The sequence below is a fragment of the Streptococcus sp. SM5 genome, assembly GCF_027497975.1.
This window is the reverse complement of sequence record NZ_JAJNSC010000007.1, coordinates 1-115,343: the sequence shown is the minus strand read 5'-3', so window position 1 is coordinate 115,343 and position 115,343 is coordinate 1. Positions and strand designations below refer to the sequence as shown.

111 protein-coding genes are annotated in these 115,343 nt (G+C 39.9%); 36 read left to right on the top strand and 75 right to left on the bottom strand.

Annotation, left to right across the window (positions count from 1 at the left end):
• Positions 1 to 4: 4 nt before the first annotated feature.
• The 4 genes from PAN07_RS07205 to PAN07_RS07190 form a co-directional block, all read right to left on the bottom strand.
• Positions 5 to 625 (bottom strand): HAD-IA family hydrolase, encoded by a 621-nt coding sequence (locus PAN07_RS07205; protein WP_269797603.1) that lies wholly within the window; start codon positions 623 to 625, stop codon positions 5 to 7.
• Between the two features lie 3 nt (positions 626 to 628).
• Positions 629 to 1,909: an MATE family efflux transporter gene (locus PAN07_RS07200; protein WP_269797602.1), complete on the bottom strand. Its 1,281-nt coding sequence runs from the start codon at positions 1,907 to 1,909 to the stop codon at positions 629 to 631.
• A gap of 60 nt (positions 1,910 to 1,969) precedes the next feature.
• Positions 1,970 to 3,454, bottom strand: coding sequence for a threonine synthase (gene thrC / locus PAN07_RS07195; RefSeq protein WP_269797601.1), 1,485 nt, complete (start codon positions 3,452 to 3,454; stop codon positions 1,970 to 1,972).
• Between the two features lie 74 nt (positions 3,455 to 3,528).
• Positions 3,529 to 4,806: a gamma-glutamylcysteine synthetase gene (locus PAN07_RS07190; protein WP_269797600.1), complete on the bottom strand. Its 1,278-nt coding sequence runs from the start codon at positions 4,804 to 4,806 to the stop codon at positions 3,529 to 3,531.
• A 321-nt stretch (positions 4,807 to 5,127) separates the two neighbouring features.
• On the opposite strand from PAN07_RS07190, the gene PAN07_RS07185 reads away from it, so the two are divergent.
• The 3 genes from PAN07_RS07185 (at position 5,128) to PAN07_RS07175 (ending at position 7,933) form a co-directional block, all read left to right on the top strand.
• Positions 5,128 to 6,117 (top strand): PTS sugar transporter subunit IIB, encoded by a 990-nt coding sequence (locus tag PAN07_RS07185; protein ID WP_269797599.1) that lies wholly within the window; start codon positions 5,128 to 5,130, stop codon positions 6,115 to 6,117.
• 77 nt (positions 6,118 to 6,194) lie between these two features.
• Positions 6,195 to 7,007: a PTS mannose/fructose/sorbose transporter subunit IIC gene (locus PAN07_RS07180; RefSeq protein WP_250307691.1), complete on the top strand. Its 813-nt coding sequence runs from the start codon at positions 6,195 to 6,197 to the stop codon at positions 7,005 to 7,007.
• Between the two features lie 14 nt (positions 7,008 to 7,021).
• Complete coding sequence (locus tag PAN07_RS07175; RefSeq protein ID WP_269797598.1) at positions 7,022 to 7,933, top strand: PTS system mannose/fructose/sorbose family transporter subunit IID; 912 nt, start codon at positions 7,022 to 7,024, stop codon at positions 7,931 to 7,933.
• 65 nt (positions 7,934 to 7,998) lie between these two features.
• Here the strand turns inward: PAN07_RS07175 and pepC are convergent, their stop codons facing one another.
• From pepC to leuS, 9 genes are all read right to left on the bottom strand, one after another.
• Positions 7,999 to 9,333 (bottom strand): aminopeptidase C, encoded by a 1,335-nt coding sequence (gene pepC / locus PAN07_RS07170; RefSeq protein WP_269797597.1) that lies wholly within the window; start codon positions 9,331 to 9,333, stop codon positions 7,999 to 8,001.
• A 107-nt stretch (positions 9,334 to 9,440) separates the two neighbouring features.
• Entirely contained in the window at positions 9,441 to 10,163 is a 723-nt protein-coding gene (locus tag PAN07_RS07165; protein ID WP_269797596.1) for a pseudouridine synthase, read from the bottom strand.
• A 165-nt stretch (positions 10,164 to 10,328) separates the two neighbouring features.
• Positions 10,329 to 10,901: a nucleotidyltransferase family protein gene (locus tag PAN07_RS07160; protein WP_269797595.1), complete on the bottom strand. Its 573-nt coding sequence runs from the start codon at positions 10,899 to 10,901 to the stop codon at positions 10,329 to 10,331.
• Positions 10,882 to 11,880 (bottom strand): Holliday junction branch migration DNA helicase RuvB, encoded by a 999-nt coding sequence (ruvB, locus tag PAN07_RS07155; RefSeq protein WP_006151318.1) that lies wholly within the window; start codon positions 11,878 to 11,880, stop codon positions 10,882 to 10,884. Before ruvB ends, PAN07_RS07160 begins: the two co-directional genes overlap by 20 nt.
• 166 nt (positions 11,881 to 12,046) lie before the next feature.
• Positions 12,047 to 12,901: an ABC transporter permease gene (locus PAN07_RS07150; protein WP_269797594.1), complete on the bottom strand. Its 855-nt coding sequence runs from the start codon at positions 12,899 to 12,901 to the stop codon at positions 12,047 to 12,049.
• Complete coding sequence (locus PAN07_RS07145; protein ID WP_269797593.1) at positions 12,901 to 13,764, bottom strand: ABC transporter ATP-binding protein; 864 nt, start codon at positions 13,762 to 13,764, stop codon at positions 12,901 to 12,903. Before PAN07_RS07145 ends, PAN07_RS07150 begins: the two co-directional genes overlap by 1 nt.
• 275 nt (positions 13,765 to 14,039) lie before the next feature.
• A complete protein-coding gene (locus PAN07_RS07140) occupies positions 14,040 to 14,462 on the bottom strand; it encodes a GNAT family N-acetyltransferase (protein WP_269797592.1) in 423 nt (140 codons plus the stop codon).
• An 11-nt stretch (positions 14,463 to 14,473) separates the two neighbouring features.
• Positions 14,474 to 15,166, bottom strand: coding sequence for a GNAT family protein (locus tag PAN07_RS07135; RefSeq protein ID WP_269797591.1), 693 nt, complete (start codon positions 15,164 to 15,166; stop codon positions 14,474 to 14,476).
• Positions 15,167 to 15,277: 111 nt separating this feature from the next.
• Positions 15,278 to 17,779 carry a leucine--tRNA ligase gene (leuS, locus tag PAN07_RS07130; RefSeq protein WP_269797590.1) on the bottom strand — a complete coding sequence of 834 codons (2,502 nt, stop codon included), beginning with the start codon at positions 17,777 to 17,779 and terminating at the stop codon, positions 15,278 to 15,280.
• A gap of 317 nt (positions 17,780 to 18,096) precedes the next feature.
• Between leuS and PAN07_RS07125 the strand changes: the two genes are divergently transcribed.
• The 11 genes from PAN07_RS07125 to PAN07_RS07075 all read left to right on the top strand — a co-directional run bounded on the left by PAN07_RS07125 (position 18,097) and on the right by PAN07_RS07075 (position 30,912).
• Entirely contained in the window at positions 18,097 to 19,137 is a 1,041-nt protein-coding gene (locus PAN07_RS07125; protein WP_269797589.1) for an ABC transporter substrate-binding protein, read from the top strand.
• Between the two features lie 12 nt (positions 19,138 to 19,149).
• Positions 19,150 to 20,241 carry an ABC transporter ATP-binding protein gene (locus PAN07_RS07120; protein WP_269797588.1) on the top strand — a complete coding sequence of 364 codons (1,092 nt, stop codon included), beginning with the start codon at positions 19,150 to 19,152 and terminating at the stop codon, positions 20,239 to 20,241.
• Complete coding sequence (locus PAN07_RS07115) at positions 20,231 to 21,889, top strand: iron ABC transporter permease (RefSeq protein ID WP_269797587.1); 1,659 nt, start codon at positions 20,231 to 20,233, stop codon at positions 21,887 to 21,889. Before PAN07_RS07120 ends, PAN07_RS07115 begins: the two co-directional genes overlap by 11 nt.
• 182 nt (positions 21,890 to 22,071) lie before the next feature.
• Positions 22,072 to 23,088 carry an NAD(P)H-dependent glycerol-3-phosphate dehydrogenase gene (locus tag PAN07_RS07110; protein WP_269797586.1) on the top strand — a complete coding sequence of 339 codons (1,017 nt, stop codon included), beginning with the start codon at positions 22,072 to 22,074 and terminating at the stop codon, positions 23,086 to 23,088.
• Positions 23,089 to 23,110: 22 nt separating this feature from the next.
• Complete coding sequence (galU, locus tag PAN07_RS07105) at positions 23,111 to 24,010, top strand: UTP--glucose-1-phosphate uridylyltransferase GalU (RefSeq protein ID WP_250307705.1); 900 nt, start codon at positions 23,111 to 23,113, stop codon at positions 24,008 to 24,010.
• A 142-nt stretch (positions 24,011 to 24,152) separates the two neighbouring features.
• Positions 24,153 to 26,747 (top strand): penicillin-binding protein PBP1B, encoded by a 2,595-nt coding sequence (gene pbp1b, locus PAN07_RS07100; RefSeq protein WP_269797585.1) that lies wholly within the window; start codon positions 24,153 to 24,155, stop codon positions 26,745 to 26,747.
• Positions 26,748 to 26,826: 79 nt separating this feature from the next.
• Positions 26,827 to 27,753: an EamA family transporter gene (locus PAN07_RS07095; RefSeq protein WP_269797638.1), complete on the top strand. Its 927-nt coding sequence runs from the start codon at positions 26,827 to 26,829 to the stop codon at positions 27,751 to 27,753.
• 71 nt (positions 27,754 to 27,824) lie between these two features.
• On the top strand, positions 27,825 to 28,523 hold the full coding sequence (dapD, locus tag PAN07_RS07090; RefSeq protein WP_269797584.1) for a 2,3,4,5-tetrahydropyridine-2,6-dicarboxylate N-acetyltransferase: 699 nt from the start codon (positions 27,825 to 27,827) through the stop codon (positions 28,521 to 28,523).
• 57 nt (positions 28,524 to 28,580) lie between these two features.
• Entirely contained in the window at positions 28,581 to 29,711 is a 1,131-nt protein-coding gene (locus PAN07_RS07085; protein ID WP_269797583.1) for an N-acetyldiaminopimelate deacetylase, read from the top strand.
• A gap of 3 nt (positions 29,712 to 29,714) precedes the next feature.
• The gene (locus PAN07_RS07080; RefSeq protein WP_269797582.1) at positions 29,715 to 30,254 is read left to right on the top strand and encodes a 5-formyltetrahydrofolate cyclo-ligase; all 540 of its coding nucleotides are present in this window, start codon (positions 29,715 to 29,717) and stop codon (positions 30,252 to 30,254) included.
• On the top strand, positions 30,238 to 30,912 hold the full coding sequence (locus PAN07_RS07075) for a rhomboid family intramembrane serine protease (RefSeq protein WP_269797581.1): 675 nt from the start codon (positions 30,238 to 30,240) through the stop codon (positions 30,910 to 30,912). Before PAN07_RS07080 ends, PAN07_RS07075 begins: the two co-directional genes overlap by 17 nt.
• Before the next feature lie 76 nt (positions 30,913 to 30,988).
• Here PAN07_RS07075 and PAN07_RS07070 read toward each other — a convergent pair whose 3' ends face one another.
• The 6 genes from PAN07_RS07070 to PAN07_RS07045 all read right to left on the bottom strand — a co-directional run bounded on the left by PAN07_RS07070 (position 30,989) and on the right by PAN07_RS07045 (position 37,383).
• On the bottom strand, positions 30,989 to 32,368 hold the full coding sequence (locus PAN07_RS07070) for a glycoside hydrolase family 1 protein (RefSeq protein ID WP_269797580.1): 1,380 nt from the start codon (positions 32,366 to 32,368) through the stop codon (positions 30,989 to 30,991).
• Positions 32,369 to 32,478: 110 nt separating this feature from the next.
• Entirely contained in the window at positions 32,479 to 34,332 is a 1,854-nt protein-coding gene (locus PAN07_RS07065) for a proline--tRNA ligase (protein ID WP_269797579.1), read from the bottom strand.
• 16 nt (positions 34,333 to 34,348) lie between these two features.
• Positions 34,349 to 35,605: an RIP metalloprotease RseP gene (gene rseP, locus PAN07_RS07060; RefSeq protein WP_269797578.1), complete on the bottom strand. Its 1,257-nt coding sequence runs from the start codon at positions 35,603 to 35,605 to the stop codon at positions 34,349 to 34,351.
• A 21-nt stretch (positions 35,606 to 35,626) separates the two neighbouring features.
• Entirely contained in the window at positions 35,627 to 36,430 is an 804-nt protein-coding gene (locus PAN07_RS07055) for a phosphatidate cytidylyltransferase (protein ID WP_269797577.1), read from the bottom strand.
• 8 nt (positions 36,431 to 36,438) lie between these two features.
• The gene (locus PAN07_RS07050) at positions 36,439 to 37,197 is read right to left on the bottom strand and encodes an isoprenyl transferase (protein WP_269797576.1); all 759 of its coding nucleotides are present in this window, start codon (positions 37,195 to 37,197) and stop codon (positions 36,439 to 36,441) included.
• Between the two features lie 33 nt (positions 37,198 to 37,230).
• A complete protein-coding gene (locus PAN07_RS07045; RefSeq protein WP_269797575.1) occupies positions 37,231 to 37,383 on the bottom strand; it encodes a hypothetical protein in 153 nt (50 codons plus the stop codon).
• Positions 37,384 to 37,411: 28 nt separating this feature from the next.
• On the opposite strand from PAN07_RS07045, the gene PAN07_RS07040 reads away from it, so the two are divergent.
• From PAN07_RS07040 to dcm, 9 genes are all read left to right on the top strand, one after another.
• On the top strand, positions 37,412 to 37,807 hold the full coding sequence (locus PAN07_RS07040; RefSeq protein WP_269797574.1) for a helix-hairpin-helix domain-containing protein: 396 nt from the start codon (positions 37,412 to 37,414) through the stop codon (positions 37,805 to 37,807).
• A gap of 364 nt (positions 37,808 to 38,171) precedes the next feature.
• On the top strand, positions 38,172 to 38,741 hold the full coding sequence (locus PAN07_RS07035) for a GNAT family protein (protein WP_269797573.1): 570 nt from the start codon (positions 38,172 to 38,174) through the stop codon (positions 38,739 to 38,741).
• Between the two features lie 29 nt (positions 38,742 to 38,770).
• Positions 38,771 to 41,422, top strand: coding sequence for a valine--tRNA ligase (locus PAN07_RS07030; protein WP_269797572.1), 2,652 nt, complete (start codon positions 38,771 to 38,773; stop codon positions 41,420 to 41,422).
• 199 nt (positions 41,423 to 41,621) lie between these two features.
• Positions 41,622 to 44,312 carry a Z1 domain-containing protein gene (locus PAN07_RS07025; RefSeq protein WP_269797571.1) on the top strand — a complete coding sequence of 897 codons (2,691 nt, stop codon included), beginning with the start codon at positions 41,622 to 41,624 and terminating at the stop codon, positions 44,310 to 44,312.
• 13 nt (positions 44,313 to 44,325) lie between these two features.
• Entirely contained in the window at positions 44,326 to 46,263 is a 1,938-nt protein-coding gene (locus PAN07_RS07020) for a hypothetical protein (protein ID WP_269797570.1), read from the top strand.
• A 14-nt stretch (positions 46,264 to 46,277) separates the two neighbouring features.
• Entirely contained in the window at positions 46,278 to 47,207 is a 930-nt protein-coding gene (locus tag PAN07_RS07015) for a hypothetical protein (RefSeq protein WP_269797569.1), read from the top strand.
• Between the two features lie 3 nt (positions 47,208 to 47,210).
• A complete protein-coding gene (locus PAN07_RS07010; RefSeq protein WP_269797568.1) occupies positions 47,211 to 47,891 on the top strand; it encodes a hypothetical protein in 681 nt (226 codons plus the stop codon).
• Between the two features lie 38 nt (positions 47,892 to 47,929).
• Complete coding sequence (locus tag PAN07_RS07005; protein ID WP_269797567.1) at positions 47,930 to 48,802, top strand: phospholipase D family protein; 873 nt, start codon at positions 47,930 to 47,932, stop codon at positions 48,800 to 48,802.
• A 48-nt stretch (positions 48,803 to 48,850) separates the two neighbouring features.
• Positions 48,851 to 50,098 (top strand): DNA (cytosine-5-)-methyltransferase, encoded by a 1,248-nt coding sequence (gene dcm, locus PAN07_RS07000; protein WP_269797637.1) that lies wholly within the window; start codon positions 48,851 to 48,853, stop codon positions 50,096 to 50,098.
• A 108-nt stretch (positions 50,099 to 50,206) separates the two neighbouring features.
• Here dcm and PAN07_RS06995 read toward each other — a convergent pair whose 3' ends face one another.
• From PAN07_RS06995 to PAN07_RS06925, 15 genes are all read right to left on the bottom strand, one after another.
• Positions 50,207 to 50,806, bottom strand: a complete 600-nt coding sequence (locus tag PAN07_RS06995) for a response regulator transcription factor (RefSeq protein ID WP_000866708.1) — start codon at positions 50,804 to 50,806, stop codon at positions 50,207 to 50,209.
• Entirely contained in the window at positions 50,807 to 51,904 is a 1,098-nt protein-coding gene (locus tag PAN07_RS06990; RefSeq protein WP_269797566.1) for a sensor histidine kinase, read from the bottom strand.
• Positions 51,904 to 52,641: an ABC transporter permease gene (locus PAN07_RS06985; protein WP_269797565.1), complete on the bottom strand. Its 738-nt coding sequence runs from the start codon at positions 52,639 to 52,641 to the stop codon at positions 51,904 to 51,906. The genes PAN07_RS06990 and PAN07_RS06985 overlap by 1 nt, the downstream gene beginning before the upstream one ends.
• 1 nt (position 52,642) lies before the next feature.
• Entirely contained in the window at positions 52,643 to 53,527 is an 885-nt protein-coding gene (locus tag PAN07_RS06980) for an ABC transporter ATP-binding protein (RefSeq protein WP_269797564.1), read from the bottom strand.
• Positions 53,514 to 53,708, bottom strand: a complete 195-nt coding sequence (locus tag PAN07_RS06975; protein ID WP_006154913.1) for a hypothetical protein — start codon at positions 53,706 to 53,708, stop codon at positions 53,514 to 53,516. Before PAN07_RS06975 ends, PAN07_RS06980 begins: the two co-directional genes overlap by 14 nt.
• Positions 53,705 to 53,911, bottom strand: coding sequence for a hypothetical protein (locus tag PAN07_RS06970; RefSeq protein WP_025170070.1), 207 nt, complete (start codon positions 53,909 to 53,911; stop codon positions 53,705 to 53,707). Before PAN07_RS06970 ends, PAN07_RS06975 begins: the two co-directional genes overlap by 4 nt.
• A 126-nt stretch (positions 53,912 to 54,037) precedes the next feature.
• A complete protein-coding gene (locus PAN07_RS06965; protein ID WP_269797563.1) occupies positions 54,038 to 55,702 on the bottom strand; it encodes a DAK2 domain-containing protein in 1,665 nt (554 codons plus the stop codon).
• A gap of 2 nt (positions 55,703 to 55,704) precedes the next feature.
• On the bottom strand, positions 55,705 to 56,070 hold the full coding sequence (locus tag PAN07_RS06960; RefSeq protein ID WP_075565532.1) for an Asp23/Gls24 family envelope stress response protein: 366 nt from the start codon (positions 56,068 to 56,070) through the stop codon (positions 55,705 to 55,707).
• A gap of 152 nt (positions 56,071 to 56,222) precedes the next feature.
• Positions 56,223 to 56,411, bottom strand: coding sequence for a 50S ribosomal protein L28 (gene rpmB / locus PAN07_RS06955; RefSeq protein ID WP_001140948.1), 189 nt, complete (start codon positions 56,409 to 56,411; stop codon positions 56,223 to 56,225).
• A gap of 105 nt (positions 56,412 to 56,516) precedes the next feature.
• Positions 56,517 to 57,191, bottom strand: coding sequence for a hypothetical protein (locus PAN07_RS06950; protein WP_269797562.1), 675 nt, complete (start codon positions 57,189 to 57,191; stop codon positions 56,517 to 56,519).
• A gap of 4 nt (positions 57,192 to 57,195) precedes the next feature.
• The gene (locus PAN07_RS06945) at positions 57,196 to 57,642 is read right to left on the bottom strand and encodes a LytTR family DNA-binding domain-containing protein (RefSeq protein WP_006151361.1); all 447 of its coding nucleotides are present in this window, start codon (positions 57,640 to 57,642) and stop codon (positions 57,196 to 57,198) included.
• 118 nt (positions 57,643 to 57,760) lie between these two features.
• Entirely contained in the window at positions 57,761 to 58,264 is a 504-nt protein-coding gene (locus tag PAN07_RS06940; protein ID WP_269797561.1) for a phosphatase PAP2 family protein, read from the bottom strand.
• A 99-nt stretch (positions 58,265 to 58,363) separates the two neighbouring features.
• Positions 58,364 to 60,124, bottom strand: coding sequence for an ABC transporter ATP-binding protein (locus PAN07_RS06935; protein WP_269797560.1), 1,761 nt, complete (start codon positions 60,122 to 60,124; stop codon positions 58,364 to 58,366).
• Positions 60,114 to 61,883, bottom strand: a complete 1,770-nt coding sequence (locus PAN07_RS06930; protein ID WP_269797559.1) for an ABC transporter ATP-binding protein — start codon at positions 61,881 to 61,883, stop codon at positions 60,114 to 60,116. Before PAN07_RS06930 ends, PAN07_RS06935 begins: the two co-directional genes overlap by 11 nt.
• Positions 61,867 to 62,328, bottom strand: a complete 462-nt coding sequence (locus tag PAN07_RS06925; RefSeq protein WP_269797558.1) for a MarR family winged helix-turn-helix transcriptional regulator — start codon at positions 62,326 to 62,328, stop codon at positions 61,867 to 61,869. Before PAN07_RS06925 ends, PAN07_RS06930 begins: the two co-directional genes overlap by 17 nt.
• A 189-nt stretch (positions 62,329 to 62,517) precedes the next feature.
• On the opposite strand from PAN07_RS06925, the gene PAN07_RS06920 reads away from it, so the two are divergent.
• Positions 62,518 to 63,222: a CD20-like domain-containing protein gene (locus PAN07_RS06920; protein WP_269797557.1), complete on the top strand. Its 705-nt coding sequence runs from the start codon at positions 62,518 to 62,520 to the stop codon at positions 63,220 to 63,222.
• 50 nt (positions 63,223 to 63,272) lie between these two features.
• Here PAN07_RS06920 and PAN07_RS06915 read toward each other — a convergent pair whose 3' ends face one another.
• The gene (locus PAN07_RS06915; protein ID WP_269797556.1) at positions 63,273 to 63,989 is read right to left on the bottom strand and encodes a YebC/PmpR family DNA-binding transcriptional regulator; all 717 of its coding nucleotides are present in this window, start codon (positions 63,987 to 63,989) and stop codon (positions 63,273 to 63,275) included.
• A 96-nt stretch (positions 63,990 to 64,085) separates the two neighbouring features.
• The gene (locus PAN07_RS06910) at positions 64,086 to 65,456 is read right to left on the bottom strand and encodes an MATE family efflux transporter (RefSeq protein WP_269797555.1); all 1,371 of its coding nucleotides are present in this window, start codon (positions 65,454 to 65,456) and stop codon (positions 64,086 to 64,088) included.
• Positions 65,457 to 65,564: 108 nt separating this feature from the next.
• Here PAN07_RS06910 and PAN07_RS06905 point away from each other — a divergent pair, with 108 nt between their 5' ends.
• Positions 65,565 to 66,119: a GNAT family N-acetyltransferase gene (locus PAN07_RS06905; protein ID WP_269797554.1), complete on the top strand. Its 555-nt coding sequence runs from the start codon at positions 65,565 to 65,567 to the stop codon at positions 66,117 to 66,119.
• Between the two features lie 132 nt (positions 66,120 to 66,251).
• On the opposite strand, the gene PAN07_RS06900 is transcribed toward PAN07_RS06905, so the two are convergent.
• The 7 genes from PAN07_RS06900 to PAN07_RS06870 all read right to left on the bottom strand — a co-directional run bounded on the left by PAN07_RS06900 (position 66,252) and on the right by PAN07_RS06870 (position 72,720).
• Entirely contained in the window at positions 66,252 to 66,446 is a 195-nt protein-coding gene (locus tag PAN07_RS06900; protein ID WP_075565518.1) for a PspC domain-containing protein, read from the bottom strand.
• 169 nt (positions 66,447 to 66,615) lie between these two features.
• Complete coding sequence (gene recA, locus PAN07_RS06895; RefSeq protein ID WP_269797553.1) at positions 66,616 to 67,767, bottom strand: recombinase RecA; 1,152 nt, start codon at positions 67,765 to 67,767, stop codon at positions 66,616 to 66,618.
• Positions 67,768 to 67,820: 53 nt separating this feature from the next.
• A complete protein-coding gene (locus PAN07_RS06890; protein ID WP_269797552.1) occupies positions 67,821 to 69,077 on the bottom strand; it encodes a competence/damage-inducible protein A in 1,257 nt (418 codons plus the stop codon).
• Between the two features lie 130 nt (positions 69,078 to 69,207).
• Positions 69,208 to 70,248: an LCP family protein gene (locus PAN07_RS06885; RefSeq protein ID WP_269797551.1), complete on the bottom strand. Its 1,041-nt coding sequence runs from the start codon at positions 70,246 to 70,248 to the stop codon at positions 69,208 to 69,210.
• 4 nt (positions 70,249 to 70,252) lie between these two features.
• Entirely contained in the window at positions 70,253 to 70,774 is a 522-nt protein-coding gene (locus tag PAN07_RS06880) for a GNAT family N-acetyltransferase (protein ID WP_269797550.1), read from the bottom strand.
• Positions 70,764 to 71,207, bottom strand: a complete 444-nt coding sequence (gene tsaE, locus PAN07_RS06875) for a tRNA (adenosine(37)-N6)-threonylcarbamoyltransferase complex ATPase subunit type 1 TsaE (RefSeq protein ID WP_269797549.1) — start codon at positions 71,205 to 71,207, stop codon at positions 70,764 to 70,766. Before tsaE ends, PAN07_RS06880 begins: the two co-directional genes overlap by 11 nt.
• Before the next feature lie 91 nt (positions 71,208 to 71,298).
• A complete protein-coding gene (locus PAN07_RS06870; RefSeq protein WP_269797548.1) occupies positions 71,299 to 72,720 on the bottom strand; it encodes an NCS2 family permease in 1,422 nt (473 codons plus the stop codon).
• A 197-nt stretch (positions 72,721 to 72,917) separates the two neighbouring features.
• On the opposite strand from PAN07_RS06870, the gene PAN07_RS06865 reads away from it, so the two are divergent.
• Positions 72,918 to 73,730, top strand: coding sequence for a Cof-type HAD-IIB family hydrolase (locus tag PAN07_RS06865; RefSeq protein WP_269797547.1), 813 nt, complete (start codon positions 72,918 to 72,920; stop codon positions 73,728 to 73,730).
• 132 nt (positions 73,731 to 73,862) lie between these two features.
• Here PAN07_RS06865 and PAN07_RS06860 read toward each other — a convergent pair whose 3' ends face one another.
• The 9 genes from PAN07_RS06860 to uvrA all read right to left on the bottom strand — a co-directional run bounded on the left by PAN07_RS06860 (position 73,863) and on the right by uvrA (position 82,048).
• Positions 73,863 to 74,288: an SP_0198 family lipoprotein gene (locus tag PAN07_RS06860; protein WP_269797546.1), complete on the bottom strand. Its 426-nt coding sequence runs from the start codon at positions 74,286 to 74,288 to the stop codon at positions 73,863 to 73,865.
• Positions 74,289 to 74,374: 86 nt separating this feature from the next.
• A complete protein-coding gene (locus PAN07_RS06855; RefSeq protein WP_269797545.1) occupies positions 74,375 to 75,625 on the bottom strand; it encodes a folylpolyglutamate synthase/dihydrofolate synthase family protein in 1,251 nt (416 codons plus the stop codon).
• 260 nt (positions 75,626 to 75,885) lie between these two features.
• A complete protein-coding gene (locus PAN07_RS06850) occupies positions 75,886 to 76,191 on the bottom strand; it encodes a DUF1292 domain-containing protein (protein WP_000017622.1) in 306 nt (101 codons plus the stop codon).
• A 15-nt stretch (positions 76,192 to 76,206) separates the two neighbouring features.
• Complete coding sequence (gene ruvX / locus PAN07_RS06845) at positions 76,207 to 76,626, bottom strand: Holliday junction resolvase RuvX (protein WP_269797544.1); 420 nt, start codon at positions 76,624 to 76,626, stop codon at positions 76,207 to 76,209.
• A 3-nt stretch (positions 76,627 to 76,629) separates the two neighbouring features.
• Positions 76,630 to 76,896, bottom strand: coding sequence for an IreB family regulatory phosphoprotein (locus tag PAN07_RS06840; protein WP_025168751.1), 267 nt, complete (start codon positions 76,894 to 76,896; stop codon positions 76,630 to 76,632).
• A 97-nt stretch (positions 76,897 to 76,993) separates the two neighbouring features.
• The gene (locus PAN07_RS06835) at positions 76,994 to 77,566 is read right to left on the bottom strand and encodes an SP0191 family lipoprotein (protein ID WP_269797543.1); all 573 of its coding nucleotides are present in this window, start codon (positions 77,564 to 77,566) and stop codon (positions 76,994 to 76,996) included.
• A gap of 66 nt (positions 77,567 to 77,632) precedes the next feature.
• Positions 77,633 to 78,031, bottom strand: a complete 399-nt coding sequence (gene spx / locus PAN07_RS06830; RefSeq protein ID WP_006149601.1) for a transcriptional regulator Spx — start codon at positions 78,029 to 78,031, stop codon at positions 77,633 to 77,635.
• A gap of 131 nt (positions 78,032 to 78,162) precedes the next feature.
• Positions 78,163 to 79,224, bottom strand: a complete 1,062-nt coding sequence (locus PAN07_RS06825) for a Xaa-Pro peptidase family protein (protein WP_269797542.1) — start codon at positions 79,222 to 79,224, stop codon at positions 78,163 to 78,165.
• The gene (gene uvrA, locus PAN07_RS06820; RefSeq protein ID WP_269797541.1) at positions 79,217 to 82,048 is read right to left on the bottom strand and encodes an excinuclease ABC subunit UvrA; all 2,832 of its coding nucleotides are present in this window, start codon (positions 82,046 to 82,048) and stop codon (positions 79,217 to 79,219) included. Before uvrA ends, PAN07_RS06825 begins: the two co-directional genes overlap by 8 nt.
• Before the next feature lie 142 nt (positions 82,049 to 82,190).
• Here uvrA and PAN07_RS06815 point away from each other — a divergent pair, with 142 nt between their 5' ends.
• The 3 genes from PAN07_RS06815 (at position 82,191) to PAN07_RS06805 (ending at position 84,283) form a co-directional block, all read left to right on the top strand.
• On the top strand, positions 82,191 to 83,135 hold the full coding sequence (locus PAN07_RS06815) for a magnesium transporter CorA family protein (RefSeq protein ID WP_000815631.1): 945 nt from the start codon (positions 82,191 to 82,193) through the stop codon (positions 83,133 to 83,135).
• 11 nt (positions 83,136 to 83,146) lie between these two features.
• Complete coding sequence (locus PAN07_RS06810; RefSeq protein ID WP_269797540.1) at positions 83,147 to 83,821, top strand: DUF1129 domain-containing protein; 675 nt, start codon at positions 83,147 to 83,149, stop codon at positions 83,819 to 83,821.
• A 198-nt stretch (positions 83,822 to 84,019) separates the two neighbouring features.
• Positions 84,020 to 84,283, top strand: coding sequence for a SemiSWEET family transporter (locus tag PAN07_RS06805; RefSeq protein WP_000166358.1), 264 nt, complete (start codon positions 84,020 to 84,022; stop codon positions 84,281 to 84,283).
• A 56-nt stretch (positions 84,284 to 84,339) separates the two neighbouring features.
• Here PAN07_RS06805 and PAN07_RS06800 read toward each other — a convergent pair whose 3' ends face one another.
• From PAN07_RS06800 to mutL, 4 genes are all read right to left on the bottom strand, one after another.
• Positions 84,340 to 85,008, bottom strand: coding sequence for a type II CAAX endopeptidase family protein (locus PAN07_RS06800; protein WP_269797636.1), 669 nt, complete (start codon positions 85,006 to 85,008; stop codon positions 84,340 to 84,342).
• Positions 85,009 to 85,569: a DNA-3-methyladenine glycosylase I gene (locus PAN07_RS06795; protein ID WP_269797539.1), complete on the bottom strand. Its 561-nt coding sequence runs from the start codon at positions 85,567 to 85,569 to the stop codon at positions 85,009 to 85,011.
• A gap of 9 nt (positions 85,570 to 85,578) precedes the next feature.
• Positions 85,579 to 86,172: a Holliday junction branch migration protein RuvA gene (ruvA, locus tag PAN07_RS06790; protein ID WP_006149208.1), complete on the bottom strand. Its 594-nt coding sequence runs from the start codon at positions 86,170 to 86,172 to the stop codon at positions 85,579 to 85,581.
• Positions 86,173 to 86,292: 120 nt separating this feature from the next.
• Positions 86,293 to 88,242 (bottom strand): DNA mismatch repair endonuclease MutL, encoded by a 1,950-nt coding sequence (gene mutL / locus PAN07_RS06785; RefSeq protein ID WP_269797538.1) that lies wholly within the window; start codon positions 88,240 to 88,242, stop codon positions 86,293 to 86,295.
• Between the two features lie 289 nt (positions 88,243 to 88,531).
• Between mutL and tyrS the strand changes: the two genes are divergently transcribed.
• Positions 88,532 to 89,788, top strand: a complete 1,257-nt coding sequence (gene tyrS, locus PAN07_RS06780) for a tyrosine--tRNA ligase (protein ID WP_036758166.1) — start codon at positions 88,532 to 88,534, stop codon at positions 89,786 to 89,788.
• Between the two features lie 78 nt (positions 89,789 to 89,866).
• On the opposite strand, the gene PAN07_RS06775 is transcribed toward tyrS, so the two are convergent.
• Entirely contained in the window at positions 89,867 to 91,927 is a 2,061-nt protein-coding gene (locus PAN07_RS06775) for a heavy metal translocating P-type ATPase (RefSeq protein WP_269797537.1), read from the bottom strand.
• A 1-nt stretch (position 91,928) separates the two neighbouring features.
• Positions 91,929 to 92,207 (bottom strand): DUF6110 family protein, encoded by a 279-nt coding sequence (locus tag PAN07_RS06770; RefSeq protein WP_000910903.1) that lies wholly within the window; start codon positions 92,205 to 92,207, stop codon positions 91,929 to 91,931.
• 151 nt (positions 92,208 to 92,358) lie between these two features.
• On the opposite strand from PAN07_RS06770, the gene PAN07_RS06765 reads away from it, so the two are divergent.
• Positions 92,359 to 93,207 (top strand): putative RNA methyltransferase, encoded by an 849-nt coding sequence (locus PAN07_RS06765; protein ID WP_269797536.1) that lies wholly within the window; start codon positions 92,359 to 92,361, stop codon positions 93,205 to 93,207.
• A gap of 108 nt (positions 93,208 to 93,315) precedes the next feature.
• Here PAN07_RS06765 and PAN07_RS17445 read toward each other — a convergent pair whose 3' ends face one another.
• From PAN07_RS17445 to malQ, 7 genes are all read right to left on the bottom strand, one after another.
• Positions 93,316 to 93,522: a hypothetical protein gene (locus PAN07_RS17445; protein WP_346658450.1), complete on the bottom strand. Its 207-nt coding sequence runs from the start codon at positions 93,520 to 93,522 to the stop codon at positions 93,316 to 93,318.
• Between the two features lie 184 nt (positions 93,523 to 93,706).
• Positions 93,707 to 94,456, bottom strand: a complete 750-nt coding sequence (locus PAN07_RS06760; RefSeq protein WP_269797535.1) for an ABC transporter permease — start codon at positions 94,454 to 94,456, stop codon at positions 93,707 to 93,709.
• Entirely contained in the window at positions 94,449 to 95,273 is an 825-nt protein-coding gene (locus PAN07_RS06755; protein WP_269797534.1) for an ABC transporter ATP-binding protein, read from the bottom strand. Before PAN07_RS06755 ends, PAN07_RS06760 begins: the two co-directional genes overlap by 8 nt.
• A gap of 41 nt (positions 95,274 to 95,314) precedes the next feature.
• Positions 95,315 to 95,536 carry a hypothetical protein gene (locus tag PAN07_RS06750; protein WP_033679542.1) on the bottom strand — a complete coding sequence of 74 codons (222 nt, stop codon included), beginning with the start codon at positions 95,534 to 95,536 and terminating at the stop codon, positions 95,315 to 95,317.
• Positions 95,537 to 95,697: 161 nt separating this feature from the next.
• Entirely contained in the window at positions 95,698 to 96,594 is an 897-nt protein-coding gene (locus tag PAN07_RS06745; RefSeq protein WP_269797533.1) for an XRE family transcriptional regulator, read from the bottom strand.
• Positions 96,595 to 96,892: 298 nt separating this feature from the next.
• Positions 96,893 to 99,151: a glycogen/starch/alpha-glucan family phosphorylase gene (glgP, locus tag PAN07_RS06740; RefSeq protein WP_269797532.1), complete on the bottom strand. Its 2,259-nt coding sequence runs from the start codon at positions 99,149 to 99,151 to the stop codon at positions 96,893 to 96,895.
• Positions 99,152 to 99,175: 24 nt separating this feature from the next.
• Positions 99,176 to 100,729 (bottom strand): 4-alpha-glucanotransferase, encoded by a 1,554-nt coding sequence (gene malQ, locus PAN07_RS06735; RefSeq protein WP_269797531.1) that lies wholly within the window; start codon positions 100,727 to 100,729, stop codon positions 99,176 to 99,178.
• A 381-nt stretch (positions 100,730 to 101,110) separates the two neighbouring features.
• On the opposite strand from malQ, the gene PAN07_RS06730 reads away from it, so the two are divergent.
• The 5 genes from PAN07_RS06730 to PAN07_RS06710 all read left to right on the top strand — a co-directional run bounded on the left by PAN07_RS06730 (position 101,111) and on the right by PAN07_RS06710 (position 106,640).
• On the top strand, positions 101,111 to 102,382 hold the full coding sequence (locus PAN07_RS06730) for an extracellular solute-binding protein (protein WP_269797530.1): 1,272 nt from the start codon (positions 101,111 to 101,113) through the stop codon (positions 102,380 to 102,382).
• 113 nt (positions 102,383 to 102,495) lie between these two features.
• A complete protein-coding gene (locus PAN07_RS06725; protein WP_269797529.1) occupies positions 102,496 to 103,788 on the top strand; it encodes a sugar ABC transporter permease in 1,293 nt (430 codons plus the stop codon).
• Position 103,789: 1 nt separating this feature from the next.
• On the top strand, positions 103,790 to 104,632 hold the full coding sequence (locus PAN07_RS06720; protein ID WP_269797528.1) for a sugar ABC transporter permease: 843 nt from the start codon (positions 103,790 to 103,792) through the stop codon (positions 104,630 to 104,632).
• 211 nt (positions 104,633 to 104,843) lie between these two features.
• Positions 104,844 to 105,644, top strand: a complete 801-nt coding sequence (locus tag PAN07_RS06715) for a DUF1189 domain-containing protein (protein WP_269797527.1) — start codon at positions 104,844 to 104,846, stop codon at positions 105,642 to 105,644.
• A gap of 9 nt (positions 105,645 to 105,653) precedes the next feature.
• Positions 105,654 to 106,640 carry a LacI family DNA-binding transcriptional regulator gene (locus PAN07_RS06710; RefSeq protein WP_269797526.1) on the top strand — a complete coding sequence of 329 codons (987 nt, stop codon included), beginning with the start codon at positions 105,654 to 105,656 and terminating at the stop codon, positions 106,638 to 106,640.
• 63 nt (positions 106,641 to 106,703) lie between these two features.
• Here the strand turns inward: PAN07_RS06710 and PAN07_RS06705 are convergent, their stop codons facing one another.
• From PAN07_RS06705 to PAN07_RS06660, 10 genes are all read right to left on the bottom strand, one after another.
• Positions 106,704 to 107,645 carry a YitT family protein gene (locus PAN07_RS06705; protein ID WP_269797525.1) on the bottom strand — a complete coding sequence of 314 codons (942 nt, stop codon included), beginning with the start codon at positions 107,643 to 107,645 and terminating at the stop codon, positions 106,704 to 106,706.
• Positions 107,623 to 109,386 carry an aspartate--tRNA ligase gene (gene aspS / locus PAN07_RS06700; protein WP_269797524.1) on the bottom strand — a complete coding sequence of 588 codons (1,764 nt, stop codon included), beginning with the start codon at positions 109,384 to 109,386 and terminating at the stop codon, positions 107,623 to 107,625. The genes PAN07_RS06705 and aspS overlap by 23 nt, the downstream gene beginning before the upstream one ends.
• A gap of 133 nt (positions 109,387 to 109,519) precedes the next feature.
• Positions 109,520 to 109,750, bottom strand: coding sequence for a hypothetical protein (locus PAN07_RS06695; RefSeq protein ID WP_269797523.1), 231 nt, complete (start codon positions 109,748 to 109,750; stop codon positions 109,520 to 109,522).
• An 18-nt stretch (positions 109,751 to 109,768) separates the two neighbouring features.
• Positions 109,769 to 110,410: a type II CAAX endopeptidase family protein gene (locus tag PAN07_RS06690; RefSeq protein ID WP_269797522.1), complete on the bottom strand. Its 642-nt coding sequence runs from the start codon at positions 110,408 to 110,410 to the stop codon at positions 109,769 to 109,771.
• 9 nt (positions 110,411 to 110,419) lie between these two features.
• Entirely contained in the window at positions 110,420 to 111,121 is a 702-nt protein-coding gene (locus tag PAN07_RS06685) for a DUF3169 family protein (protein WP_269797521.1), read from the bottom strand.
• 14 nt (positions 111,122 to 111,135) lie between these two features.
• A complete protein-coding gene (locus PAN07_RS06680) occupies positions 111,136 to 111,486 on the bottom strand; it encodes a PspC domain-containing protein (protein WP_269797520.1) in 351 nt (116 codons plus the stop codon).
• Positions 111,483 to 111,686: a hypothetical protein gene (locus tag PAN07_RS06675; protein ID WP_269797519.1), complete on the bottom strand. Its 204-nt coding sequence runs from the start codon at positions 111,684 to 111,686 to the stop codon at positions 111,483 to 111,485. Before PAN07_RS06675 ends, PAN07_RS06680 begins: the two co-directional genes overlap by 4 nt.
• Entirely contained in the window at positions 111,686 to 111,889 is a 204-nt protein-coding gene (locus tag PAN07_RS06670; RefSeq protein WP_000916944.1) for a helix-turn-helix transcriptional regulator, read from the bottom strand. The genes PAN07_RS06675 and PAN07_RS06670 overlap by 1 nt, the downstream gene beginning before the upstream one ends.
• 178 nt (positions 111,890 to 112,067) lie before the next feature.
• Positions 112,068 to 115,007: a YfhO family protein gene (locus PAN07_RS06665; protein WP_269797518.1), complete on the bottom strand. Its 2,940-nt coding sequence runs from the start codon at positions 115,005 to 115,007 to the stop codon at positions 112,068 to 112,070.
• Positions 115,008 to 115,218: 211 nt separating this feature from the next.
• Positions 115,219 to 115,343 (bottom strand): LPXTG cell wall anchor domain-containing protein (locus PAN07_RS06660; RefSeq protein WP_269797635.1); only part of this gene is annotated, 125 nt, incomplete at its 5' end.

Here is a 115,343-nt window from a genome sequence, read left to right as displayed (position 1 = left end):
GACATCATTGATTGCTCAAGAGAGTGATAATATCCTCTAATGCTCTTATTTGTTGGTTTCCTTCTTTATTACAACTAAAAAAATTCAGACTCTTTATTCCACTATTTAGTGCAAATTCTATATCCAAAAGGCGATCTCCTATGTAATAGGTGCGCTCTGGTTTTAAATGGTACTTGCTGATAAGGTAGGTCGCTGCTTCTGGACTTGGTTTACGAGCAAAACCGCTCTGGCTTGTCAAAATTTCTGTGAAACAAACATCCAAGCCCAAATCTCGTAAAATAGTCAAGGCATTATCGCTTTTGTGGGTGTATACAAATTGCTGAATTCCTTGCTGATTTGCCCAAGATAAGACTTCAAGCGCACCTGGCATCAAGATGACCTGGGCATTCTTTTCAGCCAAGCTATGAGCACGGACTTGATTGAGCTTATCAACATCCAAGCCTCTTTCTTCTGCCACTTGCACTAGTAAATCCTGGACAGAGTATTTCAAGATAAAAGCTCGAACTTTTTCCTTGTCAAAAGGAATGGAAAACTGTGCATAGGTCTCCTCAATTCCTGACAAAATAGCTTCATAGGAGTCCAATAAGGTCCCGTCTAAATCCCAAATAAAAGCCGTTTCTTGCATTTCTTATCCTTTCAATGTCATATAAGATTTATAACGAAAGCGTAGGAAAATCCAACGGAAACCATTATCCAAAATCGTTCCTGCCCAGATACCAGGCAATCCCCAACCAAGAACAATTCCCATCAGGTAACCAGTCCCAATACGGATGCACCACATTCCAATACTTGTCGCATAAAAGGGAAGTCGGGCATTTCCCAAACCTTGCCAGACAGCTGTATAAATGACCGTCCCCGTTGTCATAGGAGTCCCTAAAAGTGAAAAAAGAGTCACTAAAACACTGGCTTTGATAGCCACAGGATCGCTGGTGTAGAGATAGCTTAGTGGTGTCCCGAGAGCATAGATACTAAGCGTTAAAGGCAACATGAGAAAGAAAGACAACCAAAAAGTTTGCTTACTTAGTCTGTCCACCCTTGCCCAATCATTCTCTCCAACTGCTCGAGCTACCTGCATAACTGTTGCCGTGGCAACACCAAAGGCAGGCATGTAGTTGAACTGTGTCAAAACCTCACCAATAGCATTCCCCGCGACGGCCTCAGTTCCAAAGGAAACAACCAAGGCAATAATGACGACATCACCAGCCCTCATCATGAGACGTTCTCCAGCAGCAGGTAAAACCAAGGTCAATAAGTCTTTATCCAGTCCCAAACTTGGCCTTGCATATGGAAGTTTTAATTGTGACCACAAAATTACAACCCCTACCAAACGAGACAAAATAGTCCCCCAAGCTACACCAGCTATTCCCATATCAAGGATAAAAATAGCGACACTTGAAAAAAGGATATTTAAAGCATTTGATAAAAAACTAACATAAAGCGGAAGTCGAGGATTGTGGGTAGCGCGAATCAAAGCCCCAAAACTAGTCATAAAGCCCAAGAGAACAATTGAACCACCCACCAATGATAGGTAAAGTCCACCGCTCTCAGCAACAGCCGCTTCTGTGCCTAAAAGACCTATCATCTCTCGACCTGCAAAGATGGATAAGACTCCTAAAACCAAGCTCAGTAGTAAGGTAATCTTAAGTGCTTCTGTTACGTGATAGGCTAGCCTAGACTGGTCCTTCTGTCCCAAACTTTTGGAAATGACACTGGAAATGGCTGCTCCCAAGGCAATAAAAATAGCCTGATAAATAGTGATAATGTTTCCAGCTACAGACACACCCGAAATGGCGATCAAACCAAGGTTAGCTACCAGATAACTGTCCACCATTCCCATGAGCATCTGCAAGAAATTTTCACCCATGGCTGGCAGAGCAATGTTGAGAATATCCTTATTTTTCTTAAACAATCCTTCCTCCTGATGAAAAGAAACTCAGTTAGTTTCCCAACCGAGTTTACTTCCTCTCTTTTAAAGTCCTAGATAAGTTTCTACTGCAACCTGCATATCTGCTGCGGCAACAGTTGTCTTGTGACGAACTGGAGCTGTTTCAAGGCCATCCACTGCTGGTGGCAAGGCAACACCTGAAATCTCATGCAACTGAGCCAAGGCTTCAAAGTCGCTCAATCCTGATTTCCCTGTTACAGCTTCTACTGCAACTACTGGGAATTTGTATGGACTAGCTGTTGAAGCAATCACGGTCTTAGTCACATCACCAGTCGCTGCTTGATATTTTTTATATACGGCTGAGGCAACTGCTGTATGAGGGTCCTCAATATACGAATCAGCCTCATAAACACGCTTGATTTCTGCTGCCGTTTCTTCCTCAGTCGCATACTCTGCTGCAAAGAGGTCAAGAATCTCTGCATCAAAATCAGTCAACTCATATTGACCTTTGGTGTTCAAAGCAGTCATGAGTTCAGCTGTCTTAACCGCATCATTTCCCAAAAGATGGAAAATCAAGCGCTCCAAGTTTGAAGAGACCAAGATATCCATAGATGGACTAGTAGTTACCTTAAACTCACGCTTCTTGTCATAGACACGAGTTTTAAAGAAATCTGTCAAGACATTGTTGTCATTTGAAGCACAGATTAACTTGCCGACTGGTAGGCCGATTTGTTTAGCGTAAAAGGCAGCCAAGATATTTCCAAAGTTTCCTGTCGGTACGGTGAAGTTAACCTTATCACCAGCATTAATTTCGCCAGTTTTAACAAGTTGAGCGTAGGCATAAACATAATAGACAATCTGTGGGACCAAACGACCAATATTCATAGAGTTAGCTGATGAGAACTGGAGCTTGTTGGCTGCCAATTTCTCACGAAGAGCCACATCATTGAACATATGTTTCACATTAGTCTGTGCATCGTCAAAGTTTCCATCAATGGCGATAACATGAGTGTTTTCGCCCGTTTGAGTGGTCATTTGCAACTCTTGTACCTTGCTGACCCCGTCTTTTGGATAAAAGACGATAATCTCAGTACCAGGCACATCTGCAAAACCTGCCATAGCAGCCTTCCCAGTATCTCCAGATGTCGCTGTCAAGATGACAATCTTGTTTTCCAAACCGTGTTTCTTAGCTGCCGTTGTCATGAAGTAAGGCAAGATAGACAAGGCCATATCCTTAAAGGCGATGGTTGAACCATGGAACAATTCCAAGTTGTATTGACCATCAAGTTTGACAAGAGGGGCAATTGCCGGTGTATCAAACTTGCTGTCATAGGCGTTGGTGATACAGTAGTCCAACTCTTCTGCTGTAAAGTCATCCAAGAAAGCTGACAAGACAAGCTTAGCTACTTCTTGGTAAGAAGCGTCTTTTAATGTGTCAAAATCCAAATCCACCTTTGGATAGCTTACTGGAGTGAACAAGCCTCCATCTGTTGCCAAACCTTGCAAAATCGCCTGACTGGCTGTTACGGTATTTTTCGCATCACGCGTTGATTGATAAACTAATGTCATAAATCTCTATCCTTTATCTATAGTCTTATTCATTATAACATGATTTTTTAGAAAATTCTTCCTTTATAGGAAAATTATAGGCCCAATTCTTCTTTCAAAGGCACTAAATAAGCCATTTCGCTCTGACCTCTCATCTCAAGTCCTTGCTCTGCTATCGCTAGCAAGTCTTTGGAGAATTGGACAATCCCAACTGTTTCTTCATCTGTGAGTTGCTTCTTAGAAAACTGTCTTCTCAAAGACTTGTAGTCACGACCAAATCTCTCAAAGAAAGGTGCTGTTTCTAGGTAAGTTTCAAACTTGTCAAGATTCACCAACAAACCTAGATGAAAGGCTGCTGAAGCAAAGGTGCGGTCTAGCGGTTGTGTACAAACACTACGAAATTCAACAGTACCTCTTGTTGTCAAGTCTTGAAACTGGTAGCTACGGTGCGTTTGGAAATCCTTCTCTTGAGGGGCAAGCAGAGTCTCTTTCCCATTTATAGTATAAGCATGAATCTCATTAGTAGCTAGGTAATCTCTAGCTTGAATCGGAGAAAAATAATAGGTTTCTCCATCTCGTTCTGCTGTGAAAATCGCAGAATGGTCTAAATAATCAAAGAAATCATCCTCATCTTTAAAGAGTCTGGTATTGACACCAACATTCTCTGGATAAATCCCATGCATGGATTCTTCCCAAAAAATATCTCGTGAAATCTGGGTGTCCCAGTCTGCTCCAGAAAACTCAGAATTGGCAAATAAGAAAGCTTTGGCTGACTCAATCTGAGTGAAAGCATTGATGACACGTAGGTAGTTAGCGGTCGAAACATCCAACTGGACTTGACTCCCGCAGATGAAAGCTCCGTATTGTGGAAAGTCATGTAAATGCGCACTTTCTTGGTGACTCCCCATACGCAGATAATCCATCAGCATCTGATAGCGTATATAAGCTACAGGTCGATTGTCATTTTGATTCCAGTTTGGGTGAATCCCCCAACCCTGGATAGCATGGTGCTTTTCTCCTAGTTTTCTTTGGATTACCTTCATATAGGCCTGAAAACGTCCTTCAACCTCTTGGATATTCTGAGCCCTACCAAAAGCAAACTCCAAGGTCGTGTAGGAAACCTCAAATAAAATACGATCTTGACTGATTGGTTCTACAAGTTGAATTGGATTGCCCTCTTCATCCAATCTTTCAACTTCTAAATCTAGAGCTTCTACTAAGAATCGCATTAATTCCTTGCTAACTTCAATATTAGTAGGATTTCCACCTATATGGACGATAGGAAACTCCAACTCAATACCGATGTAGAGATCCGGATTTTCTTTAATATGTTTTAAATAACGATTTTTTAATAACTGGATGGAAGGGGACATAAACACCTCTCACTCTAAATTTTCTAACCAGAAAAATAAATTACTATCTATTATACCAAAAACTGAATCAGAAGCATCTTGAAAAATATCTTTCCTAATTTTAATAAGACATTTAAAACTTTTATACTAATTTTTATACTATTATTTTTATCTTATATTCAAATACATTGATATATCAATGTTTTAAAAGTAAACATTTTCACAAATTTTTGAAAGTTTAGTATAAGTAGTTGATTTTTTTATGAAAACGATTTATACTTAAATAGTCTTAAAGTTTTCTTAAACTACGAGTCAAACATTTTATAAGGAGGAATGACAATAATGAGTATCGGAATCATTATTGCGAGCCACGGTGAATTTGCCGCTGGTATTCATCAGTCAGGATCTATGATCTTTGGTGAACAAGAAAAGGTTCAAGTTATAACCTTTATGCCAAACGAAGGTCCAGACGATTTATACGCGAAGTTCAATAATGCTGTGGCTGCATTTGACGCAGAAGATGAGGTTCTAGTCTTGGCTGACCTTTGGAGTGGGTCTCCATTTAACCAAGCTAGCCGCGTGATGGGAGAAAACCCTGAACGTAAATTTGCCATCATCACAGGACTTAACTTACCGATGTTAATCCAAGCCTACACAGAGCGCCTAATGGATGCTGCGGCTGGCGTGGATAAAGTCGCTGCGAACATCATTAAAGAAGCCAAAGATGGCATCAAGGCTCTTCCAGAAGAGTTAAATCCAGCTGAGGAAGTTGCAACTACTGAAGCTGCGCCTGTAGTCCAAGCTGCTATCCCAGAAGGGACTGTTATCGGAGACGGTAAATTGAAAATCAATCTTGCGCGTCTCGACACACGTCTTCTTCACGGACAAGTCGCAACTGCTTGGACACCAGATTCAAAAGCTAACCGTATCATCGTTGCTTCAGATAACGTTGCTAAAGATGACCTTCGTAAAGAATTGATCAAACAAGCAGCTCCAAACGGAGTGAAGGCTAACGTTGTTCCAATCCAAAAATTGATTGAAGTTGCTAAAGACCCTCGTTTTGGTGAAACACACGCCCTTATCTTGTTTGAAACACCTCAAGATGCTCTTCGTGCTATCGAAGGCGGTGTGCCTATCAAGACTCTTAACGTTGGATCAATGGCTCACTCAACTGGTAAAACAATGGTCAACAACGTATTGTCAATGGACAAAGACGACGTTGCTACATTTGAAAAAATGCGTGATCTCGGTGTTGAATTTGACGTACGTAAAGTACCAAACGACACTAAGAAAGATTTGTTTGATTTAATCAAAAAAGCTAACGTTCAATAATCAAAATCTACTTCTAAGGAATCATTAGAAGAATGATAATACTCTTCATTATAATTAAATAGAAAAGGAATAAAACCATGTCAGATATTTCAATTATTTCTGCTATCTTGGTCGTATTTGTTGCCTTCCTTGCAGGTCTTGAAGGTATCCTCGACCAATTCCAATTCCACCAACCAATCGTCGCATGTACCCTTATCGGTCTTGTAACTGGTAACCTCGAAGCAGGGGTTATGCTTGGTGGATCACTTCAAATGATTGCTCTAGGTTGGGCAAACATCGGTGCTGCCGTAGCTCCTGACGCTGCCCTTGCCTCTGTTGCCGCTGCAATCATCATGATTAAAGGTGGTAACTTTACTACTGAAGGTATAGCAGTGGCAACTGCAACTGCAATCCCTCTTGCCGTAGCTGGACTTTTCTTGACTATGATTGTTCGTACAATTTCAGTCGCCTTGGTTCACACTGCTGATGCTGCCGCTAAAGAAGGTAACATTGCAGCTGTTGAGCGCGCTCACTACTTTGCCCTTATTCTTCAGGGTCTTCGTATCGCTGTTCCTGCAGCCTTCCTTATCGCTATCCCAGCTTCTGCTGTTCAAGACGCTCTTGGTTTAATGCCAGACTGGTTGAACGGTGGTATGGCTGTTGGTGGTGCCATGGTCGTTGCCGTTGGTTACGCTTTGGTTATCAACATGATGGCAACTCGTGAAGTATGGCCATTCTTCGCTATCGGTTTTGCTCTTGCAGCAATCTCTCAATTGACTTTGATTGCCCTTGGTGTCATCGGTGTTGCCCTTGCCTTCATCTACCTCAACCTTTCAAAACAAGGTGGAAACGGTGGCGGAGGAGCTGCAACTTCTAACGATCCAATCGGTGATATCCTAGAAGACTACTAGAAAGGGGAACAATCATGGCTGAAAAAATTCAATTATCAAAATCAGATCGCCAAAAAGTTTGGTGGCGTTCACAATTCCTTCAAGGTTCATGGAACTACGAACGTATGCAAAACTTGGGTTGGGCTTACTCTTTGATCCCAGCTATCAAGAAACTTTATACAACTAAAGAAGATCAAGCTGCTGCTCTTGAGCGTCACCTTGAATTCTTCAACACTCACCCATACGTGGCTGCTCCAATCATGGGGGTTACTCTTGCACTTGAAGAAGAACGCGCAAACGGTACAGAAATCGATGACGCTGCTATCCAAGGTGTTAAGATCGGTATGATGGGACCTCTTGCTGGTATCGGTGACCCAGTCTTCTGGTTTACAGTTCGTCCGATCCTTGGTGCCCTTGGTGCATCACTTGCTGCAACTGGTAACATCGTTGGACCACTTCTCTTCTTCTTTGGATGGAATGCAATCCGTATGTCATTCCTTTGGTATACACAAGAGTTTGGTTACAAAGCTGGATCTGAAATCACTAAAGACATGTCAGGTGGTATCTTGAAAGACATCACTAAGGGTGCATCTATCCTTGGTATGTTCATCCTTGCCGTTCTTGTACAACGTTGGGTATCCATCAACTTCACTATCAACCTTCCAGGTAAACAACTGTCAGAAGGTGCCTACATCAACTTCCCAGAAGGTGCTGTTACAGGTGGAGAATTGAAGGGAATCCTCGGCCAAGCACTTAGTGGTATGAGCTTGGATAGCGTTCAACCACAAACACTTCAAGGTCAGTTGGACTCATTGATTCCAGGATTGATGGGACTTCTCCTTACTTTCCTTTGCATGTGGTTGCTTAAGAAAAAAGTATCTCCAATCACAATCATCCTTGCCCTCTTTGCAGTTGGTATCGCAGCTCGTTTCTTCGGTATCATGTAATCTCGGCGAGAATGTACAAACAAAAAAAGAATCAGGTTTATCACCTGATTCTTTTTTATTTTCAATTATTCTGCCAAGGCACCCATTGGATCCCATGGTGCAAGCACGATTGGTTCTGCTTCATAAGCAGCTTGTTCTTCTGCTGTCAGCAATTCTTTACGAACAACGATTTGGTAAGTGTATTCGTCCATCCAAGCATCTGAGGCAACAAAGTAACCATCTGTACCGACCTTGTCTCCCCATGAATTTTCAACTTTCCACTTAGTTGATTTACCATTTTCATCCAAATCAACACCTGTCAAGACCATAGCGTGGGTCATCAAGCTTTCGCTGTAGTCCAAACGTCCTGCCTTGTCTTGAGTGAGTTGAATGTCCATACTTGATTCAAAGTCATAAACATCTGTCGCAAGGATTCCTGCTTTACGGTTGCTGAGCTGGCCGACATCTGAACCAAACCAGACAGTTTCTCCTGTTTGCATTTGGGCAATGGCCAATTCTTTCAAGCGTTCCATCGGTACGTTGATGTAGCGAACTGCACGGCTACCAACAACATTTCCCAACATCTCAACTGTGTAAGATCTACCGTAAGGTTTATCAGCAGTTGGAGCATTGATCACAGAAACATAGTCTTCTAGTGGAAGGTCAACGTATTTCTTGTAAAATTCTTGTGGCGTGATGCCTTTTTCGCTTTGGTAGTTGTTATCCTTATCGCGATAAGCAAAGTTAAACTGACGTGGTGGGAGACCTAGTGACATGGCAAGGAAATTAAAGATTTCTTGCAAGAGGTCTTCTTTCTTAGCTTGAACAGTCGCTTGGTCAGCGCCAGAAGCCAAGAGGTCACGCAAGATTTGAGCATCTTGACGAAGCAATTTGTTAAGGATTGCATTGAGCTCACGGCTGCTGCTAGATGAAACAGATTCTGGATAAACAGACTTAGGTACGACACCGTATTTTTCAAAGAGAGCTACTACCATATCCCACTGTCCACCGTCTTGTTGTGGAGTTTGGAGTAGGAAGCTAACCTTACGGCTGGTCAATTCTTGATCTGCAATCGCAATCACTTGCTCCAAGAACCAGTTAGACTTTTCATACTTGTCCCAGAAGAAGGTGTGAGCTTGTGACAATTCAAAGTTTTCAAGTTTGTATTGAGAGATGAGCTTGTGGCGGAAAGTATTGAGAGCCGCAAACATCCAGCAACGACCAGATGCTTTCTGGTTAGTGACCTTGTCCTTAGTCAAATCAAGTGAGAAAACAGGTGTGTTGTCTACATGACTCTGACGACGCTCAAGGGCTGCAAAAATACCGTTATGGCTAGCAGCATTTTCGATAGCTTGGTATTTAACATTTGCTTTATAATTAGCAAATAATTTATCTGTAAATGATTCTTGAATCGCGTTCATAAAATCCTCCTTTATTCTTACTGTCTATTATAACTCTTTTCACAAAGGAAGCAACCAAAAACTGAAAAAGGCAGGGATATTCTACCTACCTTTTGCTATTATTTAGTTTACTTAACACTCTCAAGCAAGCCTTCTAGTTCTTCCTTACTTAGGCGACGCCATTCTCCAGGTTTCAAATTTTCATCTAAGGTTAAAATTCCCATATTCAGACGCTGCAAGTCCACCACTTCCTTGCCACAATAAGCTACCATACGTTTAACCTGGTGGAATTTCCCCTCTGCAATAGTCACACGAACCAGACTTTGATTCTTTTCTGCATCCATTGACACAAGTTCCAGTTTGGCAGGCTGACAGGTAAAGTCCTTGAGCGGAATTCCCTTGGCAAATGTCTCAATGTCTTCATCCGTCATGATTCCATCAACCTGCGCCAGATAGATCTTATCCACATGGCGTTTAGGCGAAAGAAGAGCATGGGCCAACTGGCCATCATTGGTCAAGAGCAAGAGTCCATGCGTATCAATATCCAAACGTCCTACTGGGAAAACTTCCTTTGAACGAGCTAAGTCATCCAACAAATCCAATACAGTCTTGTGTTTGGGATCTTCAGTCGCTGAGATAACCCCCTGGGGCTTGTTCATCATATAGTAGACAAACTCTTCATAGTGTAAAACTTGCCCATCAAAGCAAATCTCATCTGACTCTTCATTAATTTGCAGTTTGGCAGATTTTTCCTTTTTGCCATTGACCGTCACGCGCCCAGCCTTTAGAAAGTTTTTAACCTCCGTCCTGCTACCGACAGCGCAGGCTACTAAAAATTTATCTAATCTCATAGGGCTATTATATCATGAAAAAGCATAGACTTAGAACAAAAAAAGCCGCCTGATTGGGCGACTTAATTTTTTTATAGGGAGATTATTATGAAAAAGTTTTAGGAGTTTAAGTTAAGTTCTTTTTAACTTATGAGATAAGTATACAACCCCTAACTTAAAGTTTCCTTAAGATATTTTAAATTTGAGATTTTCCCATTTTTCTTGCCAATTTTTCTTAGATAAACGCTTTTGATAGAGCTTCATTCGGTCTTGATTTTCTAAAAAATGAGGAGTTGGACGAACCTGAAAGTTCAAAACATCCTCCAAACCATAAGGCGCAAAGAGCTCTAAAGTTGCGTCAGTATGCAAGCGAAGTCCTACTGCCGTACAACGTTCAGGATATTTACTTATGGCATCACAGGAATTCACATACGGTTCCGTATGGGGACTATGCTGGTGCATATAGACTTGATTTTTCAGCTCCCACTGATACTGGGGAAAGTCCTCTCTCAACTTGTTCTCTATAGCCAACGTTTCTTCATAACTCACATCTGGGTCAAAGAAAATCACATCCACATCCGTTTCACGGTCAAAGGCTGGTTTATCGGACAAAAGATTCCAGATAAAATTTCGGACCGAACCAGCTGCCAACCAGGAATCTTTCAATTCCAGGTCACGGATGATAGTCAGAATAGCCATCATATCATGATTTTCTCTAAAAAAATCTAAGATTTCAATCTTATTTTTCAATGTATTCATACCCTAAATGTTCATAGGCCTTAGCAGTCGCGACCCGTCCTGAACGAGTTCGCATGATAAAGCCTTTCTGGATCAGGTAAGGTTCATACATATCCTCTACCGTCTCACGCTCTTCAGCAATATTTACCGAAAGTGTTCCTAAACCGACAGGACCGCCACCGTACATTTCAATCATGGTGCGGAGAATTTTCTGGTCTACATAGTCCAAACCTTCATGGTCTACATCCAGCATGGTCAAAGCCTTATCCGTAATCACATCATCAATCAAGCCATCGCCCATAATCTGTGCAAAGTCGCGCACGCGCTTGAGGAGACGATTGGCGATACGAGGAGTTCCACGGCTACGTAAAGCCAACTCCGAAGCTGCCTCATGGGTAATTTCCATTTCAAAGATATCTGCCGTCCGCTCGACAATCTCTGTCAAGTCGTCATGGGTATAGTATTCCATGTGACCAGTAATTCCAAAACGAGCTCGGAGAGGATTTGAAAGCATCCCTGCTCGTGTCGTCGCCCCAATCAAGGTAAACGGAGGCAAGTCTAGATGAACGCTACGGCTAGCTTCCCCTGCTCCAATCATGATGTCGATGTAGAAGTCTTCCATGGCACTATATAGCACCTCTTCTACCGACATGGGCAAGCGATGAATCTCGTCAATAAAAAGAACATCTCCTGGCTCCAAGTCATTCAAAATCGCTACTAAATCACCAGCTTTTTCGATAACGGGACCAGACGTCTGTTTGAGATTAACTCCCAATTCATTGGCAATGACAAAGGCCATGGTTGTTTTCCCGAGACCTGGAGGACCAAACAAAAGAACATGGTCCAGCGCCTCATCACGCATTTTTGCTGCCTCGATAAAGATTTGAAGCTGATCCTTGACCTTGTCTTGTCCGATATATTCACGTAAATATTGGGGACGGAGGGTACGTTCTACCAACTCCTCATCGCCCATGATTTCATTATCTAAAATTCTACTCATGTTCCTATTATAGCAAAAATCTAGTAGACAAACAAAAAAGCCACCTGATTGGGTGGCTTCTTTAGGGAGATTATTATGAAAAAGAAAAGTTTAGGATTTCTATTAAATAAAGTTAGGAGGTCTTTACTTAATGATTACATGATACATGAGTAAACTTAAAGTTAACTTAACCTATAATTTTTATTTTTTTGCTAGATATTTTAACTACTACCAGCCAAAGCAGAAAAGTTAGGAGGCAGATACTCACCACTATTAAGTATGTTTCTTCCTTTGTTAAAAGGTTCTGCCAATTAAGCCGGATTCCTAATTTTTCTTGAAACTCTTCTAATAAGCTACTATTCCCCATAAATGTAGTTTCTAATTGCTCCTTCATTAAGACCTGTCTATAGAGAGAAGCAAGATAGGTAGCCGGTGTGCACTTCATGAGAACTTGAGCGAAATTAGGAAGAATTCCCATTGGTACATAAGTTCCTACTAAAAATCCTGAAGCTGTACCTACAATGGTAGCCAATTTACCCAGACTATCTACTGACTGGAAATGATAAATCAAGAGTACATTTACCAATGTTGAAAGGAGACTACTTAGTAGCATGATTAAACTTATTTCAAATAGCTTACTCATAGCTGGAATTTCTTGAAAATAAAGGCTCATAACAATAAGCATAAAGGCTTGCATAACAAAGGAAATGATAAGGCTACTAATAAGATAAGACAGTTGCATGCCCCAGCTCCCTAAGTCTGTCAAAAAGAGATCCTGATCCACTTGATTTTCACGGTCTTGTACCATCTGGGTCAAAGCTGTAAAACTGGTTGTAATCCCAGTCACAGCCAAGGTTCCGCCCATCAGCCAGTTATTTAAAAGGCTCTTATTATCAGGAAGTTGAGACCAGGCATCCATCAAATTTTTCTGCAAAAAAATGATATAGAGTAGAAAGGAAATCAAAGCTCCTAGTAATGAGAAAAAGACTCCTGAACGATTACGAAAATACAACAAAAAATCACGTTTTAATAAGGCTAACATTAGCGCACCTCTCTTCCTGTAAGGGCTATGAAGGCATCATCCATAGTTCCTGGACGAAATTCAAAGCCAGCAATCTTCTCACGAACTTGAGTCAAATAATCAATAGCTTCCAATTGGCTCTTAGGATAAAGACTATACTCAAACTCATTTTCCTTTTCCACAGGCATATTTTTAGGTAAGAATTTCTCCACCTGCTTGTCTTTAAAACAAATTTTTAAAAGATTGGAAGCGTACTCACTTTTAATCTCAGCAGCAGAACCTTGGGCAATGACCTTTCCATGATCTATAATATAAAGTTGATCTGCCTCATCTGCTTCATCCAGATAATGAGTCGTTAAGATAATGGTCATCCCTTCATCTCTTTGTAGACGATACAATAAATCCCAAATGGATTTGCGAGTCTGAATATCTAGTCCAGTCGTAGGCTCATCTAGAAATAAAATATCGGGATTGGATAGGAGAGCCCGAGCAATGTCAGCTCGACGTTTCTGTCCTCCTGATAAAGTTCCATAAAGTTGTTTCTGAAAAGCAGTCAACCCTAGTTGATTGATTAAATCTTCCACACGACCACCTTTAATCCCCTTATACTGCTGGGCTCGAATGGTTAGGTTTTCTTTGACTGTCAACTTTTCATCCAATACACTTGCTTGAAAAACAACTCCAATCCTAGTATTGGGCGCATAGATGATTTGACCATTAGTAGCTCGTTTAAGTCCGATTAACATTGAAATCGTGGTCGATTTGCCAGCCCCATTAGGTCCTAAGATTGCATTAAAACTCCCTTTTTTAAACTCTAAATTTATATTTCTAACTGCTATATGGTCTCCATAGTTCTTAGTGAGACCTTTTGCTTGTAAAATCATATTTCCTTCCTCCTTTTCACACTCTCAGTTTAACAAAAAGGAAAAAGAAAAAATACACTTTGGAGCTATGTGGTCGAAATGGATGATTATGTGGTCAATTCTACCTTAAAACTTCTGCATTTGAACACAAAAAAAGCCACCTGATTTGGTGGCTTCTTTAGGGAGATTATTATGAAAAAGAAAAGTTTAGGATTTCTATTAAATAAAGTTAGGAGGTCTTTATTTAATAACTATATGATATAAGACAATACTTAAAATTAGCTTAAGTGAAAAAATTATTTTAATTTTTTTCGATCCACCCAAATCATTCCTGTACAATCATAAGTAGATAAGGTTTCAAACCCCAGAGAACGGTAAAACCTCAATGTTTTTTCTGTCTGTTCAGTCGCTAGTTGGATTTGGTAGGCATCCTTGTAGTCAGCTAAGGCTTCTTTCATCAAGTTACTACCAATTCCTTGGCGCTGATAGCTAGGCAAAACAATCAAATCCTGGACAAAAACGGATGAAAAACCATCTCCAACCAGACGCACTAAACCAACGATTTCCTCACCATCACGGGCAAGATAAGTCGCTAGCGAATGGGACAAGGCCTGCTCCAACATCTGAGGCTGATTGGTATAGTTTGTCCAACCAACTGCCTGATAGAGATGCAAAACGTCATCTAAAGTAACAACTCCTTGTTTTCTAACGGTAATCATATCTCCACCTCTTAGAGCTCTCTTAAGTTCTTGTACTGCTGCCCATTTTTATCAAAATTTTCAGGATGCAACCACGCTTCCAAGCGAGCTCTGACTTGAGGCCAGTCCTTATCGATCATGGACAACCAATCCGTATCTCTGGTGCGACCTTTATAGATAACAGCTTGGCGGAAGGTTCCCTCGTAGATAAAGCCCAAACGCTCTGCTGCTTTTCTAGAAGGTAGATTTAGCGCATCACATTTCCACTCATAACGGCGATAGTTAAGCTCTTCAAAGACATAACGAGCTAGGAGATATTGAGCCTCCGTCCCTATCCTCGTACCCTTAAGAGCAGGCGAAAAGGTGACGGCACCCACTTCTATTACTCGGTTATTCTGGTCAATGCGCATGAGAGAGAAAGTTCCCAATGCCTTGCCCGTTTCCTTGTCTATTATCGCATAGTAAAAACGGTCCTTACAAGCTAACATCTGATTTAAAAGGCTGACCAGTTCCTCCATATCTGCCACTGGCTCCTGAAAGAGATAGGTCCACATCTCTCGAGGAGTATCTGGACCATAAACAACCAGCAAATCCTCCGCATGCTTTTCTACTGACAAAGCTTCGATAATCGTATACTGTCCTTCTATCCGTACAAGTGAGGGCAAAACTCTGGGTGTGTCGTCTACAGGTTCACCAATCATCTGACCATATTCATTTACTGGCATAGCTTTCTCCTTGTCTCACTCTTATAAGTATAAAGATGTGAATAGTATATCACATCTCACAGGTAATATTCAAAAAATCCTCCAGAACTTAGCTCTGAAGGACTTTTAAATTTATTTTGTTACGATATTTACAAGCTTATTAGGTACACTAATTACTTTCACGATTTCTTTGCCATCAATCTCTGCTTTGACTTTTTCGTCAGCTAGAGCAATTTCTTGCAATTCTTCGCGTGAAAGGTCTTTGGCTACCATGAGTTTAGCACGGACTTTTCCTTTGATTTGGACGACGATTTCGATTTCGTCTTCAACCAATTTGCTTTCGTCCCATGTTGGCCAAGCTACATAAGAGATAGACTCGCCTGTTGCTGCCACTGTTTGCCAGAGTTCTTCTGCCAAGTGAGGCGCAAATGGGGCAATCAATTGGATAAAGCCTTTGGCGTAGTCCACATAGAGTTTGTCTTCCTTATTAGCAGCATTGACAAAGACCATGAGTTGGGCAATGGCTGTGTTGAATTTCATGGACTCGATTTGCTCAGTGACAGACTTAACAGTTTCGTTGTAAACCTTGTCTAGAGCGCCATTGTTTTCCGCAACGATTTCTTTACTTGTGATCAAACGGTAAACACGGTCAAGGAATTTACGACTTCCTTCCAGACCTTCTTCAGACCAAGCGATGGAAGCATCGAGTGGTCCCATGAACATTTCATAGACACGAAGGGTATCAGCACCGTATTGTTCCACCACATCGTCTGGGTTGACCACGTTCTTGAGAGATTTAGACATCTTAGCTGGTGCTTGCTCCAACTCTTCTCCTGTTTCCACATGGAAGAAGGAACCGTCACGTTTTTCAACCTTGTCAGTTGCCACAAGAGCTCCACGGTGGTCACGGTAGCTTGTTCCCAAGATCATTCCTTGGTTAAAGAGTTTTTGGAATGGTTCTTTGGTTGGAACGACACCGATATCATAGAGGAATTTGTGCCAGAAACGAGCGTAGAGCAAGTGAAGAACTGCGTGTTCTGCCCCACCCACGTAGATATCTACTGGTAGCCATTGTTTGAGAAGGTCCTCATCAGCTAATTTCTCAGTGTTGTGTGGATCGATATAGCGGAGGTAGTACCAGCTTGAACCTGCCCATTGTGGCATAGTATTAGTCTCACGACGACCTTTGACACCATCCTCACGAGTCACTTCCAGCCAGTCTGTCAAGTTAGCCAATGGGCTTTCTCCAGTACCTGAAGGGCGGATGTCCTTGGTTACTGGCAAGACAAGTGGGAGTTCACTTTCTGGAACAGCTGTTGAAGTTCCATCTTCCCAATGAATGATTGGGATTGGTTCACCCCAGTAACGTTGACGGCTAAAGAGCCAGTCGCGGAGACGGTAGGTAACCTTTTCTTGACCAAGGCCTTTTTCTTCTAGCCAAGATACGATTTTAGCAATCGCTTCTTCTTTGTTGAGACCGTTCAAAAAGTCAGAGTTGACGTGAAGGCCATCCTCCGTGTAAGCGGCCTCTTCAACGTTTCCACCTTCCAAGACTTCTACGATTGGAAGGTCAAATTGGTTAGCAAATTCCCAGTCACGTTGGTCGTGGGCAGGTACGGCCATAACAGCACCTGTTCCATAGCTAGAAAGAACATAGTCGGCAATCCAGATTGGAATTTCCTTGCCATTTACAGGGTTAATGGCATAAGCACCTGTCCAAACACCTGTTTTTTCTTTGGCAAGGTCTGTACGAGCCAAGTCTGACTTGAGGCTAGCTTGATGTTTGTAGTCAGCTACAGCCTCTGCTTGTTCTGGACTTGTGATGGAATCTACTAGTTCATGCTCAGGAGCTAAAACTGTGAAAGTTGCACCGAAAAGGGTATCAGGACGTGTCGTAAAGACAGTGAATTCCTTGTCTGTTCCTTTTACTTTGAAGGTTACATTGGCACCAGTTGATTTCCCGATCCAGTTGCGTTGCATATCCTTGATAGACTCTGGCCAGTCAAGATCATCCAAGTCATTGAGCAAGCGCTCAGCATAGGCAGTGATTTTGAGCATCCATTGGCGCATTGGTTTGCGGACAACGGGATAGCCACCACGTTCAGAGGTTCCGTCAGGGAGGACTTCTTCATTGGCGATAGCTGTTCCCAATTCTTCAACCCAGTTTACAGGGACTTCCGCTTCATAAGCTAAGCCTTTTTCGTAAAGCTTAGTAAAGATCCATTGCGTCCACTTATAGTAGTTTGGATCTGTCGTATTGACTTCACGGTCCCAGTCGTAAGAGAAACCAAGGGCATTGATCTGGCGTTTGAAGTTAGCAATGTTTTCTGCTGTAAATTCCGCTGGGTCATTCCCTGTATCCATAGCATATTGCTCAGCAGGCAAACCAAAAGCATCCCATCCCATTGGGTGAAGGACATTGTAGCCTTGGGCACGTTTGAAACGACTGAGGATATCTGTTGCTGTGTAGCCTTCTGGGTGTCCTACGTGAAGACCCGCTCCAGATGGGTAAGGGAACATGTCCAATGCATAAAACTTAGGTTTTGAAGCGTCGGTTCCCGTCTTAAAGGTATGATGGTCAGCCCAGTATTTTTGCCACTTAGGCTCGATTTCTTTATGATTGTAAAAACTCATGCTGTCTCTCCAATTTTCGTGATGCTCCTATTATACCATTTTTGAGGAAATTTGAAAGACGAGAAATGTTCTTTTAGACTTTGATAACAAAAAATACTGAGTCGCAAATCCAACTTATTTAAGAGGAAAAAATTATCTCCTAGTCGGAGCTAACTTCTATTGATTATTTGTCTCTTGTAGCTACCTCCCCTAACTTCTTTAACTCATATTTCCCATTTTAGATTTCTTTAAGGTTTTTATTATATGATGTAGAACTCTGTAATTAAAAACATTAGGTAAATAAACAGAGAATAATGTTCGTAAAAAGGGAGAAAATTATGAAAAAAACACTATCGCTTCTCTATTTCAGCTGGATATTTCTACTTTTGTCAGGATGTTCTTCAACAACAGAAGCTAAAACTAGCATTGAAAATGATACGGATAAGACTTTAGTTATCTATTCGCCTAACCCTGAAGATCTTATTGAAGAAACAATCCCAGCTTTCGAAGAAAAATATGGTATCAAGGTTGATTTAGTCCAAGCTAGTACTGGTGAATTATTCAAGAAAGCTGAGGCTGAGAAAGAAGCTCCTGTAGCCGATGTCATTTTCGGAGGTTCCTACGCACTCTTCTCTTCTAACGAAAAACTCTTTGAACCGTATACTTCCCAAGAAAACGACCAAATTATCCCTGAATACCAAAATAAAACCGGATTCTACACCCCTTACACACTTGACGTCAGTGTCATCATTGCCAATTCAGCTCTTACAAAAGACATTAAAATTGAAGGCTACAATGATCTACTCAATCCCAAATTAAAAGGAAAAATCGCTACTGCTGATCCAAGTAATTCTTCTAGTGCCTTTGCTCAATTAACAAACATGCTTGTGGATCAAGGGGGCTATGAAAATGAGCAAGCTTGGACATATGTGAAAAATCTATTTAGCTTAGTAGATGGGAAAATTGCTTCTAGTTCTTCAAATGTCTACAAATCAGTCGCTGACGGAGAAATGGCTGTCGGACTCACCTATGAAGATCCTGCCTTAAAACTCTTAAACGATGGCGTTGATGTAAAAGTCATTTATCCAAAAGAAGGAACCGTCTTTTTGCCTGGTAACGCAGCTATTATCAAAAATGCCAAGCACATGGAAAACGCTAAAAAATTTATCGATTTCCTTCTTTCTCAAGACATTCAGGATAAACTAGGAACTGAAACAACCATTAGACCCATTCGAAAAAATGCTAAAACCAATAAAAATATGAAATCAATGACCGAAATCAATATCGCCACTGAAGATTCTGATTACGTCATCCAAAATAAATCAGCTATTCTTAAAAAGTACAATGATATTTTCACTAATATTCAATCGAAACATTAAAAGAGGTTCACTATGAGTGAGATCAAAATTATTAACGCCAAAAAAATCTACCATGACATTCCTGTCATTGAGAATTTAAATGTTACGATTCCAAAAGGAAGTCTTTTCACCATTCTTGGACCTTCAGGTTGTGGAAAAACGACCCTTCTTCGAATGATTGCTGGTTTCAACAGTATTGACGGAGGAGAATTCTACTTTGACGATACTAAAATTAATAACATAGAACCTAGCAAACGTAACATCGGAATGGTATTCCAAAACTATGCGATTTTCCCACATTTGACAGTGCGTGATAACGTAGCATTCGGACTCAAGCAAAAGAAAGTTCCAAAAGACGAACTCATCAAACAAACTAATAAATATCTGGAACTAATGCAAATTGATCAATACGCAGATCGAAAGCCCGATAAGCTCAGTGGTGGACAACAACAACGTGTCGCCTTAGCACGTGCATTAGCTGTTAATCCAAGTGTTCTCCTCATGGACGAGCCACTTAGTAACCTGGATGCCAAACTTCGTCTAGATATGCGTCAAGCCATTCGTGAAATCCAACACGAAGTTGGTATTACAACTGTCTATGTAACTCACGACCAAGAAGAAGCTATGGCTATTTCTGACCAAATTGCCGTTATGAAAGATGGTGTTATTCAACAAATTGGTCGTCCAAAAGAGCTATACCACAAACCAGAGAACGAATTTGTCGCAACCTTTATTGGTAGAACAAACATCATCCCTGCCCGTTTAGAAAAGCAAGCTGATGGAGCGTACATCGTCTTTGAAGACGGCTACTCTCTTCGTATGCCAGTTCTTGATCAAGCTAAGGAACAAGCTGTTCTTGTAAGTATCCGTCCCGAAGAGTTTATCAAAGATGAATCTGGAGATATTGAAGGAATCATTTCCGATAGTGTTTATCTTGGACTCACCACTGAATATTTTGTAAAGACTGCATTTTCTTCAAAAATACAGGTCAGCGAAGAATCTACTTTTGAAGAAGATCTTCAAAAAGGGGATCGAATTCGTCTACGAATCAATACTCAAAAGTTAAATGTCTTTTCTGCAGATGGTTCGCGTAATCTTATTACAGGAGTTGGCTATGAAAGGTAAAAAACTAAATATTTGGACAGCCTCCTCATTCTTCATCTTTCTTACCTATCTTATTTTTCTTGTTTATCCAATTATTATTGTACTCAAGCAAGCGTTGATACATGAAGGTAGTTTCTCTTTAGAAAATTTTGTAACATTCTTTAGCAAATCTTATTATTCTGAGACACTCATTAATAGTTTCAAGGTTTCTGTAACTGCCACAATCACTTCTGTCGTTGTTGGTACCTTACTAGCTTATCTTTTTTCAATGTATGATTTCAAGGGAAAGAAATTTTTACAAATTTTGATTATCATCGCATCCGTGTCAGCTCCCTTTGTAGGTGCCTATTCTTGGATTCTACTTCTTGGTAGAAACGGAGTTATCACAAAATTTCTAACCAACACACTACATTTGCCTGGTTTTGATATCTACGGCTTTAAAGGTATTGTACTTGTCTTTACACTCCAACTTTTCCCTCTGGTATTCCTCTACGTAGCTGGAACCATGAAGAGTATCGACAACTCTCTCTTGGAAGCTGCTGAAAGCATGGGATCTTTCGGCTTTAAACGAATCGTAACAGTCGTTTTGCCTCTCCTAGTCCCAACTTTACTCGCAGCGGCTCTCCTAGTCTTTATGAGAGCTTTCTCAGACTTTGGTACTCCGATGCTGATTGGTGAGGGATATCGTACCTTCCCAGTATTGATCTATACTCAGTTTATCAGTGAAGTTGGAGGTAACTCAGCTTTCGCATCTGCCCTAGCAATCATGGCTATTACAATCGCCCTTTCTATCTTCCTCATCCAAAAGTACATTTCAAATCGTTTTAGCTTCAGTATGAACTCGCTTCATCCAATCGAACCTAAGAAAACGACAAAAGGAAAGATGGTTGCAATTTATGTGACTGTTTATGGCATTATCTTATTCTCTGTATTACCTCAAGTTTACTTGATTTATACATCATTCCTTAAGACATCCGGTATGGTATTTGTTAAAGGATACTCATTAAATAGTTATAAGACAGCCTTTAACCGTATGGGATCTGCTATTTTCAATACCATTCGCATCCCTCTACTTGCCTTGATTCTCGTTGTTGTCTTTGCGACCTTCATCTCATACCTTGCAGTTCGTAAGCGCAACCTATTTACGAATCTAATCGATAGTCTTAGTATGGTACCTTATATCATGCCAGGAACAGTTCTAGGTATTGCCTTTATCTCTTCATTCAATACAGGTATCTTCGGAAGTGGCTTCCTTATGATTACAGGAACAGCCTTCATCTTGATTATGTCCCTATCTGTCAGAAGACTTCCTTATACTATTCGCTCTTCAGTTGCTAGTTTGCAACAAATTGCTCCTAGTATCGAAGAAGCTGCCGAAAGTTTGGGAAGTAGTCGTCTCAATACCTTTACTAAAATCACAACCCCAATGATGCTTTCAGGTATCATTTCAGGAGCAATCCTATCATGGGTAACAATGATTTCAGAACTTTCTACTTCGATTCTCTTATACAATGTTAAAACTAGAACAATGACCGTAGCTATCTACACTGAAGTACTTCGTGGGAATTATGGTGTGGCAGCAGCCTTATCTACAATCCTTACTGTCTTGACAGTTACTTCCTTGTTATTGTTTATGAAGATTTCGAAAAACAACAGTATTACGCTCTAGTTTTTCTTCTAAAGACAGCCAAATTACTTATTGGCTGTTTTTTTATTCTCTCACAGTATTTTCTGAATTCTTCTCAAATCCAGCCATATTTTTTATAAGGTAGAACATAATCTGTTATATAGGTGCATGATGGGGCTTTTTATGGTAAAATATAGGAAAGTGCTTTCTCAAAGGAGGAAAATATGAATAAACAAACCATCGCTGTTTTAGGTCCTGGTTCTTGGGGTACTGCCTTGTCACAAGTCCTCAATGACAACGGACATCAAGTGCGTATCTGGGGAAATATCCCTGATCAAATTGATGAAATTAATACACAACATACTAACAAACGCTATTTTAAGGAAGCTGTATTAGACGAAAAAATTGTTGCCTATCATGATTTGGGAGAGACCTTAAAGGATGTTGATGCTATCTTGTTTGTGGTACCAACCAAGGTAACCCGATTGGTGGCTCAACAAGTCGCTGCAGTTCTTGATCATAAAGTGGTTGTCATGCATGCCTCCAAAGGACTTGAACCAGATAGCCACAAGCGTCTCTCAACTGTTTTAGAGGAAGAAATTCCTGCTGAATTAAGAAGTGATATTGTCGTCGTATCTGGACCTAGCCATGCCGAGGAAACCATTGTCCGTGACATTACCTTGATTACAGCAGCTTCAAAAGATCTGCAAACAGCACAGTATGTTCAATCACTCTTTAGCAACAACTACTTCCGTCTATACACAAATACGGATGTTATTGGAGTTGAAACAGCTGGAGCTCTCAAAAATATCATTGCTGTTGGGGCTGGAGCCCTTCACGGTCTTGGTTTTGGAGATAATGCAAAAGCTGCGATTATCACGCGCGGTCTTGCAGAAATTACACGTCTAGGTGTTCAACTTGGAGCAAATCCACTTACCTATAGCGGTCTCTCAGGAGTTGGGGATTTAATTGTTACAGGAACGTCTGTCCATTCACGCAACTGGCGAGCAGGAGATGCCCTCGGTCGGGGCGAAGCTTTAGCTGATATCGAAGCTAATATGGGAATGGTTATCGAAGGTATTTCAACAACCAAGGCAGCTTTTGAATTGGCAAAAGAACTTGATGTTTATATGCCAATCACTCAAGCAATCTATAAAGTTATTTATGAAAATGTCGATATCAAAGAAGCCGTAGCTGAACTCATGAGTAATGAATTTAAAGCGGAAAACGAGTGGTCTTAAGCCATTGTTAGAAAGGAAATATATGACACAGAAAGTCAGAAAAGCAGTCATTCCTGCTGCAGGACTTGGAACTCGCTTCCTTCCTGCAACCAAAGCATTGGCAAAAGAAATGTTGCCAATCGTAGATAAGCCAACAATCCAATTTATCGTTGAAGAAGCCCTTAAATCTGGTATCGAAGACATTCTCGTTGTCACTGGTAAATCGAAACGTTCTATTGAAGACCATTTCGACTCAAACTTTGAACTAGAATATAACCTCAAAGAAAAAGGGAAAAATGATCTCTTGAAACTAGTAGACGAAACAACTGGTATGCGTCTACACTTCATTCGTCAAACGCATCCACGTGGTCTTGGAGATGCCGTCTTACAAGCTAAAGCGTTTGTTGGGAATGAACCTTTTGTTGTTATGCTTGGAGACGATCTCATGGATATCAACGATGACAAGGCTATTCCATTGACTAAACAGCTCATGAATGATTATGAGAAAACTCATGCATCTACTATTGCTGTTATGCCTGTACCACACGAAGAAGTTTCCTCCTACGGAGTGATCGCTCCACAAGGAGAAGGCATCGATGGCCTATACAGTGTAGAAACCTTTGTTGAAAAACCAGCACCCGAAGATGCTCCAAGCGATCTAGCAATCATCGGTCGTTACCTCCTAACACCTGAGATTTTTAATATCCTAGAAACTCAAAAACCAGGTGCAGGAAATGAAATTCAATTAACAGATGCAATCGATACACTCAATAAAACTCAAAGAGTATTTGCACGTGAATTTACTGGGGCACGTTATGATGTCGGTGATAAATTTGGATTTATGAAGACTTCAATTGAATACGCACTGAAACATCCACAAGTTAAAGACCACTTGAAAGACTACTTGATTGATCTTGGAAAAGAACTCTCAGGAGAAGAGTAAGCTATGTGAAAAAGTCAGATTCTAATAGAATCTGACTTTTTTATTTTAAAATCATAGATACAAACTGCAATATAGTCCTATTATAAGCCTAATTTCTTGCAATAAAAGCTTTTATGGTATAATAAAAAGAGTGAGGAAAGAAATGAAGAATAAATTAATTGAATTCAAAGAAAAAGGGCTGGCCTTACTTCAGTCTCTAAAAGCAAAAATGACAGAAAAAATTCAAGCGAAGGATTCTAACAAAACCTCAAATGAAAACTCCAAAACTAGCTCCAATATTTGGGCTATTTTTGCCAAAATTTTATTTGGGATAAAGGCTACCTTCAATACCTTATTCATTATAGCTTTTATTGGTGGTCTTTTGGGTACAGGTATTGTTTTTGGTTATGCCGTTTCTCTTTTTGATAAAGTTAGCGTCCCTCAGACAGAAGATTTGATCAAACAAGTTAATAATATCTCATCCATCTCTGAAATTCACTATGCAGATGGTTCCTTGATTGCTGCTATCGAAAGTGACCTCCTGAGAACATCAGTCACATCAGAAGGTATTTCTGACAACCTTAAAAATGCAGTCATTGCTACTGAGGATGAGCATTTTAATGAACACAATGGAGTTGTTCCAAAGGCTATCATTCGTGCGAGTCTAGGTAACTTTATCGGACTTGGATCATCAAGTGGAGGATCTACTCTAACCCAACAGCTTATCAAACAGCAAGTTGTTGGAGACGCTCCTACTTTAGCCCGTAAAGCTAATGAAATCGTTAATGCTTTAGCACTCGAACGTGCTATGAGCAAGGATGAAATCTTAACAACTTATCTTAACGTAGCACCTTTTGGTCGTAATAACAAGGGACAAAATATCGCAGGGGCTCAGCAAGCAGCAATGGGTATTTTTGGAGTTGATGCTAGTCAACTTAGCGTTCCTCAAGCTGCCTTCATAGCAGGATTGCCTCAAAGTCCTATCGTTTACTCTCCATATGAATCTACTGGTGAGCAAAAAAGCGAAGAAGATATGGCTATAGGTATTAAACGTTCTAAAGATGTTCTCTACAATATGTATAGAACTGGTCTTCTAAGCAAGGAAGACTATGAATCCTATAGAGACTATGATATCAAACAGGATTTCTTGCCTGCAGAAAATGTGGATATCGCTTCAAAAGGATTCCTCTACTTTGCTACGCTTAATGAGGCTACTAACCTCATGTATGATTATCTAGTTCAAAAAGATAATGTGTCTACGCAAGAATTAAAAAATGAATCCATTCAACAATCCTACCGTGAATTAGCAGAAAAAGAAATTCAGAATGGTGGCTATCTGATCACTACAACCATTGATAAGAATATCCATACAGCTATGCAAAAAGCAGTTGCAGACTACGGTTACGTTCTGAATGACAGCACAGGTCAACCAGAAGTTGGTAACGTCTTAATGGATAATCAAACTGGTGCTATTCTAGGATTTGTAGGTGGTCGAGATTATCAAAGCAACCAGAATAACCATGCCTTTGATACCAAGCGTTCTCCTGCCTCGACTACGAAACCGATTTTGGCCTACGGTATTGCCATTGACCAAGGATTAATGGGTAGTGCTAGCGTTTTGTCCAACTATCCAACCAAGTTTGCTAATGGAAATCCAATCATGTATGTCAATAGTCCTGGTACAGGTATGATGAGCCTTAGAGAAGCTCTCAATTATTCTTGGAATATACCAGCCTACTGGACTTACCGTATGCTGCGAGAAAAAGGGGTTGATGTTCGCTCCTATATGGAAAAGATGGGCTATGATATCCCAGAGTATGATATCGAAAGTCTTCCAATGGGGGGAGGAATTGATGTTACTGTAGCTCAACATACAAACGGTTACCAAACAATTGCTAATAACGGAGTTTACCATAAGAAATATATGATTTCAAAAATCGAAAAGGCGAATGGTGAAGTCATTTATGAACATCAAGATAATCCTGTTCAAGTATATTCTAAAGCAACTGCAACCATCATGCAGAACTTGTTACGAGACGTTATTTCATCACGTGCCACAACGACATTTGCAAACAACCTTGCAGCTATCAACCCACGTCTATCAAGCGCAGACTGGATTGGGAAAACTGGTACAACAAACGTAAATGGTGACATGTGGTTGATGCTTTCCACTCCAAGACTAACTCTCGGAGGCTGGATGGGACACGATGATAATCGACCATTAGAAAATTTAGCGGGATATTACCGTAACGCTAAATATATGGCCTACCTAGTAAATGCTATCGAACAAGCATCGCCATCGGCTTGGGGAACTGAAAGGTTCAGTCTTGATCCTAGTGTAACTTCTTCCCAAGTCCTTAAATCAACTGGTCAAAAACCTGGACGAGTTAACCTCAATGGAAAAGATTACGATGTTGGCGGAGAGACTGTTACAAGTTACTGGGCCAATAAAGCTGGCGCTCCGACTACGACCTTCCGATTTGCCATTGGTGGTAGCGATGCCGACTATCAACACGCTTGGAACACTATTATTGGAAATCTAATAGAACAAAACAAAAAAGATAAAAATAATAATAACAATAATAATGGTAACAGCAATAATAACGACAGTAACAATAACAGTAACAGCAGTAACAATAATAACGGTAATAGCAATAATAACAGTAATAATAACGACAATAACAGGAGTGACAATAATAACAGGAGTGACAATAATAACAGGAGTAACAACGGTAATAACAATAACCAACAACGCTAAGTTTCTTACCGATAGGAGAACGAGAAATGATAAATCTCGTTCTCTTTTTTCTTTTTCTCATTCATGGTACAATAGCTTCATGAATAAATATCAAAAGAATATCTTTAAGGGAACCATCTATTCTCTCTTATCAGGCTTAATTTGGGGAATATGTGGTATTTTAGGGGAATACTTTTTTGCACATTATCAGGTTTCTTCAGGCTGGATTACTTCTATGAGGCTTCTAATAGCTGGTAGCTCTGTACTCATTTTGGCATTTTACAAGCTTAAATTTCACTTATTCGATATTTGGTGTGATAAAAAGAATTATCTTTCTTTTCTTGCTTATGCTATATTGGGAATTTTCTCTGTTCAGTTTTTCTTTTATCTCTGCGTCGAATACTCAAATGCAACGACTGCTACCATCCTCCAATTCATTAGTCCTATTTTCATCTTAGCTTATGATCGGATTATCCATAAAAAGAAGGCTTCTAGGAATGCAATCCTATATGTTTTAATTGCCATGGTCGGAGTCTTCTTGATGACGACAAAAGGAGATTTGTCAACTTTATCAATCACACCCTTAGCCTTAGTCACCGGGCTACTCAGTGCTCTAGGAGTCATGTTTAATGTGATTTTGCCACAAAAATTTGCCAAAGAATATGGATTTGTTCCAACTGTCGGTTGGGGAATGATTGTTGCAGGTACTTTTAGTAATTTTCTCTATCCTGTCTATCAAATAAGCTTTCAGCTTGATTGGATCAGTATTGCCATCTGTTTAACAATTGCTTTTTTAGGAACTGCCTTTGCCTTTTTCCTCTCTATGAAAGCTGTATCCCTGGTTTCTCCATTAGTCGTATCTGTCGTTAGTGCCAGTGAACCCCTGTCATCTGCAATTCTCAGCGTCCTATTTCTAGGCCTTGTATTAGATAGCTTTTTACTGATTTCCATGATTTTAATTATAATCCCTATGATTTTTCTCTCTGTTGAAAAAGCAAAAGAAGGAAATAAATCTTCCTCCTTTTAATGGTTGAGGCTTCTATTTTGAAGCCTTTTTTGGTAGAATAGTAAGCATTACAAAGAGTGAGGAGAACCCCCATGACTGCTACAAAAATGAATGCACAAGAAATTATCCAATTTATCGCAAATGCTGAGAAAAAGACAAGTGTCAAGGTAACCTTTGAGGGGCAACTTGCCGGAGCTATCCCTGCTTCTGTTACCAAACTTGGAAATGTTCTTTTTGGAGACTGGAAGGATATCGCACCTCTTCTTGAAGGACTAACAGAAAATAAAGATTATGTTGTTGAACAAGACGCACGCAACTCAGCTGTGCCTCTCCTGGATAAACGCGCTATTAATGCTCGTATCGAGCCAGGGGCTATCATCCGTGACCAGGTTGAGATTGGCGACAACGCTGTTATCATGATGGGAGCTGTGATCAATATTGGTGCTGAAATTGGTGCTGGCACTATGATTGACATGGGTGCTATTCTAGGTGGACGTACTATTGTTGGTAAAAATAGTCACGTGGGTGCGGGAGCTGTTCTTGCAGGTGTCATCGAACCAGCTAGTGCGGAGCCTGTTCGTGTGGGCGACAATGTTCTTATCGGTGCTAACGCTGTGGTTATCGAAGGTGTTCAAATCGGTAGCGGATCTGTCGTTGCTGCAGGGTCTATCGTGATTCAAGACGTCCCTGAAAATGTTGTTGTCGCTGGAGTCCCAGCCCGTATCATTAAGAGAATTGATAGCCAAACTCAACAAAAAACAGCGCTTGAAGATGCGCTTCGTACCTTGTAAAAGTGAACAGAGGCGGAATTTTCTGCCTCTTTATTGTCTAGTAGAAAGGATCTAAGTATGTTAGATTTGATTCAGATTCGACGAGATCTTCACCAAATCCCTGAGATTGGGTTAGAAGAATATAAAACCCAAGCCTACCTCTTAAAAGTTATAGAAGACTTGATTGCAGGTAAGGATTTTGCCCATGTTCGAACTTGGCAAACCGGTATCTTGGTTTATTTGCAAGGAAGTCAGCCAGAACGTACCATCGGTTGGCGGACAGATATCGACGGACTCCCAATCGTTGAACAAACAGGTCTTGCCTTTGCCTCTCAGCACCCAGACCGTATGCATGCTTGTGGACATGATTTTCACATGACCATTGCCCTAGGAAGTCTAGAACGTGCCTTAGAAAAACAACCAAAAAATAACCTTCTCTTTCTCTTCCAACCTGCCGAGGAAAATGAAGCAGGTGGAATGCTCATGTATGAGGATGGAGCTTTTGGAGACTGGTTGCCTGACCAATTTTACGCTCTTCACGTTCGACCAGACTTAAAAGTTGGACAGATTGCTACCAATACAGGCACTTTGTTTGCAGGAACTTGCGAGGTCAAGATTCATTTTAAGGGAAAAGGTGGACACGCAGCCTTCCCTCATGAAACCAAAGATGCCTTGGTTGCTGCGAGCTATTTTGTAACTCAAGTCCAATCAGTCGTCAGCCGTAATGTTAATCCTATCGAGGGAGCGGTTGTAACTTTTGGTGTCTTTCAAGCCGGCACTGCCAATAATGTTATCACTGATAAGGCCTTTTTGCATGGAACTATCCGAGCTTTAACACATAAGATGAGCCTTCTGGTACAAAAACGTGTCAAAGCCATTGCAGAAAGTGTAGCAGCTGCTTTTGATATGGAAGTAGAAGTTGAACTCAAACAGGGAGGTTACCTACCTGTCGAAAACAACCCTGAATTAGCCCAGGAATTGATGACCTTCTTTGATGAAAAAGAGGGAATTGAACTAATCGACATCGATCCTGCCATGACAGGAGAGGACTTTGGTTATCTTCTCTCAAAGGTTCCTGGTGTCATGTTCTGGCTTGGAATTGATAGTCCCTATGCTCTTCACCATCCACAGATGAGTCCTAAAGAAGAAGCTCTGGCAATTGGAGTCGAAGCTGTATCAAGCTTTTTAGCAAAGAAAGCTGCGGAGTAAACAATGAAAAAAGCCCTACGCAAGCAGGTCTTGCAAGAACTCAAATTTCTATCAGCCGAAGAAAAGGAAGTCATGGACGCTTGGTTGACTGAGCAACTACTTCTACATCCCTTCTACAAGGAAGCAAAAACCATCGCCACTTACCTGTCTTTTCCTCATGAATTTCAGACAGCTAGACTCATTGAGCAAGCTCAAAAAGATGGGAAGACACTCCTCATTCCCAAAACCTATCCACATGGGAAAATGGACTTTGTTCTATATGAACCAGAGAAACTCGAAAGAAATTCTTTTGGACTTTTTGAACCTCAAGGAGACTTCACAATCCTTGAACCCTCTCAAATTGACCTGATTCATGTCCCTGGTTTGGCTTTCAATCCTTCTGGTTATCGGATTGGCTACGGTGGCGGCTACTACGACCGCTACTTGGAGCATTTCCCAGGTCATACAATTAGTACGATTTATCCAGGTCAGATTCAGAATTTTCAACCTGAGCACTACGATATTCCTGTTGAGGAGGTACTCATCTATGAAAGAGATTTTTGATCGTCGTTATCCTGTCACGAGCTTCTTTCTACTCGTGACAACCCTGGTTTTTATACTTATGTTTCTAACCAGTGGTTTCAACTACACAAGCGCAGCTACCTTGTACCAGTTCGGAGCTGTTTATCCTCCTGCTATCAAGGCCATGCCTGAACAAGTCTGGCGCTTATTCTCGGCCACCTTTGTCCACATTGGCTTGCAGCACTTTTTTGTTAATATGCTGTCCCTCTACTTTTTGGGACGTCAGATGGAGCAGATCTTTGGCTCCAAACAGTTTTTCTTTATCTATCTTCTATCAGGTATGATGGGGAATCTCTTTGTCCTCGTTTTTAGCCCTGATGCTATTACTGCTGGTGCTTCAACTGCCCTCTACGGCATGTTTGCCTCTATTGTCGTTCTCCGTTATGCCTCACGCAACCCCTATCTCCAACAGCTTGGTCAATCCTATCTCTCTCTATTAGTCATCAATCTAGTAGGTAGTATTTTAATGCCTGGCATTAGCCTTGCTGGACATGTGGGTGGTGCTGTTGGTGGTGCATTACTGGCTATCGTCTTCCCAGTTCTAGGCGAAAGAAAGATTTACAGTCCAGGCCAACGTGGTCTAGCAACCCTATTTTTTATTGCTTTGTCAGTCTTGTTGCTTTTTGTCGGATTACTTTAAGACAAATAAAAACCATTGGAAACTCTCTCAGAGAGCTTTATTTCCAATGGTTTTTTGAATTTATTTGAAAAGTTGCTTAAAACCCATTGTTGTCACTGAGTTCTTTGAACCAGTGGCCTGATTTTTTCAGGCGGCGTTCTTGTGTTTCTAAGTCTAGCTCGACCAAACCATAGCGATTTTTATAGCTGTTGAGCCATGACCAGCAATCGATAAAGGTCCAGATCAAGTAACCTTTACAGTTAGCACCATCTTCAATAGCGCGATGGAGTTCACGAAGGTGACCTTTGACAAAGTCGATACGATAGTCGTCCTGAATCATTCCATTTTCGCGGAATTTATCCTCACCTTCAACACCCATTCCATTTTCGGTCAACATCCACTCGATATTGCCGTAGTTTTCCTTGATGTTTTGAGCGATATGGTAAATCCCTTGCTCGTAGATTTCCCAGCCACGGTGGGGATTAATCTTACGACCAGGCATGACATAAGGCTCATAGAAATGCTCAGGCAAGAGTGGGCTGTCAGGATGCTTAGCAAAACGTGGCGCCATGACACGCAAAGGCTGGTAGTAGTTGACTCCAAGGAAATCTACTGTGTGCTCACGAATAAGTTCCAACTCCTCAGCTGTAGAATCTGGCAGCAAATCATGCTCAGCTAAAATTTCCACCAATTCTTCTGGATAAGCTCCTAAAACAGACGGATCTAGGAAAGATTGTGCCTGGAAGAGGTCAGCAATGCGAGCAGCTTTCACGTCTGCAGGATGTTGGCTACGTGGATAGGCTGGAGTTAAATTAAGAACAATCCCAATCTTAGAGCCTGGCAAGACTTCATGACAAACCTTAACTGCAAGAGTGCTCGCCAGTTGGGTATGATAGGCAACCTTAACTGCCGCCTTAGCATCCACCTTATGTGGATAATGGGCATCATAAAAATAGCCAAACTCAACAGGAACGATAGGCTCATTGAAGGTAATCCATTGGTCCACAAGGTCACCGTAGGTCTCAAAACAGAAACGAGCATAGTCTTCATAAGCCTTAATAGTTACTTTATTTTCCCAACCATCCCCATCTTCTTGAAGGGCGAAAGGCAGGTCAAAGTGATAAAGATTGACTAAAAGACGAATTCCCTTAGCCTTAATAGCTTCAAAGACCTGACGGTAGAAAGCCACACCTTGAGGATTGACTTCTCCACGCCCCTGTGGGAAAATACGAGACCACTGGATAGAAGTTCGAAAAACTGTATGTCCTGTTTCTAACAAAAGTTCGATATCTTTTTCCCAGTTTTCATAGAAGGTCGATGTTTTATCAGGTCCAATGCCATTGTAGTAACGGTTTGGCTCTACTTGGTACCAATAATCCCAGAGATTATCTCCTTTTCCGTCACCAGGCGCTCGCCCCTCTGTCTGTGGTCCAGAAGTTGAGGAACCCCAGACAAAATCCTTTGGAAATTTTAGCATAGCTCTACCTCTTTATTTACTCTTTTTATGTTTATTTTATCCCATTATAAAGAAAAAACAAGGCAAAAACTAGTTACATTTTTGTCTTGTTTTTCTTCTGATTATAGATTTTATTTATTTGTTAAGATTTCAAGGGTTTCAAGCAAGCTATCTGCATGAACTTCGATTGTATCTCCTGTCGCCTTAATCTTGACTTCTACGATACCGTCAGCTGCTTTTTTACCGACAGTGATACGGATTGGAAGACCAATCAAGTCGCTATCACTGAATTTAACACCGACACGTTCGTTACGGTCATCCGTCAAGACTTCGTAGCCTTTATTTACCAAAGCTTCTTCGATACGATTTGTCAATGAAAGACTTTCTTCATCCTTGACATTAACCGGAATCAAGTGCACATCAAATGGCGCCAATTCTTTAGGGAAGTTGATTCCCCAAGCGTAACGATATTCGCCTTTTGGAGTTTTGTTAACAAAGAGGCGAGCGTGTTGCTCCATAATCGCTGAAAGGAGGCGACTAACACCGATACCATAGCATCCCATGATAATTGGGATCGCACGACCATTTTCATCCAAGACATCTGCTCCCATACTTGCTGAGTAGCGAGTTCCCAGTTTGAAAATATGACCAATTTCGATACCACGTGCAAAGTTGAGAACACCTTTTCCATCTGGTGAAATTTCGCCCTCACGCACTTCACGGATATCTACATACTCAGCAGTGAAGTCACGACCTGGGTTGACACCAGTCAAGTGGTAACCATCTTGGTTGGCACCAGCAACAGCATTGCGAAGATCTTGAACTTTACGATCTGCAATGATTTTCACATTTTCAGGTAGACCGACTGGTCCTAGAGAACCGAATCCTGCTGGAATGACAGCAGCGACTTCTTCTTCAGTGGCTACGTCAAAGAAATCCGCTCCCAAGTGGTTTTTCAATTTTACTTCATTAAGTTGGTCATTTCCTACTAGAAGGGCTGCGACAAGCTCACCATCTGCCATGTAGAAAAGAGTTTTGATGGTTTGCTCTTCTGGAACGTTTAGAAAGGCTGCTACTTCGTCAATAGATTTAACACCTGGTGTTTCCACGCGAGTCACTTCATTTTCAGTCACAACACGGTTGCTTGGTTTGTACTCGTTGGTTGCCATTTCCAAGTTAGCTGCATAGCTTGACTCACTTGAGTAGGCAATAGTATCTTCACCAGAAACCATCCATTTAAGCAATTCTTCCTTGATTTCTTCTTGCACTTCTGCAGGGATTTCATCAAACGACGCGACAGATTTATCCAAGACTACCCAACGATTCAGGTCTGTACGAGCAGGTGTGATGGCCATAAACTCTTGGCTATCCTTACCACCCATAGCTCCACCGTCACCGATGATGGCTTTAAAGTCCAAGCCACTACGAGTGAAAATACGTTCGTAAGCTGCCTTGTACTCATCATAGGTTACATCTAAGCTATCGTAGTTAGCGTGGAAGCTATAACCATCTTTCATGATAAATTCACGGGTACGAAGAAGTCCATTACGTGGACGTTTTTCATCACGGTACTTAGGTTGGATTTGGTACAAGTTCAGTGGTAACTGCTTGTATGACTTGACAGAATCACGGACAATTGCTGTGAATGTTTCTTCGTGAGTTGGACCCAAGATAAAGTCAGATTTTTCACGATTCTTCAATTTGTACAAATCTTCACCGTAGGTCTCATAACGTCCTGATTCACGCCAAAGATCAGCACTGAGAAGGGCAGGAGCCAACATTTCAACAGCGCCAATCTTGTCAAACTCTTGACGCATGATATTCTTGGCTTTTTCAATAACACGGTTAGCAAGTGGCAGGTAAGAATAGACACCTGCTGATACTTGACGAACATAACCAGCACGCAACATAAGGGCGTGGCTGATAACTTGAGCATCGCTTGGCATTTCGCGAAGCGTTGGAATAAGCATTTTACTTTGTTTCATATTTTTCCCCTATTTCTTAAAAGAAGGTACGCATGATGTCGTTCCATGTTACGGCGAGCATCAAAACAACCATAATCACAACTCCAACTAGAGTCACATAGGTTTCAATTTCTTGTTTTAGTGGTTTGCGGCGAATGGCTTCAATGATGTTGAGCACGATTTTACCACCATCTAATGCCGGGATAGGAATCAAGTTGAAAATCCCGATATTGATAGAAATCATGGCCAAGAAGAACAAGACGTTCTCAAGACCATTCTTAGCAGCATCACTACTTGCCTTAAAGATTGCAACAGGTCCACCTAACTTATTCAAGTCAGGTTGGAAAATCAAACTTTTCAAGGCGTTGAGAATTCGTAAAGCCGAGTCAGCTGCAGAGGTAAATCCACCCATAAACATAGACCAGATATCAGACTTGAGACTAGGCTGAACACCTAGAATATAGCGACCTTGGTTTTCCTCTGGTGTCACTGTTACCTGTTTTTCAGTACCATCTTTAGAAATAGTCACATCCAAAACAGGGGCAGTCTTATCCTTTGTCTCCGCCTCAACCGCCTGAATCAAATCAGACCAGTTTGAAATCTCATAATTCCCTACCTTGGTAATCTGAGCTGTATGTTCAACACCGGCCTTAGCAATCGCGCTATCAGGGATGATACTGAAGTTATTCGTTTGCGTATCACGAACGCCACCTTGCATGAAAATCAAAATCCAAAAGACAATGACTCCCAAAATGAAGTTGTTCATCGGTCCAGCAAAGTTGGTAATCAATTTGCCCCAGACAGTAGCATTTTGATATTGGACGTCTAGAGGAGCAATACGAACTTCAGTTCCATCAGCTTCCACAATGGTCGCATCATGGTCCACTGAGAAGGTCTTCTCCTCTTCCAAGACCAAACCTGTGATAAAGAGCTTGTCTTCAAAATCAAATTGAGTTACCTGCATAGGAAGAGCTGTCTGATCAATTTTCTTACCAGAAAGATTAATCCGCTTAACCTTGCCATCTTGATCAAGAGTCAAGCTAACAGGAGTTCCTGTCTTAATCTCTGTAGCATCCTCGCTCCAACCTGCCATACGAACATAGCCACCTAGTGGCAAGAGACGAATCGTATAGGCAGTACCATCTTTTCCGATATGGGCAAAAATCTTTGGTCCCATACCAATGGCAAACTCACGAACCAAAATCCCGGATTTCTTGGCAAAGTAAAAATGCCCGAACTCGTGGACCACCACGATGATTCCAAAAACCAGGATAAACGTTAATAATCCAATCATTTAGTTTCTGATTCCCTTTCCTTAAAATAAGCCGAATAGGTGCATAATAGGGAAAATAGCTAACATAGAGTCAAAGCGGTCCAATACACCACCATGTCCAGGGATGAACTTTCCTGAGTCCTTAACACCAAAGTGGCGTTTCACGGCACTCTCAATCAAGTCACCCAACTGACCTGCCAAACTAAAGAAGATAGCAAAAACAGTCATTTTGTAAATCCCATAAGGTAGGGCGACGGTACTATCTACCATCATAAAGATGGCTGTTGTTATCATAGCAGCGACAACTCCACCCAATGCTCCCTCAATTGTTTTATTTGGAGAGACTCTCGGAGCTAGCTTTCTCTTACCGAAATTCATTCCTACTAGGTAGGCACCACTATCGGTTGCCCAAACCATACAAAGTCCCAAAAGGGCTTTATCTAGACCTGCTACACGAGCATCTACCAAGGCATTAAATCCAAAGCCGATGTAAAAACTCATGGCAATTGGAAAGACCGCATCTTCAATCGTGTAATTCTTACTAAATACTGTGCAACCTAACATGATAAAAATCAAGACGCTATAGGCAACAACATTCCCATCTACTGGTAAGAAGGTCAAATAATTTTCCAAGGGAATAGTAAGAGCAAATGTCGCTAATAAGGTCAAGAGTCCTTCGGGTGTCATGGTATTTAAACCTTTCATACGAAGTAGTTCATGAACCCCTAACATAGCAATCAATCCCATGGCAATCTGTAACCATAGGCCACCCAAGATTAAGAGCGGTATAAAGATAGCCAAAGCCAAAGCGGCAAAGATGGTTCTCTTTAGTAAATCCTTTTTCATAATTTCTCCTAAACTCCTCCAAATCGACGGTTACGACGATTGAACTCTGCAACAGCCTCCTTCAAAGCTTGCTCATCGAAATCCGGCCACAAGACATCTGTGAAATAAAGCTCGCTATAAGCAGCCTGCCAAGGTAAGAAGTTACTCAAACGAAGTTCACCACTAGTTCGAATAATCAAATCTGGATCACGAAAATCTTTCGGTAAATGACCTGTAAAAAGATAGTCTCCAATCAATTCTTCGTCAATGTCTGCAGAACTTATCTTACCTTCTGAAACTTCCTCTGCAATCAACTTGAGAGCCTGTGTAATTTCAGCTCTTCCTCCATAGTTGAGGGCAAAATTAAGAATTAATCCTGTATTTGACTGCGTTAATTCCTCCGCTTTTTTCAAAGCTTCAAAAGTCTCTTTAGGTAAGCGATTGGTTTCACCTATCATCTGAATCTTCATGTTTCTCTCATGCAATTCAGGCACATATTTGTCATAAAACTCAACTGGCAAGTTCATGATAAATTTAACTTCTTGGTCTGGACGAGCCCAGTTTTCGGTCGAAAAGGCATAAACAGTCAAGGCCTTAACTCCCATATCACTAGCTGCAATTGCAACTTTTTTCAAAGCATCCATCCCAGCCTTATGTCCAAAAACTCGAGGTTGCATTCGTTTTTTGGCCCAACGACCATTTCCATCCATGATAACACCGATATGAGACGGTACCATTGTTGGTACTGGAGTTTCTATTGGTTTATCTTTTTTAAAAAATCCAAACATGCTTGTATTCCTATTCAAAAATCTATCGTTTCATTATACCATATTTTTCGCTTTTCTTCTATCTTCATAGCTTATTCTAGAAGGGAATTTACTATAGTTTACAAATAAGCGCATCATTTCTAACCTTGCATTTTCAAAAGAAAGTTGATACAATAAAAACACAAAGATTAATCCTTGTTCAATCACAGGGTTTTTTTATTGAAAGGATTTTACCATGTCAAAGAAACTACAACGAAAAAAACAATTAAGAAACAGCCTTCGTCGTTCAGGTGCATTTTCAAATGCTGTGAATAAGGTTGTCGAAGAAACAAAGAAAGTCGTTAAACATGCAGAGCACGCAGCAAGCGAGGCTGGAAAAGCTGTCTCTAAGCAAGTAGAAAAAGCTGTAGAAGCGACTAAAGAGCAAGCCCAAAAGGTTACAACTTCTGTTGAAGATTTCGCAGCTAACTTAGGTGGACTTCCACTTGACCGTGCAAAAACTTTCTACGATGAAGGAATCAAGTCTGCTGCTGACTTCAAAAACTGGACAGAAAAAGAACTCCTTGCTTTGAAAGGAATCGGTCCAGCTACAATCAAGAAATTAAAAGAAAACGGCATCAAGTTCAAGTAATCTTTCTTGTTCCTTGCATTTCCGTAAAAAACTTGTTAAAATATAGCCATTAGAGGTGTTTTGAGTCCCACATTTTACAGAAAGTGGCGGAGCTGAGAAGTCCACAAATGTGTCAAAACTGGTTGCTAGTGAGTTGAAATTAAAAATTGAAATATAAATCTTTTTGTTTCCTTTTAGGACTAGGCAGCGAGTTGCAGGCTGTACTCAAGTACGCCAAGACGAGCTAACGACGTCATAAAAGTGAAACAAGAAAATTAAAGATGCGGGCATCTGCCCGAAATTGGGTGGTACCGCGGATTAAACACATTCGTCCCTGTCAAATTAATGACAGGGGCGATTTTTTTGTAGAAAGCGAGGTAGGAAGATGACAAGAACAGAGTTGCCAGAACGAATAGAGACTGAGCGACTGGTCTTACGAGTCCGTACAGTGGCTGATGCTGAGGATATTTATGCCTACGCTAGTCTCCCAGAAGTTTCTTACCCAGCAGGTTTTCCACCCGTCAAGACCTTGGAAGATGAGATTTATTATCTGGAGCATATCCTTCCCGAGCGCAATGAAAAGGAAAATCTCCCGGCTGGCTATGGAATTGTTGTCAAAGGGACTGATAAAGTCATTGGCTCTGTTGATTTCAACCATCGCCACGAAGACGATGTACTGGAGATTGGCTATACCTTGCACCCAGACTATTGGGGACGAGGCTATGTGCCTGAAGCAGCGCGTGCCTTGATTGACCTGGCTTTTAAAGAACTGGGGCTTCACAAGGTAGAATTGTCTTGCTTTGGCTACAATATCCAAAGTCAACGAGTTGCTGAGAAACTTGGATTTACCCTTGAAGCTCGTATCCGAGATCGCAAAGATGCTCAAGGAAATCGCTGTGATAATTTGAGATATGGCTTGCTGAAGAGTGAGTGGGAAACTCAAGGTCAACATTAAAAATAGAAATAACTAGAAAGGACAAACACATGTCTAAAGAACTTTCACCTAAATACAATCCAGCCGAGGTTGAGGCTGGTCGTTACCAAAAATGGCTTGACGAAGATGTTTTCAAGCCTTCAGGCGATCAAAAGGCTAAGCCTTATTCAATCGTGATTCCACCACCAAACGTAACTGGTAAACTCCACCTTGGTCACGCTTGGGATACAACTTTACAAGATATTATTATCCGTCAAAAACGTATGCAAGGTTTTGATACACTTTGGCTTCCAGGGATGGACCACGCTGGGATTGCCACTCAGGCTAAGGTTGAGGAGCGCTTGCGTGGAGAAGGCATTACACGTTATGACCTAGGTCGTGAAAAATTCCTCGATAAGGTTTGGGAATGGAAAGACGAATATGCCACTACCATCAAGGAACAATGGGGCAAGATGGGGCTCTCTGTAGACTACTCTCGTGAGCGTTTCACCCTTGACGAAGGTTTGTCAAAAGCTGTCCGCAAGGTCTTTGTGGACCTTTACAAGAAAGGCTGGATCTACCGTGGTGAGTTTATCATCAACTGGGACCCAGCTGCTCGCACAGCCCTTTCTGATATTGAGGTAATTCACAAGGATGTTGAAGGTGCCTTCTACCACATGAACTACATGCTGGAAGACGGCTCACGCGCCCTTGAAGTTGCCACTACTCGTCCTGAGACCATGTTTGGGGACGTTGCCGTTGCGGTCAATCCAGAAGATCCACGCTACAAGGACTTGATTGGTCAAAACGTAGTCCTTCCAATCGCTAATAAACTCATCCCAATCGTTGGGGATGAGCACGCAGATCCTGAGTTTGGTACGGGCGTCGTGAAAATCACGCCTGCCCACGATCCAAACGACTTCTTGGTTGGTCAACGTCATAACTTGCCACAAGTCAATGTCATGAACGACGACGGAACTATGAACGACTTGGCCTTCGAATTTGCAGGCATGGACCGTTTTGAAGCTCGTAAGGCAGTCGTTGCTAAGTTGGAAGAAATCGGTGCCCTCGTTAAAATCGAAAAACGTGTCCACAGTGTTGGTCACTCAGAGCGTACAGGTGTTGTGGTTGAGCCACGCTTGTCAACGCAATGGTTCGTTAAGATGGATCAATTGGCTAAGAATGCTATTGCCAACCAAGACACAGATGATAAGGTAGAATTCTACCCACCTCGTTTCAACGATACCTTCCTCCAGTGGATGGAAAATGTTCACGACTGGGTCATCTCACGTCAGCTCTGGTGGGGTCACCAAATCCCTGCTTGGTACAATGCTGAGGGTGAAATGTACGTCGGTGAAGAAGCTCCAGAAGGTGACGGATGGACTCAGGACGAAGATGTCTTGGATACTTGGTTCAGTTCTGCCCTTTGGCCATTCTCAACCATGGGCTGGCCTGATGTCGACTCAGAAGACTTCAAACGTTACTTCCCAACTTCAACCCTAGTAACAGGTTACGACATCATCTTCTTCTGGGTGTCTCGTATGATCTTCCAATCATTGGAATTCACTGGCCGTCAGCCATTCCAAAACGTTCTGATCCACGGTCTTATCCGTGACGAGCAAGGACGCAAGATGTCGAAATCTCTCGGAAACGGAATTGACCCTATGGATGTTATTGAGAAATACGGTGCTGATGCCCTTCGCTGGTTCCTTTCAAACGGTTCTGCACCAGGGCAAGACGTCCGCTTCTCATACGAGAAAATGGATGCTTCATGGAACTTTATTAACAAAATCTGGAACATCTCTCGCTATATCCTCATGAACAATGAAGGCTTGACCCTTGAGCAAGCAACTGCTAATGTCGAAAAAGTTGTTAACAAGGAAGCTGGAAATGTCACAGATCGCTGGATTCTCCACAACCTCAATGAAACCATCGGAAAAGCAACTGCCAACTTTGACAAGTTTGAGTTTGGTGTAGCTGGACACATCCTTTACAACTTCATCTGGGATGAGTTTGCGGACTGGTACGTTGAGTTGACCAAGGAAGTCCTTTATAGCGATAACGAAGAAGAGAAAGTTATTACACGTTCTGTTCTCCTTTACACTTTGGACAAGATCCTTCGTCTCCTTCACCCAATTATGCCATTCGTGACTGAGGAAATCTTTGGACAAATCTCAGAAGGCTCTATCGTTACAGCGGAATACCCAACTGTTAACCCAGCCTTTGAAGACCTTGCAGCTCACACTGGTGTAGAAAGTCTCAAAGACTTGATCCGTGCTGTTCGTAATGCGCGTGCAGAAGTAAACGTTGCACCAAGCAAGCCTATCACCATCCTTGTGAAGACAAGTGATAGTGACTTGGAAACCTTCTTTAACAGTAATGTCAACTACATCAAACGCTTCACAAATCCAGAACACTTGGAAATCGCATCAAACATCCCTGCACCTGAACTTGCTATGTCAAGCGTCATCACAGGAGCAGAAATCTACTTGCCTCTTGCTGACCTACTCAATGTCGAAGAAGAACTCGCTCGTCTCGACAAGGAACTGGCTAAATGGCAAAAAGAACTGGACATGGTCGGTAAGAAGCTCTCTAACGAACGCTTCGTAGCCAACGCCAAACCAGAAGTCGTCCAAAAAGAACGCGACAAACAAGCCGACTACCAAGCTAAATACGACGCGACCGTAGCACGTATTGATGAGATGAAGAAACTCGTGAAATAAACACAGAAACACGGCGGAATGCCGTGTTTTTTTGGTATAATAGTGAGGAGAATATTTCACTATTTTAAAGATATTATTACACAATGATAAACAAGATAAAAATTCATAGTAACATTAACTATAAATTAGATGGAATGAAGGTTTTCTATAAAAAAGAAATTTATAAATAAATATTTTTTAGCAAAGGTAGGATAATATCATGTACAAACTTGAAGATTACCCAAATGTTCAAACTTTCATAGAAACATATGTAGCTACAGGTTTATCAAAAGAAGAGATTTTGTCAAAGTCAAACAACGCCGATTTTATAGAGCCGTTTATTAATAAAGGGGAAAACTGTCAAGACGTTTGGAATACTTTAGTAGAAGAATATTTCATTCGATATGAAAATATCGATATTGTTAAATTAGGGAGAAATAGATCTGAAATAAAAACACCTACAAATAGGGGCTCTAGTTGGAAAAATTATGAATTCAGACTAAAAAAGCAAGGATGGAATTGGAATAGTATCGAAACTCTTAAAAAATCTACTGTTGAAGTGCTAAGCTACTTAAGCAATTCGAAAGAGAACAGTGGAATTTCGAAAGGTTTGGTTCTAGGAAACGTACAGTCTGGGAAAACTGCAAATATGTCCGGTGTAATTTCTATGGCTGCAGATTTAGGATATAATTTTTTTATTGTCTTATCTGGAACTATTGAGAACTTGAGGAACCAGACTGCAAATCGCTTGTATAGTGACGTTAAAGATACAAGAAATTTGAATTGGAGATTAGTAGATAGACCAAACTTAAAAAACAACATCGCTGATCATAAAATATCAACATTTTCATTGGACGAAAATGCTAGAGATAGATATTTAACCGTATGTCTAAAAAATAAAAGTCGCCTTGAAAATCTAATCCGTTGGCTTTACTCGGATGAAAACAAGTCTAGACAATTAAAGATTTTAGTAATTGATGATGAAGCTGACCAAGCAAGTATTAATACTAATAATATAGAAGAACAAGATCCAACAACAATAAACAAACTGATTAGAAAATTGGTTAACAAAGATAATGTAAAAGCAATGAATTATATTGCTTACACAGCAACTCCTTACGCAAATATATTAAATGAAACTGATGAAGATTCTCTCTATCCAAAAGATTTCATTGTTGTATTGCCTCAATCAAGTGACTATATCGGACCTGAAGAAATGTTTGGAACATCAGAACCTGAGCAAGTACAAAAAATTGATATTGTTAGAGAAATAAGTGATGATGATGTTCAAACTATTAGAAAACTAGGAAAAGGCGAAACAATTGAAATACCAAAATCTTTAGAATCAGCTATTAATTGGTTTATTATTTCAACTGGTGCAATGCGTCATCTAGAATATAGAAAGCCGATTAGCATGCTAATACACACCTCTTTCAAAGTTAATGAGCATGAATTAATTGCTAATGTAGTTACCTCCTATATCAGAAAAATCCGAAAAAATCCTAATGAATTTTTCATAAATCTAAAAGATTTCTATAATAATGAAAAAATAGACTTTAGCAAAGAGAAATTTTTAGAGAATATGAATAATTATAGTAGTCCAGAAGCTGTACCGTCTTATCCTGAGTGGAAAGACATCAGAGAACAGATTGAGAGAATTTTCCGTTTGGATGATAATGAGTACCTAAGTCATGTTCAATTAACCGATGAAGGCGTTCCTAAATATCACGAAGGTTTTCATATTGCAATTGATAATAGTAAAATGACATCTGCTGATGAAATGATTAGATTAGTCTATCCAAATTCTATAAATGCTACTAAACTAGCTCCTGCTTTCATTGTGATAGGAGGAAATACTCTGTCTAGAGGATTAACTATCGAAGGGTTAGTATCTACGTTCTTTTTAAGAAAAACTAATCAAGCAGATACTTTAATGCAAATGGGACGGTGGTTTGGCTATAGAAAAGGGTATGAAATATTCCCTAGAGTATGGATGGAGTACGACGCGTATGAACGGTTTCAATTCCTATCTCAACTAGACTATGAATTGAGATCGAATTTAGTAGAGTACTCTAAAAGAAATCTTACTCCAATAGAAGTTGCTCCAAAAATAAAAAATTCTCCAGACTATCAGTTAGTTAGGATTACTTCAGTTAATAAAATGCAATCTGCTATTTCGGCTGAATTTAATTTTTCTGGCTTTAATTCTCAAACTGTTTTTTTTAAAGACGATATGGAACAATTAGCACATAACTTCCGTTTAACCGAAACATTTCTAAATTCACTTGGAACACCTCAAAAGTCTCCAACTTCAGATTCTAAACTAGTTTGGAAAGATATTGACTCAGTCCAAGTTGAAAATTTTTTACAAGAATATCAGGTTATTTCCGAAGATAAACGGATGGCTACAATAAATAATCTAATTGAATGGTTGAAAGAAAATAATCATACAATTAATGACTGGAATATTGTATTATCAAGCAAAGGTAAAATTGAATTGGCAGATGTTGATAGCGATTGGAATATTCATGGTTATAATCCTAAGGGAGTGACACGGACGAAATTAGTTCCCGGTAGCAATGGAGAGATTGTTTCAATCGGTGTATTGCGTCAACCTGACGATTTGATTGCTGATATTGATGAGCTTAATCCTGAAGAAAAGAAAGTTGTGTTAATGAAGGATATTCGCGATTTGAGAAGTTCTAAAGGATTTGAGAAAACTCCTTTACTAGTAATTTATAGAATTGATAAGGATAGTGAACCAACAAATAAACTATCCAAACGAAGAGAAAAACTAAACTTCAGTCATGATATAATTGGGATAAATATTTTGATACCAAGATTTATTGATGTTTCAACAAAAAATATTACAACGCAATTGATGCCGTTGATTAAATCTATTGATGATTAAGGGAGATAAAATATTGAAAATAAAAATTGCTACAGATGATCCTCAAAGCATGGCTCAGGATGGTGCCTCAATATTGCGATCACTTCAAAATAAATCCATACCATTGCTTGATTTAATAGTGCGCGAATCAATTCAAAACAGTTTAGATGCTGGAATTGACGGTGTAGGAAAAACAAGAGTTGATTTTCATTTTGGAGATTTTGATGTAGATAATTTAGCTAGACATCTTGAAGGAGTATCTGATGAACTTTTATCAAACTACTGCAATAAAACAAAATTTTTAGCGATATCTGATAAAAACACTTTTGGATTGACAGGAGCTATATCAGGAGACTATCATGATGATTTAGTCAATTCCAACTTTCACAAACTGGTTTTTGGAATAGGTAAGAATCAGGAGAAAGAAGGTGCAGGAGGAAGTTGGGGATTAGGAAAGACTAGTTTTTTCAGAGTAGGAAACGGAATAGTTATTTATTATACCAGAATAAAAACAGCAGATTCTTATGAAGAAAGATTAATAGGTTCTTTAATAGAAAATAATAAATCAGAAGAAAGATTACTACCGAAGTCAAACAGAGGGATTGCTTGGTGGGGGGAAGAGGGAAGTAATAATCAAATTCTGCCCATCACAGATCCTGATAAAATAAAAGAGATTTTAAATTTATTCAATCTTAAACCTTACCAAGCAAATGAGACGGGAACTACAATTCTTATACCTTTTCTGAGAGAAGATATTTCTGATTTACAAAATAATGGCTCATCATATTATTGGACGAATAATTTAGAATCATCAATAAAAATGTCAGTTTTAAGATGGTATTTCCCTAGATTAATGAATACGACTTATAGGAATTTTTTTAATTCTAATATGCTTGTATGTTCCGTCAATGAAGAAATTATTAATGTCGAATCTGAAGTTATATTTAATATTTTCCAAAAGCTATATAATTCAGCATTATTGGGAAATTCTGTGACCGATAAAATTGTTGTTCATCCTATTAAACTTAGTAGAAAAGCTTGCGAAGATACCAATAAACCTCTAGGTTTTATAGCTTATATAGAAGCTTCGGAAGAGGATTTAGAAATGTGTCCTCCAAATAATTGTCCTTCTCCTTTGGAATATTTAGGCAAAAGTCCATTGACAGAAGCTTCAAACGAAATTAAAATCTTTTCGTATTGTAGACAACCTGGTATGATTGTAGAATACGACTCAGATAATTCTTGGTTACCTAACTCCAAAATTCTTGAAGATAAACGTATGTTAATTTCAATTTTTGTTCCAGTCTCTAAAGAAAAACTTTCCTCTAGATTTTATCCCAATTTCCCTACTATAGAGTCATATTTACGAAGTATAGAAAATGCTGACCATGCTAATTGGCTTGATGAAAATGGGTTTACTCTTATAAAGAGATTAAAAGGTGGAATTCGTAATTCTATTCTTACTGATTTTGAAGAAAATGAATTTTCAGAAACAGGAACTGAAACAAGTAGACTATCAAAAGTCTTAGGAAAATTTCTTCTCCCTCCAACAGGATATGGTAAAAATTCAAGTTTAGATATTAATAGCGAAAATCGACAAAGTAGAAATGCCGGACTCAAATGTAGTTTATCCATCAATTCTGTTAATATTGTGGATGGAATGAAAGTGATTTTGAAAGTTAAGGTTAGGATACCTAAAAATCATAAAGCAAAGGTCAAGCTTCTCCTTGAAACTCAAGACGGTCATATCGATTATAATAAATGGCATGATGACTTTGAAGATATTCCATATCCATTTAGTATTACCTCAGTTAAAGATTTGAATGATTCTTATTTTAAAAATTTAAATGATTTTATAAATCAAGGAGAATTCGTACTTCCGCTTGTTGATCAAGATATTAGGACCGAGCTAGAAATTATTGTCCTTAAAAATTCAAATCAGTATAGACCGACGATGATTATTACTCAGTAAAAGGGAGAAACAATATGAATACTTTTAACTTATTTAAACAAATTGATGAAGAGTTAGAAGAAAAAATTGGCCTTAATATCAGTGATTATTTTCTAAATTATGATACTGATATAGAAAAAAAAGAAATTCTTAACTCTGTTGAGCCAAATACCATTCAAATAATGTCTGACCTTGATAGCAGTTGGACAGCAGATTATGACAACTTAACGATTAAGCAAACAATAAAAATTGAGAATCCTTCATACTTATTCGGGCCCGACGGAGTTACTTTGGAGAAAAACAAGCTCGGAATTGGTGTGCATGTTCATTCTAGAACTTCAATGTTTCAGGAAACTATTGCAATGGCTGAAGTTTGTAAAAATGACATACCTCTGTCATATGATTTAGTTTATTCATTTCCAAAAGGAAAATTAAGAGGAAAAGTACATCTAGAAACATTTTTTTATGTTAAAGAGTTAAATGAGACTTATCCTACACATGCAGATTTACAAGGTATGCGAGTTTCACAAAAGAATATTTCAGAACTCATTTTGATTATCGATGGCACGGGTTCTATGTTCCCTATTGGAGAATTTGAAGAAAAGAACGGTCCACTATGGAAATTAAAAATTAACAATTTCAATCCCGCTGAAGATTTATTTTCTACTGACAATATAAATTTGTTACTCAACAGATCCCATATTCTTTTTAAGCAATTGAAAGAACGCAAGACGTCTCTTAGTAAAGGACTTATGTCAGAAATTGTTTCTCAAGCCATGTCTCTCATTATCGACAAGGTCATAAAAGAGACTGAAGATGATGACATTGTCTCGGATTCAGCTGATGGAACTATTCTTTCAATTGTTAATTACTGGATTTCTGTTTTTGAAGTTGATACTAGTGATAGTGTGCGTATTTCAAACTCGTTAAAACTAGCCTTAGAACAAATTTTATCAGAGGAGTAATGAATGATACATTGGGAACAAATTAATTATGATATTGCCAAAGCTACTGTCGAATATAATTCATTAAATAACATAAATCCAATTGCTATTACAACTAATTTGAGTTCAGAATTTAAACATATTAGAAACCTCTTAATACAAGCTCGAGATGACATTTTTGATGAGTATCATTTAGATGCTGCTGAAAAGTTGGGGTATACTTTTGATTTATTATTTGCAATTAAATTATATGAAATACTAGGGACAAATAATAATTTTTGTAATAGAGTAGCCTCAGATGATGCCGTTTGGAGATTTTTATCAATTAGAGTTATTCCAGACATAGTTCATAGCCGATGGGGAATGAATGAAACAAGATATATAACTTCTAGAAGAATTTGGCTAAAAAATATATGGTGGTACATACACTTATCTTGGAATGGCAGTTCGAAAAGAACATATGAGATATTAAAAAATAATACGACAGATACGATTCAGCAATTAGTTGAACGACCAGGTGTTGGTTACTACGTTTCCTTATATAGAGAAATTATGTTTCAATATTCTACAATCAATGATCCTAGTAGATTTCTGTTTCGAAAGGTTCTTAAGTTAAATACAGCACTTTTGCCAGTAACATATCCTGAACTTATTCCAGGTGGTATTACGGAATATGTCGGATATCTTTTTAGAAAGGTTCAATAGTTTTGCTAATTTTAAATAATATCTTTGAACATATTTTTTTGAAGAACGTTAATCAAATTAAACGAATACGGATTTTAACAGGATATACTTCAGGATTTTTTTTAAAGTTTTTTATTAAAGAATTTCCTAATATACCTATAGATGTCTATATAGGTATGGCACAACAAGGGATTAAAAAGAATGATCATGATATATACTTAAAACTTTCTAAAGAAAGCAGTTTTAATTTGTACTATCAAGTTGCTGGAAAAGATACTCATATAAAACTATTTGAAATTGAATATTTTAATCATAAAGAGACATATGTTGGTTCAGCAAACTTTTCTTTCTCTGGGATGTTTGAGCAGAATGAGCTAATGACATTAGTAAATTCAGTTTGTGATTCATTATTTTTGGATCAATTTAATAGATCAATAGAAGTAAGTGATCCTAAGGCAGTTGGATTACTCTTAGATTGTGATGAAGATTATATCGGAACAGATGACATTTCAATAACTGATGAAAATCAAATTCGGTACAGTCGTATCTGCAAACCTTATACTATATCATTTCGTCGTAATTCTGTCTTTTTAAGTAAGTTTCAAGTCCCCCTAGTCACAGATACACTTAACTGTAAAATTTATAATAAAGATGGTAAAACAATTATTCGTTTTCCAAGTAATTTTAGAGTAAAAACGAAGTTTCCAATCAATAAGAGAATTAGCTTATTCTATGAGAATATTGAATTAAAATGTGTTGTCCATGGTAATTTCAATAGTAAGTTGCAATTTGAAAATCAAAAATTAGAAGAAATATTAATAGAAAAATTCCAATGTAGTTTGGATCTACTAGAACAGAAATTACTCGATTTTGGTGTTTCACATTTGCTTTTTGAAAGAATTAATGAAACTGAGTATATTATTTCTTTTTAAATCAAAAATATAGGAGAATTTATAGGAGGTTTGTAAATTGTGTTGAAAATGATTGAGACATTCAGCGGTATAGGAAGCCAAGCGCAAGCTTTAAAAAATTTAGGAATTGATCATAAAGTAGTCGCGATTGCTGAATGGGATATTAATGCAATGTATGCATATGATATTTTACATAATGGGGAACAAGATATAAAAAGTCTAAGACACCATACGAAAGAATCATTAATTAAATTTCTTTCAAAATATAACTTATCTAGCAATGGGAAAAATCCTATAACCTTAAAAGCTTTAAAATCAATGTCTATAGTTCAATTAAAAGCCATATATATTTCTATAAAAAGAAATAATAATCTAGTTGACATATCGGAAATACATGCTCAAGATTTACCCGATGCAGATATCTTGACCTACTCTTTTCCCTGCCAAGATTTATCAATTAGTGGATACTGGCATAATAATACAGGCGGTATTGATAGAGATGCTGAAAATCGTTCAACTTTATTATGGGAAATCGAGAGAATTTTACAAGAATATGTTGCATCTCAAAAAAAACTACCTCGATTTCTACTAATGGAGAATGTTAGTAATATTTTGTCAAAAAGACATATTAGTAATTTTAATGAATGGAAAGAATTTCTATGCAATATAGGATATATAAATAAAGTTTATACTCTAGATGCTAGAAATTTTGGAATTCCACAATCAAGAGAACGAACATTTATGATCAGTATCTTATCTGAAAATTCTAAAGAGCATGAAGTAATAACAGATTATTTAAGTAAAAATGATCTACAAACATATAAAACTGAAAAGAGTACGAGTCTAAGTGATTTTTTAAGATTGGATTACTCTATTGAAAAATATAAACAAGAAGCAATTGAAAGCACTCCTAGATTTACAGAGTCTAGAAAAAAAATCTTTTATGATAATATTGTACTTGCTACAGGCACTGAAGTTCATGAGACTACAGCTAAGACTGTAACTACTAAACAAGATAGAAATCCCAATTCCGGGATTATTAAATATGATAAAAATAACTATTTAGTAAAGAGCAACATTTATTATCGAAACTTAACTCCAAGAGAATGTTTTATGCTGATGGGATTTAAGGAAGAACAATATGAGTTATTATTATCTAATAATTTTATGAATAAAAAAGGAACTATGTTTTTAACTCCAAGTAAATTAAATAAAATGGCTGGAAATAGTATTGTAGTTCCGATTCTTGAAAAAATTTTTGAACAACTTGAAGATATTCGAAAAGAATTATCATCTTTAACAAAATCAGTGCTCTAAATTAAAGTTAAAAGTACTATTAAAAATGGATAAATATAGATATCCTTTATCGTTACAACACAAAAAATCTCTTAGATCCATTTCTAAGAGATTTTTTCTTTCTCTTCCTCACAACCAGCCTTCTTCTTCGGCAGTTTTGGCTGCTTCGGTTCGGTTGCTGGCGCCTAGTTTGGAGAGGATATTGGTCATGTAATTACGAACGGTACCGTTTGAGAGGTAGAGCTTGTCCGCAATTTCTTGGTTGGACAGCCCCTGTGCTACTCCATGTAGAACAGCGACTTCCTGCTCGGTCAAGGGATTGGGGTGAGTCATCATGACTTCCATCAGCTCTGGAGAATATTCCTTGCGCCCCTCTAACACCGTATGCAGGGTTTGCATGAGCTCAGCGATGCTTCGCTCTTTCAAGACATAGGCATCTACTCCTGCTTTGACTGCTCGTTCAAAATAACCTGGACGTTTAAAGGTTGTAACGATAACCACCTTGGTTTCAGGCACTTCTTGTTTGATCCACTCGAGTGCTTCTAATCCCGTCTTGACTGGCATTTCGACGTCAAGGATGGCAATATCTACTGCTTCTTTCTCCAAAACCTCGATAGCCTCGGCTCCATTTTTCGCCTGCAAGACAGTCTCCACATCTGGTTGAAAGCTTAAGAGCTGGCACATGGCATCTCTAAGCATACTTTGATCTTCTGCGACTAATACTTTCATCTACTTTCTCTCCTTATAAGGCAGATGCACGCGCACTTCTGTGGGACCTTTCAAACTGACCAGCTCTACTTGACCTGAGAAGGCTACTGCACGGTCACGCACTGTATGGAGTTCATTCCCTTTTACAGTTGCAAATCCTTTCCCGTCATCTCTGACTGTCAGGACCAATTCCTGATCTGTACGTTCCAGTTTTAGATAGGCTTTTTCAGCTCTGGCATGCTTGATGATATTGGTCGCCAGTTCTAACAAAATCATAGCAGCCGTCGACTCTATATCTTGGGTCAAACTAGCCTTGTCCAATTGATTCTCAACTTGAACCTCAATCCCAGCAATTTCCAGCATCTTCTTAACAGTCTCAAGCTCTGAAGCCAGGGTCCGTGATTTCAGATTTTCCACAATGGTTCGCACTTCATTCATGGAATCCTTGCTGATCTGGTGAATTTCTTTTAATTCCTTCTCCACCTGTGGATAGGCCTGCATCTGAAATAACTGCAAGGCTAAATCTGTCTTGACACTTAGCATAGCAAAGGTATGTCCCAGACTATCGTGTAAATCCTGACCGATACGACTGCGTTCATTTTCAGCAAGCAATAGATTTATCTGGGCATTTTGCTTAGTCTGAGCTTCTTTCAAATCCTCCACAATACGAATCCGAACCAAGCCAAAAGTCATTAAATCGACAAAAGCAAGAATTACAAGTAGATAGAATAGATACTCAACTTCGATTCTCTGAAAAATCAAAAGTTGGCCCAAAACAAGGACTTGAGCAAGAAGAAAAGTCCAGACATGTAAAGACTTTAAACCACCTACGTTGAAATGATAACTTAAGAGATTGGATAGGAAAAAGAAAAACCAGATATAATTAACAGTAACAAAGGCAGTATTCCCAACTACATAAGTCAGCATGATCCCCCAGAAAAGCCAAGATAGGCGCTGGCTCTTAGTTGTTAAAATACCCAAATACGCCACTACAAATAGAATATCAATCAATAAATGCCAGGCAGAAAGCCACCCAGTCACTACAGGTAGGATAGGGAAAACCATAAAAATCAAACTGGCCCAAAACATATAGTGTATGCTTTTTAGTCTTTCAAGCATTAAGCATTCTCCTTATGACCTTGAAGGTAAATGGTCAAACCAAACAAAACTGCTGAAAAAACAAGTAGATAAATTGTGGCTGATAAATTGATGCCACCCTCATTTAAGAAGGTCTTGATCAATTCCATCAACTGATAGCTTGGTAGACGCTTCCCGATTGCTTGCATCCAGTCTGGAAATAAAGAGACAGGCATCCAGAGTCCGCCTAACACAGCCAAGCCAAAGTAAAGAAGATTGCCTACGACAGACATCAACTGACTAGAAGGTAAGAGAGTCAAGGTCAAGCCAAGCGCTACAAAGGCTATACTTCCCGCAATCAGCAAAAGCGCAGCCCCAATCCAGTTTCCAAGAGACATATCCACACCTCTTACAAAATGCCCAACTGAGAAAACAACCAGGATTGAAACCAAATAATCAACTATCATACTTGTTATCTTTGATAGATAATATTCTACCATATTTACTGGAGTATGGCGTAATGTTTTCTGCCAGTTGTTGATTTTATCGGTATGTAAAACAACTGGGAATGAAAAGATAGCTGTCGACATCATGGAAAAGGCCGTCATGGAGATAAGGTAGTCGCGCATAAAATTAACTGGTCCATCTGGTGTATCCTGGTACATGCCTGAAAAGAATAGATAGAAGGCTGTCGGCATCCCTACGGATAATAGATAATAGACTAATTGTCGTTTGGTCAATAGAAATTCTATCTTGTTTAGTGCGATCCATCGTTTCATCTTAGTCATCTCCCTTTTGTGTTTCTTCAAAGATTGTATCTAGCAAGCTACGGTTATTGACTTCAATTTCTTGAATCCTACAGCCTGCCTGTACTAACAGTTCCCAGAAAGCATCCGCTTCACGTGTGACTACTTGCAGGGCATCTTGTTTTTGTGACCAGTTTTCAACCAAGTTAGACTGCTCAACGACTTTCTTGTAAGCCAGAGGTAGAATGAAGTGCTTTTCAATCTCCTCACTGCGCATGGCTAGAGGTGTCGTATCACGAATCAACTCTCCCTTATTCAAGACCAATATTCGGTCTGCCGTATGCTCTACCTCTTCGATATAATGGGACGAATAGAGAATGGTGACTCCCTGCGCTTTTAGGTCCTGAACAATTTCCCAAAAACGTTGACGAGTAGAGGTATCCATGGCAGCAGTTGGCTCATCTAAAAAGACAAGCTTTGGTCGCCCAATCAAGGTCAAGACAAAAGAGAAGAGACGCTTTTGCCCACCTGACAATTTTTCTGCAAATTGCTCTTTCTGTTGCTGGTCAAACTGCAATAGTTGATCGATTTCCTGGTTGCTCAAGGGATTTGGGTAAATGCTTTGAAAGAAAGCAATCAACTCTTTAACCTTTAATTTCTGAACAATGACATTTTCTTGAGGGAGGTAGCCTCTAATATAGTCTAACTGAGAACTCGTCACTGGCAAGCCTTGGATGGATACTTGGCCGCTTGTGACCAGTTTATCTCCAAGCAAACAGTCCAAGAGTGTTGTCTTTCCAGCACCATTGGGTCCAATCAAGGCGACGCATTCACCTTCAGCTACCTCAAAGGAAATATCCTTCAAAATAGCCTTGCCCTTGATGTTTTTATTTAGGCTTTCTACCTTAATCATGTTCATGATATTCTCCTTTCAGCCACTCCTTTCCCATAGGAAAGGCGATAAAAATCATAAATCCTAAACCCCAGGCACCGCGAATGGCTTGGTGAAGGAAGGCTTGGTCAAACCAACCTGTAAACATTTCTACCAACCATACCACTAGTGATAGTCCAATAAAAAGATAGAGAATCGCTTTTTTCATTTTTCAAACTCCTTTTTCACATCTGAGACCAATTTCAAACCTTCTCGGATCAACCAAGACATCATACCAAATCCTGCAAATAGCTCCCAAGGAAAATGATAGAAGCCTTCGTCCAATCCTGAAAACATGAGATAAGTCATGACTCCTGCTGCTACTAAACTCATTGCTACAATTACTTTATGTTTCATTTTTTCTTCCTCCATTTGATACATCTAGTATAATTCTTTGAAGGTAGAATCACTAGAAGCTTCTGTCATGAGGAAATATGACAAATGTCACAAAAAAAGAAAGTTGATTTCTCAACTTTCTTTTTCTATTTATTTCATTCTTTATTCCACACTGAAGAGATATGGATACACTGGTTGTTGACCGTGGTGGATTTCTACTTCAACATCTTCGAATTCTTCTGCGATTTCTTGGGCGATTTGGTTAGCCAATTCTTCGCTTCCATCTTCACCGATATAGAAGGTTACGATTTCACTGTCTTCATCCAACATATGTTTCAAGGTTTCAGTCAGGGTTTGGTGCATGTCAGGGTTTGATACGAGGATCTTACCATCTACCATACCAAGATTGTCATTTTCGTGAATTTCTAGACCATCGATAGTCGTGTCACGAACGGCTGTTGTTACACTACCGCTAACCACATCACCGAGAGCTGCAGTCATACGTTCTTTATTCTCTTCGATAGTCTTGCTTGGGTCAAATGCTAGAAGGCTAGTCAATCCTTGAGGAAGGGTACGAGCTTCTACCACAACAGCTGGTTGTTCCAATACTTCAGCTGCAGATTGAGCTGCCATGAAGATATTCTTGTTGTTTGGTAAGAAGATGATGTTGCGAGCATTAACTTGCTCAACAGCCTTGATAAAGTCTTCTGTCGAAGGGTTCATGGTTTGTCCACCCTCGATGACATAGTCCACACCTTGAGCACGGAAGATATCTGCCAATCCTTGACCAGCTACTACTGCGATAAGGGCATATTCTTTTTCTTCAGCTGGCTTGCTGACTTGAGCTTCTTTTTCTACTTGTGCTTCGTGTTGGTTACGCATGTTATCGACTTTAACCTTGACCAAGCTACCATATTTGAGACCTTCTTGCATGACAAGACCTGGATCTTCTGTATGGACGTGAACTTTAACGATTTCGTCATCATTGACAACAAGTAGAGAATCCCCGAGGTCATTCAAGTAGTTACGGAATTCATCATAGTTAAACTCTTTAGCATAAGTTGGACCTTGCTTAAGGGCAACCATGATTTCCGTACAGTAACCAAAAGTGATATCTTCTGTTGCCACATGTCCAGCAACAGACTTATGGTGTTCTGCATTGATCATTTCACCCATATTCGCTGGAGTCGCTACAAAGTCCTCAGAAGCGCTATATTCACCAGTAAGAGCTGAAAGGAATCCTTCATAGATGAAGACCAAACCTTGACCACCTGAGTCCACAACGCCAACTTCCTTCAAGACTGGAAGCATTTCTGGAGTTTTAGCAAGGGCTGCTTTAGCTCCTTCCAAGGCTGCACGCATCACTTCAACTGCGTCATCTGTCTGCTCAGCTTTTTTCTTAGCACCGATGGCGGCACCACGTGATACAGTTAAGATAGTTCCTTCAACAGGTTTCATAACAGCCTTATAAGCTACTTCAACACCAGATTGGAAGGCAAGAGCTAAGTCTTTTCCTGTTAACTCTTCTTTTGTCTTGATGGCTTGTGAAAATCCGCGGAAAAGCTGAGAAGTGATAACTCCAGAGTTCCCACGCGCACCCATCAAAAGACCTTTAGCCAAGATACTTGCAGCCTCACCAACAGTTGAAGCTGGTTTGTCTGCTACTTCTTTGGCACCATTTTCGATAGTCATTCCCATGTTTGTTCCTGTATCTCCGTCTGGAACTGGGAAGACGTTTAATGAATTGACATATTCGGCTTGCTTATTTAATCGAGTAGAAGCAGCCTGGACCATTTCTTGAAATAAGCTTGTAGTAATATTTGACACGATTATTCTCCTGCAACTTTGATATTTTGAATGAAGACATTCACAGTCTGAGCAGTGATTCCAAGTTGATTTTCCAAACTAAAACGTACACGCTCTTGGATGTTTTTTGATACTTCGCTGATTTTTGTTCCGTAGCTCAAGACAGTGTATACATCAACTGCAATGCTACCATCTTCAGCCGCTTTAACAACTACACCTTTAGAATAGTTTTCCTTACCAAGAAGGGCTTGGAAATTATCTTTGAGGGCATTTTTACTAGCCATACCGACCACACCAAAAATCTCAGTTGCTGCACCACCTACAACAGTAGCGATCACATCATCTGTCAGTTCGATTTGACCATCTTTTGTATTAATTTTTACAGTCATTTTTTTTACCTCAACTAGTTGATACTCTATTTTATCATATTTCAGCCCAACTGTAAAAGCAGAATGCTGTCTCACCGGATATTTGCTTGATTTTTCAAATGGTTTTAGGCTTAGAGCAAAAGAAAAAGACCTCAAAGGTCTTTGTTTCTTTATTAAACGCGTTCTACTTTTCCTGATTTCAAAGCACGAGCTGAAGCCCAAACTTTTTTAGGTTTACCATCGATAAGAACAGTAACTTTTTGAAGGTTTGGTTTTACGGCACGTTTAGTTTGGTTCATCGCGTGTGAACGGTTGTTTCCTGATACAGTCTTACGACCTGTAAAGTAACATACTTTAGCCATTGTGTTTTCCTCCTATTAGATCTAATATAGCGGATGTGCTAGCACCACATACCGTACTATGTTATCACACTTTCTCCATTTTGGCAAGGGAATTGGAAGATTTTTTTATTTAGCATAGACAACTTCTAGTTTTCCAAAAGCCACCTCTCCACGGACAATCAGGGTCTTACTTGTAGGAGCTACTGAAGCATCTGCCTTGGCTGCACCACAAAAAGTTTCTACCTTTAGATCGACTCTCCAGTGTTGAGGGACATATATGACTGCATTCCCAAATCCGACTTCTATCTTTAAGGTTGCGGTATCACCTAACATCTCTGCATTATCATAATAGATCTTGGCATTTCCGAAACCGACTTCAAACTCGTCTTCTACCAATTCTTGATCTTGCTTGTAGAAAGTCCCGCTACCAAATGCAACTTCCTTATCTGTAAGGATGGTCTTTTCACCATCATACCACCATTTTTTCCCATTCCAAGTTCTGTTAGAATGAGTGAGTGCGCTGACACCCATTACGATTAAAATACTTGCCCAGAACAATGACTGATTGGGAATCGGTAAAATGTCATAAAAGTGATTAGCTATCAATAAAGCTACTAGAGCCGTAAAAGATGCTGAAGTAAAATGACGACGAAGGATTGCCTCAACTGATTGATAGGCAAAAAAGGCAATACCTATCAAGGGCCAAATTTCCCCTCCCAAAGAAGGAATTCCAAAATTACCTTGTAATAATATTAAGGCTGCCAATACTAGCAACACAATACCAAATGATTTCTTTTTCATGTTCTTACCTCATGTTTCTTAGATTTTCTTTTAGGAGGGATTGGTAGTGCCGTGACACGTGAACCTCCTTGTGGGTCTGATAAAAGGAAATAGTACCTGTCCCTGAGAAGGACTTGTCCACCGAGTAGACCTGCCGAAGATTGGCTATGGTCGACTTGGATACCCGACTGAAATAGCGAGGCAGGATAGCCTCTAACTCATAAAGTTTGAGTCGAACCTCGTAGGCTTCTTTCTGGGTATGGGCGTAGATCTTGTTGCCTTCCGTCTCAAAAAAGAGAATTTCTGACAAGTCTAAGTAATACTCCCCCGTCCCCTTATAAAAAATCAACCTAGGAGCCTTGGTTTCTTGCAAGAGTCGTTGCAAATCAGCTATTTCATCTGTCAGGGCTGCAGCCTTGATGACAATCTCTGTCTCAGTTAATTCACTATCAATCTCGATTCGTAACTTCATCCTATCTCCTTTCTGCATCTACTATACCAAAGCCCAGAAGACTTTACAAGGGCAAAAAAGCAAGTGGTCACTTTTGACCCGTAAGTGGTTACGAGGCCAAGCTCACTTGCTTTGCTTTTCACAAAATAAAGAAGAGAATTCCCCAGAGGAGTCCACAGGCATAGCCTGCTAGAACATCCTTGGGATAATGAACGCCTCCTAAGACCCTCACCAGACCGAGAAGAGCTGATAATGCCAATAAAATCAAGCCCACAGGCAGATTTGCATGTAAGCAAGCCATGGAAATGATGGTTGCTGAAAAAACATGGCGACTGGGCATTGAATTGCCAGAACTGTCCTTGTCCAGTAGCGGGATAATTTCCCAAGACTCGTAAGGACGTGGTTGATTGATCCACTTGCGAATAAGCGTCAATAGGACAAAGCCAGAAGCTGGCACTAAGATATAGGTGGCAAATTCTTTCCCCAATCCCTTGCTCATAAAGCTTGTCCCCAACAAGGTCAAGTATGCCAAGGGCATCAGAACTGTCATCATGCGATTAAAAACTCGCATCAATTGCAATAGTTGTGGATGTCGAAGAAGACTTGATTTCCTCTTGTCGTACCACTCTTGATAGTTTTTCATATATTTTCTCGTTATTTTTAGATTTTACACAAGAAGCCTACTAGCATCTCCTACTCTAGTATAGTGTAGAAAAAGAAGGCCGTCAAGCCTTCTTTGGTTTTATTCTTCTACTTCATCTTCTGTAAATTGACTGTTGTAGAGGCCAGCATAGAAACCACCTTGAGCCATCAGTTCATCATGATTGCCTTGCTCAATGATATTTCCATCTTTCATGACCAGAATCAAGTCAGCATTGCGGATGGTTGACAAGCGGTGGGCGATGACAAAGGATGTGCGTCCCTCCATCAAACGGTCCATAGCCTTTTGAATCAACTCCTCCGTACGAGTATCGACTGAGGATGTTGCTTCGTCCAGAATCAAGAGAGGTGCATCCTTGAGAAGGGCACGAGCGATGGTCAAGAGCTGTTTCTGCCCGACTGACAGGGTCACTGTATCATCCAAGACGGTATCGTATCCATCTGGTAAAGTTGTGATAAAGTGGTGGATTCCGACTGCTTTGGCAGCTTCAATCACGCGCTCATCACTAATACCAGTTTGATTGTAGATAAGATTGTCACGAATGGTTCCTTCAAAGAGCCAAGTATCCTGCAAGACCATTGAAAAGGCATCATGCACTTCCGAGCGTTTCATCTTCTTTGTATCCACACCATCGATGCGAATACTTCCCTTATCAATCTCATAGAACTTCATCAAGAGGTTGACAATAGTAGTCTTACCAGCTCCAGTCGGCCCAACAATGGCAATCTTTTGCCCTGCATGAGCTGTCGCAGAAAAGTCATGAATGATGGTTCGCTCAGGTGTGTAGCCAAAGGCAACTCTGTCAAAGACTACTTCACCCTTCATACCAGACAATTGTTTTTCCTTATGAGATTCGTCTTCCATCTCAGCTTCACTTAGAAATTCAAAGACACGGGTCATAGCTGCACTGGCTTGTTGTAAGCTGGTAATCCCTTGAGCAATTTGTGATAAGGGTTGTGAGAAGGTACGAACATAAACCATAAAAGCTACGATAATCCCAATACTGATATGGCCTTCAAGAGCCAAAGCGGCACCGACGATAACAACCAAAACATAACTAAAGTTTCCGACAAAGAACATAGCAGGCATCATGATACCAGAAATAAACTGAGATTTCCAGATACTATCATGTAGATTCTGGTTCAAGCCTGCGAATTTTTCTTTAGTGGTATCCACAGCATTATAGCTGGTCACCACATTGTGGCCAGAGTACATTTCTTCCACATAGCCGTTTACGGCTGCTAAATTATTTTGTTGGGCTTTAAAGTAACCCTGTGACTTAGCCATAATCACTGAAACCGCAGCAAAACCTACAAGGGTTGAAACAACGGTTACCAGTGCTAAAATCCAGTTCATCCCAAACATAGTAATCAAAACAGCAATCAGTAAGAAGCTAGCTGAGATTACTGTTCCCAAACTTTGGTTGAGAGATTGAGCGGCCGTATCGACGTCATTGGTCACACGAGAAAGGGTGTCCCCTTGTGAATGACGGTCAAAATATCCTAGAGGCAAGCGATTGATTTTTTCAGCAATAGCTGTCCGCAAACGTTTTGAGAAATGTTGGATACTAGTTGAAAATATATAGGCTTGCATATAGTTAAGGATAATCCCAATCACATAAAGGATAACCAAAAAGCTAGCAATACTTGAGACAGCCTCTAGGTCAATCTCTGTCATTAAGCCATCTGAGATTAAGTTGGTAATTTCTTTTATCTTGGTTGGTCCATACACCGTAATGATGCTTGAACATATAGAAGCCACAACTGCGATTAGTAGGGGAAGTTGGAGACCTGCTAGAAAAGGTTTATATTGTTTCCATAAGGACATTTTCTTATTTTCCATGTTCCAATTCCTCCTTCGATAGTTGTGAATAGGCAATTTCTTGATAAACTTCATTGCTTGCAAGAAGTTCCTTGTGGGTGCCTTGTCCCACGACTTTACCTTGATTCAAGACTAAAATCAAGTCTGCGTCCATAATGGTTGAAATGCGTTGGGCAACGATCAACTTGGTCATGGATTGTGTTTTTTCAGCTAGTTCTTGGCGTAAGATACGGTCTGTCTTATAGTCCAAAGCCGAGAACGAATCATCAAAAATAAGAATTTCTGGCTTACGAGCCAAGGCGCGTGCAATGGCCAAACGTTGTCTTTGTCCTCCTGAGAAGTTGGTACCTCCTTGGGCCACTTCGGAGTCTAGGCCTGCTTCCTTGTCCTCGATAAAGCTTTTAGACTGGGCCAATTCCAGAGCTTGCCACATGGCAGTCTCACTTAGTGGCGTTTCTTGACTCTTACCAAAGTCGAGATTGCCCTTAACATCTCCAGAAAAGAGGACTGCTTTTTGTGGGATATAGCCAACTTTATTACGCAAATCTTCCAAGTCGTAATCTTTCACATTGACACCATCGACTAGGATTTCTCCATCTGAAACGTCATAAAAACGAGGCAAAAGGTTGACCAAAGTAGATTTACCAGAACCAGTCGATCCGATAAAAGCAATGGTTTGCCCTGCTTCTGCCTTGAAAGTGACATGCTCCACAACCGCTTCTGAGTTTTTAGAGTAACGGAAGGTTACGTCACGATATTCCACTTGACCTTGAATAGATGAATCTGCCGTCTGTGGTTGACTAGGATTTTCAATAGAAGAATGCAAGTCTAGCACTTGATTGATACGTCCTGCAGAAACCAAGGTACGAGGAAGGACGATAAAGAGAGCACCCATGAGCAAGAAGCCCATCACGACCTGCATGGCATAAGACATGAAGACCACCATATCACTAAAGAGTGGTAGACGGTCTGTCAGGCTAGCATCATTGATGATATAGGCACCAATCCAGTAAATAGCTAGACTCAAGCCACTCGAAATCGCCATCATAATAGGATTCATAATAGCCATCAATCGATTGACAAAGAGATTGAGACGAGTGACTTCCTCATTGGCTTCTTCAAATTTCTCGTCCTGATAATCCTCAGCATTGTAAGCACGAACCACTCGAATCCCTGTCAAGCTTTCACGAGTGATACTATTGAGTTTATCTGTCAATTTCTGGATGACAGATTGTTTTGGAAAGGCCAGAGTCATGAGAACTGTTGTCATCAGAACATTGACGATAACAGCAACCACTACTGCCCAGAGCCAGTACTCAGATTTGCCAAGGATTTTTCCAATGGCCCAGATAGCCATAATAGGACCACGAGTGACCACTTGGAGCCCCATCGTAAAGAGCATTTGAATCTGCGTAATATCATTGGTCGTCCGAGTCAACAGACTTGGGATTGAAAAACGTTTAATCTCTGTCTGCGAGAAATCTAGAACACGATGAAAAATATCGCTTCGTAAATGAGTTGTGTAAGACGCTGCAACACGAGCGGCAAAAAATCCAACTGTGACAGATGATAGAAAGGCTAAGAGTGACAAGCCCATCATCTTAATGGCTGGTGACCAAAGTGCATCCAACTGAGTCCCTGGTGTCCCAAGTAATGCTGTAATTTCTGAAATGTAAGTCGGTACTTCTAACTCTAGATAGACCGAGAAACATGTAAAGAGTACAGTCAAGAGAATCATTCCCCACTCTTTTCCTGTGATACGCTTAGCGAGTTTCTTCATCTTCCCCTCCTATTTTTTCTACATTGGCTTGTAGTTGAGCCATGACTTCCTCAAAAATAGCTAGTTTTTCTTCAGATACTCCATCGAGTAAACTGCGGTCAATTCGATCAAAGAAAGACTTGACCTGCTTCATTTGAGAGCGAGATTTTTCAGTCAAATGAACAAATTTTGCTCGTTTATCACTTGGACTTGCCTCCAACTCTACCAAACCATTTTGCACCATACGCTTCACTAAATTACTAGCAACTGACTTGGTGACATTGAGTTCTTGTTCAATATCCTTAATGAGTGTCAATTCTTGATCCTGCTCACGACGATCTAAAAAACGAAGAACCTGACCTTGTGGCCCACCCATTACTTCAATACCACAACGTTTGGCTTCCTGTTTCACCATGAGGTGAATCTGATGACCAAAACGTTTAAAGACCAACATCGGTTTATCCATGATTTCCCCCTTCTAAGTAAAAATAGTTCTCATAAGAACATTTAAGTTTCCATGAGAACTATTTTATCATTTTCAAAAAAGATGTCAAGAAAAAAGTTTCTATGAGAACTATTTTAGTCTAAATTGACATTAGGCAATATTTTTTCTATAATAAGCACTAACTACTGTGGATAGAAATCCATTCACTCGATGAAGGGAGAAAACTTTCAAATGAAACCAGAAGAACAAAGAGTTTTAGGAATCTTAGCAACCATTTTTGGAGCCATCGCACTTTTAGGGTCCTGGATTCCATTTATTAACTATCTATCATTTTTCATCGCTATCGTCGCATTTATCTTGGGGATTATCGGCCTTATCGTCAACCTCAAAAAACGAAAAACAATGGCCATTATCGGAACATCCCTTGCAGTTGCTTCTGTTGTACTTTTCTTTACGACTCAGGTACTGTACGCTAATGTTTACAAAGATTTTGCAAGGGAGTTTAACCGTTCCTATAGAGAGGCAAGTTCCTCAATGGAACGCGAAGAAGAAAGCGATTTGACAGATGATAGCGCCTATTCCATCCCCGAGGAGGAAGAAGACGATACCTTCACCTGGACCCAAGAACAGTTCGATGCCTTAATCGAAGGTGTCCTTGACAACAAAGGAAAAGGTGGTACCAACTACAAGGATATTATCAAAAAACACGGACTACCAGACTCCGAGTTTGACTCCACTATCGGAGGATACGATACGAGAAAAATCACCTATATCTCCATTGGAGACAAGATCAAGACTGTTACCTTAACTTTTGCAAAACAAGACAATGGACAGCTCTTGCTCGTCCAAAAACATGCAGTCGGTCTAGGTCTAGAAAAAAGCAAGCAGCAAAACGATCCTGTAACTAGAGTCTAAGTTCAAATATCAAAAAAAGCGAACAGACTTAATAGCTGCTCGCTTTTTTATTAGAATCCCTCTACGTTTGTGTAGATTTTTTGTACGTCTTCGTCGTCTTCAAGAACACTGTAAAGTTTTTCAAAAGTTTCCAAATCTTCGCCTGACAACTCAACTTCTGATTGAGGAATCATTTCCAATTCAGTTACTTGGAATTCTTCAATACCAGATTCACGCAAAGCAACGATAGCCTTGTGAAGATCAGTTGGAGCTGTGTAAACAGTGATTGTTCCTTCCTCTGCTTCTACATCGTCTACATCAACATCTGCTTCAAGCAAAAGCTCAAAGATCGCATCTGCATCATCACCTGCAAAGACGATAACACCTTTGTTGTCAAAGAGATAAGACACAGAACCTGAAGCTCCCATGTTTCCACCGTTTTTACCAAAAGCAGCACGGACATTGGCAGCTGTACGGTTAACGTTTGAAGTCAAGGTATCAACGATGAGCATTGAACCATTTGGTCCAAAACCTTCGTAACGTCCTTCTGTAAAGGTTTCGTCTGTATTCCCTTTTGCCTTATCGATTGCTTTATCAATAACGTGTTTTGGCACTTGTGCTTGCTTAGCACGGTCGATAACGAATTTCAAAGCTGAGTTTGATTCTGGATCTGGATCACCTTTTTTAGCTGCTACATAGATTTCTACACCAAATTTTGCATATACTTTAGAGTTAGCTCCATCTTTAGCCGTTTTCTTAGCTACGATATTGGCCCATTTACGTCCCATTAGGAATCTCCTTTTTCACATTTTAATCTTTCTTATTATAACACAAGTCTAGTCGATTTTCACTAGAGGAAATAGATTTTTCTTTTGTAAATGAAGCTAGGATTGCCCACCGACAGCCAAGATTTTCTTGCCTTCTTTTATCCAAGGGTTCTGAGAAAGCGAGATATAAAGCTGTGCAGTCATCACAAGCCAAAGCAGCGGTTCACATAGGATAACGCCTGTGTAACTTGCCCAAGGAATAATCCAAACCACAAAAACAATTTTCCCGATAAACTCGATAAAGCTTGATACAAGTGGCAAGAATTTTTGACCGAGACCCTGCAAGCTATTTCTATAAATCAATAATAGACTCAAAAACGGATAAAATACCGAACTGATGCGTAGATACAAAGCCCCATTTTCAATCAAGTAAGGGTCTGTCGAACTTGCCAGGAAAGAAACTAGGCTAGGACTTGCAAAAAATAGGAACACACAAGCAAAGGTCGCCCAAGACATACTCAAATAACTCCCTATACGAAGACCTTGGACGATACGTTCGGGACGTTTTGCCCCAAAGTTTTGAGAAATAAAAGTCGTCATAGAAGCCGAAATAGCCGTCATTGGCAATAGGGCAAAGGCCATGATTCTACGCGCTGCCGTTTGGGCGCTGATAATCACTGCTCCAAAGCTATTAACAGAGGATTGCAAGATGACGCTTCCGATAGAGACAATTGACCCCATCAAGCCCATGGCTAGACCTTGTTCCAAGAGATCCACATAAAGATCCTTATTCCATTTGAAATATTTGAGACCTGGAAGAAGCTCCGGAACACTCTTGCGAATATAGAAATAGCAGAGAATTGCGGACAAACCTTGCGAGATGATGGTTGCGAGACCTGCAGACTGAACCCCTAACTGCAATTGGGTAATAAAATACAAATCTAAAATGACATTAACGATAGCCGAGAAAATTAGGAAAGCAAGCGCAGCAAGGCTATCACCGATTGAGCGTAGCAATCCTGCAAAGAGATTATAGGCAAAGCTAACTCCCACGCAACTAACAATCATTGAGATGTATTCATAGGATTGGGGGAGGATTTCTGCAGGTGTTTCGAGATATTGTAAGAGCGGATAAAGACCGAAGAACCCCATCAACATGACAAGACCACTCAGGATAGCACCTAAAATCCAAGTCGCAGCTACAGCTTCTTTAATTTTAGCAAAATTACGAGCACCGTAAAGACGGGCAATAACAACTCCCATCCCATTTCCGACTCCGAGTGCAAATCCAATAATCAAATCAAAAATGGCTGTCGTAGCTCCGACTGCCGCCAAGGAATTTTGTCCTAAAAAACGCCCAATAATCAAAATATCAGCCGTATTGTAGAGTTGCTGAAAGATGTTGGACAATAGAATCGGTAAAGCAAAACTAATCAGTGAAGGAAGGATAGGACCATGAATTAGGTCCACCGTTGATTTTTTATTCATATGGCTATTATATCAGCTTTCTAGTAGAGGAACAAGGGAGCTTCCTTAAGAAAGCGTTGCCTATATACAAACAATCTGGTATAATCGTGACAGAAAAGGAGGGTATGTATGAGCTTAACAAGCCAGTTGATTACAGATGTATTCCCAGACCTTGAAAAAGTTGAACAATTAAACAAAGAAGCCTTCCCTGAAGAAGAACGCGTCTCTTTGGAAGAATTTTTAAGTTACCAGGATAGAGATGATGCCCATTTTTTCGCCTTTTATAATGAGGAGGAGTTTGTTGGCTTTGCCTTTGCCATCTCCAATCAAAAAGCTTTCTACATCAGTTTTTTCGCTATCATGCCTCATTTGCGTAGCCATGGTTATGGAAAAGAAATTATTGAAAAGTTGATTGACTTTTATCAGCGTACGATGATTCTTGAAGTGGAAAGACTGGATGAAGACTGCGATAACCTAGAACAGAGAAAAGCCCGAATGGAGTTCTATAAACAAAATGGTTTCAAAACAGCCAATGCTTTTTTAGAATACGAGGGTATGAGCTTTGAAATTCTCTATCGTGGTGACCATTTTGATGAAGAAGCCTATCGGAATATCTTTCAAAAATTGCAAGACAAGAATTATTTTGACTTCCGCATCGAATACCGTCGCTTTAGTGATTACTAAGCAAGACAATTCCACGTATAAAATACATTATCTTTAATCTGATATGTTTTGAATTTCAATCTATTTTCAAAATAAAAAATGCATGCAATTTATAAAATTACATGCATTATTTATTCTTATTTACAATGTAGCTTAAGCTTCTGCTCCACCTTCTGGAAGGATAAAGTAAAGGATAGCGTAAGCAAGTAGACCTGAACCACCAGCTAAAGTGAAAAGAATCCAAAGAACACGAACTAACATTGGATCCATGTTAAAGTAGTCAGCAAGACCTGCACAAACACCACCGATTTTTTTATCTTGAACGTTACGAACTAAACGTTTTTCCATTATAGTAATCTCCTTTTTGTTATTCCCGTTTATCTTAACATCAAATTAATGAAAAAGCAATAGTTTTCTAGTTTTTCTATGCAAATGAGCCTTTTATTCGCTTTTTTCAGAAAGATTAAACTTCAAATGATTAAAAATTAAAAAAGTGGAAAAACTCCACTTTTACTGTTTATTCTTCAATTTCGATTTCAAGATTGTCACCCAGATCAAGTGTCACTTCTTGATTAGCAGCTTCTTTCTCAGTTGATGCTGCTTTTTTAGATCCTGCTTCTTCTTCAATCAAGCCAAAGTGAACACGCACTTGATGATCAATCTCGTCAAAGACCTCTGGATGATCTGCCAAGTATTTCTTAGCATTTTCAGAACCTTGACCAATCTTTTCATCATTGTATGAGTACCAAGCTCCAGCTTTCTTAATAATATCAAGATCACTTGCAATCTTCAACAGCTCACCAGTTCTAGAAATACCTTCTCCGTACATGATTTCGACAAGGGCTTCTTTAAACGGTGGAGCCACCTTATTTTTCACAACCTTGATCTTAGTTTCTTTACCGACGTTAGTATCTTTTTGGTCACCAGTTCCCTTGATTTGCGTACTTCCACGAACATCCAAACGGACTGAAGCATAGAATTTAAGGGCACGTCCACCAGGAGTTGTTTCTGGATTTCCAAACATAACACCAACTTTTTCACGTAATTGGTTGATAAAAATAGCAATTGTCTTTGTCTTGTTGATAGAAGCACCAAGTTTACGCATAGCCTGACTCATCATACGAGCTTGAAGACCAACGTGGCTATCCCCGATGTCACCATCGATTTCCGCACGAGGAACAAGGGCTGCAACAGAGTCGATAACAACAAGGTCAACTGCACCTGAGTCGATCAATTTCCCTGCAATTTCAAGACCTTGCTCACCTGAGTCTGGTTGTGACAAGAGCAATTCATCGATATTAACACCAAGAGCTGCTGCATAAGCTGGGTCTAGAGCGTGTTCCGCATCGATAAAGGCAGCAATTCCGCCTTCTTTCTGTGCTTGTGCGACAGCGTGAAGGGCTACTGTTGTCTTACCTGATGATTCTGGTCCGTAGATTTCGATGATACGTCCCTTTGGATAACCACCTGAACCAAGGGCAATGTCAAGAGCCAATGAACCTGAACTCATGACTTGAACTTTTTGTTCAGCACGCTCACCCAAACGCATGATTGATCCCTTACCAAAATCTTTTTCAATCAATTTAAGAGCATCATTTAAGGCTTTTTCACGATCAGCACCAAATTTTTTACCAATTTCATCTAATTTTTTTGTTGGTTTTTTTGCCATTTTATTCTCCTGTATTTTAATGGTCCTTAGACCTTATTCTATTATATCAAAAGTCACTTACTTAATAAAGCTTTGCGAACTAAGTTGAAGGCATGCATAACAGCAATTTTACGAACATCTGCTCGACTCCGTCCTCCTATATTGACACGTATGACTTCTGTGCCCGATGCTTGAGATAGTCCTATAAAAACAGTTCCTGCCGGATGACCTTCTAAACTATCTGGTCCAGCTACTCCTGTCAAACTGATCCCAAAGTCTGACTCCGTTTTTGCTCGTGCCTGCTCAGCCATTTTCTCTGCTGTATAGGTTGAAACAACACCATGGGTTTCTAATTCTGCTTGTGGAATATCTAGCATTTTAGCCTTTTCTTCCAGACTATAAGTCACAAAACCACCTTTAAAGATAGCAGATACTCCTGAAAAATCTGCTATGCTTGCTTGAAAGAGACCTGCTGTCAAACTTTCTGCAGCGGTAATAGTTTTTTGTCTCTTTTTCAACTCTTCCACTACCAGACTAGCTAGACTCGTACTTTCACCATAGCCATAACAAATATCTCGAAGTGAAGTACCTTCGAAAGAATTTCGACTTAATATCTGCTCTTCTAAAGAATTCAAGGCCAAATCTGCCTCCTGTTTGCTGTTAGCCTTGGTCGATAAACGCAAGGTAACTTCTCCAATTTTTGCATAGGGGGCTATGGTCGGATCCGTTTGTTGCTCGATTAAATCTGCTAAGATAGTGACTAGCTGACTCTCTCCTATCCCAAAGAATCGCAGGACCCTTGAGTATAATTTAGCGCCTGTCATCAATCTTGGCAACAACTCATTTAGAACCATCGGTTTCAATTCACTAGGTGGTCCAGGTAAAACAACATAAGTTACCCCTTCCACCTCAATCATGCCACCCACTGCTAAACCCGTCTCATTGGCTAGAGGGGTTGCTCCTTGAATAATCTGAGCTTGACGCTCATTATTTGGAGTCCGGTCATAATCAGGTCTCTGGGCAAAAAAGTTATCTAATTTAGTCTGTGCTTGTGCATCAAAAACTAAATTTTTTCCTAAGAACTTGGCCACCGTTTGTTTGGTCAAGTCGTCTTCTGTAGGTCCCAATCCTCCTGTTAGTATCACTAACTCACTCCGTTCTCGAGCTATCTCTAGCACGGACAAAAGACGAGCCTCATTGTCTCCAACAGCAGTTTGAATATAGACATCCACACCTATTTCAGCCAGTTTTTCAGATAAAAACTGAGCATTCGTATTGAGGATTTGTCCTGTCAAAATCTCAGTACCTACAGCAATAATTTCCGCTTTCATTTCTCCCTCCTACTTATCTATTCGAATTTCTTTGAAAAAATCGCAGGAAAAATCCTACGATTCGATAAATCTATGGCAAGCCAGACGATTTGGCTTCTTTCGTAACTAAACTCTATTGAGTCATCATCACTCATTCTTGTTCTTCTTCAATAATTGTTGCTTCTGAGAGGACTCCTGGATTTTGATTATTGATTTCTTCGTACAAGACCACATTTGTTTTTAACTCAGTTACTTTAGGTTGGCCCAATGAAGTACGTAATAAATTCTGAATCTCTAACATGTGTTCTGAAGTAACAATTTGGTAGGAGCCTCCCTCAATCGTGGCATCTTCACCTCGTAACTGATGAGTTTCAATATTCTTAAAGGATTCTTGATAGCCTAGCAATTGTGGAATAGTAGAAGTCGTAATCTCAATATTTGTCTGCATATTGTCACTAAGAGCTTTCAAGATATCTTGGTAGTGGGTTACACTATTTAAGCTTAAAATCTTTTCAATCACTTTTTGGATAACTTCACGTTGTCGTTTCTGACGACCATAATCTCCTTCTGGATCCTGATAACGCATGCGTGAATAAACTAGAGCTTCTTCACCATTTAGGTGTTGCTGTCCGACTCCGACGGAAATTTTGTTAAAAGGTTCCTGGTCTTGAATGGAGATTGGAAAACCTAAAGTATTGTTGACCGTAATACCACCTACAGCATCAACCATTCTTTGAAGGCCATGCATATTTACCATAACATAGCGGTCAATGTGGATATTCATCATATCCTGAATCGTCGAGATAGCTAGTTCGGCTCCACCACCCGCATAGGCGGCATTCAGTTTTTCCTCAGTAACAGTACCATCTTTGTGTTGAATTTTTGTCAAAATATCCCGTTCCAAACTAATCATTGTTGTTTTCTTGGTCTTGGGATTGACTGTCAACAATATCATTGAGTCACTGTTCCCTTCCCAGGGATCTGTACGTTCGATATTCCCCGTATCCACTCCCATAAGCAAGATTGTCAATGGTTGTGTTGCTTCAATAACCTTTGTTTCTTCCCCTATTTTTTTATAAGTTTTTGCCAAAGAACTTGTTCCTTGATTATAAATCGTATAGGCATATGTTCCCACACCTAAAATAGATACAAGAAGGAAGCCTAAAAACATTTTTAATATTTTTTTTATCATACACTCATTCGTCTATCAGTAATCCCATTAGGTAAACGTCAAGAAACTCTCCTCTTTCTGTACAAGCACCACGTTCCTGTAGCCCTTCTGTGATAAAACCCATTTTTTTATATAAATGGATAGCAGCAGTATTTCGTTTTTGTACGGTCAATTGCAAGCGTCGAATGACTCCACTAGATTTAGCCCATTCTATGCTCTCTCCTATTAAAACACTGCCTAAACCAAATCCCCAAAAGGATTTTTTTATACCCAAAAAAATGTCTCCGATATGTCTGATTCTTGGTCGATGATCAGCTGTAATATTGATAACTCCTGCTAACTCGTCATTCAAAAAAGCGAGCAAAGTAATCTGGTTATCAGACTGAGCCTGCTTGTCGATAAACATTTCCATTTCAGACTGACTGATTGAAATGCCATTTTCATCTAAACTCGTAAACGTAGACTCTTGTCCTATCTGATCTAAAAGAGCTAGCAGAACTTGAGCATCCTCAACTTCTGCCTCGCGGATTAAAAGTTCATACTCCATTCGTCAACCTCTCTAGTAGGCGACTTGCTCTTTGACCATGGGCATGACATCTAATTTCTCGTCCCTCATCTTTTTTGAGAATTTCTAATTCTAGATAGTCTGAAGGAAGATCTTCACCCAGTAAATGTCCCCACTCAATGACAGTAACACCATCTCCGAACAGGAACTCATCTAAATCAATAGAGTCGGCATCTCCTCCGATGCGATAGACATCTAAATGATACAAAGGTAAACGCCCTTCATATTCTCGAACGATGGTATAAGTGGGACTTTTAATCATCTGATTAATTCCTAGACCCTTGGCTAGACCCTTTGTAAGTGTGGTTTTCCCAGCACCTAATTCACCAGTTAAAATTAAAACATCATTTTTTTCTAGTAGATTGCCCAACTTTTTTCCAAAAGCCATAAGCTCATCTTCATTTTTTGTGCGCATGCATCCATTATACCAAAAATTTTTTCGATTGTGACATTTCTAACAACAAAAAAGGAGGGAAACCCTCCTTCTTTTTTGAAAAAATTTCTCATTAATTTAGAGCCATACTAATGTAGTTCAAGATAAATAAAGCATCTAAAATCCAAATCATTGCATGAACATCTTTAATTTGACCTTTAACAATTTTCGTTAAAGTATAAGTGAGGAAACCAACGGCAATCCCTTGTGTAATGGAGTAGCTGAATCCCATAAAGATAGAAGTAAAGAAGGCAGGAACTGCTTCCGACATATCATCCCAAGGAATATTTTTAAGATTAGACAGCATCATAATTCCGACGATAATCAAAATTGGTGCTGTTGCTGCTGAAGGAACAATAGCAAGAAGTGGGCTAAAGAAGCTAGATAGGGCAAAACAGATAGCAACTACTAGAGCTGTCAAACCTGTACGTCCACCAGCACCAATACCTGCTGCTGATTCAATATAAGTCGTAACGTTTGATGTACCAGCAATGGCACCAACTGAAGTCGCTACCAAATCAGAGTAAAGAGCTTTATCCAATTTGTCTGACTCATGATTTTCACCACTTGTTGCAACGATACCAACTTTTTCACCTGTACCAATAAGAGTACCGATTGTGTCAAAAATGTCTGTCAACGAGAATGCAAGAATAGCCATCAAAGTTTCAGGCAAACGAGAAGTGTTTGAAATCAAAGACCCTAAACCTTCTGATCCAAGACCTGCACCAAACAAAGTTCCTAAATCATTAATCGCTGCTGAAAGGTTGTTGCTTGCAAAGTCAATGCTAGACAGATCAACAACACCAACTGCAATGGCAAGAACAGTAGTTGTTAAGATTGAAAGGATGATTCCACCTTTGATTCCTTTAACAACAAAGAAAATCGTAATGGCAAGACCTGCAAGAGCTACCAGAACAGCAGGACTGTTAAAATCAACCAACCCAGGAACAGCTCCTGAATTAGCCGTGATTGCGGCTTGAGCCTTATCTGCACCTTCCCCTGCTACTGTATAACTACCTGGATCGATAGAGAATTTCAAGAGACCTGCATTTTTAATACCAACGTAAGCAAGGAATACACCAATACCAGCAGAAATTGCTGAACGAAGTGTCGTAGGAATAGACTCAATAATCATTTTACGAACATTGGTTAATGTGATAATCAAAGAAATGATACCACAAATGAAGACCATACCTAAGGCTTCTTGCCATGTATAGCCCATACCAAATACAACTGTAAAGGTAAAGAAGGCATTAAGTCCCATACCTGGAGCCTGTGCATATGGCAAGTTTGCATAGAAAGCCATCATTAAAGTTCCGACAACAGAACCAATAATCGTAGCAAGAAATACACCCTGAACTGGCATCCCAGTTTGTGAAAGCATTTGAGGGTTTACAAAGAGAATGTAACTCATTGCAAAGAATGTTGTTAAACCAGCAAGCACTTCTGTACGGACATCTGTCCCGTGCTCTTTTAGTTTAAATAGTTTGTCCATGTTTAATCTCCTTTTGTTTTTTACGAACAATAATACAATTATATCATTAATCATTCAGTTTTTCAAGCTGTTTTTAAAATAATTTGAAGATTATTACTAGAATCAGTTCTTTCTATTTCCAGTTATAGTCTGCTATTCTTATGTATTTTTGGTATAATAGAAAACATCTTATCTGAAACTAGATTCGGGAGGATCTTATGACTAAAAAAATAATTGCCGTTGACTTAGATGGAACCTTACTCAATGGGGAGAGTAAACTATCTGATTTCACAAAAAAAACTATCAAAGAAATTTCAAAAAAAGGGCATCAGATCATCATTGCAACCGGACGCCCTTACCGCATGGCTAAAGATTTTTATCGTGAATTAGAGCTAGAAACACCTATGATTAACTTCAATGGGTCTCTGACTCATCTACCTGGTAAGGTCTGGGAATACGAAAAATGTCTGACTGTTGATAAAAAGTATCTCCTAGATATGGTTGAACGTAAAGAAGAAATCGAAGCAGACTTTATAGCTGGAGAGTACCGTAAAAAATTCTATATTACAGCACCTGACCAAGAAATTGCAGATCCTAGACTATTTGGTGTTAAGAACTTCCAGCCTGAAAACCAATTCAATTCTGACCTGGTTACCAAGGACCCTAACTGTATTTTATTGCAGACTCGAGTGAGCGACAAGTATGCTCTGGCAGAAGAAATGGACAGTTTTTACAAGCACCAGCTTAATATCAATACTTGGGGTGGTCCCTTGAATATCCTCGAGTGTACTCCTAAAGGTGTTCACAAGGCCTTTGCTCTTGAATATCTTCTTGATGTCATGAATGTGGATAGAAAGAATTTGATTGCTTTTGGTGACGAACATAATGACACAGAGATGCTATCCTTTGCAGGCACAGGATATGCCATGAAAAACGCCAATCCAGCTCTACTTCCTTTCGCCGATGAACAGCTTCCATTGACCAACGAGGAAGACGGAGTTGCTCACTTCTTAAGAGAATTATTTCTTTAACTATTAAATACCTTCCATACTTTTATGCTAGAATTTAGCTAGCTCAAAAGTATGGAATTTTTTGCTACAAACAAAAATCTTGAACCTGCGAATACAGATTCAAGATTTTAAAAAAATAGTTTACTTAATGTTCTACTTCTTTAAAACAATACGATCAGAAATTTCACGATCCATATCATCAATGATAATTTGATTACCATCTGCTACATAAACTTTGATGTCATCTCCAATAAAGACTCTCTGGTTGTCTGGTTCGAAAGTTACCTTCTTAATTTCCTGATCACCATCAGGCTCTACTTCCGTCCATGTTCCAGTATTACCAGTAACAACGAGAGTAATGCTGTCTCCCTCATTTCGCCCTTTATAGGTTCCATCAATGTTAGTTACTGAACTAGCCGTCGAACTAGAAATAGTCGTTTCCGCTTGCTGACCAGTTGTTACTTCCGTACTGGTGCTTGCTTGAGTTGAAGGAGCTGCCTGCTCTTTTGGCGAACATGCAACTAAGAGACTAAGACTTGCCAAAGAAGCAAGAGAAAGTGTGAATTTTTTTAGTGACATCATGTCTCCTTTCTTTTAGTGGCTTAAAATCAGAATAAGCCTGCCGAACCACCACACCTTTACTATAACAAATAAAGATAGGAGGGTCAATCAAATGACTTTTGTTTCATAAGACAAGCGCGAACCTCAGATATAAAGTAGAGAGATCCTGTCACAAATAGCAGGTCTTTCTCTCCTGCAGAAGCTTCAAAGTTATCTATAAAATCTCGATAGGAAGCAATGCTTGTATAATCTCCAAAATCTTGCTCTTCCAAGGAACCCTGATAGTCAAAACTCGTAACATAGAGAGCTACATCAGGTAAATGCTCTGTTAAATAAGTAAGCATTCCACTATAATCTTTCCGCTTTAGGGCACCAAATAGGATGTGAGGATGATACCCTTGTTGGATTTTTTCTTGGATAAACTCAACCAAACGCTCTAGAGCTGGTAAATTGTGAGCCCCATCCAAATAGATGTGCTCAGTGACAGCTTCTAGCCTTCCAGCCCATTTAGTAGCTTGCAAGGCAGCACGTACTGCTTCTTGATCTACTTTCTCGTTTCTTTGTACCATAAATAGTAGAAAAGCTTGCAAGGCAAGAGCTGCATTTTCCTCCTGATATGCTCCCTCCAGTCCCAATATTAGGTGGTTAAAGTCAGCTAGAGAAGAAGAAAAGTTCCCATTTCGGAAAGAAAAATCTTTATTAGCATGGTAGAGACTTACACCCAAATCAGTAACAGTTTTTTGACAAACGAGTTGGGCTTCCGGTGCTAAATTTGCAATCACAGCTGAGTTCCCGGGCTTAAAAATTCCTGCTTTCTGCTCTGCAATTTCTGTTAAACTATCGCCCAAGGTCTCTTGGTGATCGAGGCCGATGGATGTGATGATTGCAATTTCTCCTGTCACCACATTAGTGGTATCAAGAAGTCCACCTATCCCAACTTCCAGTAGGACCAAATCTACTTCTTGCTCTTTAAAATAAAGCAAAGCAATCAAGGTCAGCAACTCAAAAAAAGATAACTGATCGTGGGTTTCTAAAAGTCTTTGCTCCATTGCTTTGACTTGATCGGCTAAACGAATGAAATCTGTGTCCGATATAGGTTGACCATTGATACAGATACGGTCATGGATGCTGACAATGTGGGGCGAAGTAAAGGTTCCAACTTTCTCGCCATGGGAAACAAAGAGTTCTCTCATAAAGGCAATAGTTGACCCCTTACCATTTGTCCCTGTCACATGGATAATTGGATAGGTTTGCTCAGGATTCCCCAGCAAATCTACCGCTCTTTGCATTCGTCCTAAACCTGATCTGAAATTCAAGCCAATCCGACTATGAAGCCATTTTTCTACTTCAATCATGCTGATCTCCTTAACAAAAAAGCGAAGATTCTCTTCGCTTTTTACTGATTTTGCTAGATACTAGCTAAATTTTATTTTTAGCGTCAGGCTAAAAACGTCCACTGGACGTTCCAACTCTTTCTAGTTTCTAGGAGTTGGGATAAAAACGTTCCCCGACTCGCCAGCTCTCTCTTGTTTCAAGGAGCTGGGCTGATACAGTCTCCCAGACTACCTGCGTCTCTATTTTCTAGCGCAGGGCTAAAAACGTCCACTGGACGTTTTTACTCCTCCATAAAGCTGTTGAAGACTTCTTCAATCATGTTCCATTCATCTTCTGAATCTTCAGGGATTGGTTGTAATTCGCCTTCTGTCCCATCTTCATTTTCAGTGAATGAGTAAGCTTGGATTTCCACTTGTCCATCTTCGTCTTCCTCTGCATTAACCGGTACAAGAAGAACATAGTTTTTACCAAATTCTTCTTTTCCGTCAATAGTCAAAAGGATTTCAAATAAAGTTTCGTTTCCTTGCTCATCAACAAGTGTAATAAGTTCACGTTCTTCGTGATCGTGGTTGTGATCGTGTGACATAGTTTCTCCTCTGTCTTAAAATTTTCTATCTAAATAATTTTGTAAAATCAACTGAGCAGCTAATTTATCAATAACTTTTTTACGCTTATTGCGACTAATGTCTGCTTGCTCAATCAACATACGCTCTGCAGCAACCGTAGTCAAGCGTTCATCTTGATACTCTACTGGCAAACCAAAGAGTTCTTCTAGCTTTGCTCCATAGGCTTGACTGGCTTCCACTCGAGGTCCACTGGTATTGTTCATATTTTTAGGCAAACCAACAACAAAACGCTCAACCTTGTATGTATCAACCAACTCCTTAATTCTATCAAAGCCAAATTGCCCTTGTTCTTCATTGATTTGGATGATTTCAAGCCCTTGTGCTGTAAAACCTAGCGGATCGCTAATTGCTACACCTACCGTTTTTGAACCAACGTCCAATCCCATAATTCTCATAGATTATAGATCGACTCCTTGTCCCTTAAGGTAGTAGCGAACCAACTCTTCAACAATTTCATCGCGTTCATACTTACGAATTTGATTTCGTGCATTGTTATAACGAGGAACGTAAGCTGGGTCTCCACTTAGAACATAGCCCACAATTTGATTAATAGGGTTATACCCTTTTTCATTCAATGAAGCATAGACATCTGTCAATGTTTCACTGATCTCTTTTTTATTGGAATCGTCCAATCTAAAACGTACGGTTTCTTCAGTAAATCCCATTCTAACACCCTCTTTCCTTAGAATACTACTATTATAGCATATTCCCAGTCTTTCTACAAATGACACAACCTGATTTGCTTGATTTTCTGCCTTTTTCTTACTGGACAGTTGCGCCACTTGCAACCCGATTTTCAATATATTCCTCTGGTTCGTATTTTAGCAGGTTTTCAAGGCCAATATTTTTAAAATATTCGTCTTCACTAGCTTTTTTAATATCCATAACTTGGAAGTCATAACTTGTCTTTGTTTCCATCTCCGTTTCACTTAAGAGAGTGGACTCAAGACTAAATCCAGTGAATTTTCGAGTCTCTTGAACCGACTCGTCCTTATCTTCAGCTTCTTTCAGTGCTCTTTTCGCCTCTTCCAATCCATGTTCAGCAATGTAATCTTTCAACTCTTGTGAAACTGGACGTTTTAGCTGAATGGTCATCGACAAAAATTGTTTTCCTTTATAGGTAATTGTCTGAGTCTGTTGAACTCCATTTTCATCAACTGGCAATACCAATGTCTTGGTAACCACTGTGTTTTTAGTCGCATTTTCTAGAACTGGCAAGGTAGACTGGAGAGCCTCTTGACTATTTTCAGTAGTAGATGCTCCAGAATCTTTTTTCTGGCCACATCCAACCAATAAGAATAAGAGAGCTAATGTCCCGATAAGAATTTTATTCATGATTCCTCACATTTTATCCTTGTTTAAATACCAGAGAAGGCTAGGAATTATCCCAGCCTCCATGTTTTATAGTGCAGCACGTAAACGTGCTTCAGCGTTTTCTACATTACGGACAGAGCGTGGCAAAAAAGCACGAATGTCATCTTCTTTATAGCCAACTTGCAAACGTTTCTCGTCGACAAGAATTGGACTTTTTAGGATGCGTGGTGTCTCCATGATTAAGGTGAGCACCTCATTGACACTCAAATCTTCGATGTCAACACCTAGGGCTTTGGCATAGCGATTTTTCGATGATACGATGCTAGCAATTCCATTATCTGTCTTGGTTAAAATATCAAGTAGTTCTTCTCTCGAAATTCCTTCTTTTCCAAGGTTTTGTTCTTTATAACTTAACTGGTGGGCATTGAGCCAGGTTTTAGCTTTTTTACAGCTAGTACAACTTGAGACTGTATAAATTTTGATCATGTACCTACCCCTTTCGCTGCATGTTACTATCAGTTTAGTCTATTATACCATAAAAAACATCGGACTTGCGACCTATTTTTGAAAAAAATTAACTTTTTTTGAGTTTTTCGAACTTTTTCCTTGACAAATCTCTAAATAATGATCAATTCCTTAGGAGCTAGGGTTAATAATTCGCAACCTGTTTCTGTGATCAAGATGTCGTCTTCTATACGAACCCCGTATTTACCTTCAATATAAATGCCCGGTTCATCCGTCAAAGTCATTCCAGTTTTAATAACATCTGTAGAAGTTTGGTTAAAGTAAGGCTCTTCATGAATATCAAGTCCGATACCGTGTCCGATACCGTGAGTAAAGTATTGTCCATAGCCTGCTTCCACGATGATGTCACGAGGAATCTTATCAAAGTCACGGAAACCTAAGCCAGCCTTAGCTTGGTCAATCAATGCTTGGTTAGCCTTCAAGACAGTGTTGTAAATTTCTGCTTGTTCGTCGCTCACATGCCCAAGGTAGATAGTTCTTGTCATGTCACTCACATAATGCTCGTATAGACAACCGAAGTCCATGGTGATTGCTTCACCTAGTTCTACTGGCTTGTGCATTGGGTGAGCATGGGGTTTAGAAGAGTTAATCCCACTCGCTAGAATGGTATCAAAAGACAAACCAGCAGCTCCTAATTCACGCATACGAAAATCAAGGAAGTTGGCGATTTCAATTTCTGTCTTCCCTGGCTTGATAAATTCAAGCGCATCGTGGAAAGCTTGGTCTGAAATTGAACAAGCCTTACGAATAGTCGCAATCTCTGTCTCGTCCTTAATCATACGAAGAGCTTCAACAAACTGAGTCTGTGGAACTAGTTCCAAACCTTCAAAGGCTCCCTGCATACGGTGGTAATAAGAAACTGAAATTTCATCTTCAAAACCGATACGAGAAAGACCCATGTCTTTTGCAATCTTTGCAATAACAGCCAACTCATCGCGGTCTGCAAATATCTCAAAACCAGTAACTTCTTGCTTGGCAGCGATAATATAGCGAGCATCTGTCACCAAGATTTGACGGTCACGGCTGATGAAGACCGTTCCATTTGAACCCCAAAATCCTGTCAAATAGTAGACGTTTTTAAGGTTATTGATAATGATTCCATCTAGTTCTTTTTCTTGCATTTTATCGAGAAATGCTTGCACACGTTTATTCATGATGTAACTTTCCTTTCAAATACTGTCCTGTATAGCTAGCTTGATTACCAGCTACTTCTTCTGGGGTTCCTGTTGCAATGATGGTACCACCACCAACACCACCTTCTGGCCCTAGATCGATAATATGGTCTGCTGTTTTGATAACATCTAGATTGTGCTCAATCACGAGAACTGTATTGCCATCATCGACAAAGCGAGACAAAACAGTAAGTAGACGAGCGATATCCTCGGTATGGAGACCTGTTGTTGGTTCATCTAGAATGTAGAAGGATTTACCGGTCGAGCGTTTGTGGAGTTCACTAGCTAACTTCATACGTTGCGCTTCTCCACCAGAAAGAGTTGTGGCAGGTTGTCCCAAGGTCACATAGCCTAGACCTACATCCTTGATGGTCTGGAGTTTGCGTTGAATTTTCGGAATGTGTTTGAAAAATTCTACCGCATCGTTGACTGTCATATCCAAGACTTGCGAGATATTCTTTTCCTTGTAATGAACTTCTAGCGTTTCACTGTTGTAGCGGGTTCCATGGCAGACTTCACAAGCCACGTATACATCTGGCAAGAAGTGCATTTCAATCTTGATAATCCCATCACCCGAACAGGCCTCACAGCGACCACCCTTGACATTGAAACTGAAGCGACCCTTTTTGTAGCCTCGAATCTTGGCTTCATTTGTCTGAGCGAAGAGGTCTCGAATGTCATCAAATACACCTGTATAGGTCGCAGGATTAGATCTTGGAGTTCGCCCGATTGGACTCTGGTCAATATCTATCAGACGGTCGATATGCTCAATTCCTGTAATCGTCTTAAACTTACCAGGTTTATCTGAATTGCGATTGAGTTTTTGAGCAATGGCTTTTTTGAGAATACTGTTAATGAGGGTAGACTTGCCTGAACCAGACACCCCAGTTACAGCGATAAATTTTCCAAGCGGGAAGCGAGCAGTGATATTTTGCAAGTTGTTCTCATGCGCACCTGTCACTTCGATAAAGCGTCCATTTCCTACACGACGTTCTGACGGCACTGGAATCACGCGTTTACCTGACAGATACTGTCCTGTAATGGACTTGCTGTTGCGAGCTACCTGCTTAGGCGTTCCTGCTGCTACAATCTCTCCACCAAAGACACCCGCGCCAGGGCCGACGTCAATCAGATAATCGGCTTCTCGCATGGTATCTTCATCGTGTTCTACTACGATTAAGGTGTTTCCCAAATCACGCATCTTTTTCAGGCTAGCAATCAGGCGATCATTGTCCCTCTGATGAAGACCAATCGACGGCTCGTCTAGGATATAAAGCACTCCTGAGAGATTGGAACCAATCTGAGTCGCCAAGCGAATACGCTGACTCTCCCCTCCTGATAATGTTCCTGCAGAACGGGATAACGTCAGATAGTTAAGCCCCACATTATTGAGGAAGGTCAAGCGATCCTTTATTTCCTTAAGAATCGGACGAGCGATAATAGCCTCATTTTCAGATAGGGTTAGCTGATCAATAACTTCCAAATGGTCTGCGATGGAGAGGTCTGAAATTTCTCCGATATGAGGACCTTTCTCTCCTCCTATACGAACAGATAAGGCCTGATCATTGAGACGATAACCATGACAAGTACCACAGGTTAGCTCATTCATATAAAGGCGCATCTGTGTGCGGGTGTAGTCGCTATTGGTTTCATGATAGCGACGCTTGATATTGCCAATAACACCTTCAAAAGGAATGTCGATATCACGGACTCCACCGAATTCATTCTCATAGTGGAAATGGAACTCTTTCCCATCTGAACCATAGAAAATGAGATTCTTATCCTCCTCGGACAAGGCCTCAAAAGGAGTATCCATATCCACTCCAAAGGCTGTCATGGCTTGTTCCAGCATATTTGGATAATAGTTAGAAGAGATAGGGTTCCAAGGCGCTAAGGCTCCATCACGAAGGGTCTTGCTAGCATCTGGTACCACCAAGTCCGTATCAACCTCTAGCTTGATCCCTAAACCATCACACTCACTACATGACCCGAAAGGTGCATTAAAGGAGAAGAGACGTGGTTCTAGTTCCGGAACTGTAAAGCCACATACTGGGCAGGCATAGTGTTCTGAAAAGAGCAACTCAGAATCATCCATGGTATCGATGACTACATAGCCTTCTGCAATGCGAAGGGCTGCTTCAATCGAATCAAAGAGACGACTACGGATACCTTCTTTAATGATAATACGGTCTACCACCACATCGATGTTGTGTTGTTTATTCTTTTCAAGTTCAGGAACTTCGGTCACATCGTAAACAACTCCATCGACACGGACACGGACGTAACCATCCTTTTGAATCTTTTCAATCAGCGTCTTATGTTGCCCTTTTTTCTTACGAATAACAGGAGCCAAAATCTGCAGACGCTGGCGCTCTGGCAATTCCAAAACCTTGTCCACAATCTGCTCTACAGACGAAGCCTTAATAGCCCCATGTCCATTGATACAGTAGGGTGTCCCTACACGAGCATAGAGGAGACGTAGATAATCGTTGATTTCCGTCGTTGTCCCAACCGTCGAACGAGGATTTTTACTGGTCGTTTTCTGGTCAATGGAAATGGCAGGGCTGAGACCATCGATAGAGTCCACATCTGGCTTTTCCATATTGCCCAAAAACTGACGAGCGTAGGCTGACAGACTTTCAACGTAGCGACGTTGCCCTTCTGCATAAAGGGTATCAAAGGCTAAACTAGACTTTCCAGATCCAGATAGTCCCGTCACCACAACTAGCTTGTCTCGTGGAATTTCCACATCAATATTTTTTAAATTATGGGCGCGTGCCCCATGGATGACAATCTTATCTTGCATATTACTTCTTTCTAGTCCATTGTTGCTTTCCATTATACCAAAAAAAGTGAAATTCTATTACCAAAAAAGCCGATTTTGTAGTATAATAGTACGGTGCTAAAAATCACTTAAACACCGAATAGATTAGGAAAGGATAGGAGATATGAAACAAGTCTTTCTCTCAACAACAACTGAATTTAAAGAGATCGATACGCTCCAGCCGGGCACTTGGATCAATCTCGTCAATCCTACTCAAAGCGAATCGATGGAAATCGCCTCTGCCTTTGATATTGATATCGCTGACCTCCGTGCACCACTCGATGCAGAAGAGATGTCTCGTATCACCATCGAAGATGAGTACACCTTGATCATCGTAGACGTCCCAATCACAGAGGAAAGAAATAACCAGACCTACTACGTGACTATTCCCTTGGGGATTATCATCACCGAAGAGGCTATCATTACTACTTGCTTGGAACCTCTCCCACTTCTAGATGTCTTTATCAATCGTAGACTTCGGAATTTCTATACCTTTATGCGGTCGCGCTTCATCTTCCAGATTCTCTACCGCAACGCGGAGATTTACCTAACCGCCCTCCGTTCAATCGAACGTAAGAGTGAGCAGATTGAGAGCCAACTTCACAAATCTACTCGAAACGAAGAATTGATTGAACTCATGGAGTTAGAAAAGACCATCGTCTACTTCAAGGCCTCTCTTAAGACAAACGAGCGCGTGATTAAAAAATTGACTAGCGCAACTAGCAATATTAAGAAATACCTTGAAGACGAAGACTTACTGGAAGATACCTTGATTGAAACGCAACAGGCCATCGAGATGGCGGATATCTATGGAAACGTCCTTCACTCTATGACAGAGACCTTTGCCTCTATCATTTCAAACAACCAGAACAATATCATGAAAACCTTGGCCCTTGTGACCATCGTTATGTCTATCCCGACCATGATTTTCTCAGCTTACGGAATGAACTTTAAGGATAATGAAATCCCTTTAAACGGAGAACCGCATGCTTTCTGGCTCATCGTCTTTATCGCCTTTGCTATGAGTGTTTCTCTCACTCTTTACCTCATCCATAAAAAATGGTTCTAACAGGAGTTACTATGTCACAGATTAATCTACAGGAATTAACAAAGAAAAACCAGGAATTTATCCATATTGCAACCCAGCAATTTCTAAAGGACGGAAAAACAGATGCTGAAATCAAGGCTATCCTTGAAGAAGTCATTCCTCATATCCTTGAAGAACAACCAAAGGGAGTGACTGCCCGCTCTATCTACGGAGCGCCAACTCACTGGGCTCACAGCTACACTGAGAAAGAACAATATGAAAAAGAGCATCCAAAAGAAAATGACGATCCAAAATTGATGATGTTGGATTCAGCCCTTTTCATTACAGGATTGTTTGCAGTAGTCAGTGCCTTAATGAGCTTCTTCTCAAACCAACCCGTGGCTTACGGATTGGTAACACTTATCAGTGTAGGGGCCTTTGGTGGAGTTGCCTTTTACCTTCTCTACCACTTCATCTACCGTTACTACGGACCAGATACTGACCGTAGCCAACGCCCTCCATTCTGGAAATCACTTTTGGTTATGTTAGCGACTATGTTTGCATGGGTCTTCATCCTCTTCTTGAGTAACTTCCTTCCACAAGCCATCAACATCAGCCTCCCACCTCTTGTTTTGATGATTATTGGAGGAGTTCTCCTTGTCCTACGTTTCTACCTCAAAAAACGTTTCAACATCAAGAGCGCAAGTGCTGGACCTGCTAGATATTAAGATAAACAATAAAAGTAGGGTGTTTTGTAGACAGACTACTTTTATTCTGGCTCCAAATCATTTTTCGATTCTCAAAAGAAGTAGACACATTTTCTAATAACATTCTAATGTAAAGTCTTTCCTTAGAATCCCGAGGTTTTGTCCTTGAATCCAAGCTGTTTTTCTGTTATGCTAATAAAGTAATAAGGAGAAATATATATGACTAAACAGAGAATTAATCAAATTGTTGGTTCAATTGGTGCCTTTATCGGGATTATAGTATTTATAGCCTACATCCCTCAAATTTTTGCCAATTTACAAGGAAATAAAGCTCAACCTTTCCAACCGTTATCTGCAGCAATCTCTTGCTTAATCTGGGTCATTTACGGATGGACAAAAGAGCCTAAGAAAGATTGGATTCTAATCATTCCAAACTCAGCCGGGGTTGTCCTTGGCGGACTGACCTTCCTTACTGCTCTATAAGAATGCAACTACTATAAAAAGCAACCACATGATTGGTTGCTTTTTTATGTATAGCATTAAGACAGGGCTAAAATGATAAAGGAAAGGCTGTTCACTATCATATGGACGACCAAGGGATAGTAGATATTTTCTTTTTCTTTCACATAGATGATAGAAAAGGCTAAGCCTCCACCCAAGTAATAAATTGCATTGATCCACTCGGATAAAACTAAACTGTGCATATGGGTTAGGGCAAAGGCAAGTCCGACTATAAAGATACTCAACCAGCTTGATAGGCACTTTCTCAGATACTTCAATAAAATCTGTCGGAAGAAGATTTCTTCTACCACAGGACCTATGACACAAGCAAAAACTGCTATCAGTAGTGGTTGTTCTTTAAAAGCACTTTGTATACTAGCCTCATTTTGCCCCTGACCACTCAAGCCCAAAACTTGTTTCAATATTTCCGAAAGGAGAGCAAAAAGGATGGTCATTATAAAGAGAAGAAGCCAGCCTTTTAAAACTTCAAAGAAAAATTTTCTTTTAGTCTTTCTAATTTCATTCCATTGTTGGATTAATCTATCCTTGAACAAGAAAAAGCCGTACAAAGCTAATACTACATAAACTAGATAACTTGCAATGGCAGATGGCATCAAGGAAGCCAACCATCCAACGCCATCAAACACAAAAAGGACTGTATAGAGAATCGAAAAAATCAGGATTCCCTTATTTTTGTTAGACATCAGTTAATTCCCTTTCCATTCACAATCATTCTCATGGTCATCAACTAGCCCTGCAGCCTGCAGATAGGACAAGACAGCGACTGGTCCAGTAAATTTGAAGCCTCGTTTTTTGAGATCCTTGGATATTTTCTCAGATAAGGTCGTCTTGGCAGGGGCTTGGGCATAATCAGGAACATCATTGATGATGGTTTTCCCATCTACAAAATTCCAAAGATAAGCATCAAAAGATCCATACTCCTTCTGAACTTGCAGAAAAGCCTGAGCGTTGGCTCGTGTCGCAAAGATTTTGGCACGATTGCGGATAATTGCTCGATTATTCATCAAAGCTTCCAGTTCTTCATCCGTCATGGCTGCAACAGCTTGAATTTGGTAACCATGAAAAGCTTGACGGAAAGCCTGCCGTTTATTAAGTACTGTTTCCCAAGAAAGGCCAGCCTGATAAGTTTCCAGGCAAAGCAACTCAAAAAGTGCTTGGTCATTATGTAGGGGCTGCCCCCATTCCTCATCGTGGTAGGCTACATATAGAGGGTTGTTCATTTTAACCCAGCCACAGCGTTTTGGCATAGAGTTCTCCTATTTCACCAACATCTTAAGGGCAGATTTGATGTAGTTTTCAGCGGTATCTGAAGTTCCTTCAAAGAATTTCTTGATTTTCTTAAGCTCAGTTGCCTTGTAGCCCAGTGCCAACATGGCTTCCATAGCTTCTTCCAGTTCTTGGTTGTCACTGCTAGATGGAGCTGCAGTCTTAGCAGGGAGGTCATCGCCTGCCACAACCACCTTACCTTCTAGGTCCAAGACCATCTGTTGGGCTGTTTTTTTGCCAATCTTCGGAAACTTAGTCAAGTAGGTAATGTTCTTAGTCTCGATAGCTTGAACGAGCCCTGCATTGTCATCAGCTGCGATGATGGCAAGAGCAGAAACAGGGCCAATGCCCGACACCGAAATCAAGCTGAGAAAGAGTTTCTTCTCGTCTTCTGAACGGAAACCGTAAAGGAGATGAGCATCTTCGCGGACTACTTGATGCACATAGATTTGTGCTTCTTGGTTGACTTGCCCTGAGTAAGCATAAGGATTGGCTACGTGTAAGATGTAGCCGATCCCGTTAGCTTCTAGAACAATGTATTTAGCAGTAATTTTGGTAATAATACCCTTTAGATATTCGTACATAATTTTCCCTTCAATTTATACTCAATGAAAATCAAAGAGTAAACTAGGAAGCTAACCGTAGGCATAACTTAAGTTAGGCAAGGTGAGGCTGACGCAGTTTAGAGAGATTTTCGAAGAGTATTAGTATTTTCCTAGTTCTCGTAGACTCGTGTGATTTTCCTGAATGCGACGGAACATCTTTTCCATGTCCGACTTGGTGAAGTGTACCAAAACAGGACGTCCGTGTGGACAGTTGTATGGGTTGTCGCATTTAGAGAGCTGATAGAGAAGCTGTCTAGCTGAGTGGTCATCGATGTGATGATTGGCCTTGATGGAACGCTTGCAGGACATCATAATCGCCAGCTCTGCTCGATATTTCTTGATTGAAACTTCCTTAGTCAAAAGAAGCATATCACACATCTCATAGATTCCTGACTCGATTTCCTCCTCTACCATCCAAATTGGATGTTCCCGTAGGATAAATTGATTCTCTCCGTACTCTGATAGAAAGACACCAACTTCCTCTAAGAGAGACATTCTTTCCTTGAGACGAAGGGCATCATCTGCAGGAAATTCAAAGATATAAGGCACTAGGAGTTGTTGTTGACTCTGGTCAACATTGCCAATGCTTTCGCGGTACTCCTCGTACTTAACCCGCTCCTGGGCCGCATGCTGATCTATGATGTAAAGCCCATCTCGACCTTGGGCAAAGAGATAAGTTCCGTGCATTTGCCCGAAAAATTCCAACTCTGGGAAGCTCGAAGATTCTTCTCGTTCTAGCTTATCATAGGCCTTATCCAGACTAGCTAGATCTAACTCTGGATGGTCCAGTTGGTCGTAGCTGACAGGCTTTCTCTCTGCAAAATGCAGTTTGGCTGGTTTGGTTATCTGGTCTAAGGCTTCCTTAGCAAAGAGGTTCAAATCCTGCTTCTCTTCTGTTAAGTTTACCTGATGGTCTGCCACCTCAGCTTGAGTCGGTCTTGTCGGTTCACTTTTTTCATAGTAGAGCGTATTTTCTCTCAGTGGCAAAGTCGTTTGCTCTACTTTTTCACGATTGCGAACGGTAGATTTGGCAAGATTTTCCAAGGCATCTGGAATCAAGGTCTGTTCCTTGAGACTCTTTGCGATAGCTTCTGAAACCAACGCCATCAGTTCTCTTTCCTTGGAAATCCGCACTTCTTGCTTGGTTGGATGTACATTGACATCTGCTAGATAAGGATCGATATGAATGTGAATAACGGCTAGTGGAAAACGCCCCACCATGAGCTTACTGCCGTAACCATCTAAAATAGCACGATTGAGCAGGAAGTTTTTGATATAACGTCCATTGATAAAGAGGCTGATGTAGTTGCGATTAGCCCGCGTCAATTCAGGCAATGAGACAAAACCTGAAATCTCAAAGTCTAGGTCCGAATTCTCAATCTCAACCATCTTTTTGGCACTAGCCAAACCATAAATGCCCGCAATGGCTTGGCGCAGTTGACCAGTTCCAGCTGTGCGTGTCATCTCCTTGCCATCACTAATCAGGCTAAAGGAAATCTCAGGATGGGCTAAACCTAGACGGTTGACAATATCAATGATGTGAGATAACTCCGCCTGCTGACTCTTCATATACTTGAGACGGGCTGGCGTATTGAAAAAGAGGTCTTCCACACAAACCTTGGTCCCCACAGGACTAGTCGCAGGGATGATTTCTTCTACTTCTCCCCCGCGAGCCACTAGCTTGGTCCCGTGACTGGCACCGTCCACCGCTGTCAAAAGAGTCAGTACACTCACAGATGCGATAGAGGGCAGGGCTTCACCACGAAAACCAAGGGTTCGAATCCGAAAAAGATCCGCTTGATTCTTAATCTTACTGGTCGCATGACGGCGGAGAGCCAACTCTACTTCTTCGTGTGCGATCCCATGTCCATTATCGGTGATTTGGATTTTCTTAAGACCAGCTTCTTCAATCTCAATGATAATCTGGCTAGAGCCAGCATCGATGGCATTTTCAACCAACTCTTTAACTACGCTGGCAGGACGTTCGATAACCTCTCCTGCTGCAATCTGGTTGGCCAAGACTTCCGGCAATTCAATAATATGAGACATCTTTCAGCCCCTTTCTTAACTATTTTTATCTATTTCTCTGAAAATAATACTCTTCAAAAATCAAATTCAAACCACGTCAGTCTCGCCTTGCCGTACTCTAGTACAGCCTTCGGCTAGCTTCCTCGTTTGCTCTTTGATTTTCATTGAGTATAAGTTAGTGCTATTATACCATATTTCACTCGTTTCCAAAAAAGTCCGAGTAGCAACTTTCTTCCCGATTTTACTAGGTTATTTACTAAGTTTGTGGTACAATAGGTAGAAACAATATTTTAAAAAGGAGAAAAGACACATGCACATTTTTGATGAGCTAAAAGAGCGTGGTTTGATTTTTCAAACGACTGATGAAGAAGCTTTGCGTAAAGCCCTAGAAGAAGGTCAAGTTTCTTATTATACTGGCTACGATCCAACTGCTGACAGCCTCCACCTAGGCCACCTTGTTGCAATCTTGACAAGTCGTCGTTTGCAGTTAGCAGGTCACAAACCATATGCGCTCGTTGGCGGTGCTACAGGTCTCATCGGAGATCCGTCCTTCAAAGATGCTGAGCGTAGTCTCCAAACAAAAGACACAGTAGATGGCTGGGTCAAGTCTATCCAAGGACAACTTTCTCGCTTTCTTGACTTTGAAAATGGTGAAAATAAAGCTGTCATGGTCAATAACTACGACTGGTTTGGCAGCATCAGCTTCATCGACTTCCTCCGTGATATCGGGAAATACTTCACTGTCAACTACATGATGAGCAAGGAGTCTGTGAAGAAACGTATTGAAACAGGGATTTCTTACACTGAATTTGCCTACCAAATCATGCAAGGCTATGACTTCTTTGTCCTTAACCAAGAGCACAATGTAACCCTTCAAATCGGTGGTTCCGACCAATGGGGAAATATGACAGCTGGTACCGAATTGCTTCGCCGTAAGGCTGATAAGACAGGTCACGTCATCACTGTTCCACTCATTACAGACGCAACTGGTAAGAAATTTGGTAAATCAGAAGGAAACGCCGTCTGGCTCAATCCTGAAAAGACTTCTCCATACGAAATGTACCAATTCTGGATGAACGTCATGGATGCTGACGCTGTTCGCTTCTTGAAAATCTTTACTTTCTTGTCACTTGATGAGATTGAAGACATCCGCAAACAGTTTGAGGCTGCGCCACACGAACGCTTGGCTCAAAAAGTCTTGGCTCGTGAAGTCGTAACACTTGTCCACGGTGAAGAAGCCTACAAAGAAGCCCTTAACATCACTGAGCAACTCTTTGCCGGAAATATCAAAAACCTTTCTGTTAAAGAACTCAAACAAGGACTTCGTGGTGTACCAAACTACCAAGTACAAGCAGACGAAAACCACAATATCGTGGAACTCCTCGTATCTTCTGGTGTGGTTAACTCAAAACGTCAAGCCCGTGAAGATGTTCAAAATGGAGCTATCTATGTCAACGGCGACCGCATCCAGGACCTTGACTATGTCTTGAGTGACGCAGATAAGTTAGAGAACGAACTCACTGTTATCCGCCGTGGTAAGAAAAAATATTTTGTATTGACTTACTAAACTGTTCAACATTTACCTATAAAAAAAGGAGTTAACCTCGAGAAAGGTAACTCCTTTTTGCTGTTAATAGTCCCCCACCTATCTCTTAATAGACAGGCTACGCAGTACAATACGTAAGGTTGTTAGATTATGTAAGATAGAGAGATTTGAAGGACTGAGCCAATTAAACAAGCCAAAGCCAATCAAACTACTATTTACGACAACGGTATCTTGAATATTCTTCTTGATGAGTGTTTGCAAAGATGATGATAGCGAATCCAACTCTTGGAAGAAATCCAAACGATTATCTAACAATAAGATATCGCTCATCTGCTTAGAAATATCTGCACTCTCATTCATCACCACACCAATATCTGATAGGGTTAGAGCCGCTGAGTCATTCAAGCCATCTCCAACCATCAAAATAGTGTGACCTGCTTTCTGCAGTTCCTCTACTAACTCAAATTTTCCATCAGGTTTCAAGTCTGTATAGACCTGATCAAAGGGCAAATCTTTGACTAATTCCTCTGTTCTAACCAAGGTGTCCCCTGTTGCCAGAATCAATTTTTTCCCTTGTGCCTTAAGTTTCTCCAAGGCTGCTTTTGCTTCTTTTCTCAAAGGAGTATGAATGCAGAACATTCCAATCAATTCATTCTGATAAGCCAAGAATAAGAGATTGTAGTGACTCTTGTACTCTTCAATTAAAGCATTTTGTTCTGAACTGATATGAATTTGCTCATCCTGCATCAAAACATAATTCCCAATAAGAACTGGTTGCCCATCTATATGAGATTTGATCCCCTTACTTGCGATATATTGGAGTTTCCCATGCATTTCCTCATGTTCAATCCCCTCTATCTCAGCTTGATTGACGATGGCATTAGCGATAGGATGATAGATGTGTTCCTCAAGACAGGCACTGATTCTTAAGATTTCTTCCTCACTATAATCTCCAAAAGGTAACACCTTTTCAACTATAGGATAGCTAGTTGTGATTGTCCCAGTCTTATCAAATAAGAAGGTATCAACTTCCAGGTATTTCTCCAGAACATCTCCATCCTTAATCACCATTTCACGGTTCAACCCCTCCTTGATAGCTGTCAAATAAGCTACAGGAGTAGAGATTTTCAAAGCGCAGGAGAAATCGACCAATAGGAAAGAAATAGCCTTAGAAAAAGAACCTGTCAATAGGTAAGTCAGCCCAGCCCCCAAGAAATTATATTTGACGACCTTATCCGCCATCTTGATGAAATAGCGTTGTTTCGTTTTCTTGTTTTCTTCAGATTTCTTCATCAACTCAATCAGCTGTAAAATACGGCTGTTCATCTGATTATCGGTTACACGAATGTGCAACTCTCCAGTTTCTAATACTGTATTTGCACAAACCAAATCAGACTCTCTTTTTTCAACTGGAAAACTCTCTCCCGTCAAGGAACTTTCGTTGACCATACCTAAACCTGAAACTACTTGTCCATCAAACAGAATTTCATTTCCTTGAGATAAGATCAAGACATCTCCTATTTGAACATCGGAACTCTTGATACTAACAACCGTATCCCCCTGTACTAAGAATACGTCGCTCTCTTTTGCAAGAAGGCTTTGTTCTAAATCTGTTGCAGTTTTTTTCAAGGACCACTGATCTAAACGATTCCCCAAATCAAGCATAAACATGATATTGCTAGCTGTCTTGGATTGGTTCATAAACAAGGACAATAAAATCGCCGAACAGTCTAAGACCTCCATCGTTAGTTCTTTACGCGCTAGTGTTTGATAGGCTTCTCTGATATAACCCAAAGCCTGATAACAAGTCCATATATAGCGAATAGGATACGGCACAAAACTACGAAAAATCATACGCTTAATCGCTGCGCCTGAAACAATAGAATAAGCACTCTCTTCTCTACGAATGGGAAGAGTCATCAACTCAGAAACTTTTCCTTTATCAATTCTTTTTAAAAAGGCTTCTGCATTATCTAATACAGAAAAGCCTTCTTTTATACGTAGAGTAAAGTGCTGTTGATCCATGTAAAACTGGATAGACTCAATCCCCTTTTCATCTCTCGCCAAGGAACGAAGATAGTCTTGAATATCCAAGGTGAGTGAAAAAGAAGATGATAGTCGGATATGTTGGTATCCTTTATGTAGCACTTTAAAAGACATATTATTCACCTATAAGGCTATCTAATTGCTCTTCTTTTTTCTCTTGCTCGTACAAATATTTGGCATCTTGCAAGACATCGTCTCCATGTTGCTTCACAACAGAAACAGATGCATCTAGCTCATCTTTCAACTTGTAAGCCTTAGCCAAAGCTTTAGAATAACCTTTTTTAGCTTCCTTACTTGCCAAGATTTTCAAACCAAGGGTACCAAATGCGACACCACCCAAAAAGAGTGATGATTTTTTCGCAACTTTTGCGACGCTTAATACTTCTTTTAACATACTTATTTCCTCCTTATCATTATTATATAGCAATTTAGATATTAAAGCAATTTCATTCTATAAATTGGAGAATTAGTTTCATTTCTACTGAATCTCCCATCTACTTATTCCTAAAGTTGCTTTCATTTGCCTCTTTTGATACACTTAAACTATGAATACAAACCTCAAACCCAAACTCCAGCGCTTTGCTTCTGCTACTGCCTTTGCCTGTCCTATCTGCCAAGAAAATCTGACCTTTATTGAGACTAGCCTCAAGTGTAGCAACCGCCATTCTTTTGACCTAGCAAAATTCGGCTATGTCAATCTAGCACCACAAATCAAGCAATCGGCCAACTACGACAAGGAAAACTTTCAAAATCGCCAGCAAATCCTAGAAGCTGGCTTTTATCAGGCTATCTTAGAAGGCATCTCAGACATACTAGCGACTAAATCATCTGCAAAAACTGTCTTGGACATCGGTTGTGGCGAGGGCTTCTACTCTCGTAAACTCCAAGAAAGTCACTCTGATAAGACCTTCTATGCCTTTGATATTTCAAAAGACTCGATCCAAATCGCTGCTAAAAGTGAACCTAACTGGGCAGTCAATTGGTTTGTTGGCGACCTGGCTCGTCTTCCTATAAAAGACGCTAGCATGGATATCCTGCTTGATATCTTTTCCCCTGCTAACTATGGTGAATTTCGACGCGTTTTATCTCAAAACGGTATCTTAATTAAGGTCGTTCCTACCGAAAATCACCTTAAAGAAATCCGCCAAATGGTACAGGAGCAACTAATAAAGAAGGACTATTCCAACCAAGATATCAAGGAACATTTCCAAGAATATTTCAGCATCCAGTCTAGCCAGATTGCTTCCCTGACCAAATCCATCACAGCTGAGCAACGCCAAGCCCTTCTCAGTATGACGCCCCTGCTCTTTCATGTCGACCAAAGCAAGATTGACTGGAGTCAATTAACGAAGATTACCATCGAAGCAGAGATTCTGGTTGGGAAAGCACTGTAAATAAATTTTTGAGATACTACAAAGCCCGCACCTCTTCTTGAGATGCGGGTTTAAAACACGATTTTTCACTGTCTTTCCGAAAAGTATAAAAAATTATGACCTCTCCATTTATTTTCGATTCGAAATGACAAATTTATCAATAAATAGCAAGTGATATAAGGCAAGTGTTGCCCCATAACAACATCCATGAAAAGAGATTTCTTGATGAGTCAGTGGAAAGGAAGTGCTATTGCCCATATAAAGGCATGACCAAATTACAAAAAGAATCCAAAACAAATCAGTCCATTTATATTTTGAAAAATATTTTTTCCACATAAAAACACCCTCTTTCTTTACCACATTACTATTATAATACTGTTTGTAAACGAGTCTAAGAAATTTGAGGTGATTTCTAAGTAAGTTCCGAGGCTTAAATGTAGTGAAAACCAGCATTGTTAAGTGCTGGTTTTTTGTCTTACGCTATACCCCATCCATAAGAATAGGTTATGGGGACTGAACACTAAGCTTTAAAAAAAGTTAGTTTATGAAGTTTAGCGATTGTTAATTTCCCAAACTGTACTCTATTTTTATTTTTTAAACCCCAATAACTAAGGGCAAGTAATGCTACAACCCAAGCAAAAGTGATCCCTAAACTGTCAAAATCCAACTTGAAATCTGGTTTATTAAAGAAATCTACATAAACTCCTAAGAAGGTTGTATCCATAAATTTCTTAACCTCTGAGCTAACTTGAGAAAACATCGGTAAGAATGAAAGACCAAGCATTGGAATCAAACCATAAACCTGAGCCTGCGTTTGTGTCTCTGAAATAGCTCCAATCACTAGATTTAAGAGGATTGTACATAATGCTACCAGAGAAGCTACTACAAGGTATACAGGATAATCTTTTGCGAAATCCACTTCAACCATAATAGGGAAGGAAATAACTGAAGCCAAGGCAAAGATTACAGGATAAAACAACACGGAAACAAGATATTCTCCACGGCAAACTCCGCTCAAAATGAGTGTTTTAAAAATTCTTTTTTCTTTTTCCTCTGCAATAGAGTTTGAAATCATTGACCCAGAAGAAAATGAGAATGCCATTGTTAAAGAACTAAACAATAGTGTTTTCCCTTGAGTGCCATCTGTATTCATAAAATTTTGGAAGAGTAGAACAAGAAAGAATGGGAATACTACCTGTACCAAAGTGTTTTTGTTTGTTAATAATACTTGTGTCCTCAACCAAATAAGGGCTAAAATTCTCTTAAACATCTAATTTTTCTCCTGTCAATTTAATAAAAATATCTTCTAAAGTTGGTTCACATGAGTGAATCGTCATCATTTTTTTATAATCTTCTTGCTGCAAGTCTTCGAATCGCACTACTTTTTTAGTAGAGTCACTATAGGTTACTGCAACCTTTTTTTCCGTGTTGTATTTTTGGATAATTTCGCTTGGGCTTCCTTTTTCAATAAGATCACCTTTATTCAAAAGAGCTAGGTTATCACATAATAAAGTCGCCTCATTCATATCATGAGTAGTTAAGAAAATGGTTGTTCCTCTTTCCTTTAACTCCTGTAGTAATTTGTGAATCTTCTTTGAGGTGGTGGGATCTAACCCACTTGTAGGTTCATCTAAAAATAGAACTTTAGGATAATTGATTAAAGCACGAGCTAAAAGCATTCGTTGACGCATTCCTGTAGAAAGTTTCTCAGCTGGAGTGTCTTTACTATCATACAGACCAACTTGTTTTAGAATTTCTTCAATTCGAGATTTTGAAACTCCGTATAGTCCTGCAAATAGCAACAAGTTATTGTACAAACTTAATTTTTCGTAATAACCACTTGTGTCACCTACTAAACCTAACTCTTCAAAATCTGACGGAAGTAATTTTTGAGAATCTTTCCCTAATAATTCTGTCTTTCCGCTGTTAGCCTGTAGCTGTCCTGTCAGAATATTGATCATTGTTGTCTTCCCTGAACCAGATGGACCTAGAAATCCAAAAATTTCTCCTTCGTTTATTGAAAAACTAATTTGATTTAAAGCAATATTATTTCCAAATCGCTTTATAACTCTTTCTACCTTAATCATTTTATTACCTCTTTCTAATTTTAATTTCTATTTTAGAAACTTCACTCACTCCCATCGGTTATGTCAACAACTCTAATTCTAGGCTTTAAATTGGAGTCCATTTTGATTTCTCTCATTTCATTTGGAAGCAAGAGAACTAACTTTAGTAGCTTCTCATCAAGTGTTACTTTACATAGGCGTCTGCTATCTAGACTATTTTTGATAATCAGATAGTCCTTCTTGACAAACTTTTCATCCATATAATAGTCAATTGTTTTTACCATATTTTTCTCCCGCCTGCTAATCTACATCCCGTTAAATAGAAATGTTTCTAGCATTGCGCTCTTCTTCTTAACTTATTTACACTAACAGTATATACCTTACGAGAGTAAAAAAACAGGACATTTATGTCCACTGACATTTATGTCCTGTTTTTAAATTGAAATTATGGAAAGTCCTTATTTTTTTCTTCTATCACTCGATTTTTAAAATTCATGTCATTCAAAAATTCTGCCCCATTGATAGCTTTTTCATAGTATTGCAGGGCTTTTTCTTTATCTTTTTCTCCGTATAAGTAATATTTTGCTTCAATGAAGTCTACAGTTGGTTTTAAACTAGTATCTCCGATGTCAATCATAATTTCTCTTAAAATGCTCAATATTTCAGGTATAAATTCATGATAATCGATGTCAAGCTGATAAAGTACTAAACCTATTAGCACCCTTTGAAGCAAGTGAATATAGTTTGTATCATCATAATTTGTTTGAGATACAATATTTAGACAAACTTTTTTTAAAGTTATTTCATCTCGTTCTGCATTAACCGCTAAAGATAAAAAATACAAGTACAATAGTAGTAGATCATTTGTCGAATATTCTGTTCGCAGCATTGTTTGCTCAAAGTATTCCTCGATCAAACCTTCTCCAAATTCAGCATTTTCGGACACATATACATCATCAATGGCTTGTAGAACTTCAACTGCTACTTGTTCATCCTCAGGAAGTTGGTCATAAAAACGTTCTTGAATTTCTTCAAAGATAGCCTCACGTTGACGAACTTTTTCTTCATCTCCGTGAATAGATTGACGAATTAACTTTGTTTTTAGCTTTAAATACTCTTTAGGAACGATTAGCAAGCCTTCATCAATTAACTGAGATATCGGAAGTCCCAATACTTTTGCTATATAGTCCAATTTAGATAAACTGGGGAGGTTATTGCCTGTTTCAATTCTTCCTAATTGACGAACAGTAAGATGCTTTTCATCTCCACAAAAGGCTTCCCTACTCAATCCTTTTTCAGTCCGTAATGTACGAATTCGTTTCCCAATCTCTAAATTTTTCATATCATCCCTCTGTAAATATTAGGTATAAACTAATTATATGTATTTATTTTAACATATTTTATTTTAAAAATGATTCTTTATATTAGTGATTATCTATACTATTTCTACTATAAATTGTTCAAATAAAAAAGCGAATTTCAATTGAAACTCGCTTTTTTGCTAGATAGTGTAATAACTATAAAATTTCGTATCTTATACTCAATGAAAATCAAAGAGCAAACTAGGAAACTAGCCGCAGGCTGTACTTGAGTACGGCAAGGCGACGTTGACGCGGTTTGAATTTGATTTTCGAAGAGTATTAGTTCAAGTGCCAGATATCTTCGTTATACTGAGCGATTGTACGGTCAGATGAGAAGAATCCTGCTTTAGCAATGTTGACGATGACTTTATCCAACCATGCGTCACGGTCTTCGTAGTCAGCAAGCATTTGCTCTTTCACTTTGATGTAGTCTTCCAAGTCAAGAAGAGTCATGAACCAGTCTTTGTTGATCAACTCGTTGTGAAGGCGAGACAAACGTTCTTTGTTACCAACTGCAAGAACAGCGTCGCTGACGATGAAGTCAACCAATGGTTTGATAGCTTCACGGGCGTAGAATTCGCTTGATTTGTATGCTGATTTTGCGTAAAGGTCGATAACAGTTTCTGAGTCTTCACCAAAGATGTAGATGTTTTCGTCTCCAACCAACTCAGCGATTTCCACGTTAGCCCCGTCCATAGTACCAAGAGTCAAAGCTCCGTTCAACATGAATTTCATGTTACCAGTACCTGAAGCTTCTTTAGAAGCAAGTGAGATTTGTTCTGAGATATCACATGCTGGAATCAAGAAGCTTGCTGCAGTAACGTTGTAGTTTTCAACCATTACAACTTGCAAGTGTGGCGCTACTGCTGGGTCATTGGCAATCACTTCTGACAAGCAAAGGATCAAGTGGATGATGTCTTGAGCGATAGTGTAGGCAGGAGCTGCTTTACCACCAAAGAATACTGTGATTGGACGAGCAGGGATATTACCTGCCTTGATGTCAAGATATTTGTGGATCACATACAAAGCGTTCATTTGTTGGCGTTTATACTCGTGAAGACGTTTGATTTGGATATCAAAGATAGAGTTTGTATTGATTTCCACACCTTGGTGCTCTTTCAAGTGACGAGCCAATTTACGTTTGTTGTGAGCCTTGATTTCTTCAAGTTTTGCTTTAAGAGCTGCTTTATCTTCGTAAGACAGGAGTTTTTCAAGTTCATCCGCTTCATGGTGCCAACCACGTCCAATAATTTCATCCAAGTAGTGAGACAAGCGTGGGTTAGCATGCATGAGCCAACGACGGAAAGTAATACCGTTTGTTTTGTTGTTGAATTTTTCTGGGTAAATGTCGTAGAAAGCTTTCAACTCTGAGTTCTTCAAGATTTCAGTGTGAAGAGCCGCAACCCCGTTTACGCTGTATCCGTAGTGGATATCCATGTGAGCCATATGAACACGTCCGCTCTCATCGATGATTTGAACAGCTGGGTCTTTGTATTCTGCTTTAACACGACGGTCCAATTCTTTGATGATTGGTACCAAGTGAGGAACCACTTCTTCCAAGAATTCAAGAGGCCATTTTTCAAGGGCTTCAGCAAGGATTGTGTGGTTTGTGTAGGCAGTCATGCTACGAACGATAGAAATTGCTTCATCAAGTTCGATACCACGTTCAGTCAAAAGACGGATCAATTCAGGAATCACCATTGATGGGTGAGTATCGTTGATTTGTACAACTGCGTAGTCAGCAAGGTCATGCAAGTTGCTTCCTTTTTCGATTGCTTCATCGATGATTAATTGCGCACCGTTTGAAACCATGAAGTATTGTTGGAAGATACGGAGCAATTCACCTTGACGGTCACTATCATCTGGGTAAAGGAAAAGAGTCAAGTTACGAGCGATGTCTGTCTTGTCAAAGTTGATACCTTCTTTAATGATAGACGAATCAACTGAATCCAAGTCAAACAAACGCAAGCGGTTTTTAGTAGCTGTTTTGTATCCAGGTACATCGATATCGTAAAGAGTAGATGTCAATGTAAAGTGTGCAAATGGCACTTGGTAGCTACGGCTTGAACGAACCAACCAGTTTTGGTCAGTCAACCAAGCGTTAGGAATAGTTTCTTGTTGGTTGTTTTTAAGAACTTGTTGGAAAAGACCAAAGTGGTAGTTCAAACCAACACCGTCACCATTCAAACCAAGTGTAGCGATTGAGTCGATAAAGCAGGCTGCCAAACGTCCCAAACCACCGTTACCAAGAGATGGTTCCAATTCTACTTCTTCAATTTCGATCAACTCTTTACCTGCATCAGCAAGTTCTTTTTTAACTTCGTCATAAAGACCAAGGTTAATCAAGTTGTTTGACAAGAGTTTACCAATCAAGAACTCAGCTGAGATGTAGTAAACTTTTTTCTTACCAGTGTTGACTGGTTTTTGACTGCTAGCAATTTTGCTGTAGTTAAGAAGAGCAAGGTAAAGCTCTTCGTTACTACATTCTGCGATAGATTTATTGTAACGCTTTTGTACAAATTCTTGTAATGGTAACATGTTAAAGTGTCTCCTGATAATGTCTTATTTCTTTAATTCTACCAAATTTTCATTGATTCGGCGATAAATTGTAGTCAAGTCAAGTAAGTTTTCCTCGACTGCTGGTGTCAATTGATCTTCTGTCATACGCCATGACCAGTTTCCACCAAGGGTAGATGGGAAGTTCATACGAGCTGAACCATCCAATTCAAGTAAGTCTTGCATAGTTGCGATAGCCATGAAGCTTACTGATGAGAAGGCTGTACGAAGCATTGCATGTACAACTGTTTCGTATTCCTTGCGGTTTGTATAGCGTGCCATGTACTCACGAGTTGGGTCGTCAATTTCATTACGGTACCAACCAAGAACAGTGTTGTTATCATGTGTTCCTGTGTACATAACAGAGTTAGCTGGTGCTAAGTGTGGGCTGTCAATACTTTCGTGCTCTGGGTTGAAGGCAAATTGAAGAACCTTCATTCCTGGGAATCCAGTACGCTCACGAAGCTCGATAACTTCATCAGTCATAAATCCAAGGTCTTCTGCGATGATGTTCAAGTCACCGAGTTCTTCCTTAACAGCTGCAAAGAGTTTGTAGTCTGGACCTTTCACCCATTTGCCAGGCGCTGCAGTTTCTGAACCAGCTGGGATTTCCCAGTATGATTCAAATCCACGGAAGTGGTCAATACGAACGATGTCATAAATTTTAAAGCTTTCGCGCAAGCGTTCAATCCACCATTTATATCCATCACGGTCCATAGCTTCCCAGTCATAGATTGGGTTCCCCCAAAGCTGACCAGTCTCAGAAAACTCATCTGGTGGACAACCTGCGATACAAGTCGCTTTCCCGTTTTCATCTGTCTTGAAAAGATGAGGATTCGCCCACATGTCGCTTGAATCTTCCGCTACATAGATAGGCATATCACCAACGATTTCAATGTGATTCTCATTAGCATATGCTTTCAATTTCAACCATTGTTGGAAGAAAAGGTATTGGGTTACGCGGTGGTAAACCAACTTGTCTGCCAACTCATTGCGATAATGCGCAAGAGCTTCAGCTTGGCGAGTACGGACTGCCGCATCAGGCCATTCTGTCCAAGCTAGGTTATCGAAGTGTTCCTTGATAGCCATATACTCAGCAAAGAGTTCAAGCCAAGCTTGATTTTCTTGAGCAAATTCTTCAAATGAATGAACATCTCCGATTTCAAAGAAACGTTTAACTGCTTTTTCAAGAAGAGGACGACGCGCATAATAAATCTTCGCGTAGTCTACTTCTTCTGGGTTGCTACCAAAGTCAATCCCTTCAAGATCACTAGCATCTAGTAAACCTTGCTCAACCAAGATATCAAGATCGATAAAGTGAGTATTCCCTGCAAAAGCTGAGAATGATTGGTAAGGAGAATCACCGTAACTAGTTGTTCCTAATGGAAGGATTTGCCAGTAACGTTGTTTTGTACGAACTAAGAAATCAACAAAGTCGTACGCACTTTTACCAAACGATCCAATCCCGTAAGCTCCAGGAAGAGATGAGATGTGCATCAACACACCACTTTGACGTTTTTTCATAATAGCACCTCGCGTGTTTGTAGTTAAGAGTTTCATATTTATATGCGCAAACGTTTGCGCTAACTCAAGTATAACCCATTTTTAAAATAAATGCAAGCGTTTGTAAAAAAACTTTTTCCAACTTTTTTCTGGTTAAATTTTGAAATTCCCTATATTTTAATTTTTAAAATGATTTTCCTTCGGCTTATTTTGATGCAATCGTTTCCCTATTCTTTGTTTTTTAGAATAAAGTTTATAAATCGTGAACTTTCTTCTTATTATATAATTCCAATCAAAGATGTTGAGATTGTAACTTTTTTTACTTTTTTTAAAAAAACGCTTGCAACCGTTTTCCGTTTGTGCTATACTAAGGTCATAAGGGAAAACGTTTGCGTTTCCTAGACTATAAAATTTGTTATTCTTTAGGAGGAATACACTATGTCATCTAAATTCATGAAGAGCGCTGCTGTGCTTGGAACTGCTACTCTTGCTAGCTTACTTTTGGTAGCTTGTGGAAGCAAAACTGCTGATAAAGCTGCTGATACTAGCTCATCTGAAGCAAAAGAAATCACTTTCTACGTTGAAGACCAATATAAAGCTTACGCTGAGAAAGTTGCTGCTGCTTATGAAAAAGAATCAGGAACAAAAGTTAACATCAAATCTGGTGACCAACTTGGCGGACTTGACAAACTTTCACTTGACAACCAATCAGGTCAAGCTGCTGACGTTATGATGGCTCCATACGACCGTGTAGGTAGCCTTGGTACTGACGGACAACTTTCAGAAGTTAAACTAAGCGACGGTGCTAAAACAGACGATACTACTAAATCTCTTGTAACAGCATCTGACGGTAAAGTTTACGGTGCTCCAGCCGTTATCGAGTCACTTGTTATGTACTACAACAAAGACTTGCTCAAAGAAGCTCCAAAAACTTTCGCTGAATTAGAAGAACTTGCTAAAGATAGCAAATACGCTTTCGCTGGAGAAGAAGGAAAAACTTCTGCTTTCCTAGCTGACTGGACTAACTTCTACTACGCATACGGACTTCTTTCTGGTAATGGAGCTTACGTATTTGGTGACAACGGTAAAAATCCTAAAGATATCGGTCTTGCTAACGAAGGTGCAATCGCAGGTATCAACTACGCTAAATCTTGGTACGAAAAATGGCCTAAAGGTATGCAAGATGGAACAGCTGCTGGAAACTTAATCCAAACTTCATTCCAAGAAGGTAAAACAGCTGCTATCATCGATGGTCCTTGGAAAGCTCAAGCATTCAAAGATGCTAAAGTAAACTACGGTGTTGCTACTATCCCAACTCTTCCAAACGGAAAAGAATACTCAGCATTCGGTGGTGGTAAAGCTTGGATCATCCCATCAAGCACTAAGAATCTTGAAGGCGCACAAAAATTTGTAGACTACCTTGTATCAACTGAACAACAAAAAGCATTCTACGAAGCAACTAACGAAATCCCAGCTAACACTGAAGCACGTGCATACGCTGAAGGCAAAAACGATGAGTTGACAACAGCTGTTATCAAACAGTTCAAGAACGCTCAACCAATGCCAAACATCTCACAAATGTCAGCAGTTTGGGAACCAGCTGCAAATATGCTCTTTGACGCTGTAAGTGGCAAGAAAGATGCTAAAACAGCTGCAGATGATGCTGTAACATTGATCAAAGAAACTATCAAACAAAAATTTGGTGAATAATTAAATTTGTTCAAAGGGGGGGGGTAGTCAAAATCCCCCTTTGATTTTATCAATTTTAACCTATATAATTTATCTTTCCATAAGGAAACCAGTATCATATGAAAGGAGTAATTATGGAAAAACAACAACCTAGTAAAGCAGCCTTGCTGTCTATCATTCCTGGGTTAGGACAAATCTACAATAAACAAAAAGTCAAAGGATTCATTTTCCTTGGTGTAACTATCGTATTTGTCCTTTATTTCCTATCGCTTGCAGCGCCTGAATTGAGCAACTTGATCACGCTTGGTGACAAACCTGGTCGTGACAACTCTCTCTTCATGTTGATTCGTGGTGCATTCCACTCTATTTTTGTAATTGTTTATCTAGCCTTTTATATTCTCAATATTAAAGACGCTCACACTATTGCAAAACAAATTAACAATGGTATTCCAGTCCCACGGACATTAAACGAAATGATTAAAGGTATCTATGAGAATGGATTCCCTTATCTTTTAATCATTCCATCTTACGTAGCTATGACATTTGCCATCATCTTCCCTGTTATCGTAACATTGATGATTGCCTTTACAAACTACGACTTCCAACACTTGCCACCAAATAAACTCTTGGATTGGGTTGGATTGACTAACTTTACAAATATCTGGAGCTTAAGTACCTTCCGTTCAGCCTTTGGTGCAGTTCTTTCTTGGACTATCATCTGGGCTCTATCTGCATCTACTTTGCAGATTGTTATTGGTATCTTTACAGCTATTATTGCTAACCAACCGTTTATCAAAGGAAAACGTATTTTCGGTGTTATTTTCCTTCTTCCTTGGGCTGTCCCAGCCTTCATCACTATCTTAACTTTCTCAAATATGTTTAACGATAGTGTCGGAGCTATTAACACTCAAGTATTACCGATTTTGGCTAAGTTCCTTCCATTCCTCGATGGAGCACTTATCCCTTGGAAAACAGACCCAACTTGGACTAAGATTGCTTTAATTATGATGCAAGGTTGGCTTGGATTCCCATACATCTACGTTTTGACCTTGGGTATCTTACAGTCTATTCCTAACGACTTGTATGAAGCAGCTTATATTGACGGTGCTAATGCTTGGCAAAAATTCCGTAACATCACTTTCCCAATGATTTTGGCTGTTGCGGCGCCTACATTGATCAGTCAATACACCTTCAACTTTAACAACTTCTCTATCATGTACCTCTTCAACGCTGGAGGACCTGGTAGTGTCGGAGGTGGAGCTGGTTCTACAGATATCTTGATCTCATGGATTTACCGTTTGACAACAGGTACATCTCCACAATACTCAATGGCGGCAGCTGTTACCTTGATTATCTCTATCATTGTCATCTCTATCTCTATGGTTGCATTCAAGAAACTACACGCATTTGATATGGAGGACGTCTAAGATGAATAATTCAATTAAACTCAAACGTAGACTGACTCAAACTTTGACTTACCTCTACTTGGTTGGCCTTTCAATCGTCATTATCTATCCTCTTTTGATTACGATTATGTCGGCCTTCAAGACTGGTAACGTAGTAGCCTTTAAACTAGATAGTAACGTTGACTTTAGTTTTGCTAACTTCCAGGGACTCTTCTCTGAAACTTTATATGGTACTTGGTATCTAAATACTTTGATCATCGCCTTGATTACCATGGTCGTTCAAACAAGTATCATCGTACTAGCGGGTTATGCCTATAGCCGCTACAATTTCTTGGCACGTAAACAAAGTTTGGTATTCTTCTTGATTATTCAAATGGTACCTACTATGGCCGCTTTGACAGCCTTCTTCGTTATGGCGCTTATGTTGAACGCCCTTAACCAAAGCTGGTTCCTCATCTTCCTCTACGTTGGTGGAGGTATCCCGATGAATGCTTGGCTCATGAAAGGTTACTTTGATACAGTACCAATGTCCCTAGACGAATCTGCAAAACTAGATGGTGCAGGACACTTCCGCCGTTTCTGGCAAATTGTTCTTCCTCTTGTTCGCCCAATGATCGCCGTACAAGCTCTCTGGGCCTTCATGGGACCTTTCGGGGACTATATCCTCTCTAGTTTCTTACTTCGTGAGAAAGAATACTTCACTGTTGCCGTCGGTCTCCAAACCTTCGTTAACAACGCGAAAAACATGAAGATTGCCTACTTCTCAGCAGGCGCTATCCTCATCGCCCTTCCAATTTGTATTCTCTTCTTCTTCCTACAAAAGAACTTTGTTTCAGGACTTACAAGTGGTGGCGAGAAGGGGTAATATCCCCCCCCCCGCCACTCTTTTTCGTTTTGGGACTACTGCTAAACTAGATAATTTTGTGAGAAAAGAGAATGTAGGGGGACTATGTTTGCTTTTAGTAGATGAATTATATGAAAAATTTACCTCTAACAAGTATTCTGACAACTCTACTTGAAATGAAATGCATTTCTTTATATAATAATCCATAGAAAAATGCTTTAGAAAGAAATTTATGTTACCCTATCCATTTTCTTATTTTAACAGTATCTGGGGATTTCGTAAGCCCCTATCTCAACGGTTCGGTCTTAATTGGTTTCAATTAATCTTTACCAGTATTTTCTTGATTAGCTTATCTATGGTGCCTATCGCTATTCAAAACAGCTCACAAGAGACCTATCCCTTAGAGACTTTTATTGATGATGTATACTCACCTCTTACAGATAGTGTTATCGACGATTTAGCTACAAATGCTCAAATTGTAGACGGTAAGCTAAACTATACTGGCACAAACTCTAGTCATGCTTCCGTCCAAATCGGTGGTGCCTTCAGCTCAAATTTTCCTGAAGAGTTACTCCTTCACTTTGGAGAGGACAGTCTCCTTATCAGTAAACAAGGAAAAGAGCTGACAAACATCCACTATCAAGCCATTACGACTGAAAGTTTCAACAGCAAGGAAAGCTTGACTCAAGCTATTTCTAAAGATTGGTATCAACAAAATCGTGTTTATATTAGTCTCTTTCTCGTAATAGGTGCTGGCTTCCTATTTGGGCTCAATTTTTTCATTGTTGCATTAGGTTCTAGCCTCTTACTTTACTTTACGAAAAAATCTCGTCTCTTTTCATTTAAGACCTATAAAGAATGCTATCATTTTATATTGAACTGTTTGGGAGTACCAACCTTGATAGCGATGATTTTAGGTCTCTTAGGTCAAAACATGACGACCTTGATTACTGTTCAAAATATTTTCTTTGTTTTATATCTAGTCACTATCTTTTACAAAACACATTTCCGTGACCCAGACTTTCATAAGTAGGAGATTCTTATGCCAGTTACGATTAAAGACGTGGCCAAGGCTGCAGGCGTTTCGCCCTCAACCGTAACCCGTGTTATTCAAAATAAATCAACCATTAGCGATCAAACCAAAAAACGAGTACGAAAAGCTATGAAGGATCTTAACTACCATCCTAATCTTAACGCTCGAAGTCTCGTTAGCAGCTATTCACAAGTTATAGGATTGGTACTTCCAGACGATTCAGACGCCTTTTATCAAAATCCTTTCTTTCCTTCAGTCCTTAGAGGAATTGCACAAGTGGCTTCAGAAAACCATTATGCCATTCAAATCGCAACTGGAAAGGACGAAAAGGAGCGTTTAAATGCCATTTCCCAAATGGTCTATGGAAAACGTGTGGATGGACTTATCTTTCTCTATGCACAAGAAAATGACCCTTTGGTCAATCTAGTTGTTGAAGAACAATTCCCTTTCCTCATTCTAGGAAAGTCACTTTCGCCTTTCATACCACTTGTTGATAATGATAATGTTCAAGCTGGTTTTGATGCGACAGAATATTTCATTAAAAAAGGGTGTTCACGTATTGCCTTTATCGGCGGTACCAAGAAACTATTCGTTACCAAGGACCGCTTGACAGGTTACGAACTAGCTCTAAAACAACACCAACTTCCTCTCGATACTAATCTGACTTACTTTGCTACTGAATTTCTTGAAGATAATGGTTATCGCTTTAGTAGACTTCTCTTCAAAAACAATCCAAATATTGACGCTATTATTACCATTGATAGTCTCCTTGCTGCAGGGGTCTGTGATTACATCGCAAAACACCAACTGGATGTCCCTGTCCTCAGCTTCGACTCAGTCAATCCCAAGCTCAACTTGGCGGCCTATGTCGATATCAATAGTTTGGAGCTTGGTCGTGTTTCCTTTGAAACTATTCTCCAGATCATCAATGATGCTAAAAACAACAAACAAATTTGTTACCGCCAATTGATTGCCCACAAAATCGTTGAAAAATAAAAAGAACCAACTCTTGATGAACTAGATTCAGAGTTGGTTTTTTTATATTTGCTACAGAAAGTATTAGTTTTCGGTTTCTACAAATCGTCCGAGGATATGAACATTTTCTGATACGGACACAAAGGCTGAGGGATCTACTTGTTTCATGATGAGTTTAAAGTCATTAAACTCAGCACGAGTGATGACTGTAATCAAAACAGCTTTGCGCTCGTGGTTATAAGTTCCTTCTGCATCATGAATGATCGTTGCTCCACGATGCAATTTATTATGGATTTTTTCAATCACGGCATCGGGATTGCTGGTTACAATCGTCGCCTGCATCTTTTTCTGCTTGGTGAAGACTGCATCTGTGACACGACTTGATACGAAAATGGTAATCATAGAGTAGAGGGCATATTTCCAACCGAAGGTCAAACCTGCAATCAACATAATAGTTCCGTTGACTAAGAAGGAAATGCTACCGACGTTTTTCCCTGTTTTCTTACGAATAGTGAGACTGACAATATCCGTTCCACCACTGGAAATGTTATGGCGTAAAGCAAACCCGATTCCCAGCCCCATGACCACTCCCCCAAATAGAGCATTGATAATGGGATCCTCCGTTAGAGTTACCACTGGCACAAACTGGATAAAGAGTGAACTCATAGATACCGTAATAAAGGTAAAAATGGTAAACTTCCGGCCAATTTGACGCCAAGCCAAAATCATTAAGGGAATATTGATACAATAGAAAGCTACAGAGATTGGCAAATGAAAGCCAAACCAGTATTTGCTCAGTGTTGAGATGATTTGCGCCAAACCAGTCGCACCACTAGAGTAGACATGTCCTGGTTGGAAGAAGAAATTGACGGCTACAGCTGATAAAAAACCATATATCAGAGAAGCTGAGATTTTTTCATCGTACTTTTCTCGAGAGATACCTTGTAAGATACCTAAGATTTTTACGCGATGAGCAAAGCGACGCAAATAATAGTGCCACTTCTTAGTTTGTTTCGTTTGTTTCATCTTGTTCTACTTGTAGATTAAGTTCTTCTAGTTGTTTAAGAGCTACTGTTGATGGTGCTTGGGTCATTGGGTCAGTTGCTTTGTTGTTCTTTGGAAAGGCAATGACTTCACGGATGTTTTCTTCGCCTGCTAAGAGCATTACAAAGCGATCAAGCCCGATAGCCAAGCCACCGTGTGGTGGGAATCCATAGTCCATGGCTTCCAAAAGGAAACCAAACTGGTCATTTGCTTCTTCTGCTGAGAATCCAAGAGCCTTGAACATACGTTCTTGAAGTTCTTTTTGGTTGATACGAAGACTACCACCACCAAGCTCATAACCGTTCAAGACGATGTCATAGGCAATAGCACGAACCTTAGCCAAATCACCTTCCAATTCATGGGCAGTATCTGCCTGAGGAAGCGTAAATGGATGGTGGGCACTCATATAGCGCCCCTCTTCTTCTGACCATTCAAACATTGGCCAGTCAACTACCCAGAGGAAGTTAAATTTGTCGTTATCAATCAAGCCAAGCTCTTTGGCAATACGTCCACGAAGGGCACCAAGTGTTGCATTTGCAACATCAAGCGTGTCAGCTACAAAGAGAACCAAGTCCTTATCTTCAAGACCAAGCGCGCTTGTCAAATCGCCTTGAATGGCAGTCAAAAACTTAGCAACTGGTCCGTTTAATTCACCGTCAACAACCTTAACCCAAGCAAGACCTTTGGCACCATACTGTTTGGCTACTTCGGTCATCTTGTCGATGTCTTTACGTGAGTAGTTATCTGCAGCACCTTTGACCACAATGGCTTTAACTGCAGGAGCTTCTGAGAAGACTTTGAAATCTACTCCCTTGACAAGATCTGTCAAGTCCTGAAGCAACATCTCAAAACGAGTATCAGGTTTGTCAGAACCATAAAGGGCCATAGCATTATCGTACTTCATACGAGGGAATGGAAGAGTTACTTCGATTCCTTTTGTTTCCTTCATCACGCGCGCAATCAAACCTTCTGTGATGTCTTGGATTTCTTGCTCAGTAAGGAATGACGTTTCCAAGTCGACTTGAGTAAATTCAGGCTGACGGTCACCACGCAAGTCCTCGTCACGGAAACATTTGACGATTTGGTAGTAACGGTCAAATCCCGCATTCATTAACAACTGTTTTGTAATCTGCGGACTTTGAGGAAGTGCGTAAAAATGCCCTTTATTGACACGAGAAGGCACCAAATAGTCACGCGCCCCTTCTGGTGTTGACTTAGAAAGGAATGGCGTTTCCACATCGATAAATTCCAACTCATCCAAGTAGTTGCGGATAGAGTGAGTCACCTTGGCACGAAGTTTAAGATTTTCTAGCATCTCTGGACGACGAAGGTCAAGGTAACGGTAACGTAGACGCGTATCATCGTTTGCTTCAATGCCATCCTTGATTTCAAATGGTGTTGTTTTGGCTGTATTAAGAACAGTAAGTGCTGTAACATTCAGTTCAACCGCTCCAGTCGCCAATTTGTCATTTGCTTGCTCACGTGCTGCAACTTGACCAGTCACCTCGATGACAAATTCACTACGAAGGCTTTCAGCCGTTGCCATCACCTCTGCAGAAACCTTCTCAGGATTGATAACCAACTGCATGATTCCTTCACGGTCACGCAGGTCGATGAAGATCAAGCCACCCAAGTCACGACGGCGAGCAACCCAGCCTTTCAAGGTAATTTCTTGTCCGATGTGCTCCTCACGAACACGACCAGCATACATACTACGTTTCATTTCTTCTCTCCTCTTATATTCTGTTACTATTTTACCATAAAAGCGCTAGGTCTTCATGAAAATCAACAGAAAAGTTTGCTAGAATCCTCATCTAAATAAAAAAATCCAGTAAATCATTTTACTGGATTCATTCTTAGTTGGTTTTTCTTTCTTTTTTACCTTTTTTAGCCAGCTCCGCCTCCTGCTTTGACAGGAAAAGTTCTGTTGCATAGGCTGTCGCAAATCGCATAAAGCCCGCGATAGGTGCAAGAGCAACTGCTATGTTTTTATAAAAGAAGTCCCCTTTAAAAACATAGGTAAGTCCCCCGATGATAAAGAAGATGACCACAGCCTGTATCACTGCTGATAATAGTACTCGTTTCATGACTTCCTCCTGAGTCTATTATAGCATCATTATCATGACAAATGAAATTAAATTATTCAAGGCATGCAATCCCATACTATAAGCCAGACCACCCTTGCTGATATAAGCCAAGCCCATACTAAGACCAAGGGCACTATAGACTAGGAATTGTTGTGGAGTAGTAGGGAAATGAACAAGTGCAAAAAGTACAGTACTTACAAGAAGAAAGAGAGCTGTCTGCTTGATGTTATCCTGTTGAGGGAAGACATAGCGGGCTAACATCCCTCTAAAAGTTAACTCTTCTGTCAGAGGTGCAAAGACGACAGCCATGAAGAATGTGAAGAGAGGTTGATCCTGAGCCAATTTATCTACAGCCTGTTGATTAAATGACGGATCATTTGGTAAAAAGTTTTCTACAATAATGACAAGGACCCATACCAAGGCAGGCAACCAGATATATTTGTTGAGGGCTGTTTTTTCAATCGTAACAGTTCCTGTCTTATACCACTTGTAGGTAAAGAAGGTGAAGATTCCTGCTAATATGACATAAACAGGGACAGCAACGTAGTCAGGTGCTCCCATTATCAAGGCAGCTAAACCTACACCCTGAATAAAACTATAGACAATAAGGAACGATAAGAAGGCAAGAGCAAACCAGCCAATATTTTTAAGTGTTTTCATAAGATTCTCCTATTTAAAATAACGTTTTGTTTTACGCAACTGTGCGACATTAGTATACAAATGGATGACGACTGCCACAAGCAGAGCAACCAACTGTACTTGTCCTAATACTACGGATAGGATTACTAAGACAACATAGATACCGGGAATGAGGAGCTGATTGACCTTGAATAAGATCAAGTAAGCTTCTTCCATCTCAGCCTGTTTTTCTCCCTCATCATAAGTGTCAAGGTAGTCCAAAACTTCCTTTGGAGTCGCCATAACAGAAAGTTTGTAGTTACGAATCTTGCTGGTGATTTTTAGACAGTAAGCACCCGCCCAGATACCTAAAACTATCAAAAGTAAGGATGCTGCTGATGGGCCTAAACCTCCCAAATCTATCAGTAGGCAGGAAAGCATACTAATTTGGCAAACATTCCAAGCTACTGTAGCATAATCTAAGAAGCGATACGTAGCAAGGTAGTCTTGCTCATTTCCTTCATCCTCTTCCTCTCTTTGATAATTCTGATAAGCCTGATGACTTTTTCTAGTGAAATAAAAGGTTAGAATCACCGTAACCAGCCCTAGACCAAGAAAAATTGAGTACGAGGCAATGATTACTTGCTCTTGACTGATACCTAAAGGGTTAACACCAAGGAAACCAGCAAATATTCCTAATAAAAATCCTGCAATAATAATCTTCAGGGCAAAAATGATTTGTTTCTTTTCCATATTTCAACCTCTTTCTAAAACAAGCCAGACAACCACTGACCAAAGGCTTTACCTGATTCAAAAACAGCGGTCAAACCTTCTGTTCCAAGTGACACCAAAAGCAAACAAACAGCAAGTAAGAGAATAGCTTGGTTTCTAGCTTTTTTTGCTCCATCCCCCAAGGGGTCATTGCCAAGCCAACCTGCTAGATAAGCATAGGCTGTAACTGTTAAAATACCAACCTCTGTAGAAGAGAGAAACAACAAGACTGTCACCAAACGAATGATATTGGCTTGAATGTTAAAATAATTTCCTAAACCTGCACAAACACCTGCAAGTGCTTTGTTCTCAGTATCGACTTGAAAACCTGCTAAAAATTCTTTCATAACTTTTCTCCTTTTACGAGCTCTTTAAACTTTATTTTTTTCTCTACCCATCTAAAGACTAATAGTAAAACTATGTTAATCCAGAAGAGATATTTACTTTCAACAATTGTAAACCAACCAAATAGGCTTCCAATCATAGCCAAAAGATTTACGATAAACACAACTATAGATAGATAATAAATCACTTTATACTTGTTCATCACTCATCCTCCTCTAAGCGAAAGACTGACTCGACTGGCTCATGGAATATCTGAGCAATCTTCAGGGCAATGACGATGGATGGCGTGTACTCATCTCGCTCAAGCAAGCTGATGGTCTGCCTGGACACGCCAGCTAGTTTGGCCAGCTCTGTTTGATTCAGGCCATCGCGAGCCCGAAGCTCTTTTAGACGATTTTTTAGCATGTCTTTTTTCTCCTTTGTTCTTTATCTTGATTTCATTGTAACACATCTTTTTATTTTTGACAAGTATATTTGTCAAAAAGTTTAAGATTTTTGTCATTTTGCAAAAGAAAAAGGTCAGGAATGGTATCCTGACCATGTTTTTAGCTAAGCTTGAAGAAAATCGTCCTTCTTCCGTTTTTTAATCTTGAGAGGTAAGCTTGGCTTTCTTTTGATAATATTTTCTATCTATGTATAAAATTGTGATACTTATCAAGCTTAGCATAAGTCCAAGCAAGGTCCCTTTTTGCGAGAATACAAATTCAACTTTATGTTGCCCAGAAGTAATTGGAAAGGACAAGAGACTATTCCAAGTTTTTGCTGTCGGAACATCTTTTCCATCTACTTTTACTTTCCAACCAGCACTATAGGGAATTGAAGTCAGCATAAACTGACTATCATCGGTGATATCAACTGAACCAACGATATGAGTATTTGAAAACTTCTCAACTTGTAGGCCTTGAGCTTTTCTCTTTTCTAGGACTTTCTGGATTTGATCAACATCTAAACGATAAAGTCCTACATGTGAAAGGTCTACCTTATCTGACCTAAAACGAAACTCTAAGACAGTTTCTTCTCCTGCCGAATTATCAGCAATCTGCCACAGTTGACGTTGCATATTCTTCTTGGAATGGGTAAACCATTGCCCATTTAACAAGATTGAATAATCAATCTCAGAGTTGAGAGAATCAGGCGCAAAGAAGTAATAGGTCAAATCTGTTTGAGGAGTTATGTGGTAGCGAACGATTGCTTCCATACTCGAATCCTCACGTTTATAGACTGCTATCCCCTTGTCTTTATTCACATCTTCTGCTACCAGATTTTCAGTATCAATTGCGTTAAAGGCTATAGGTTTAAAGTATTCAACAAAATTTTCCTGCTCTTTTTGGATGCCCTCCATAGAGTTGAGAATGTTATTTTGGTTTTTAACAGCATTATTGAAGTCAAGCTGTAAATTTGTAACCAATTCATTTACTCCAAAAGCAATCGGGAATGAATTAGGATTTTTATAAACACGATATCGTTCATCTTCATAGACTTTCTCTGTAAAGTAACGATTCATGTCAAAACGACTGGCAAAACGGTAGAAGTACATTCTATCAGGATGGTTCTCTTTCTCCTCCTGATTGATATCCTTCATATCCATGTAATAGCGAATTCCATATAAGGCATCCGTCAGAGGAGTTCCATTTTCGTATTCAGTTGCTGCATTGACCCCTTGATCACCCATATAAGCAAAGTGATTCATAGTGGACCTCTCCAGACTCGAACTAAAAGTACTTAAGCCTGGATAGCCGATAAGAGATGGAGTTGTTCGAGAATAGGCAAAGGTCGTTGCAATTCTATAGAAAGGTTCATCTGCATTTTCTTGGATTTTATCCGTCACTCGTTTAACTGAGATAGTTCCATCAACAAATTTATCAACATTTGCATAACTAAAGGTCACTTGTGATAGATAGGCATTGTATCCTAGCTCAAATACTGTCAGAGTTGATAACAAGATAACAGCTAAGCGAATCATTCGTGGACGTAACAAGACCAGTACAGCTAAGTAAATGAGTAGAGTTAAGACTACACGAGTAAAGAGATAACCTGTTTGAAGCAATAACAGCAATACCACCACAGATCCAGCCGCAATCACCAATACCCTTTCCTTTTCTTTCTGGGACTTAGCAGAGCGTTCCCAGTATAGATAAAATCCTGTAGCTGTAGCTGATACAATCAGTATCACAATGGCAATAAAATGGCTATTGATAAACAGAGTTAGAGCCTCAGGTTGTTTCTTTGGCAGATAGGTAAAGTCTTTAGTATAGAGGTAGATTGCCGATAAAACTAGAGCTACAACTGATACTAATTTCCCACGGCGTGAGATTTTAAATTGCTCTTTCAATGCTTGATAGGCTAGAAGTATCATGAAGAAAGAGAATAGCCATGAGAAACGGAAGAAGAATCCAGCAGGATTTTGGCCCATATGCCAAATCTTACTAACAAATTCATTTACAAATGAGGTAAAGAAGATAAGAGTCACTACTCCCGCAGCCCATCTTCTTTCTTTGACGATCTTTCTTGATGTAAAGTACAAGATAAAGCCGATAAATCCAAGAGCTCCAATATAGATATTTGGTAGGTTTGGTCCAGCTGCCCATCCCGATTGCGCATCAAAGCCCCCGATAGTTAGTTTGGATAGAATGTCTAAGGGATTAATCTGAAAGGCCATGGAAAATGTCATGGCTCCTCCTGCTTGTCCCTTACTGTCAATCAAGTTGAAAAATACTGGAACAAATAAGACAGAAGCTGCTGCAGCTCCTAAAACCGAGTAGAGAAAGACATCCCATAAGGGTTGGACGTAATGTTTGAGTTTTACTTTCCAAGTCCCCTCGATAGAAAGACGCGGTGAAAGATAGTAGCAGGCATACAAGACGACAAATAGTGATATCATATAGCCCATGTAAAATTGAAGGAAGATCGTCAGACCGAGTACAAAGGCATAAGGATAGGCTGCTTTGCCATCTAATAACTGCTCTAAATATAGGATGACGAGGGGAAGCATAATCATAGCATCATAAAAGATGACATTCATCTGGTAGGATACCAACATGCCAGACAGGGCATAAGCTGTCGCAAACAAGGGAACCATCCATCGTTTTGACTCTGCACCCTTATAACGTTTAATAAGGAGATGAGCAAAGGAAAGTCCAAAGGCTCCATATCTGAGCCAGATTGTTAGAAAAACAGACAATCCTATGTATTTTAAAGGCAGAAGAACGTAAATAAGATTGAAAGGGCTCATCAAATAGTAGCCCAATACTCCAATCATATCCCCACCGATAGATTTAGTAAAAGAATATGAAAGACTACTTAAATCACCAGATAGAATGGCATTCTTTAGTAACCCATAAAAACTAATGTACTGCTGATCAAAGTCAACGGCCATTAAACTTTTATTTCCAAAAGGATAACTACCCATGAAAAACCATACCACCAGCATGATTATCATCGGTAGCAAGGCACTAAAGACATAAAGGACTCCCCTAGGATATTTTTCCTTTAATTTCTGCCAATGTGTCAACCAATTTTCCATTATTGATTTCTCCTCTATGTTTTTAGCCAACTTCTGTTTGCTAATGGCTACCAGCCATGTTAGATAGTATTGTAAAGTTGGCTTTGTAACTTCGTAATAGATGGTCTTCTTCCTTGAAAGGGACAGAAACGGTATCTATCTACTCCATCATTTTAACATTTAAAAAAGGAGAGAGCAATGCTCTCTCCTCTCTAATGTAACTTATCTAATATTATTTAGTAAATTTACGTTTCATAACTACAGTACCTGACAAGATTACCACACCTGCCAATACAAGTACTAGGCTTGTAGCCTCACCAGTAAATGGAAGACTTGGTCCTTCTTCTGTTGTAGTTG

Coding starts and splice junctions, on each gene's coding strand:
- PAN07_RS07205 (WP_269797603.1), bottom strand. CDS start 625: ATGCAAGAAACGGCTTTTATTTGGGATTTAGACGGGACCTTATTGGAC.
- thrC (WP_269797601.1), bottom strand. CDS start 3,454: ATGACATTAGTTTATCAATCAACGCGTGATGCGAAAAATACCGTAACA.
- PAN07_RS07190 (WP_269797600.1), bottom strand. CDS start 4,806: ATGTCCCCTTCCATCCAGTTATTAAAAAATCGTTATTTAAAACATATT.
- PAN07_RS07185 (WP_269797599.1), top strand. CDS start 5,128: ATGAGTATCGGAATCATTATTGCGAGCCACGGTGAATTTGCCGCTGGT.
- PAN07_RS07180 (WP_250307691.1), top strand. CDS start 6,195: ATGTCAGATATTTCAATTATTTCTGCTATCTTGGTCGTATTTGTTGCC.
- PAN07_RS07175 (WP_269797598.1), top strand. CDS start 7,022: ATGGCTGAAAAAATTCAATTATCAAAATCAGATCGCCAAAAAGTTTGG.
- pepC (WP_269797597.1), bottom strand. CDS start 9,333: ATGAACGCGATTCAAGAATCATTTACAGATAAATTATTTGCTAATTAT.
- PAN07_RS07165 (WP_269797596.1), bottom strand. CDS start 10,163: ATGAGATTAGATAAATTTTTAGTAGCCTGCGCTGTCGGTAGCAGGACG.
- PAN07_RS07160 (WP_269797595.1), bottom strand. CDS start 10,901: ATGAATACATTGAAAAATAAGATTGAAATCTTAGATTTTTTTAGAGAA.
- ruvB (WP_006151318.1), bottom strand. CDS start 11,880: ATGAGTAGAATTTTAGATAATGAAATCATGGGCGATGAGGAGTTGGTA.
- PAN07_RS07150 (WP_269797594.1), bottom strand. CDS start 12,901: ATGTTAGCCTTATTAAAACGTGATTTTTTGTTGTATTTTCGTAATCGT.
- PAN07_RS07145 (WP_269797593.1), bottom strand. CDS start 13,764: ATGATTTTACAAGCAAAAGGTCTCACTAAGAACTATGGAGACCATATA.
- PAN07_RS07140 (WP_269797592.1), bottom strand. CDS start 14,462: ATGATTACCGTTAGAAAACAAGGAGTTGTTACTTTAGATGACGTTTTG.
- PAN07_RS07135 (WP_269797591.1), bottom strand. CDS start 15,166: ATGCCAGTAAATGAATATGGTCAGATGATTGGTGAACCTGTAGACGAC.
- leuS (WP_269797590.1), bottom strand. CDS start 17,779: ATGAGTTTTTACAATCATAAAGAAATCGAGCCTAAGTGGCAAAAATAC.
- PAN07_RS07125 (WP_269797589.1), top strand. CDS start 18,097: ATGAAAAAAACACTATCGCTTCTCTATTTCAGCTGGATATTTCTACTT.
- PAN07_RS07120 (WP_269797588.1), top strand. CDS start 19,150: ATGAGTGAGATCAAAATTATTAACGCCAAAAAAATCTACCATGACATT.
- PAN07_RS07115 (WP_269797587.1), top strand. CDS start 20,231: ATGAAAGGTAAAAAACTAAATATTTGGACAGCCTCCTCATTCTTCATC.
- PAN07_RS07110 (WP_269797586.1), top strand. CDS start 22,072: ATGAATAAACAAACCATCGCTGTTTTAGGTCCTGGTTCTTGGGGTACT.
- galU (WP_250307705.1), top strand. CDS start 23,111: ATGACACAGAAAGTCAGAAAAGCAGTCATTCCTGCTGCAGGACTTGGA.
- pbp1b (WP_269797585.1), top strand. CDS start 24,153: ATGAAGAATAAATTAATTGAATTCAAAGAAAAAGGGCTGGCCTTACTT.
- PAN07_RS07095 (WP_269797638.1), top strand. CDS start 26,827: ATGAATAAATATCAAAAGAATATCTTTAAGGGAACCATCTATTCTCTC.
- dapD (WP_269797584.1), top strand. CDS start 27,825: ATGACTGCTACAAAAATGAATGCACAAGAAATTATCCAATTTATCGCA.
- PAN07_RS07085 (WP_269797583.1), top strand. CDS start 28,581: ATGTTAGATTTGATTCAGATTCGACGAGATCTTCACCAAATCCCTGAG.
- PAN07_RS07080 (WP_269797582.1), top strand. CDS start 29,715: ATGAAAAAAGCCCTACGCAAGCAGGTCTTGCAAGAACTCAAATTTCTA.
- PAN07_RS07075 (WP_269797581.1), top strand. CDS start 30,238: ATGAAAGAGATTTTTGATCGTCGTTATCCTGTCACGAGCTTCTTTCTA.
- PAN07_RS07070 (WP_269797580.1), bottom strand. CDS start 32,368: ATGCTAAAATTTCCAAAGGATTTTGTCTGGGGTTCCTCAACTTCTGGA.
- PAN07_RS07065 (WP_269797579.1), bottom strand. CDS start 34,332: ATGAAACAAAGTAAAATGCTTATTCCAACGCTTCGCGAAATGCCAAGC.
- rseP (WP_269797578.1), bottom strand. CDS start 35,605: ATGATTGGATTATTAACGTTTATCCTGGTTTTTGGAATCATCGTGGTG.
- PAN07_RS07055 (WP_269797577.1), bottom strand. CDS start 36,430: ATGAAAAAGGATTTACTAAAGAGAACCATCTTTGCCGCTTTGGCTTTG.
- PAN07_RS07050 (WP_269797576.1), bottom strand. CDS start 37,197: ATGTTTGGATTTTTTAAAAAAGATAAACCAATAGAAACTCCAGTACCA.
- PAN07_RS07040 (WP_269797574.1), top strand. CDS start 37,412: ATGTCAAAGAAACTACAACGAAAAAAACAATTAAGAAACAGCCTTCGT.
- PAN07_RS07035 (WP_269797573.1), top strand. CDS start 38,172: ATGACAAGAACAGAGTTGCCAGAACGAATAGAGACTGAGCGACTGGTC.
- PAN07_RS07030 (WP_269797572.1), top strand. CDS start 38,771: ATGTCTAAAGAACTTTCACCTAAATACAATCCAGCCGAGGTTGAGGCT.
- PAN07_RS07025 (WP_269797571.1), top strand. CDS start 41,622: ATGTACAAACTTGAAGATTACCCAAATGTTCAAACTTTCATAGAAACA.
- PAN07_RS07015 (WP_269797569.1), top strand. CDS start 46,278: ATGAATACTTTTAACTTATTTAAACAAATTGATGAAGAGTTAGAAGAA.
- PAN07_RS07010 (WP_269797568.1), top strand. CDS start 47,211: ATGATACATTGGGAACAAATTAATTATGATATTGCCAAAGCTACTGTC.
- dcm (WP_269797637.1), top strand. CDS start 48,851: ATGATTGAGACATTCAGCGGTATAGGAAGCCAAGCGCAAGCTTTAAAA.
- PAN07_RS06995 (WP_000866708.1), bottom strand. CDS start 50,806: ATGAAAGTATTAGTCGCAGAAGATCAAAGTATGCTTAGAGATGCCATG.
- PAN07_RS06990 (WP_269797566.1), bottom strand. CDS start 51,904: ATGCTTGAAAGACTAAAAAGCATACACTATATGTTTTGGGCCAGTTTG.
- PAN07_RS06985 (WP_269797565.1), bottom strand. CDS start 52,641: ATGAAACGATGGATCGCACTAAACAAGATAGAATTTCTATTGACCAAA.
- PAN07_RS06980 (WP_269797564.1), bottom strand. CDS start 53,527: ATGAACATGATTAAGGTAGAAAGCCTAAATAAAAACATCAAGGGCAAG.
- PAN07_RS06975 (WP_006154913.1), bottom strand. CDS start 53,708: ATGAAAAAAGCGATTCTCTATCTTTTTATTGGACTATCACTAGTGGTA.
- PAN07_RS06970 (WP_025170070.1), bottom strand. CDS start 53,911: ATGGAGGAAGAAAAAATGAAACATAAAGTAATTGTAGCAATGAGTTTA.
- PAN07_RS06960 (WP_075565532.1), bottom strand. CDS start 56,070: ATGACTGTAAAAATTAATACAAAAGATGGTCAAATCGAACTGACAGAT.
- rpmB (WP_001140948.1), bottom strand. CDS start 56,411: ATGGCTAAAGTATGTTACTTTACAGGTCGTAAGACTGTATCAGGAAAC.
- PAN07_RS06950 (WP_269797562.1), bottom strand. CDS start 57,191: ATGAAAAAGAAATCATTTGGTATTGTGTTGCTAGTATTGGCAGCCTTA.
- PAN07_RS06945 (WP_006151361.1), bottom strand. CDS start 57,642: ATGAAGTTACGAATCGAGATTGATAGTGAATTAACTGAGACAGAGATT.
- PAN07_RS06940 (WP_269797561.1), bottom strand. CDS start 58,264: ATGAAAAACTATCAAGAGTGGTACGACAAGAGGAAATCAAGTCTTCTT.
- PAN07_RS06935 (WP_269797560.1), bottom strand. CDS start 60,124: ATGGAAAATAAGAAAATGTCCTTATGGAAACAATATAAACCTTTTCTA.
- PAN07_RS06930 (WP_269797559.1), bottom strand. CDS start 61,883: ATGAAGAAACTCGCTAAGCGTATCACAGGAAAAGAGTGGGGAATGATT.
- PAN07_RS06925 (WP_269797558.1), bottom strand. CDS start 62,328: ATGGATAAACCGATGTTGGTCTTTAAACGTTTTGGTCATCAGATTCAC.
- PAN07_RS06920 (WP_269797557.1), top strand. CDS start 62,518: ATGAAGGGAGAAAACTTTCAAATGAAACCAGAAGAACAAAGAGTTTTA.
- PAN07_RS06915 (WP_269797556.1), bottom strand. CDS start 63,989: ATGGGACGTAAATGGGCCAATATCGTAGCTAAGAAAACGGCTAAAGAT.
- PAN07_RS06910 (WP_269797555.1), bottom strand. CDS start 65,456: ATGAATAAAAAATCAACGGTGGACCTAATTCATGGTCCTATCCTTCCT.
- PAN07_RS06905 (WP_269797554.1), top strand. CDS start 65,565: ATGAGCTTAACAAGCCAGTTGATTACAGATGTATTCCCAGACCTTGAA.
- PAN07_RS06900 (WP_075565518.1), bottom strand. CDS start 66,446: ATGGAAAAACGTTTAGTTCGTAACGTTCAAGATAAAAAAATCGGTGGT.
- recA (WP_269797553.1), bottom strand. CDS start 67,767: ATGGCAAAAAAACCAACAAAAAAATTAGATGAAATTGGTAAAAAATTT.
- PAN07_RS06890 (WP_269797552.1), bottom strand. CDS start 69,077: ATGAAAGCGGAAATTATTGCTGTAGGTACTGAGATTTTGACAGGACAA.
- PAN07_RS06885 (WP_269797551.1), bottom strand. CDS start 70,248: ATGATAAAAAAAATATTAAAAATGTTTTTAGGCTTCCTTCTTGTATCT.
- PAN07_RS06880 (WP_269797550.1), bottom strand. CDS start 70,774: ATGGAGTATGAACTTTTAATCCGCGAGGCAGAAGTTGAGGATGCTCAA.
- tsaE (WP_269797549.1), bottom strand. CDS start 71,207: ATGCGCACAAAAAATGAAGATGAGCTTATGGCTTTTGGAAAAAAGTTG.
- PAN07_RS06870 (WP_269797548.1), bottom strand. CDS start 72,720: ATGGACAAACTATTTAAACTAAAAGAGCACGGGACAGATGTCCGTACA.
- PAN07_RS06865 (WP_269797547.1), top strand. CDS start 72,918: ATGACTAAAAAAATAATTGCCGTTGACTTAGATGGAACCTTACTCAAT.
- PAN07_RS06860 (WP_269797546.1), bottom strand. CDS start 74,288: ATGTCACTAAAAAAATTCACACTTTCTCTTGCTTCTTTGGCAAGTCTT.
- PAN07_RS06855 (WP_269797545.1), bottom strand. CDS start 75,625: ATGATTGAAGTAGAAAAATGGCTTCATAGTCGGATTGGCTTGAATTTC.
- PAN07_RS06850 (WP_000017622.1), bottom strand. CDS start 76,191: ATGTCACACGATCACAACCACGATCACGAAGAACGTGAACTTATTACA.
- ruvX (WP_269797544.1), bottom strand. CDS start 76,626: ATGAGAATTATGGGATTGGACGTTGGTTCAAAAACGGTAGGTGTAGCA.
- PAN07_RS06840 (WP_025168751.1), bottom strand. CDS start 76,896: ATGGGATTTACTGAAGAAACCGTACGTTTTAGATTGGACGATTCCAAT.
- PAN07_RS06835 (WP_269797543.1), bottom strand. CDS start 77,566: ATGAATAAAATTCTTATCGGGACATTAGCTCTCTTATTCTTATTGGTT.
- spx (WP_006149601.1), bottom strand. CDS start 78,031: ATGATCAAAATTTATACAGTCTCAAGTTGTACTAGCTGTAAAAAAGCT.
- PAN07_RS06825 (WP_269797542.1), bottom strand. CDS start 79,224: ATGAATAAACGTGTGCAAGCATTTCTCGATAAAATGCAAGAAAAAGAA.
- uvrA (WP_269797541.1), bottom strand. CDS start 82,048: ATGCAAGATAAGATTGTCATCCATGGGGCACGCGCCCATAATTTAAAA.
- PAN07_RS06815 (WP_000815631.1), top strand. CDS start 82,191: ATGAAACAAGTCTTTCTCTCAACAACAACTGAATTTAAAGAGATCGAT.
- PAN07_RS06810 (WP_269797540.1), top strand. CDS start 83,147: ATGTCACAGATTAATCTACAGGAATTAACAAAGAAAAACCAGGAATTT.
- PAN07_RS06805 (WP_000166358.1), top strand. CDS start 84,020: ATGACTAAACAGAGAATTAATCAAATTGTTGGTTCAATTGGTGCCTTT.
- PAN07_RS06795 (WP_269797539.1), bottom strand. CDS start 85,569: ATGCCAAAACGCTGTGGCTGGGTTAAAATGAACAACCCTCTATATGTA.
- ruvA (WP_006149208.1), bottom strand. CDS start 86,172: ATGTACGAATATCTAAAGGGTATTATTACCAAAATTACTGCTAAATAC.
- mutL (WP_269797538.1), bottom strand. CDS start 88,242: ATGTCTCATATTATTGAATTGCCGGAAGTCTTGGCCAACCAGATTGCA.
- tyrS (WP_036758166.1), top strand. CDS start 88,532: ATGCACATTTTTGATGAGCTAAAAGAGCGTGGTTTGATTTTTCAAACG.
- PAN07_RS06775 (WP_269797537.1), bottom strand. CDS start 91,927: ATGTCTTTTAAAGTGCTACATAAAGGATACCAACATATCCGACTATCA.
- PAN07_RS06770 (WP_000910903.1), bottom strand. CDS start 92,207: ATGTTAAAAGAAGTATTAAGCGTCGCAAAAGTTGCGAAAAAATCATCA.
- PAN07_RS06765 (WP_269797536.1), top strand. CDS start 92,359: ATGAATACAAACCTCAAACCCAAACTCCAGCGCTTTGCTTCTGCTACT.
- PAN07_RS17445 (WP_346658450.1), bottom strand. CDS start 93,522: ATGTGGAAAAAATATTTTTCAAAATATAAATGGACTGATTTGTTTTGG.
- PAN07_RS06760 (WP_269797535.1), bottom strand. CDS start 94,456: ATGTTTAAGAGAATTTTAGCCCTTATTTGGTTGAGGACACAAGTATTA.
- PAN07_RS06755 (WP_269797534.1), bottom strand. CDS start 95,273: ATGATTAAGGTAGAAAGAGTTATAAAGCGATTTGGAAATAATATTGCT.
- PAN07_RS06750 (WP_033679542.1), bottom strand. CDS start 95,536: ATGGTAAAAACAATTGACTATTATATGGATGAAAAGTTTGTCAAGAAG.
- PAN07_RS06745 (WP_269797533.1), bottom strand. CDS start 96,594: ATGAAAAATTTAGAGATTGGGAAACGAATTCGTACATTACGGACTGAA.
- glgP (WP_269797532.1), bottom strand. CDS start 99,151: ATGTTACCATTACAAGAATTTGTACAAAAGCGTTACAATAAATCTATC.
- malQ (WP_269797531.1), bottom strand. CDS start 100,729: ATGAAACTCTTAACTACAAACACGCGAGGTGCTATTATGAAAAAACGT.
- PAN07_RS06730 (WP_269797530.1), top strand. CDS start 101,111: ATGTCATCTAAATTCATGAAGAGCGCTGCTGTGCTTGGAACTGCTACT.
- PAN07_RS06725 (WP_269797529.1), top strand. CDS start 102,496: ATGGAAAAACAACAACCTAGTAAAGCAGCCTTGCTGTCTATCATTCCT.
- PAN07_RS06720 (WP_269797528.1), top strand. CDS start 103,790: ATGAATAATTCAATTAAACTCAAACGTAGACTGACTCAAACTTTGACT.
- PAN07_RS06715 (WP_269797527.1), top strand. CDS start 104,844: ATGTTACCCTATCCATTTTCTTATTTTAACAGTATCTGGGGATTTCGT.
- PAN07_RS06710 (WP_269797526.1), top strand. CDS start 105,654: ATGCCAGTTACGATTAAAGACGTGGCCAAGGCTGCAGGCGTTTCGCCC.
- PAN07_RS06705 (WP_269797525.1), bottom strand. CDS start 107,645: ATGAAACAAACGAAACAAACTAAGAAGTGGCACTATTATTTGCGTCGC.
- aspS (WP_269797524.1), bottom strand. CDS start 109,386: ATGAAACGTAGTATGTATGCTGGTCGTGTTCGTGAGGAGCACATCGGA.
- PAN07_RS06695 (WP_269797523.1), bottom strand. CDS start 109,750: ATGAAACGAGTACTATTATCAGCAGTGATACAGGCTGTGGTCATCTTC.
- PAN07_RS06690 (WP_269797522.1), bottom strand. CDS start 110,410: ATGAAAACACTTAAAAATATTGGCTGGTTTGCTCTTGCCTTCTTATCG.
- PAN07_RS06685 (WP_269797521.1), bottom strand. CDS start 111,121: ATGGAAAAGAAACAAATCATTTTTGCCCTGAAGATTATTATTGCAGGA.
- PAN07_RS06680 (WP_269797520.1), bottom strand. CDS start 111,486: ATGAAAGAATTTTTAGCAGGTTTTCAAGTCGATACTGAGAACAAAGCA.
- PAN07_RS06675 (WP_269797519.1), bottom strand. CDS start 111,686: ATGAACAAGTATAAAGTGATTTATTATCTATCTATAGTTGTGTTTATC.
- PAN07_RS06670 (WP_000916944.1), bottom strand. CDS start 111,889: ATGCTAAAAAATCGTCTAAAAGAGCTTCGGGCTCGCGATGGCCTGAAT.
- PAN07_RS06665 (WP_269797518.1), bottom strand. CDS start 115,007: ATGGAAAATTGGTTGACACATTGGCAGAAATTAAAGGAAAAATATCCT.